101 protein-coding genes and 1 pseudogene (1 of these 102 running past the window's edge) are annotated in these 115,343 nt (G+C 38.2%); 74 read left to right on the top strand and 28 right to left on the bottom strand.

Annotated features, from left to right (window positions below):
* The 6 genes from scpB to EXE09_RS10925 all read right to left on the bottom strand — a co-directional run.
* Window positions 1-294, bottom strand: partial view of an SMC-Scp complex subunit ScpB gene (gene scpB, locus EXE09_RS10950; RefSeq protein ID WP_087552342.1) — the start only. The gene continues 297 nt to the left of window position 1, outside the view; the window shows 294 of its 591 coding nt (coding positions 1-294); its start codon is at window positions 292-294; its stop codon lies off the left edge, out of view.
* Window positions 291-1,082, bottom strand: coding sequence for a segregation and condensation protein A (locus EXE09_RS10945; RefSeq protein ID WP_130112532.1), 792 nt, complete (start codon window positions 1,080-1,082; stop codon window positions 291-293). Before EXE09_RS10945 ends, scpB begins: the two co-directional genes overlap by 4 nt.
* A 702-nt stretch (window positions 1,083-1,784) precedes the next feature.
* Entirely contained in the window at window positions 1,785-2,522 is a 738-nt protein-coding gene (locus EXE09_RS10940) for a hypothetical protein (RefSeq protein ID WP_130117291.1), read from the bottom strand.
* Window positions 2,523-2,641: 119 nt separating this feature from the next.
* Window positions 2,642-3,925 (bottom strand): ribonucleotide-diphosphate reductase subunit beta, encoded by a 1,284-nt coding sequence (locus EXE09_RS10935; protein WP_130117290.1) that lies wholly within the window; start codon window positions 3,923-3,925, stop codon window positions 2,642-2,644.
* Window positions 3,926-4,067: 142 nt separating this feature from the next.
* Entirely contained in the window at window positions 4,068-4,199 is a 132-nt protein-coding gene (locus EXE09_RS10930; RefSeq protein WP_086322764.1) for a preprotein translocase subunit YajC, read from the bottom strand.
* Between the two features lie 134 nt (window positions 4,200-4,333).
* Window positions 4,334-7,192, bottom strand: a complete 2,859-nt coding sequence (locus EXE09_RS10925) for a ribonucleoside-diphosphate reductase subunit alpha (protein WP_130117289.1) — start codon at window positions 7,190-7,192, stop codon at window positions 4,334-4,336.
* Window positions 7,193-7,749: 557 nt separating this feature from the next.
* Here EXE09_RS10925 and bfmR point away from each other — a divergent pair.
* Together bfmR and bfmS are read left to right on the top strand one after the other, a co-directional pair.
* On the top strand, window positions 7,750-8,463 hold the full coding sequence (gene bfmR, locus EXE09_RS10920; RefSeq protein ID WP_068974062.1) for a response regulator transcription factor BfmR: 714 nt from the start codon (window positions 7,750-7,752) through the stop codon (window positions 8,461-8,463).
* 78 nt (window positions 8,464-8,541) lie between these two features.
* Window positions 8,542-10,191 (top strand): sensor histidine kinase BfmS, encoded by a 1,650-nt coding sequence (gene bfmS / locus EXE09_RS10915; RefSeq protein WP_130117288.1) that lies wholly within the window; start codon window positions 8,542-8,544, stop codon window positions 10,189-10,191.
* Window positions 10,192-10,291: 100 nt separating this feature from the next.
* On the opposite strand, the gene EXE09_RS10910 is transcribed toward bfmS, so the two are convergent.
* Window positions 10,292-10,642 carry a hypothetical protein gene (locus EXE09_RS10910; protein ID WP_068974060.1) on the bottom strand — a complete coding sequence of 117 codons (351 nt, stop codon included), beginning with the start codon at window positions 10,640-10,642 and terminating at the stop codon, window positions 10,292-10,294.
* A gap of 736 nt (window positions 10,643-11,378) precedes the next feature.
* On the opposite strand from EXE09_RS10910, the gene EXE09_RS10905 reads away from it, so the two are divergent.
* The 17 genes from EXE09_RS10905 to EXE09_RS10825 all read left to right on the top strand — a co-directional run bounded on the left by EXE09_RS10905 (window position 11,379) and on the right by EXE09_RS10825 (window position 29,373).
* A complete protein-coding gene (locus tag EXE09_RS10905; protein WP_068974059.1) occupies window positions 11,379-11,927 on the top strand; it encodes an NADH-quinone oxidoreductase subunit A in 549 nt (182 codons plus the stop codon).
* 7 nt (window positions 11,928-11,934) lie between these two features.
* Complete coding sequence (locus EXE09_RS10900; protein WP_010115110.1) at window positions 11,935-12,612, top strand: NuoB/complex I 20 kDa subunit family protein; 678 nt, start codon at window positions 11,935-11,937, stop codon at window positions 12,610-12,612.
* Between the two features lie 86 nt (window positions 12,613-12,698).
* Window positions 12,699-14,486, top strand: coding sequence for an NADH-quinone oxidoreductase subunit C/D (nuoC, locus tag EXE09_RS10895; protein ID WP_068974058.1), 1,788 nt, complete (start codon window positions 12,699-12,701; stop codon window positions 14,484-14,486).
* Between the two features lie 12 nt (window positions 14,487-14,498).
* A complete protein-coding gene (gene nuoE, locus EXE09_RS10890) occupies window positions 14,499-15,008 on the top strand; it encodes an NADH-quinone oxidoreductase subunit NuoE (RefSeq protein ID WP_068974057.1) in 510 nt (169 codons plus the stop codon).
* A complete protein-coding gene (gene nuoF, locus EXE09_RS10885) occupies window positions 15,005-16,336 on the top strand; it encodes an NADH-quinone oxidoreductase subunit NuoF (RefSeq protein ID WP_068974056.1) in 1,332 nt (443 codons plus the stop codon). The genes nuoE and nuoF overlap by 4 nt, the downstream gene beginning before the upstream one ends.
* Before the next feature lie 11 nt (window positions 16,337-16,347).
* Window positions 16,348-19,029: an NADH-quinone oxidoreductase subunit NuoG gene (nuoG, locus tag EXE09_RS10880; protein ID WP_130117287.1), complete on the top strand. Its 2,682-nt coding sequence runs from the start codon at window positions 16,348-16,350 to the stop codon at window positions 19,027-19,029.
* Between the two features lie 2 nt (window positions 19,030-19,031).
* Window positions 19,032-20,045, top strand: coding sequence for an NADH-quinone oxidoreductase subunit NuoH (gene nuoH / locus EXE09_RS10875; protein ID WP_068974054.1), 1,014 nt, complete (start codon window positions 19,032-19,034; stop codon window positions 20,043-20,045).
* 18 nt (window positions 20,046-20,063) lie between these two features.
* Window positions 20,064-20,606: an NADH-quinone oxidoreductase subunit NuoI gene (gene nuoI, locus EXE09_RS10870; RefSeq protein ID WP_068974053.1), complete on the top strand. Its 543-nt coding sequence runs from the start codon at window positions 20,064-20,066 to the stop codon at window positions 20,604-20,606.
* Window positions 20,606-21,124 (top strand): NADH-quinone oxidoreductase subunit J, encoded by a 519-nt coding sequence (gene nuoJ, locus EXE09_RS10865; RefSeq protein ID WP_171405010.1) that lies wholly within the window; start codon window positions 20,606-20,608, stop codon window positions 21,122-21,124. Before nuoI ends, nuoJ begins: the two co-directional genes overlap by 1 nt.
* Entirely contained in the window at window positions 21,124-21,432 is a 309-nt protein-coding gene (nuoK, locus tag EXE09_RS10860; RefSeq protein WP_068974051.1) for an NADH-quinone oxidoreductase subunit NuoK, read from the top strand. Before nuoJ ends, nuoK begins: the two co-directional genes overlap by 1 nt.
* A complete protein-coding gene (gene nuoL, locus EXE09_RS10855; RefSeq protein ID WP_068974050.1) occupies window positions 21,429-23,318 on the top strand; it encodes an NADH-quinone oxidoreductase subunit L in 1,890 nt (629 codons plus the stop codon). The genes nuoK and nuoL overlap by 4 nt, the downstream gene beginning before the upstream one ends.
* 7 nt (window positions 23,319-23,325) lie before the next feature.
* Window positions 23,326-24,930, top strand: a complete 1,605-nt coding sequence (gene nuoM, locus EXE09_RS10850) for an NADH-quinone oxidoreductase subunit M (RefSeq protein WP_171422394.1) — start codon at window positions 23,326-23,328, stop codon at window positions 24,928-24,930.
* A gap of 2 nt (window positions 24,931-24,932) precedes the next feature.
* Complete coding sequence (gene nuoN, locus EXE09_RS10845; RefSeq protein ID WP_130117286.1) at window positions 24,933-26,435, top strand: NADH-quinone oxidoreductase subunit NuoN; 1,503 nt, start codon at window positions 24,933-24,935, stop codon at window positions 26,433-26,435.
* Window positions 26,436-26,556: 121 nt separating this feature from the next.
* Window positions 26,557-27,192, top strand: coding sequence for a uracil phosphoribosyltransferase (gene upp, locus EXE09_RS10840; protein WP_068974047.1), 636 nt, complete (start codon window positions 26,557-26,559; stop codon window positions 27,190-27,192).
* A 67-nt stretch (window positions 27,193-27,259) separates the two neighbouring features.
* Window positions 27,260-28,411, top strand: a complete 1,152-nt coding sequence (locus EXE09_RS10835) for a hypothetical protein (protein ID WP_130117285.1) — start codon at window positions 27,260-27,262, stop codon at window positions 28,409-28,411.
* Between the two features lie 44 nt (window positions 28,412-28,455).
* Window positions 28,456-28,986, top strand: a complete 531-nt coding sequence (locus EXE09_RS10830) for a hypothetical protein (RefSeq protein ID WP_130117284.1) — start codon at window positions 28,456-28,458, stop codon at window positions 28,984-28,986.
* Window positions 28,987-29,079: 93 nt separating this feature from the next.
* The gene (locus EXE09_RS10825; protein WP_068974045.1) at window positions 29,080-29,373 is read left to right on the top strand and encodes a cold shock domain-containing protein; all 294 of its coding nucleotides are present in this window, start codon (window positions 29,080-29,082) and stop codon (window positions 29,371-29,373) included.
* A gap of 398 nt (window positions 29,374-29,771) precedes the next feature.
* On the opposite strand, the gene gigC is transcribed toward EXE09_RS10825, so the two are convergent.
* Window positions 29,772-30,653: a LysR family transcriptional regulator GigC gene (gene gigC, locus EXE09_RS10820; protein ID WP_068974044.1), complete on the bottom strand. Its 882-nt coding sequence runs from the start codon at window positions 30,651-30,653 to the stop codon at window positions 29,772-29,774.
* 82 nt (window positions 30,654-30,735) lie between these two features.
* Between gigC and EXE09_RS10815 the strand changes: the two genes are divergently transcribed.
* Window positions 30,736-31,497, top strand: coding sequence for a ferredoxin--NADP reductase (locus EXE09_RS10815; protein ID WP_130117283.1), 762 nt, complete (start codon window positions 30,736-30,738; stop codon window positions 31,495-31,497).
* Window positions 31,498-31,900: 403 nt separating this feature from the next.
* Here EXE09_RS10815 and EXE09_RS10810 read toward each other — a convergent pair whose 3' ends face one another.
* Window positions 31,901-32,323: a hypothetical protein gene (locus tag EXE09_RS10810; RefSeq protein ID WP_068974069.1), complete on the bottom strand. Its 423-nt coding sequence runs from the start codon at window positions 32,321-32,323 to the stop codon at window positions 31,901-31,903.
* Window positions 32,324-32,880: 557 nt separating this feature from the next.
* Here EXE09_RS10810 and EXE09_RS10805 point away from each other — a divergent pair.
* The 3 genes from EXE09_RS10805 to EXE09_RS18810 all read left to right on the top strand — a co-directional run bounded on the left by EXE09_RS10805 (window position 32,881) and on the right by EXE09_RS18810 (window position 35,073).
* A complete protein-coding gene (locus tag EXE09_RS10805) occupies window positions 32,881-34,497 on the top strand; it encodes a mechanosensitive ion channel (protein WP_130117282.1) in 1,617 nt (538 codons plus the stop codon).
* 83 nt (window positions 34,498-34,580) lie between these two features.
* Entirely contained in the window at window positions 34,581-34,739 is a 159-nt protein-coding gene (locus EXE09_RS18815; protein ID WP_162994950.1) for a hypothetical protein, read from the top strand.
* A gap of 190 nt (window positions 34,740-34,929) precedes the next feature.
* Entirely contained in the window at window positions 34,930-35,073 is a 144-nt protein-coding gene (locus tag EXE09_RS18810; RefSeq protein WP_162994949.1) for a hypothetical protein, read from the top strand.
* Window positions 35,074-35,086: 13 nt separating this feature from the next.
* Here EXE09_RS18810 and EXE09_RS10800 read toward each other — a convergent pair whose 3' ends face one another.
* Window positions 35,087-36,286 carry an NAD(P)/FAD-dependent oxidoreductase gene (locus tag EXE09_RS10800; protein ID WP_130117281.1) on the bottom strand — a complete coding sequence of 400 codons (1,200 nt, stop codon included), beginning with the start codon at window positions 36,284-36,286 and terminating at the stop codon, window positions 35,087-35,089.
* A gap of 439 nt (window positions 36,287-36,725) precedes the next feature.
* On the opposite strand from EXE09_RS10800, the gene EXE09_RS10795 reads away from it, so the two are divergent.
* Together EXE09_RS10795 and EXE09_RS10790 are read left to right on the top strand one after the other, a co-directional pair.
* A complete protein-coding gene (locus EXE09_RS10795; RefSeq protein WP_165382057.1) occupies window positions 36,726-38,387 on the top strand; it encodes a ShlB/FhaC/HecB family hemolysin secretion/activation protein in 1,662 nt (553 codons plus the stop codon).
* 12 nt (window positions 38,388-38,399) lie between these two features.
* A complete protein-coding gene (locus EXE09_RS10790; protein ID WP_130117279.1) occupies window positions 38,400-49,181 on the top strand; it encodes a hemagglutinin repeat-containing protein in 10,782 nt (3,593 codons plus the stop codon).
* Between the two features lie 135 nt (window positions 49,182-49,316).
* Here the strand turns inward: EXE09_RS10790 and EXE09_RS10785 are convergent, their stop codons facing one another.
* The 4 genes from EXE09_RS10785 to EXE09_RS10770 form a co-directional block, all read right to left on the bottom strand.
* Window positions 49,317-50,189 carry a 1-aminocyclopropane-1-carboxylate deaminase/D-cysteine desulfhydrase gene (locus tag EXE09_RS10785; protein ID WP_130117278.1) on the bottom strand — a complete coding sequence of 291 codons (873 nt, stop codon included), beginning with the start codon at window positions 50,187-50,189 and terminating at the stop codon, window positions 49,317-49,319.
* A gap of 103 nt (window positions 50,190-50,292) precedes the next feature.
* Window positions 50,293-51,411 (bottom strand): HlyD family secretion protein, encoded by a 1,119-nt coding sequence (locus tag EXE09_RS10780; RefSeq protein ID WP_130117277.1) that lies wholly within the window; start codon window positions 51,409-51,411, stop codon window positions 50,293-50,295.
* 74 nt (window positions 51,412-51,485) lie between these two features.
* Window positions 51,486-53,138 (bottom strand): MFS transporter, encoded by a 1,653-nt coding sequence (locus EXE09_RS10775; RefSeq protein ID WP_130117276.1) that lies wholly within the window; start codon window positions 53,136-53,138, stop codon window positions 51,486-51,488.
* Window positions 53,139-53,145: 7 nt separating this feature from the next.
* On the bottom strand, window positions 53,146-53,694 hold the full coding sequence (locus EXE09_RS10770; protein ID WP_068974036.1) for a TetR/AcrR family transcriptional regulator: 549 nt from the start codon (window positions 53,692-53,694) through the stop codon (window positions 53,146-53,148).
* Between the two features lie 270 nt (window positions 53,695-53,964).
* Between EXE09_RS10770 and EXE09_RS10765 the strand changes: the two genes are divergently transcribed.
* From EXE09_RS10765 to EXE09_RS10755, 3 genes are all read left to right on the top strand, one after another.
* On the top strand, window positions 53,965-54,591 hold the full coding sequence (locus EXE09_RS10765) for a D-Ala-D-Ala carboxypeptidase family metallohydrolase (RefSeq protein ID WP_130117275.1): 627 nt from the start codon (window positions 53,965-53,967) through the stop codon (window positions 54,589-54,591).
* Between the two features lie 6 nt (window positions 54,592-54,597).
* A complete protein-coding gene (locus EXE09_RS10760; RefSeq protein ID WP_130117274.1) occupies window positions 54,598-55,248 on the top strand; it encodes a hypothetical protein in 651 nt (216 codons plus the stop codon).
* 135 nt (window positions 55,249-55,383) lie between these two features.
* Complete coding sequence (locus EXE09_RS10755; RefSeq protein WP_130117273.1) at window positions 55,384-55,563, top strand: NF038215 family lipoprotein; 180 nt, start codon at window positions 55,384-55,386, stop codon at window positions 55,561-55,563.
* A gap of 47 nt (window positions 55,564-55,610) precedes the next feature.
* On the opposite strand, the gene EXE09_RS10750 is transcribed toward EXE09_RS10755, so the two are convergent.
* Window positions 55,611-57,230 carry an oleate hydratase gene (locus EXE09_RS10750; protein WP_130117272.1) on the bottom strand — a complete coding sequence of 540 codons (1,620 nt, stop codon included), beginning with the start codon at window positions 57,228-57,230 and terminating at the stop codon, window positions 55,611-55,613.
* Between the two features lie 438 nt (window positions 57,231-57,668).
* Between EXE09_RS10750 and EXE09_RS10745 the strand changes: the two genes are divergently transcribed.
* Window positions 57,669-58,250 (top strand): LysE family translocator, encoded by a 582-nt coding sequence (locus EXE09_RS10745; RefSeq protein ID WP_171478629.1) that lies wholly within the window; start codon window positions 57,669-57,671, stop codon window positions 58,248-58,250.
* A 119-nt stretch (window positions 58,251-58,369) separates the two neighbouring features.
* Window positions 58,370-59,161 carry a hypothetical protein gene (locus EXE09_RS10740; RefSeq protein WP_130117270.1) on the top strand — a complete coding sequence of 264 codons (792 nt, stop codon included), beginning with the start codon at window positions 58,370-58,372 and terminating at the stop codon, window positions 59,159-59,161.
* Window positions 59,162-59,214: 53 nt separating this feature from the next.
* Here the strand turns inward: EXE09_RS10740 and EXE09_RS10735 are convergent, their stop codons facing one another.
* The 4 genes from EXE09_RS10735 to EXE09_RS10720 form a co-directional block, all read right to left on the bottom strand.
* A complete protein-coding gene (locus EXE09_RS10735) occupies window positions 59,215-59,958 on the bottom strand; it encodes an amino acid ABC transporter ATP-binding protein (RefSeq protein ID WP_130117269.1) in 744 nt (247 codons plus the stop codon).
* Between the two features lie 13 nt (window positions 59,959-59,971).
* Window positions 59,972-60,649 (bottom strand): amino acid ABC transporter permease, encoded by a 678-nt coding sequence (locus tag EXE09_RS10730; protein WP_068974028.1) that lies wholly within the window; start codon window positions 60,647-60,649, stop codon window positions 59,972-59,974.
* Window positions 60,650-60,651: 2 nt separating this feature from the next.
* Entirely contained in the window at window positions 60,652-61,494 is an 843-nt protein-coding gene (locus tag EXE09_RS10725; protein WP_068974027.1) for an amino acid ABC transporter permease, read from the bottom strand.
* 92 nt (window positions 61,495-61,586) lie between these two features.
* Window positions 61,587-62,438, bottom strand: coding sequence for an amino acid ABC transporter substrate-binding protein (locus EXE09_RS10720; protein WP_410169824.1), 852 nt, complete (start codon window positions 62,436-62,438; stop codon window positions 61,587-61,589).
* Between the two features lie 571 nt (window positions 62,439-63,009).
* Here EXE09_RS10720 and EXE09_RS10715 point away from each other — a divergent pair.
* From EXE09_RS10715 to hisC, 7 genes are all read left to right on the top strand, one after another.
* Window positions 63,010-64,461 (top strand): RNA polymerase factor sigma-54, encoded by a 1,452-nt coding sequence (locus EXE09_RS10715; RefSeq protein ID WP_130117268.1) that lies wholly within the window; start codon window positions 63,010-63,012, stop codon window positions 64,459-64,461.
* A 197-nt stretch (window positions 64,462-64,658) separates the two neighbouring features.
* Window positions 64,659-65,000: a ribosome hibernation-promoting factor, HPF/YfiA family gene (gene hpf, locus EXE09_RS10710; RefSeq protein ID WP_068974025.1), complete on the top strand. Its 342-nt coding sequence runs from the start codon at window positions 64,659-64,661 to the stop codon at window positions 64,998-65,000.
* A 140-nt stretch (window positions 65,001-65,140) separates the two neighbouring features.
* Complete coding sequence (gene ibaG / locus EXE09_RS10705) at window positions 65,141-65,392, top strand: BolA family iron metabolism protein IbaG (protein ID WP_004830087.1); 252 nt, start codon at window positions 65,141-65,143, stop codon at window positions 65,390-65,392.
* Window positions 65,393-65,398: 6 nt separating this feature from the next.
* Window positions 65,399-66,664, top strand: a complete 1,266-nt coding sequence (gene murA, locus EXE09_RS10700) for a UDP-N-acetylglucosamine 1-carboxyvinyltransferase (protein WP_130117267.1) — start codon at window positions 65,399-65,401, stop codon at window positions 66,662-66,664.
* The gene (hisG, locus tag EXE09_RS10695) at window positions 66,664-67,359 is read left to right on the top strand and encodes an ATP phosphoribosyltransferase (protein WP_068974023.1); all 696 of its coding nucleotides are present in this window, start codon (window positions 66,664-66,666) and stop codon (window positions 67,357-67,359) included. The genes murA and hisG overlap by 1 nt, the downstream gene beginning before the upstream one ends.
* A gap of 196 nt (window positions 67,360-67,555) precedes the next feature.
* Entirely contained in the window at window positions 67,556-68,857 is a 1,302-nt protein-coding gene (hisD, locus tag EXE09_RS10690) for a histidinol dehydrogenase (protein ID WP_165382056.1), read from the top strand.
* 193 nt (window positions 68,858-69,050) lie between these two features.
* Window positions 69,051-70,148, top strand: a complete 1,098-nt coding sequence (gene hisC, locus EXE09_RS10685; protein WP_130117265.1) for a histidinol-phosphate transaminase — start codon at window positions 69,051-69,053, stop codon at window positions 70,146-70,148.
* A gap of 31 nt (window positions 70,149-70,179) precedes the next feature.
* Here the strand turns inward: hisC and EXE09_RS10680 are convergent, their stop codons facing one another.
* Entirely contained in the window at window positions 70,180-71,541 is a 1,362-nt protein-coding gene (locus EXE09_RS10680; protein WP_130117264.1) for an anthranilate synthase component I family protein, read from the bottom strand.
* A 260-nt stretch (window positions 71,542-71,801) separates the two neighbouring features.
* Here EXE09_RS10680 and EXE09_RS10675 point away from each other — a divergent pair, with 260 nt between their 5' ends.
* From EXE09_RS10675 to EXE09_RS10650, 6 genes are all read left to right on the top strand, one after another.
* The gene (locus EXE09_RS10675) at window positions 71,802-72,662 is read left to right on the top strand and encodes a DUF6160 family protein (RefSeq protein WP_130117263.1); all 861 of its coding nucleotides are present in this window, start codon (window positions 71,802-71,804) and stop codon (window positions 72,660-72,662) included.
* Between the two features lie 197 nt (window positions 72,663-72,859).
* Window positions 72,860-73,693: a C39 family peptidase gene (locus tag EXE09_RS10670; protein WP_130117262.1), complete on the top strand. Its 834-nt coding sequence runs from the start codon at window positions 72,860-72,862 to the stop codon at window positions 73,691-73,693.
* Window positions 73,694-73,746: 53 nt separating this feature from the next.
* On the top strand, window positions 73,747-75,012 hold the full coding sequence (locus EXE09_RS10665) for a hypothetical protein (RefSeq protein ID WP_130117261.1): 1,266 nt from the start codon (window positions 73,747-73,749) through the stop codon (window positions 75,010-75,012).
* 13 nt (window positions 75,013-75,025) lie between these two features.
* Window positions 75,026-76,690, top strand: a complete 1,665-nt coding sequence (locus tag EXE09_RS10660; RefSeq protein ID WP_087553706.1) for an OmpP1/FadL family transporter — start codon at window positions 75,026-75,028, stop codon at window positions 76,688-76,690.
* Entirely contained in the window at window positions 76,690-78,030 is a 1,341-nt protein-coding gene (filE, locus tag EXE09_RS10655; protein ID WP_130117260.1) for a putative pilus assembly protein FilE, read from the top strand. The genes EXE09_RS10660 and filE overlap by 1 nt, the downstream gene beginning before the upstream one ends.
* 10 nt (window positions 78,031-78,040) lie before the next feature.
* Window positions 78,041-79,993 carry a hypothetical protein gene (locus EXE09_RS10650; RefSeq protein ID WP_130117259.1) on the top strand — a complete coding sequence of 651 codons (1,953 nt, stop codon included), beginning with the start codon at window positions 78,041-78,043 and terminating at the stop codon, window positions 79,991-79,993.
* Between the two features lie 78 nt (window positions 79,994-80,071).
* On the opposite strand, the gene EXE09_RS10645 is transcribed toward EXE09_RS10650, so the two are convergent.
* Window positions 80,072-80,620 (bottom strand): NUDIX hydrolase, encoded by a 549-nt coding sequence (locus EXE09_RS10645; protein WP_130117258.1) that lies wholly within the window; start codon window positions 80,618-80,620, stop codon window positions 80,072-80,074.
* Window positions 80,621-80,747: 127 nt separating this feature from the next.
* On the opposite strand from EXE09_RS10645, the gene EXE09_RS10640 reads away from it, so the two are divergent.
* The 9 genes from EXE09_RS10640 to EXE09_RS10600 all read left to right on the top strand — a co-directional run bounded on the left by EXE09_RS10640 (window position 80,748) and on the right by EXE09_RS10600 (window position 89,475).
* Window positions 80,748-81,362, top strand: coding sequence for a CoA pyrophosphatase (locus EXE09_RS10640; protein ID WP_068974012.1), 615 nt, complete (start codon window positions 80,748-80,750; stop codon window positions 81,360-81,362).
* 57 nt (window positions 81,363-81,419) lie between these two features.
* Entirely contained in the window at window positions 81,420-81,953 is a 534-nt protein-coding gene (locus EXE09_RS10635; RefSeq protein ID WP_087553702.1) for a gamma carbonic anhydrase family protein, read from the top strand.
* Between the two features lie 174 nt (window positions 81,954-82,127).
* Window positions 82,128-82,793, top strand: coding sequence for a tRNA (adenosine(37)-N6)-threonylcarbamoyltransferase complex dimerization subunit type 1 TsaB (tsaB, locus tag EXE09_RS10630; protein WP_130117257.1), 666 nt, complete (start codon window positions 82,128-82,130; stop codon window positions 82,791-82,793).
* Window positions 82,794-82,826: 33 nt separating this feature from the next.
* Window positions 82,827-83,651: an undecaprenyl-diphosphate phosphatase gene (locus EXE09_RS10625; protein ID WP_068974009.1), complete on the top strand. Its 825-nt coding sequence runs from the start codon at window positions 82,827-82,829 to the stop codon at window positions 83,649-83,651.
* Window positions 83,645-84,475: a class I SAM-dependent methyltransferase gene (locus EXE09_RS10620; RefSeq protein ID WP_130117256.1), complete on the top strand. Its 831-nt coding sequence runs from the start codon at window positions 83,645-83,647 to the stop codon at window positions 84,473-84,475. Before EXE09_RS10625 ends, EXE09_RS10620 begins: the two co-directional genes overlap by 7 nt.
* Before the next feature lie 121 nt (window positions 84,476-84,596).
* Window positions 84,597-86,030: a C13 family peptidase gene (locus EXE09_RS10615; RefSeq protein WP_068974007.1), complete on the top strand. Its 1,434-nt coding sequence runs from the start codon at window positions 84,597-84,599 to the stop codon at window positions 86,028-86,030.
* A 214-nt stretch (window positions 86,031-86,244) separates the two neighbouring features.
* A complete protein-coding gene (gene fghA / locus EXE09_RS10610) occupies window positions 86,245-87,081 on the top strand; it encodes an S-formylglutathione hydrolase (RefSeq protein WP_130117255.1) in 837 nt (278 codons plus the stop codon).
* 155 nt (window positions 87,082-87,236) lie between these two features.
* Window positions 87,237-88,337 (top strand): YjgN family protein, encoded by a 1,101-nt coding sequence (locus EXE09_RS10605; RefSeq protein ID WP_130117254.1) that lies wholly within the window; start codon window positions 87,237-87,239, stop codon window positions 88,335-88,337.
* A gap of 19 nt (window positions 88,338-88,356) precedes the next feature.
* Complete coding sequence (locus EXE09_RS10600; RefSeq protein ID WP_130117330.1) at window positions 88,357-89,475, top strand: M48 family metallopeptidase; 1,119 nt, start codon at window positions 88,357-88,359, stop codon at window positions 89,473-89,475.
* A 51-nt stretch (window positions 89,476-89,526) separates the two neighbouring features.
* On the opposite strand, the gene EXE09_RS10595 is transcribed toward EXE09_RS10600, so the two are convergent.
* Complete coding sequence (locus tag EXE09_RS10595; protein ID WP_068974878.1) at window positions 89,527-89,805, bottom strand: DUF2218 domain-containing protein; 279 nt, start codon at window positions 89,803-89,805, stop codon at window positions 89,527-89,529.
* A gap of 189 nt (window positions 89,806-89,994) precedes the next feature.
* Here EXE09_RS10595 and rpe point away from each other — a divergent pair, with 189 nt between their 5' ends.
* The 9 genes from rpe (at window position 89,995) to EXE09_RS10550 (ending at window position 96,950) form a co-directional block, all read left to right on the top strand.
* Complete coding sequence (gene rpe, locus EXE09_RS10590; RefSeq protein WP_130117253.1) at window positions 89,995-90,681, top strand: ribulose-phosphate 3-epimerase; 687 nt, start codon at window positions 89,995-89,997, stop codon at window positions 90,679-90,681.
* Window positions 90,682-91,106: 425 nt separating this feature from the next.
* A complete protein-coding gene (locus EXE09_RS10585; protein ID WP_228257199.1) occupies window positions 91,107-91,598 on the top strand; it encodes a hypothetical protein in 492 nt (163 codons plus the stop codon).
* A 54-nt stretch (window positions 91,599-91,652) separates the two neighbouring features.
* Entirely contained in the window at window positions 91,653-93,488 is a 1,836-nt protein-coding gene (locus EXE09_RS10580) for a copper resistance system multicopper oxidase (protein WP_130117252.1), read from the top strand.
* Entirely contained in the window at window positions 93,475-93,834 is a 360-nt protein-coding gene (locus tag EXE09_RS10575; protein ID WP_130117251.1) for a hypothetical protein, read from the top strand. The genes EXE09_RS10580 and EXE09_RS10575 overlap by 14 nt, the downstream gene beginning before the upstream one ends.
* Window positions 93,821-94,792 (top strand): copper resistance protein B, encoded by a 972-nt coding sequence (locus EXE09_RS10570; protein WP_130117250.1) that lies wholly within the window; start codon window positions 93,821-93,823, stop codon window positions 94,790-94,792. The genes EXE09_RS10575 and EXE09_RS10570 overlap by 14 nt, the downstream gene beginning before the upstream one ends.
* 237 nt (window positions 94,793-95,029) lie before the next feature.
* Window positions 95,030-95,347, top strand: coding sequence for a quaternary ammonium compound efflux SMR transporter SugE (sugE, locus tag EXE09_RS10565; RefSeq protein WP_087553691.1), 318 nt, complete (start codon window positions 95,030-95,032; stop codon window positions 95,345-95,347).
* 76 nt (window positions 95,348-95,423) lie between these two features.
* A complete protein-coding gene (sugE, locus tag EXE09_RS10560; RefSeq protein WP_130117249.1) occupies window positions 95,424-95,741 on the top strand; it encodes a quaternary ammonium compound efflux SMR transporter SugE in 318 nt (105 codons plus the stop codon).
* A 25-nt stretch (window positions 95,742-95,766) separates the two neighbouring features.
* On the top strand, window positions 95,767-96,249 hold the full coding sequence (locus tag EXE09_RS10555) for a methylated-DNA--[protein]-cysteine S-methyltransferase (protein ID WP_130117248.1): 483 nt from the start codon (window positions 95,767-95,769) through the stop codon (window positions 96,247-96,249).
* Window positions 96,250-96,284: 35 nt separating this feature from the next.
* A complete protein-coding gene (locus EXE09_RS10550) occupies window positions 96,285-96,950 on the top strand; it encodes a nuclease-related domain-containing protein (protein ID WP_130117247.1) in 666 nt (221 codons plus the stop codon).
* 33 nt (window positions 96,951-96,983) lie between these two features.
* On the opposite strand, the gene EXE09_RS10545 is transcribed toward EXE09_RS10550, so the two are convergent.
* Window positions 96,984-97,448 (bottom strand): hypothetical protein, encoded by a 465-nt coding sequence (locus EXE09_RS10545; protein WP_130117246.1) that lies wholly within the window; start codon window positions 97,446-97,448, stop codon window positions 96,984-96,986.
* A 564-nt stretch (window positions 97,449-98,012) separates the two neighbouring features.
* Window positions 98,013-98,780 (bottom strand): hydroxymethylpyrimidine/phosphomethylpyrimidine kinase, encoded by a 768-nt coding sequence (locus EXE09_RS10540; RefSeq protein WP_130117245.1) that lies wholly within the window; start codon window positions 98,778-98,780, stop codon window positions 98,013-98,015.
* A 101-nt stretch (window positions 98,781-98,881) separates the two neighbouring features.
* Here EXE09_RS10540 and EXE09_RS10535 point away from each other — a divergent pair, with 101 nt between their 5' ends.
* The 3 genes from EXE09_RS10535 (at window position 98,882) to EXE09_RS18805 (ending at window position 100,589) form a co-directional block, all read left to right on the top strand.
* Window positions 98,882-99,526 carry an HAD-IA family hydrolase gene (locus EXE09_RS10535; protein WP_130117244.1) on the top strand — a complete coding sequence of 215 codons (645 nt, stop codon included), beginning with the start codon at window positions 98,882-98,884 and terminating at the stop codon, window positions 99,524-99,526.
* A 306-nt stretch (window positions 99,527-99,832) separates the two neighbouring features.
* Window positions 99,833-100,318, top strand: coding sequence for a hypothetical protein (locus tag EXE09_RS10530; RefSeq protein ID WP_130117243.1), 486 nt, complete (start codon window positions 99,833-99,835; stop codon window positions 100,316-100,318).
* Window positions 100,319-100,421: 103 nt separating this feature from the next.
* Complete coding sequence (locus EXE09_RS18805; RefSeq protein WP_165382055.1) at window positions 100,422-100,589, top strand: hypothetical protein; 168 nt, start codon at window positions 100,422-100,424, stop codon at window positions 100,587-100,589.
* A 167-nt stretch (window positions 100,590-100,756) separates the two neighbouring features.
* Here the strand turns inward: EXE09_RS18805 and EXE09_RS10525 are convergent, their stop codons facing one another.
* On the bottom strand, window positions 100,757-101,221 hold the full coding sequence (locus tag EXE09_RS10525; protein WP_130117242.1) for an Lrp/AsnC ligand binding domain-containing protein: 465 nt from the start codon (window positions 101,219-101,221) through the stop codon (window positions 100,757-100,759).
* A gap of 138 nt (window positions 101,222-101,359) precedes the next feature.
* Here EXE09_RS10525 and EXE09_RS10520 point away from each other — a divergent pair, with 138 nt between their 5' ends.
* The 6 genes and pseudogenes from EXE09_RS10520 to EXE09_RS10495 all read left to right on the top strand — a co-directional run.
* Window positions 101,360-102,619, top strand: a complete 1,260-nt coding sequence (locus EXE09_RS10520; protein WP_130117241.1) for a D-amino acid dehydrogenase — start codon at window positions 101,360-101,362, stop codon at window positions 102,617-102,619.
* Window positions 102,620-102,662: 43 nt separating this feature from the next.
* On the top strand, window positions 102,663-103,763 hold the full coding sequence (alr, locus tag EXE09_RS10515) for an alanine racemase (protein WP_130117240.1): 1,101 nt from the start codon (window positions 102,663-102,665) through the stop codon (window positions 103,761-103,763).
* Between the two features lie 66 nt (window positions 103,764-103,829).
* Window positions 103,830-104,192 carry a RidA family protein gene (locus EXE09_RS10510; protein ID WP_130117239.1) on the top strand — a complete coding sequence of 121 codons (363 nt, stop codon included), beginning with the start codon at window positions 103,830-103,832 and terminating at the stop codon, window positions 104,190-104,192.
* Between the two features lie 135 nt (window positions 104,193-104,327).
* Window positions 104,328-105,758 (top strand): amino acid permease, encoded by a 1,431-nt coding sequence (locus EXE09_RS10505; protein ID WP_130117238.1) that lies wholly within the window; start codon window positions 104,328-104,330, stop codon window positions 105,756-105,758.
* A gap of 148 nt (window positions 105,759-105,906) precedes the next feature.
* Window positions 105,907-107,013, top strand: a complete 1,107-nt coding sequence (locus EXE09_RS10500) for an acyltransferase family protein (protein ID WP_130117237.1) — start codon at window positions 105,907-105,909, stop codon at window positions 107,011-107,013.
* Between the two features lie 120 nt (window positions 107,014-107,133).
* A pseudogene (locus EXE09_RS10495) lies at window positions 107,134-107,547 on the top strand (HAD domain-containing protein); the annotation flags it as partial.
* A 45-nt stretch (window positions 107,548-107,592) separates the two neighbouring features.
* Here the strand turns inward: EXE09_RS10495 and hemJ are convergent.
* The 3 genes from hemJ to EXE09_RS10480 all read right to left on the bottom strand — a co-directional run bounded on the left by hemJ (window position 107,593) and on the right by EXE09_RS10480 (window position 110,015).
* Complete coding sequence (hemJ, locus tag EXE09_RS10490) at window positions 107,593-108,045, bottom strand: protoporphyrinogen oxidase HemJ (RefSeq protein ID WP_130117236.1); 453 nt, start codon at window positions 108,043-108,045, stop codon at window positions 107,593-107,595.
* 78 nt (window positions 108,046-108,123) lie between these two features.
* The gene (locus EXE09_RS10485) at window positions 108,124-109,356 is read right to left on the bottom strand and encodes a beta-ketoacyl synthase N-terminal-like domain-containing protein (RefSeq protein WP_130113941.1); all 1,233 of its coding nucleotides are present in this window, start codon (window positions 109,354-109,356) and stop codon (window positions 108,124-108,126) included.
* Window positions 109,357-109,661: 305 nt separating this feature from the next.
* Window positions 109,662-110,015: a DUF2185 domain-containing protein gene (locus EXE09_RS10480; protein ID WP_130117235.1), complete on the bottom strand. Its 354-nt coding sequence runs from the start codon at window positions 110,013-110,015 to the stop codon at window positions 109,662-109,664.
* A 227-nt stretch (window positions 110,016-110,242) separates the two neighbouring features.
* On the opposite strand from EXE09_RS10480, the gene EXE09_RS10475 reads away from it, so the two are divergent.
* The 4 genes from EXE09_RS10475 (at window position 110,243) to fusA (ending at window position 115,220) form a co-directional block, all read left to right on the top strand.
* Window positions 110,243-111,724, top strand: a complete 1,482-nt coding sequence (locus EXE09_RS10475) for an EcsC family protein (RefSeq protein ID WP_130117234.1) — start codon at window positions 110,243-110,245, stop codon at window positions 111,722-111,724.
* A 147-nt stretch (window positions 111,725-111,871) separates the two neighbouring features.
* Window positions 111,872-112,246, top strand: a complete 375-nt coding sequence (gene rpsL, locus EXE09_RS10470) for a 30S ribosomal protein S12 (RefSeq protein WP_002050319.1) — start codon at window positions 111,872-111,874, stop codon at window positions 112,244-112,246.
* A gap of 178 nt (window positions 112,247-112,424) precedes the next feature.
* Entirely contained in the window at window positions 112,425-112,895 is a 471-nt protein-coding gene (rpsG, locus tag EXE09_RS10465) for a 30S ribosomal protein S7 (protein ID WP_004655203.1), read from the top strand.
* Window positions 112,896-113,084: 189 nt separating this feature from the next.
* Window positions 113,085-115,220: an elongation factor G gene (gene fusA / locus EXE09_RS10460; protein ID WP_087553715.1), complete on the top strand. Its 2,136-nt coding sequence runs from the start codon at window positions 113,085-113,087 to the stop codon at window positions 115,218-115,220.
* The last annotated feature ends 123 nt before the right edge of the window (window positions 115,221-115,343 follow it).

The raw sequence follows: 115,343 nt of genomic DNA, 5'->3' as shown, positions 1-115,343 counted from the left end.
TCTCGTTGGTCGATCTGGCCAAACTTGTGCAATCACATTGCGATATTTGGCACGAACTTGAAAACGATAACCTTGTGCAGTTTCGATCAGTTCAATTGAGCGACCATGTTGTAATACAGACAATTGCTGTAAATAATTTTGCAATTGTTGTTTTGAATATTGATTTTGAAAAGCTTCTTTTAAGCGAGCAATCGAAACTGGTGCATCACTGGCAAAGATAATCGCTTCAAGTTGCATCAGAACTTCATGATGTAGCTCGTCTACATTGAAGGCATTATTTTGATCAATGGTCATGCAGTTGCTCCTTGAATAGAAAGGGGAGCTTCGACACCCGATGAAATAATCTGAACTTTCTGCTGACGAGTCAGTTCTAAGATTGCCATAAATGTCACAACCATGCCCATACGACCTTGGTTTGGTTTGAGTAATTCTTGAAAACTGAGAACTTCACCAGACTCCACCATGTGTTCGATATAGGCTATACGCTCTTCAAGTAAAACAGGTTCTTGTTCAATTTTATGAGTAACAGGCTCGGGACGATTAAAAATGCAATACAAAGCATCTCTTAACATCTCGACATCATAACCTTCATATACTTTTGGAATATGACCAATCGCGACATTGGTTGGATAAGTATCTCGATCTAAAACAGGCATTTGCCCTAAATGTTCAGCCGCTTTTTTGATCCGTAAATAAGTTTCTAAACGGTCAATCAATTCTTGTTTTGGATCTTTTTCAATATTGACTGTTTTCGGTTTCGGTAACAATAAGCGAGATTTCAAATCTGCTAACAAAGCTGCCATCACCATATAGTCAGCGGTAAGTTCGATATTTAGCGACTTCATATTGTCCATATAAGACAAATATTGAGTGGCAATCGGGGCAATATCTAATTGTAATAGATCAAAACCACTTTTCTGAATCAGGTAAATTAAAAAGTCGAGTGGTCCTTCGAAATGTTCAAGCAGAATTTCGAATGCAGCTGGGGGAATATATAAATCCTCTGGAATTTCTTCTTGCCATTCATCCAATACACGGATGTTGGTAATCATTTCCATAGAATTATGGGTTGCTTGATTCATTACAGTTTATTAGCCACGCGAATTTTCAAAGGCATGTTTTATTCGTGCGACCACTCTATAAAAGTGAGGAGAGGGTGGTGACGAATGATGAAAAGATAATGACCTATTTTAATGCAAAAGCACTAAGGAATACATTGTTTAATGATAAAAAACGATAAAAAACCTGAAAATAAATAGGGAATATTTTGTAGCGTGATGTGACAGCTGATGAAATTATTATTAAAAATGGTAAAAAGAAATAATTGATTTATTGAAAAATCATGACGTTTTTATATAAATTTTAAATTGGGTAATGCGGTAAATATTGGTAAATAAAAGAATTTAGTTAATGGTTTGTTTAAATATTGGTTATTTTCATAAATTAGCCAATATGTGATATCTATTTACAATAGTTTATAAAATGTGAGTAAGGGCAAGTTTTGCGTATTTTAATTATTTAAGAACCAATTTCTGAATCTTCTCGAAGGATAAGTAAAGTCATCTGAATTTTTAAGTTTAAATCTTTTGGGCAAATCCTTGTTCTTGTTGTTGGTCATTTATCACGGTATAAATGGTTAGCGACCAAAGAAGTTACCATTGCAGATATTGTGTTATGACCATTGTTGTACATGCGTTAGAAGGTGGTATTTCTCTAGAAGAGTACCCAAATGTGCGGCGCTGGATTTAAGATTTTGAAGTATTGCTGAAGTTTAAAGGAATTGATTATTTCTTGTAGTCCAAAACATAAATAATGGTTTTATTATCTTTTTTGTACTGTATTACATATTCAAGAATCTTTACATTTCTCTCTAAGTCAGAAGATTTTAAATTTGCGAATAATGAGAAGAAATAAAGTAAAATTATTCCAATAGTTAAAAAAATTATGAATTGATTTAAAATGCCTAAATTATTCAATAGTATTTTATCTTTTCCTAGTTGTGTTGATATGGCGGTTAAACCTAAAACTATGGCAGGAAACAGGCCTATCCTACTTAATTGGCCAGTAATGCTGGTTATTCTTTTATTAAAATCCTCAAGTTCGTGTTTTAGTTCCATAAGTGCAAAATCTAATTCATCTTTATTGTATAGTGATAGTTTTTTAGCTGCTTTAATGTCAACTATAGTTGAATGATTGATTCTCTTAAATAAAATACTTAAGGGATTTTTTATTGATTTATAGTTTTTGAAAAGATCAATAATTAATCCACATAAGGGACTTATTACTATGGAGATATACCCAATTATTGCTAAAAAAATAAATGAACTTTCTAAGAAAATATTATTTGGATTTTTTAAAAATATGAGTTTTGTTATAAAAGAATAAATTATAGATATAATTCCTATAGTTAAAAATGATAAATCTATATTGTGTGATTTTTCTACTTTATTTTTACTTTCATCTTGTGCAGTTTCTTCTAAAATTGAATAAATTTCTTCACATTCTTTTTGAACAATATTCATCTATGACTCTTTGTTTATATTTTTCTGAAGCAGTTTTAATTTTTATAAATAATTTATTTTTCGAGTTTATAGAAAACTACCTATTAATGATTATTCACAATAGGTAGTTTTTTATGTGATTACCAGCTTAAAGCACCGCCAGTCTGATAATCTGTAACACGCGTTTCAAAGAAGTTCTTCTCTTTACGCAAGTCCATCATTTCAGACATCCATTGGAATGGGTTGTTTACACCTGCAAACTGTTCAGGTAAGCCTAGCTGAGCCAAACGACGGTTTGCGATGAATTTTAAATATTCTTCCATCATCGCTGCATTCATACCCAATACACCACGTGGCATTGTGTCACGCGCATATTCGATCTCAAGCATCGTACCTTCAAGAATCATTTGAACGATTTCTTCTTGGAATTCAGCAGTCCACAAGTTTGGATTTTCGATCTTGATTTGGTTAATCATGTCGATACCAAAGTTCAAGTGCATCGATTCATCACGTAAGATGTATTGGAATTGCTCAGCAACACCATTCATCTTGTTACGACGACCCATTGACAAGATTTGGCTGAAACCACAGTAGAAGAAGATCCCTTCAAGTACACAATAGAATGCGATCAAGTTACGAAGTAAGATTTGATCGTTTTCAGGTGTACCAGTTTTGAAAGTAGGATCACTTAAAGACTGCGTATATTTCAAGCCCCAAGCTGCTTTACGTGCTACTGATGGAACTTCACGGTACATGTTGAAGACTTCGCCTTCATCCATACCTAAAGATTCGATACAGTATTGGTAAGCATGTGTGTGAATCGCTTCTTCAAATGCTTGACGTAAAATGTACTGACGGCATTCAGGGTTAGTAATGTGACGGTAAATCGCAAGTACCAAGTTATTTGCAACTAAAGAATCGGCAGTTGAGAAGAAACCTAAAGAACGCATTACAATCGTACGCTCATCTTCGGTTAAGCCATTTTCAGACTTCCAAAGTGCGATGTCATGGTTCATGTTGACTTCTTGTGGCATCCAGTGGTTTGCACATCCATCTAGGTATTTTTGCCAAGCCCATTCATATTTGAATGGTACAAGTTGGTTCAAGTCAGCGCGACAGTTGATCATGGCTTTATCATCAACTTGTACACGTTGTGCACCCATTTCAAGCTCTTCTAAGCCAGGTGCAACATCCAATGTTTCTAAGGCTGCAGATGCTCTTGCCAAGGAATCGGTTGAATGTTTTGTGGTTCTTTGATTGGTTCCAGCGGATTGTGCAGTTGCCAAATTCTGCGATGATTGCTGTGCATCAGATACCACTTGCGAATCAGTCGTTTTCTTCGGTTCGACGGGCGCAGGCTGGTGAGCTTGTGCAGCTTGTTTCGGTTCATCATCTTCGAAATCGTCCCAACTTAGGATAGACATGTTTGTTCTCTCTTCGTTGCTTTATATCTGTTATGGACATCTTACAAACGAAGATGTCACTACTATACGCTCATTCTGTGTAAGCAAAATTAAGTTTTGCCGATAGTTGTCTTAATCTTGTTCGAAAGAACAGATACCCACACTACTTATTTTGCTTACGCTTTTGTTGCTTACGAATGGCAAAGAATGCGTATGCCATTGGTATATAAAAAATTAAAAAGGCTAAGATCAGTGCGATTACGCCTAACTCGTAGTTATGACTTAAATGGAACATTTCTTAGCCTCTTTTTTTAAAATCCACCCCAACCCTCCTTTTTCAAAGGAGGGAGTTTCCATTTCAATTAAAATAATTTCGCGGAAGTCCCCCTTTATAAAAAGGGGGATTTAGGGGGATTTTTATTTAAAAAATTACTGACAAGCTTCGCAATCAGGATTGTCGATTGAACATGCTTGAGGAACTGGTGCTGCATTTGCAAAACCTTCTTCCTCAGCAGGAACAGCAGGTTTAGCTTCTGCAACAGGAGCAGCAACAGTCGTTGGTTTAACCGCGTTCAATGCACCTGTATTGATTGTCGATTTCTCAGCAGAAGTCGCACCCAATGCACGGAGGTAATACGTCGTTTTAAGACCACGTAACCAAGCCATCTTATAGGTGATGTCCAATTTCTTACCATTTGCACCAGAGATGTAAAGGTTAAGTGATTGCGCTTGGTCGATCCATTTTTGACGACGTGATGCAGCATCTACGATCCAACGAGTATCGACTTCAAACGCAGTGGCAAAGATTGCTTTTAATTCTTCAGGAATACGGGCAATTTTTTGTACTGAACCTTCGAAGTGTTTCAAGTCATTAACCATCACAGAGTCCCAAAGACCACGATCTTTTAACGCACGTACTAAGTACGGGTTGATCACTGTGAATTCACCAGAAAGGTTAGATTTTACATAAAGGTTTTGGAATGTAGGCTCGATAGACTGAGAAACACCACAAATATTTGAAATAGTTGCAGTTGGTGCAATCGCCATCACGTTTGAGTTACGCATACCATCTTTTTGAACTTTGGTACGTAAAGTATCCCAGTCCAAACGTTGTGTACGATCAACTTCGAACATACGTTCAGGACGTGATTTCGCCACGATTTCTAAAGAGTCGATTGGAAGAATACCTTGATCCCACAATGAACCTTTAAATGTTGAATAAACACCACGTTCAACAGCCAAGTTACTTGAAGTTTCAATCGCGTAGTAGCTGATCACTTCCATAGATTCATCAGCGAAGTCTACTGCTTCATCCGAACCATAACCCATGCCCAATTCATATAAAGCATCTTGGAAGCCCATGATACCCATACCGACTGGACGGTGTTTCAAGTTTGAATTACGTGCTTGTTCAACCGCATAGTAGTTGATGTCGATGACGTTATCGAGCATACGAACAGCAGTTTTCACTGTGCGAGCTAGTTTTTCACGATCTAACTTGCCACCTTGAACGTGTTGTACAAGGTTGATTGAACCTAAGTTACATACCGCGATTTCATCTTTATTGGTATTTAAAGTGATTTCTGTACATAAGTTAGAAGAGTGAACTACGCCAACGTGTTGTTGTGGTGAACGTAAGTTACATACGTCTTTGAATGTGATCCACGGATGACCAGTTTCAAATAACATCGACAACATTTTGCGCCATAAGTCTTTCGCACGGATTTTCTTATGTAGCATGTTTTGTTCTTTGGCAATACCTTCGTAGTACGCATAGCGTTCAGCGAATTCTGCGCCAGTCAAATCATGTAGATCAGGTGTTTCTGATGGTGTGAATAATGTCCATTCAGCATCTTCAAATACACGTTGCATGAACAAATCTGGAACCCAGTTAGCTGTGTTCATGTCGTGGGTACGACGACGGTCATCACCTGTGTTTTTACGAAGCTCTAGGAATTCTTCAATATCCAAGTGCCAAGTTTCTAAGTATGCACATACCGCACCTTTACGTTTACCACCTTGGTTTACCGCAACAGCAGTATCGTTGGCAACTTTGAGGAAAGGTACAACACCTTGAGATTTGCCGTTTGTTCCTTTAATGTATGAGTTCAAAGCACGAACTGGTGTCCAGTCATTACCTAAACCGCCCGCCCATTTAGACAGTAGGGCATTGTCACGCATTGCACCATAGATGTCATAAAGGTCATCTTGGACGGTTGTTAAATAACAGCTAGACAATTGTGGACGTAGAGTCCCTGAGTTAAACAATGTTGGTGTAGAAGCCATGTAGTCGAAGCTAGACAATAAGTCATAGAATTCAATTGCACGTTGTTCTTTATTATCTTCGTTTAACGCAAGACCCATCGAAACACGCATGAAGAACAATTGCGGAAGCTCGAAACGGACATCATTTGAATGAATGAAGTAACGGTCAAATAATGTTTGTAGACCTAAATAAGTAAATTGGTTAGAACGCTCAGGTTTGATCGCAGCCGCCAATTGTGCAAGGTCAAAGTTTAAAAGCTCTGGTGAAAGTAACTCTAACTCGATCCCTTTTTTCAAATAGGTTTCAAGTGCGTCATTTTCTAAAGTATCTGGCGCTAAACCTAAGAATTTAAGACCAGTTGCAACCAAGTCATCACGAAGTAAACGCGCAGTGACATAAGTATAGTTAGGTTCTTGCTCAATACGGGTACGTGTAGCCATCATCATGGTGGTTGAGATGTCTGACTGTTTTACACCGTTATATAAGTTTTTAACTGTTTCATCGACAATGGCTTGAACTTCAATGCCTTCTAAGCCTTCGCTGGCTTTTTGAATCGTGGCTTGAATTTTACCCAAATCAAGAGGCTGAAGCTGACCGTTCGCATCTGTGATTTGTAAGGTAGGGTGATGATGAGCACCTGTTTGTTTACGTGCTTCAGAACGTTGATCACGATAGATCACATAAGCACGTGCAACTTTTTGTTCGCCTGTACGCATCAAAGCCAATTCAACTTGGTCTTGAATCTCTTCAATATGAATTGTTCCGCCAGATGGTAAACGACGATTAAAAGTATTCATCACCATCTCAGTGAGCTGAGTGATGCGATCGTGAATACGGCTTGAATCAGCACTTTGTTGACCTTCTACAGCCAAAAAAGCTTTACCAATTGCTACAGAAATTTTATCTGCATCAAAAGCGGCAACATCACCAGTGCGTTTAATCACTTGAAGTAGACCGGGGGTTGTAATGGCGTTCATTGTCAGCGTAGCTCCATTGTCTTCATTGTTATGTTTATGGACCATTTGAATCGGACATACTGAAAAGGATAGTTGTCACGATATTTGAGGACTAAAACACAATACTTAGTGGTTTAATTTAATTTAGAACACAAGATACGGGAATTTTATGTGCATATCAATATTGACATTTTAAGAATGTTTTATCCCTAAACAGTAAATTTTTATGCCTGTCTTTTTTCCTAAAAGAACCGTTTTTGTTATATGCCTTATATGACAAGGGCATAGCATAGCAAAGACTGCAAAGAGTGCTTATAGATAACTGTGTGGATAACTCAAAAAGCGATGAACTGATGAGACAGAATATGTACAATGAAATATTTTGTATAGAAAATCACGTCTATATTGATTGTTATAAAGAAAAATTTTTAATCAAAGTTTTAAAAATTCAAAAGTGTCGACAATTCAACAGTTAATAAAAATATTACAAATTGATACGCTCATGTATCAGTTTGGTGAATAGGGTCTTGTTTACAATGTAAACGTGTGTATATTGCAAATCATAGTGTGTTGAATCTACGAGATTTGTAGCAGTCACCCAATTAAATATAGGGGCAAATTAAATGAGCCAAGAAGAAAAGTTACCAAAAATTCTGATTGTTGAAGATGATGAGCGTCTCGCTCGTTTAACTCAAGAATATTTAATCCGTAATGGACTTGAAGTTGGGGTAGAACCAGATGGCAACCGTGCCATTCGTCGTATTATTGCAGAACAACCTGATTTGGTTGTTCTAGACGTGATGTTACCAGGTGCAGACGGCTTAACAGTATGCCGTGAAGTACGTCCACATTACCATCAACCGATTTTAATGTTGACAGCTCGTACCGAAGATATGGATCAAGTGCTTGGTTTGGAAATGGGTGCAGATGACTATGTCGCTAAACCTGTTCAGCCACGTGTTTTACTTGCACGTATTCGTGCTTTATTACGTCGTACAGATAAAGCGCCTGAAGATGAAGTTGCACAACGTATCGAGTTTGATGATCTTGTGATTGATAATGGTGGTCGTTCAGTCACCTTGAATAACGAATTGGTTGATTTCACCAGTGCTGAATATGACTTGCTCTGGTTACTTGCATCAAATGCAGGTCGTATCCTTTCTCGTGAAGATATTTTTGAACGCTTACGTGGTATCGAATACGACGGTCAAGACCGTTCAATTGATGTGCGTATTTCACGTATTCGTCCAAAAATTGGTGATGACCCTGAAAATCCAAAACGCATCAAAACCGTACGTAGTAAAGGTTATTTATTCGTAAAAGAAACAGGTTTATAAGCAATTCATTCTTTATCTAAGCTACTTATTTTTTATCCTTGTAATAAAGATAAGTAGCAAGCAAGAAGGTTAGTTTGCGTGTCTAAACACAGCATATTCTTACGTATCTACGCGGGATTGGTCATTCTTGTCGTTTTGGTAGCATTATTTGGATATTTATTGGTTCAAATTATTAACTACCAACGTGCACAAGAATACCGTGAGTCTTTGACTGATGGAATTTCCTATGTCATCAGTGAGGGTGTGGCACGCCAACAAACTGAGCAACAGCGCTTAGATTGGATTTCAGATGCATCGGATTTACTTGAACTTCCAATTTATTATTTAGATTCAGCAAAAGTAGATTTATCTCGTACAGAAGAAAAACGGATCTCTGAGCAAAAAGCAGTTGTACGCTATGATGCAGAACAGGGGATTGCCTATTTGGTGTTGGGAATTCGTAGTGATCCCAAACATTATCTTTATATTAAAGTAGATCAAATTGGTGAGCGCCAAATGAAAGCGCTTCCAGTATTTATTCTAGATTATCTGGTCTATTATCCAGGTCAAGAACAAGAATATCTCAAAAAAATTCAGCAACACTTTTCTTATAAAGTGGGTGTTGAAAAAATATCACAACTCAATTTAGATTCCGAACAAATTGGTCGATTGCGTTCAGATCAAAGTGTGATCTTATGGCGAGATAGTGCGACAGCGCGTGGGACAACGATTTCTATTGTTTCGCCCTTGCCAAACTCTCCAACTGATGTTCTGACCCTCGGTCCTGTCCCAATGTTTAATTGGATGCCTGTAAAACTTGCTGCGGGTATTACCTTGTTAAGTATGTTTTTACTGTGCTTGGGCGTATACGGTTTGATTGTGCCAATGCAACGTAAATTACGTCAAGTCAATCAAGCTTTAGATGTGATGAAAACAGGGGATATGTCACAACGTGTACCTGTTGAAGGTTATGATGAAATGGCAAGTTTGGCATCTAGCTATAACAATATGTCTGATCATATTCAGCGTTTGATCGAAGCACAGCGTGAGCTAATGCGTGCAGTTTCACACGAATTACGCACGCCAGTGGCGCGAATCCGTTTTGGTATGGAAATGCTCGCAGATGAAGAAGATCATGAGTATCGTCTACAACAGGTTGAAATGATTGATAAAGATATTGAGGCTTTAAATACCTTGATTGATGAGATCATGACTTATGCGAAATTGGAGCAGGGCACACCATCACTCGATTTTGAGCAGATTGTATTGGTTGAATTGTTGCAACAGGTTGCAGTAGAAACAGAGGCATTGAAAACGCAGAAAACGATTCATTTAAATCCTTTGTCATCAGATGTCATGGTAGAGGCAGAGCGTCGTTATCTACACCGTGTTGTACAAAATTTAGTGGGCAATGCTGTGCGTTATTGTGATCAGCAAATTAATATTAGTGGTGGAATTAATTATCAGACAAAAATGGCTTATGTCTGTGTAGAAGATGATGGTCCTGGTATTTCTGAAGAAGATCGTAAGCGTGTTTTTGAGGCTTTTGCACGTTTAGATGATAGTCGTACTCGTGCATCAGGTGGTTATGGGCTTGGGCTGTCTATTGTCAGTCGTATTGCTTATTGGTTCGGTGGAACGATTGAGGTTGATGAAAGCCCAGATTTGGGCGGTGCGCGTTTTACGATGTCATGGCCAATGGAGCGTTTTAAAAAGAAAAAAATCGGGACATTAAAAGACCAAGCTTAAATCATTATGCTGTCTCGTTCTAAAATAGATTGAGATAAAAAATAGATTGAAATAAAAAAGCCCAATCAAATTTGATCAGGCTTTTTTATGAGTTTCATATTTATTCTTGGATACTGGCATCTGGTTCAATAATAGCTTTGCCGTCTTTTAATGATTGTAATGCATCCGCATTGAAATCAATCAGCAAACTATTTTGTTCAGCGTCGATTTTATAACTGCTAATAATTTTTTGATCACCATTAATTGTGTCAATACGATATTCATCAGCAATATTTAAAATGCCTTCTAAATTGGTTGTTGTTGCGGCTAAGTCTTGACGAAAAATTTCATAAACATCACGTAAATCAAAAATGGCATTTTGTGCATCTTGGTGTTTCTTGACGTAGTTTTCGATATGGCGAATCAGTAATTGTGCAAATAAAAAGTAATTTGGTTTACTTGAAAATTCCATATAGTTGTACCCCTGATTTATAGGTTTAAAAGGTCTTGGTTTGATGTTGTTAATTCTTAGCATACACATCAAATAGTGTTGGTGTGTATAAAGTTAATTAACAGATGTTATTCATTTGAAAAATGATTGAATAAGCTTGAATGCTTATCAGGTAGGTTAAAAGTAGGCATAAGTGAATCTAATTTTAAACATAAAAATGGGTTTAATTTTGCAGTAGTAGAAATTTGATAATTAACGAACATTGGATTGTTTGATTTTAATTTAAAATAATTATTTTCTCATAATGTGATATTTGTTTCCCGAAATAAGCAGGATGGAGTTTATTTTTTGGTGTAGAATGTAACAAAATATTAAATTATTGATCGTGGTTAAAATCATAAAATTGTCGGGAAAAATGATAAAAATAGTGTTGAACTCTGCTTTTTTATGGCTAGATAAATAAGTTAAATTGCTGATTAATCATTCTTAATTCATCGATTGGAATCAAGGTTCGGAAAAAATAATAATAATCAGGAAAGGGATTAGATAAAGCGATAAGTGAATGCTATATAGCGTACAATCATGAAAAATTATGTGTTTTGCCTAAAAAATCATCCGAAAGACTTAGAGCTATTAACTAGCAAGTGATGACATCAATCGGGTACAATTGACCAGATTTATTTTGTGTTTGGTGTATTTGCAAGGCCAATACATACATTCTTTGTTAAATAATAGGCCTGCCAGGAGTTATCCCCGCATGAGTGCCATTACTCCATACGATTGGGCAATTATAGCCTTCGTGATCGGCGTGACATTTTTATGTGTCTTTATGCTCACCGTTCCTTTACTCCTAGGGGGTAAATCATGGGGACGTGCGAAGCAAGAGCAATTTGAATCAGGTGTGGTTAGTGCTGGTGGAGCACGTATCCGCTTGTCTGCTAAGTTCTATCTTGTTGCTATCTTTTTCGTGGTATTTGACCTCGAAGCTCTCTATCTATATGCATGGGCAACCTCTGTCCGTGAAGTAGGTTGGGTTGGATTCACAACAGCGGCAATATTTATTTTAGTTTTACTTGTTGGTTTGATTTATGAAATGTCGACTGGTGCGTTGAATTGGGCACCTTCGGATCGTCGTAAAGCAGCTGGTATTAAAGCTAAAATTGGTTCTCCAAATATGGATCTTGCAGAAATTACTCGCTTCAATTCAATTGAAGAGTTGGTGGTTGATCCTACAGGAACAATTCCAGCTCAATCTTCTGGTCGTGTGAAAGATAAAACACCGGCTAAGTCTCTGAATAAGGAGTAACTCGGGAATGAAATATACTTTAACCCGTGCGAACCCTGAAGCTGAACAATATCCGCTTCAAGATCGTCAAATCGTGACGGATCCACTTGAAGAAGAAGTGAATAAAAATGTGTTTATGACTCGTTTAGAGGATGTAGCACATACAGCTGTAAACTGGGGCCGTAAAAACTCATTATGGCCTTTTAACTTTGGTACTTCATGCTGTTACGTGGAATATGCAACGACTTTAACAGGCGTGCATGATTTATCACGTTTCGGTGCCGAAGTTATTCGTGCTTCACCGCGTCAGGCGGATTTGATGATCGTTGCAGGGACATGCTTTGTTAAAATGGCGCCTGTAATTCAGCGTTTGTACGAGCAAATGCTTGAGCCTAAATGGGTGATCTCAATGGGTGCATGTGCAAACTCTGGTGGTATGTACGACATTTATTCAGTTGTACAAGGTGTGGATAAAATTATCCCTGTTGACGTGTACGTTCCAGGTTGTCCACCACGTCCAGAAGCATTGATCCAAGCATTAATGTTATTGCAAGACCAAATTCAATTAGAGCGTCGTCCGCTTTCTGCGGTTATCGGTGATGATCTTAAGCCAGTGTATAAGCCAAAGATGATGCCAGAACGTGACCGTAAGAACGCTGAACGTATTGCAGTGAAAAACTTACGCTCTATGGATGAGATTGAGTAATTTTTTCTGATGAATGTTTGACATATTCAAAGAGTATGATCATCAGAAAATTTGACAGAATTTGTATTAAATAGGAAGCCAAGCCAATGGCTGAAACTGAAATTGCTATGCCAGAATCGACTCCTGTTGATTCCCGCCCAGCATTTGCGATTGTAGAAGATCTCAAAGCCAAATTTGGCGAGAACTTTTACGTGCAAACGACCTTTGAAGATTTTCCAACGGTCTGGGTTGAGCGTGCTCGTGTACAAGACGTTTTAATGTACTTACGTACAGTACCACGTCCTTATGTGATGCTGTTTGACTTATCAGCAGTAGATGAGCGTTTGCGTAATCACCGTGATGGTTTACCTGCATCTGACTTTACTGTGTTCTATCATTTGTTATCGCTTGAGCGTAACAGTGATATTCGTATCAAAGTTGCGTTGAATGAGAATGATATTAATATTCCTACAGCAACGAACATTTGGCCAAATGCCAACTGGTACGAACGCGAAGCTTACGATATGTTCGGGATCAATTTCGAAGGGCATCCAATGCTCCGTCGTATTTTGTTACCAACCTATTGGGAAGGTCACCCACTTCGTAAAGAATATTCTGCACGTGCGACTGAATACACGCCGTATATGCAAGACAAAGCCAAACAAGATTTCGAACAAGAACATCTTCGTTTTGTTCCAGAAGACTGGGGTCTAACCCGTGGAAATGACGATGAAGACTTCATGTTCTTGAACTTGGGTCCTAACCATCCATCTGCGCACGGTGCATTCCGTGTGATCTTGCAGTTGGACGGTGAAGAAGTGAAAGACTGTGTACCTGATATCGGTTATCACCACCGTGGTGTGGAAAAGATGGCTGAACGTCAAACTTGGCATTCTTTCATTCCGTATACAGACCGTGTGGACTACCTCGGTGGTTGTGCGCAAAACATGCCTTATGTGATGGGTGTGGAACAAATGGCAGGAATCACTGTTCCTGATCGTGCACAATGTATCCGTGTGATGATGTCTGAATTGTTCCGTATCAATAACCACTTGTTGTATATCGGTACAGCGATTCAGGATGCAGGTGGTATGACTCCTGTATTCTATATGTTCGCAGACCGTCAAAAAATCTATGACGCGATTGAAGCGATCACAGGTTTCCGTATGCACCCAGCGTGGTTCCGTATCGGTGGTACAGCACACGACCTTCCAAACAACTGGCAAAAACTGATTCGTGACATTCTCGAATGGATGCCAAAACGTTTGAAGGAATACCATACTGCGGCGCTTAAAAACTCAGTATTTGTTGGTCGTACACGTAATGTTGCGCAATACGATGCAAAATCCGCATTGGCTTGGGGTGTGACAGGTACAGGTCTACGTGCAACAGGTATTGATTTTGACGTTCGTAAATATCGTCCATACAGTGGCTACGAAAACTATGATTTCGAAGTGCCATTAGAGTATGAAGGCGATGCATATGCACGTGTAATGGTTCACTATCGTGAAATCGAAGAATCATTAAAAATCGTCAAGCAGTGTTTGGATAATATGCCGTCTGGTCCATATAAAGCGGATCATCCTTTGGCAGTTCCACCACCAAAAGACAAGACTTTACAAGATATTGAAACTTTGATTACGCACTTCTTGAGCGTGTCATGGGGTCCTGTAATGCCAGCTGGTGAAGCATCAGTGATGGCAGAAGTTGTGAAAGGTGCATCGAACTATTACTTGACTTCTGATAAGTCAACGATGAGTTACCGTACCCGTATTCGTACACCAACTTTCACGCATTTACAGCAAATTCCTTCCGTGATTAACGGCAGTCTTGTATCTGACTTGATCATTTATTTAGCGACGATTGATGTCGTTATGGCTGACGTGGATCGCTAAGGGGTACGCATTATGATGATTTTGACTGATAAAAAGCCACGTGTGAATGTTGAAGGGATTTTAACTGCTGAAGAAATCCATGAAATTGAACATCACATTGGTCATTATCCATACCCACGCGCAGCATCTTTGGATGCCTTGAAATGCGTACAACGCCGTAATGGTTGGGTGGATGATGCGCAGTTACATGCAATTGCTCAATTATTGACAATTACAACTGCGGATTTGGAAGGTGTTGCAACTTTCTATAACCGTATTTACCGTCAGCCTGTGGGTCGTCACGTGATTTTATTATGTGATTCGATTGCTTGCTTCTTGATGGGTGCGGAAACTTTAGCGGAAGCTTTCCAACGTGAATTGGGTATTCAATTTGGTCAAACGACAGCTGATGGTCGTTTTACTTTATTGCCGATCTGCTGTTTAGGGAATTGTGACAAAGGTCCAACCCTGATGATTGATGAAGATACTCACGGTTTGGTTGAAGTGACTTCTGTGAAACAGTTATTGGAGAAGTATGTATGAATACCGAACCAAAACCAATTTATGGCGAAGGAAATCCTGAAACTCACCCACTCACATGGCGTTTGAGTAAACAGGAATTCGTTCGCAGCGCGGACGATTACGAAGCACTTGAAGGTTATGCTGGCTTTAAAAAAGCATTGGGCATGAAACCTGCTGAAGTGTTAGATGTAATCAAAGCAGCGACTGTAAAAGGTCGTGGTGGTGCCGGTTTCCCAGCAGGGATTAAATGGTCATTGATGGCACCAAATGATGGTGGTCCTCGCTACCTCATCTGTAATGCCGATGAAATGGAACCTGGTACATTCAAAGACCGTTTGTTGATGGAGAAACTTCCACATCAATTGATCGAAGGGATGTTGATTGCAGGTTATACCCTTGAAGCTACACAAGGCTATATCTTCATTCGTGGTGAATACATTGAAGCTGCTGGCTACTTAAATGAAGCTTTAGAGCAAATTCGTGCCAAAGGTTATTTGGGCGATAACATCCTTGATTCAGGATGGAGCTTTGATTTACACGTCCATACTGGCGCGGGTCGTTATATCTGTGGTGAAGAAACTGCATTGATTAACTCGCTCGAAGGTCGTCGTGCAAATCCACGTACTAAACCACCATTCCCGCAAGTTGCAGGTGCATGGGGTCGTCCTACGATTGTCAATAACGTAGAAACCTATAACAACTTACCAGCAATCATGTTACGTGGTGCTGAGTGGTATGTTGGTTTATCTCAAGGCAAATCGAAAGATCCAGGTACCAAGATTTTTGGCGCATCAGGTAAAGTTAAATTCCCTGGTCTTTGGGAATTACCATTCGGTACAACTGCACGTGAAGTCATCGAAGACTACGCAGGCGGTATGCGTGATGGTTTAAAACTAAAAGCTTGGTTACCAGGTGGTGCATCTACAGACTTCCTTGCAGCTGAACATATTGATTTGCCGATGGATGCTGAAAGCATCATGAAAGCAGGTTCACGTTTAGGTACATGTTTGCTTATGGTTGTGGACGAAACCCAATGTATGGTTTCTGCTACCCGTAACTTAGAAGAATTCTTTGCACGTGAATCATGTGGATTCTGTACACCATGCCGTGATGGTTTACCTTGGGCTGTAAAAGCACTAAAAGCAATTGAGAATGGCGAAGGGAAGATGGAAGACATTCAACATCTTCAAGAGCTTACTCGTAAGTTGTGGATTGGTAAAACATTCTGTGCTCATGCACCGGGTGCGATGGAACCATTGATGGGTGCGCTCAAATATTTCCGTAGCGAGTTTGAAGCTAAAGTGACAGATCGTCCTGTAGCGCAAGCAAGCAACGTAGAACAAGTTTAAGGAATTCGACTATGGCTACAATTCATGTCGATGGAAAATCGTATGAAGTCAATGGCTCGGAAAACTTGCTACAAGCATGTTTGAGTCTCGGCATCGACATCCCATATTTTTGTTGGCATCCAGCTTTAGGTTCTGTCGGTTCTTGCCGTCAATGTGCTGTGACTCAATATGCGAACCCTGAGGATACTCGTGGTCGTTTGGTCATGTCATGTATGACGCCTGCATCTGACAATACCTATATCTCGATTGAAGATAAAGAAGCAAAGGATTTCCGCGAATCTATCGTGGAATTCTTAATGACCAACCACCCACACGACTGTCCAGTCTGTGAAGAAGGTGGTCATTGTCATTTACAAGATATGACTGTGATGACACAACACGATCGTCGTCGCTATCGTTTTACCAAGCGTACACATCATAACCAAGAGTTAGGTTCTTTCATTGCACATGAAATGAACCGTTGTATCGCGTGTTATCGTTGTGTTCGTTACTATAACGACTATGCGGGCGGTACAGATTTTGGTGTATATGCCAATGCATCACGTGTTTACTTCGGGCGTCCAGAATCAGGTACTTTAGAGTCTGAATTCTCGGGTAACTTGACTGAAGTATGTCCAACAGGTGTATTCACGGACAAAACGCACTCAGCACGTTATAACCGTAAATGGGACATGCAGTATGCGCCAAGCGTATGCCAAGGCTGCTCTTCAGGTTGTAATATCTCTCCGGGTGAGCGTTATGGTGAATTACGTCGTGTAGAAAACCGTTTCAATGGTGAAGTGAACCAATACTTCCTTTGCGATAAAGGTCGTTTCGGGACAGGTTATGTGAACCGTGAAGATCGTCCACGTCAGCCACAATTCCGTAAAGGTGCTTCTGTAGAAACTGTTTCAGTCGATACAGCATTGGATACGGTGATTGCAAATGTTCAAGGCAAAAAAGTCTTGGGTATTGGTTCGCCACGTGCATCACTTGAATCTAACTACGCACTACGTGAGTTAGTTGGTCAAGAGAACTATTCAACAGGTCTTTCTCAGAAAGAACAAAATCTTGTTGAATTGGCTGCTTCAATCATGCAAACCGAAGGTGTTTATAACCCTGGTATGCGTGAAATCGAAAGCTATGATGCTGTGTTAATCTTAGGTGAAGACTTAACACAAACTGCACCACGTATGGCATTGTCTGTTCGTCAAGCTGCGAAAAACAAAGCAAAACAAATGGCTGCAGACCGTCGTACTCAAGATTGGTTAGCTGAACCAGTTAAACGTATTGGTCAAGATGAGAATTCTCCAATTTACATCTTGGCTGCAACTCAGACTCGTTTAGCCGATGTTGCTGCGGGTGAAGTTGTTGCATCTCCAAACGATATTGCACGTTTAGGTTTTGCAATTGCTGCGGGCGTGAAAGGCGAAGCGATTCTGGGTTTAGATGATGATGCGAAAGCATTTGCACAAACCATTGCCGATACTTTGAAAGCTGCGAAAAAACCGTTGATTATCTCTGGTACAAGTTTACAAGATCCTGCAATCATGGAAGCGGCTGCACAAGTTGCACAAAACCTTGGTAATGCTGGCTTGACATTGACTGTTCCTGAAGTGAACTCAATGGGTATGGCATTGTTTGGTGGTCTAAGCTTAGAACAAGCATTTGCACAAGATTATGATTCAATCATTGTGGTTGAAAATGATTTGTTCCGCCGTTTACCTGCAACTCAAGTACAAGCAGCTTTTGCTAAAGCGCAAAGCGTGATTGTTCTTGACCATTCAGAAACTGAAACTGTAAAAGCTGCGAATGTTGTATTGTCTGCTGCAAGCTTTGCTGAAGGCGATGGTACGGTTGTTTCTCAAGAAGGTCGTGCGCAACGTTTCTACCAAGTTTATGACCCAAGTTACTACAAACCAGAACTTGCGATTAAAGAATCTTGGCGTTGGTTACATGCCATTGAAACGGGTGTGAAAGGCAAAGCGATTTCATGGACATTGCTTGATGACGTAATCGAAAGCGTTGTGAAAAATGTACCTGTACTTGAAGCGATTCAAGATGTTGCACCAGATGCGGGCTACCGTGTTCATGGCTTAAAAATTGCGCGTGAACCACGTCGTTATTCAGGTCGTACCGCGATTCGTGCGCCATTAAACGTACATGAGCCTAAACAACCTATCGATAAAGATTCTGCACTAACATTCTCTATGGAAGGTTATGTAGGGAATCAAACACCTGCAGCATTGGTACCATTTGCATGGGCACCAGGTTGGAACTCTCCACAATCTTGGAACAAATACCAAGACGAAGTGGGCGGTCACTTAAAAGGTGGTGATTCAGGCGTTCGTTTATTTGATCGTTTAGCAAAACGTCCTGCACGTAGCTATGTTGCACCAACAGCAGTTGTGGCAAACCCAGACAGCTTCCGTCTTGTACCAATGCATCACATTTTTGCTTCTGGTGAATTCACTGTGAAAACACCTGCGATGGAATCTCGTATTCCAACTGCTGCTTTTGCAGTGGGTGAGCAAGATGCTGCACGCTTAAATGTTCAAGATGGTCAAAACATCACAATTAAAGCAGGCGAAACTTCAATTAGTTTGCCAGTGCAAGTGATTGAATATTTACCTACAGGTTATATCGGTTATCCAGTAGGTCAAGCGCCTACAGTTTCACTCGCTGAACCTGTATCTGTAGCGGTAGGAGTGTAATCATGAATGAATCTTTACGCGCCCTACCGACATGGGCACAAGATTGGCCAATCGCGTATAGCGTGATTCAAGCCATTGTGATCTTGTTGGTTGTGGTTTTGCTTGCAGCATTGATGTCGTTCATTGAACGTCGTTTGCTGGGCTTATGGCAAGACCGTTACGGTCCGAATCGTGTAGGTCCGGGCGGTATGTTCCAGATTGTTGCCGACATGTTGAAAATCATGTTCAAAGAAGACTGGACACCAAAATTCGTAGATAAACTGACTTTCCGTTTAGCACCAGGTGTTGCGATGGCAACAGCAGTGCTTTCGTTCATGGTTATTCCTGTTTCACCTTACTTAGGTGTGGCAGACATGAGCATTGGCTTATTGTTCTTTATGGCAATGGCAGGGATCGCAGTTTATGCTGTGTTATTTGGTGGTTGGGCATCGAATAACAAATATGCATTACTTGGTGGTTTACGTTCTGCTGCACAAACCATTTCTTATGAAGTGTTCTTGGGTATTTCATTGATGGGTGTAGTCGCAATTGCAGGCTCATTCAACTTACGTGAAATCGTAGAAGCACAACGTGATGTATGGTTCGTGATTCCACAGTTTATTGGTTTCATGATCTTCGTGGTGGCTGGTGTTGCAGTTACGCATCGTCATCCATTTGACCAACCAGAAGCTGAACAAGAATTGGCTGAAGGTTACCACGTAGAATACGGTGGTATGAAATGGGGGATGTTCTTCGTTGCTGAATACGTCAACATCATCTTAATTTCTGCATTGATCGTGACTTTATTCTTTGGCGGTTGGTTAGCACCATTTAATTTAAACATTCCATTCATTCCAGATGCGTTCTGGTTCATTATCAAAACAGCATTTTTTGTAATGATGTTCGTCTTGGCTCGTGGTTCATTAATGCGTCCGCGTTATGACCAAGTGATGAACTTTGGTTGGAAAGTGTGTTTACCACTTGCATTGGTTAACCTTTTGGTGACTGGTGCTGTGATTCTGATGAATCAAGCCTAGGACAGCAGGGAGTACAAAATGTATAAAATTCTAGCTGGCGTAGGAACTATTGTGCGTTCGTTGTGGATGGTGTTTAGCCATGCGACACGTAAACGTGACACAATTTTATATCCTGAAGTTCCAGCCGAACAAATCGTACCTCCGCGCTATCGTGGTCGTATCGTATTAACACGTGATCCAGATGGCGAAGAGCGCTGTGTTGCGTGTAACTTATGTGCTGTTGCATGTCCTGTTGGCTGTATCTCATTACAGAAAGCTGAAAAAGAAGATGGACGTTGGTATCCAGAATTTTTCCGCATCAACTTCTCACGCTGCATTTTCTGCGGTATGTGTGAAGAAGCATGTCCAACAACTGCAATCCAGTTAACACCTGATTTCGAATTAGGTGAATATGTACGTCAAGATCTTGTTTATGAGAAAGAAAACTTACTCATTTCTGGTCCAGGTAAATACCCAGACTACAATTTCTACCGTGTAACTGGTATGGCAATTGACGGTAAAGAAAAAGGTCAAGCGCAACGTGAAAGCGCACCTGTTGACGTACGGAGTTTATTACCATGATGTGGCCATTTTATTTAATGGCTCTCGTGGCCATCGTATCTACGGTTCGTGTTGTGACCAACGCGAATCCAGTACATGCATTATTAAGTTTGATCGTGTCTTTACTTGCTGTTGCAGGGATGTTCTTAACGATTGGTGCTCCATTTGCCGCAGCGCTTGAAATCATTGTCTATGCGGGTGCGATCATGGTGTTGTTCGTATTCGTTGTTATGATGCTGAATCTTGGTCAACATACTGTTGATCAAGAGCGCAAATGGTTGACTTCAGATGCTTGGGCTTATCCTGCACTTATGAGCTTCCTCGTGGGCTTATGTTTAGTGTGGATGTTGGGTTCAAGCTACACGACTGGTGGCGCAGTACTTGGTACTCAAGTTGTTGGGCCAAAAGCTGTTGGTCAATCGCTCTTTACCCACTATTTATTATTGGTTGAAGTTGCCGCGATGTTATTGCTTGCAGCACTTGTTGCGGCATACCACTTAGGCAAACGTGTACCAAGTGCAGAAGAGGATAAACAGTAATGGGCAACATTCCTTTAGAACATGGTTTAATCGTTGCAACCATCCTTTTTGCACTGGGTTTATACGGTGTAATGGTTCGTCGCAATATTTTATTTATGTTAATGAGCCTTGAGATCATGATGAATGCAGCAGCATTGGCATTCGTTGTGGCAGGAAGTGCATGGGCACAACCTGATGGTCAAATTATGTTTATTTTGATCCTTACTCTTGCTGCGGCAGAGGCTTGTATCGGTCTTGCGATCGTCCTTCAGTACTATCATCGCTTCCATCACTTGGATGTAGATGCTGCTAGTGAGATGCGCGGATGAGTTATTTATATTTAACGATTTTATTCCCGCTCATTGGTTTTATCCTTTTAGCGGCAGGGCGTAATAAACTTCCTGAAAATGTAGCAGCAATTATTGGCGCGGGTTCAGTTGGTCTTTCTGCATTATTTGCATTGATTGCTGGTATGGACTTTGTCAATACTGGTTCAGTTGCACAAACTCAACATCTTTGGACTTGGTTCAATGTGGGTGGTTTTGCGCCAGGTGTGAGCTTACATTTAGACGGCTTATCATTGTTAATGATGGGCATGATCACAGGTGTGGGTTTCTTGATTCACATTTTCGCTACGTGGTATATGCGTGGTGAAGAAGACTTCGCACGTTTCTTCTCATACTTCAACTTATTCGTTGCAAGCATGCTCGTGCTTGTATTGGGTGACAACTTAGCGTTGTTATTCTTAGGTTGGGAAGGTGTAGGTCTGTGTTCTTATCTATTGATTGGTTATTACTACCAAAATCCTGCAAATGGTTTTGCTGCACTCAAAGCTTTCACTGTAACACGTGTGGGTGATGTATTCTTACTGATCGCATTGTTCTTGCTTTATCAACAATTTGGTACTTTACATATTGGTACGATTGTTGAAACAGCACCACAAGTTTTAGCACTTGATCATAATCTAGCGCTTTGGACTTCATTGATGTTGTTCTTGGGTGCTGCGGGTAAATCTGCACAAATCCCATTACAAACATGGTTGGCAGATGCGATGGCTGGTCCTACACCAGTATCAGCATTAATCCATGCTGCAACAATGGTAACAGCAGGTGTTTACTTGTGCTGCCGTATGTTCTCTGTGTTTGAAATGACACCAGAAGTGATGCAGTTCATCTCGATTACAGGTGCTGTAACATTATTGGTTGCTGGTTTTGCTGCATTGGTTCAAACCGACATCAAACGTATTCTTGCTTACTCAACCATGAGTCAGCTCGGTTATATGTTTATGGCTGTAGGTGCTGAAGCTTACCAGGCTGGTCTATTCCATATGCTTTCTCACGCATTCTTCAAGGCATTATTATTCTTGTCTTCTGGTGCGGTGATCTTGGCGTATCATCATGAACAAAACATCTTTAAAATGGGTGGTTTGCGTCATAAAAATAAATTCTTATTTGCGTGTTTCTTGATCGGTGGTGGTGCATTAGCTGCTATTCCATTTGCAACCATTGGTTTCTTCTCAAAAGATGCGATCTTGGGTGCTGTATGGGTTCAAGGTCAGTCAATTGCAACATTCGGTTGGTTGTATTGGGTCGGTGTAGCAGGTGCATTCTTAACTTCGATTTATACATTCCGTTTAATCTGGGTTGTATTCTTCGGTGAAGAAAAAACTCCTTATCACGAAATCAAAGGTGCAACTTACTGGTTACCTCTTGGTATTCTTGCAGTACTTTCAACAGGTTTAGCTTATTTCCTAAAAGCACCTGTGGAAAAAGCACTAACTGCTGCAAAAATTCCTGTATTTGAAGTGTCAGAAGCTTTAACACACGGTATGCATTCTGCTGAATATACCGCAGTGGGTATTGCACTTGTTGGTCTTGCTGTTGGTGTTGTGTTATTTGCTTTTGCTTATAAATCAGTTAAAGCATTCGCAGCAACAACTTTAGGCGCTGGTCTTGCCAATATCTGCCGTAATGCATTTGGTTTTGATTCTTTATACAACATTGTATTTGTTCAACCTTATTTATTGATTGCGAAAATTTTAGGTCGTGATCCAATTGATGGCTTGTGGCTTGTATTACCTGCGATTGTGAAAGGTGGTAACAAATTTACAAGTACCCGTCAAACAGGTTCATTACGTGAATATGCATCAAGTATGTCACTCGGTGTAGTGGTATTGCTGATGATCTTGATCGTGATTCAGGTAGTGGGGAAATAAGATGGAAATCACAAACAATTGGATTTTACCCGCACTGATTCTTGTACCTTTTATTGCAGGTTTTGCGTGTTGGTTAGTCGATAAACTTGATCAACATTTACCTCGTTATATCGCACTTGTGGGTATGCTCGTTACTTTGGGCTTGACTCTCATTTTGTGGCAACAAGGTGGATTTAGCTATGAGTTGGGACAAAAAGTCCCAGCTTGGGCTGCCGAATTTTATTTACCATGGATTAAAACCCTAGGTATTAATATTCATTTAGCTGTAGATGGTCTTTCACTTCTGATGGTTGGTTTGACTGCATTACTGGGTGTACTTGCAGTGGGCTGTTCATGGGGTGAAATTCAAAAGAATGTCGGTTTCTTCCACTTAAACCTTTTATGGTCTTTGGGTGGTGTAATCGGTGTTTTCCTTGCGATCGATATGTTCTTGTTCTTCTTCTTCTGGGAGATGATGCTGGTTCCGATCTACTTCTTGATCGCACTTTGGGGTCATAAAGGCGCAGATGGTAAATCACGTGTTTACGCAGCGACTAAGTTCTTCATCTATACGCAAGTTGCTGGTTTAATCATGCTCATCGGTATCCTAGGCTTAGTGGTCTACGGTTACATGATGACAGGCATGATCGGTTTTGATTACAACTATTTATTAGCTGTTGCCAATACTTTAGATCAACAAGCACCACACATTGCTTATGCATTGATGATCTGTTTGTTTATCGGTTTTGCGGTAAAACTTCCAGTTTTCCCATTACATGGTTGGTTACCAGATGCGCATGCGCAAGCACCTACAGCAGGTTCTGTAGACTTGGCAGGTATCTTGATTAAAACTGCGGCTTACGGTTTATTACGTTTTGTGATTCCGTTCTTCCCAGCAGCGTCTGCACAATTTGCTGATATTGCAATTATTCTTGGTTTAGTTGGTATTTTCTACGGCGCTTGGTGTGCTTTCCAACAAACAGATATGAAGCGTTTACTTGCGTATACATCTATTTCGCACATGGGCTTTGTATTACTCGCGCTTTATGCAGGTAATATCTTAACGTTCCAAGGCTTAATGATCATGATGTTAGCGCATGGTTTATCTTCTGCTGCATTGTTCATTATGTGTGGTCAAGTGTATGAGCGTTTACATACACGTGATTTACGTTTGATGGGTGGTATTCGTGGTCAATTCCAATATTTACCATTCTTCTTAATGTTCTTTGTATCAGCACTTGTAGGTATTCCTGGTCTAGGTAACTTTATTGGTGAATTCCTGATTCTTATGGGTTCATTTGCTAAGTTCCCTACATTTACTATCATTGCTGCGATTAGTTTAGTTTTTGCAGGTCTTTATGGTTTGATTTTGATCCATAAAGCATTATTTGGTACGCCAAATGAAGAGCAAAAACAGCATTATCAAAGTCCATTAAAAGATTTAAATGTTCGTGAAACAGTGATTTTATTGATTTGTGCATTCGGCCTAGTTTGGTTGGGTATTTACCCACAAAGCTTCCTTGATATTTCAAACTCAAGTATGGCGTGGATTGCAAATAGCTATATCCCTGTTCAAGATGTTGTAGATACAGTTCAACAAGTTGTATCTCAACAAAATGTGGAGATCCAATAGTCATGAATACCACTGTATCATTTTCGGATCTCATGCCTTTAGCACCAGTATTTATTGTTGCTTTAACGGCTGTTGTAGTGATGATTTTAACCGCGATCAAGCGTAATCATAATTTGATTGCGACTGCATCGGTGGTGGGTTTAAACCTTGCTGCAATTGATATTTTATTCATGATGTTTGGTGGGAGTTTTGCACCATCAAATGTCATGAATATGTTTATGGTTGATCCATTTACATTGTTTTACCAGCTTACAATTCTGATTGCAGCATTGGCATGTTCTACATTGTCTCATGCGTATATTGAAACGTATAAAGATAACCGTGAAGAACTTTATATCTTGATGTTGGCTTCAGTTGCTGGTGCGATGTTAATGGTGGCAAGTGCTCACTATGCATCGTTCTTTATTAGCTTAGAGTTAATGTCGATTCCTGTTTACGGTCTATTGGCTTATACATATCAACGTGAAAAATCTTTGGAAGCGGGTATTAAATATCTCGTGCTTTCAGCGACTGCTTCGGCAATGTTATTGATGGGTATGGCATATATCTATGCTTATACTGGTTCATTAACATTCTACGAATCTTTCCAAGGGTTGTTCCAAGCGATCCAAACGGGTCATGCGGCAGTGATTATCGGACTTGGTCTGATCATCTTTGCCATTGGTTTCAAATTGTCTCTTGCTCCATTCCACAAATGGACACCAGATGTTTACCAAGGTGCGCCTGCGCCAATCGCGACTTTCTTAGCAACTGTTGCTAAGGTTGCAACCATTGGTTTAATGATTCGTTATTTGCTTACTTCGGGTGCAATTTTAGTTCCTTCAATGATTACGATTTTGACTGTGATTGCAGTACTTTCGATCCTTGTAGGTAACTTCCTTGCAGTTCGTCAAGTGAACTTAAAACGTATCTTGGGTTATTCATCAATCGCACACTTCGGTTATTTATTGATTGCTTTAATCAGCATGACCTATGCAAGCCTTGGCAGTGTGAGCGTTTATGTGGTGACTTATACATTGACAACAATCGGTGCTTTTGGTGCGGTTGCGTTGATGTCTAGCCCATATAACAACGTTGATGAAGCTGAATCACTTGCGGATTACCGTGGTTTGTTCTGGCGTCGTCCTGTTCTTACTGCAACTTTGACTGTGATGATGTTATCTCTTGCAGGTATTCCATTAACAGCAGGTTTCATTGGTAAGTTCATGGTGGTGATGGCTGCTGTAACAACTCAACATTGGTTCCTTGCTGCAATGGTTGTTGCGGGTAGTGGTATTGGTTTGTACTATTACTTACGTGTCATGATCGTGATGTATATGACTCCACCAGAAAACCCACGTATCGACGCAGTTGACCATTGGGGACAAAAAGTGGGTGGTATCATGGTTCTTGGCGCTGCTGCATTAGTATTATTAATCGGTATTTACCCAGACCCAATCATCAATTTTGCATTGAAGTCTGAAATTTTATCTCCGTTGCACTTTTTAATGAGTCAACAACAGTAATCGCAAAAAACTATTGCGGTTAACAAAAAAAGCCCTCATTCATTGAGGGCTTTTCTTATCTCTTATATAAAAAACATTTATAATAGTGGAAATTTACTTTTATCCTTTTAGGTGTACTCCCGTGTCTATTCAAGAAATTCGTCATCCGCTTATTCGTCATAAATTAGGTTTATTACGTCGTGCTGATATAAGTACTAAGAATTTCCGTGAACTTGCCCAAGAAGTCACTATGCTTTTAACGTATGAAGCAACAAAGGATTTACCTGTATGTGACCATGAAATTGATGGTTGGAATGGTAAGGTGACTGTCGATCGTATTGCGGGAAAAAAAATTACGGTTGTACCTATTCTACGTGCAGGTATTGGCATGTTAGATGGTTTTTTAAATTTGATTCCAAGTGCTAAAGTGTCAGTGTTAGGTTTAGAGCGTGATGAAGAAACGCTTGAAGCACGTACTTACTATAAAAAATTAGTCCCAGATGTACAAAACCGTTTAGCCATGATTATTGATCCAATGTTGGCAACAGGTTCTTCGCTTGTTGCAGCAATCGATGTATTAAAAGCTAGCGGTTGTAAAGATATTCGTGTCATGGTGTTGGTTGCTGCACCTGAAGGGATTAAACGAGTCGAAGAAGCGCATCCTGATGTGACGATTTTTACAGCATCTATTGACCAAGGTTTAAATGCAAATGGCTATATCGTACCTGGTTTAGGAGATGCTGGAGACAAGATCTTTGGTAGTGTGCAAAAAGATTAAAAATTTAGTATGATCAAAGGAGGCTATGGGGAGCCTCCTTTTTTATTATAAATTTAAAGAGAAAAAAATGTTTCGTAAGGGGATAGTTACATTTTTTGATGATGCGTTGGGTAAGGGATTCATCGAAATAAATACAGATCAACAGTCAGTTGGTTTTTTACTTGAAGATTTTTCAAATGCATCACTTTTGCCACAAGTAGGTGAGAGGGTTAAATGTGTTGTGTTAGAACAAGATGGAGAATTATTGGCAAAATTTATTGTTCGCCTAGATCATAAAAACCATAATGGTGATGCAAAAAAACAGCTGGTAGTTAATGCGATTAATGATGATCATTCGTTTGAGAATATTCAAACTGTTCGAAAGATGCTGAAGAAAAGAAGAATTATTCTTGAAAATGAAAATACAGCGATAGACTCTAAGTTAAATGAGATAAAACCAGTTGAACACATAGATGCTATTCAGCCTGATGAGCATATTCAGTTAGAAGATACACTCACACAGCGCGAAGTGATCTTAGATGACCTTGTTGAAGTTGAATTTAGTCAAGTTTCAGCAGAAGTTGAAAATACCCAAATATCTACTGAGGAAAATAACAAATCAGTTGATAATCAAATAGTTGAAATAGATGAAAATGAAGGCCTTGAGAGAACGAGTTTAAAAGATTACACCCCTGAAAATATTGATCTGTCAGAAGTGCCAAATGAGCCAACTGCAACTAAAATTGCAGAAATTCAACCAATAAAAGTACAAACTCAGCCGAATGAAAATACATATGATCATGTAGGCAATGGGCAATTAGAAAATGACCAAGTTGTATCAGCTGCTTGTGCTTCAACAGTTGCAGCTGAGATGGTTTTATCCGAACAAACGGATATTCAACAAAACCATCAATATTTAAGTAATCAGGTTGATCAACAGTTGCTTGAAAAAAATATGAACTTTAATTTTTTTCAAAGATTTATTCAAAAAATTAAAGTAAAATTTTTATATTCAAAAAGAAAGCAAGGTACCAAAGTGAAAACGGATAGTACACGTTTCCACTTAAATCCTTTGATTGTGGTGATGGGGGCATTTGTATTACTGTGTTTGGGGAGTGTTAAATATGCTTATGAGCGTTATCAGCAGTATAAAGTTGAAACGGAATTGAAACTTCAACAATATGAAAAGCAGCAACAGGACGTGATCAAAAAACAAAAACAAGAAGCACATGCGAGATAAGTTTAAAGACTTAAGTGATGTGTTTCAGTTTTCATGAGAAGAGAATGTTTATGTTTTATTTGGGGCAAGTGATTGAATACCATGAAGACAAGGGCTATGGGCTCTTGTTGGATCAGGATTCAGCAGAAACAGTTAAATTCTTGATTGATGATTTTCCTCGGCAGGGTGGTCAGCCTAAAAAAGGGGAAACGGTAAAGTATATTGTCATCAATCATAAGGGCGTGATTAAAGCACATCAAATGGTACGTTTAGATGTGGCGATGAGTAATGAGCTGTTAAATAAAAAGGTTGATATTTCAAAGCAAAAAAATATTCTGAAAAAAGGTAAACACAATGGCAGTAAATTTGGCATTGTATCAGTCGTTATGTCGGTTATTTTTGCTGGGTTGATTTATTTTGTTTTCGCAGCCTGGGGACAATATAAAACGTATCAAGATGAGCAAAGTGCGAAATTTGCCTTATTGGAGAGTCAGCAAAGGCAAATTGTAGAACAACAGCGTAAAGATGTTGGGCATGTGAAATCAGTGCATTTTAGTGAAAAGTCTAAAGATGCACTAAATGAGAATGCTAAATAATACATTGTAATTTTAGTTTTTAAGCTCATATTTTTCATTCGAAAGGGAACAAGGCTATAATACGATGAGTAAATCAAGTAATGAGGCATTGTAATGAAATCTGAATATCAACAAGGGAAAATAAAGCAATACCATTCAGACAAAGGCTTTGGCTTTATTGGTGGGCTTGAGCAAGATATTTTCTTTCACATTTCAGATTTTCCTTTGGAAGAAGGTGAGCCTAAGCGCAATGAAAGAGTGAAATTTTTGGTGGTTGAAAACGGTGATAAAGTGAAAGCTGTTAAAATCGAACGTGTAGAAGACAATTCTGCAAAAGCAAAAAAGACCAAAGTGGTTAAACATAATAACGCGATTACCGATAGTTTATTGTCAAATTTTAGAAAGTAAGTTATTGATAAGTGAAATAAAAAAGCTCCATGTGGAGCTTTTTGCATTTGATTGAATAGTAAGTAACGTCAGTTCGATAAATTATTTTAATAATTTCAGTAGGGTAAGGTTTTTGTAAGGTTCATTGTGACGGAGTCTTATCGGTTTTGTTCATATATTAGGATTAGCCTTCGGCTCGACCACACTCTTACGAAACGATGTTTCTCATTCGGCAAAAGTGGGCAAAACCATTGTCCTTCGCAGAACTCGTCAGCTACCGAAATATATCAAGATTATCGCAAAAACATTAACTTGCAAGTTGAGCCCTGCCTCAAACAATTGCGAAGGACGTTTTCGCGTATCAAATTTTTAGAAGAAATCAACTCTGAACCCAGGTTAAGTATATATGAGGTCAATAATTATTTTTCTTCGCAAAACTTCATAAAAGCTTTTAAGCCAGGCCCCTGATATTTTTGGCGGTGAACTAGCATAAATAAAGGACGAGTCAGTTGCCAGAATGGTGTGTTTAAAATCACCAATTGACCTTTATCAATCAATGGTTGGATGGCTAATTTGGAAATACATGACATGCCTAAACCACCAGCAACGATTTTAAGAATCGCTTCGTTATGTCCAAGTGTTAGACGGATATTGGCATCTTCTAAATCTTTCAATATTGCATTATCAAAGACTTCACGTGTTCCTGAACCCTCCTCACGTAAAATCCATTCCACATGTTGGAAATCAGACTGTCTGAGTTCACGGTGTAAGTTGGCTAGAGGATGACTTGGTGCGCAACACACAGCCAGTTCATCATCACGCCAATGGATACATTGCAGTTGTGGTAGGAAACAAGAACCTTCAATTAACGCTAAATCAAGCTGAAATTGATTAACAGCTTCAATCATTTGACGGGTATTGCCTACTTGAAGTTGTAAATGCGCTTGAGGTTGTTCTTGTAAAAAATCAGCCATTAAATCAGGCATTAAGTAATCACTAATGGTCAGTGTTGCACCAATTCGAAGATCAATACTTTGTAACTCACCTTTGGCTGCTTGTTCAAAAGCTTCACAGCGCCCTAAAATCTCTAAAGCTTGAGGAAGCAAGAAGCGACCAAGATCGTTCAGTTGTAAGCGTTTACCAAGACGATCGAATAAAGGCGCACCTAAGCCATCTTCTAAATCTGCCAAAGCCATACTTGCCGCACTTTGAGTCAGCCGAACAGCATCACTCGCTTTGGTCACGGTGCCTTCTTGAGCAACGGCAACGAAAACAGCCAATTGGCGTAAAGTCATTCTCATGCGTATAGCCTTAACATTTTAAATTTTCATAGAATTGGAGTCATGCTACCATGAGCACTATCATCCATGCCACGAAGAAATCATGTCAATTGAAAAATTTAGCGTAGAAAAGGTTTTGTCTGTTCATCGCTGGACCAATACTCTTTTCAGTTTCACCATGACTCGTCCTGCTCATTTTAAATTTACTGCTGGTCAGTTCGCCCGTATCGGCTTAAAAGTGGGTGATGAATTGGTGGTGAGAGCCTATTCAGTTGTTTCCTCTCCATTTGATGAAACACTCGAGTTCTTTTCAATTGTTGTGCCAGATGGTGCATTTACTTCGAATCTACAGCATCTCCAAGTAGGTGATGAACTGTATTTAGAAAAAGTGCCATACGGTTTTTTAACTTTGGCTCGCTATCAATTACCATTACCTAAAGATTTATGGCTTTTGGCAACAGGTACAGGTTTAGCGCCGTTTATTTCTATGCTTCAAGACTTCGAAACATGGTCTAAATATCAACATATCAACTTGGTTTATAGTGTAAGAACTGAGTCAGAACTCGCTTATGTTGAACGTATTCAAGAAATTGCTGAAACTTTTGGCGAAGGACATACAGGCTTTAAATTTATCCCCATTATTACTCGTGATCCACATGCGACTTTGCATGATCGTGTACCGATTTTGATCGAAAATGGTGAGCTAGAAAAAGTGGCAAATCTTCAATTCAATATAGATACAACACATGTAATGTTATGTGGTAATCCACAAATGGTGGATGATACCAAAGCAGCGTTAAAAGCACGTGGTTTGGTCATGAATCGTCGTGGTGAAGGGAATATTGCAGTAGAAAACTATTGGTAATCCAAAATTGAATGTGGCATGTTAAGCGCTATCCATAAAATTATAATTGTAATAAATGAAAAAAATTGGTTTAGCGCTTCAGATTGCTTACGTAATTGGACTATTCATCACAGTTGCGATGCTTTTGTATAATGAAATGACATGGAGTGCCGGCAGTTGGGGGAATTTAGGGAAAGCCTTAGTTTCCCTAGTTATCCTCATATATGCGTCATTGTATACACTGATTTTATTGATCATTTCAATTTGTTTATGGGGATTCAATCGCAATAGCTCAGATAAAGATTTAACGACGCTCTATTGGGCAATGAAACTTTATGGGATCACTTTCGTTTTACAACTATTGTACTTGTTCTCAGTTGGAATAAAGCTTTAGGGATGTTTGTCGAGTGATTTAAAGCATGTATCAATGCACAAACATATCCATAAATTCACGTAACTCATGAATTGCTGTTTCAACATCCGTCGTTAACCAAGTCGGTTCAAATAAACCTGCATAATGTTCTAAGCGGTCAGCAGGTACAACCAAACGAATTGGACATTCTTCTTCGAGCAAACGCCAAGGAATAATTGGGACTTCATTATCCAAAAAAGTAACAACATCTCGAATATCAATGATCATGGCATTGATACATTCAGGAAATGGCATGACAGAAAGTTCATCTGTACGGCGACGAAAATATTCTAAGTCGCCCCATTTTAAAACATAGCTTGGCTTACTAAACTCAATAATTCCAACGAGATGCCCGTCTCTTGAAGTATGTAAAAAACATTGATGAGTGACGTCAGTGTCTAAGTCTAATGAGACACTTTGTCGTGGATAAGCCATATCGATCGTAGCCAAAAAATGGGGCATATAGTATAGCTCATTTCACTATCAAGTATTGCTTATCGCTAAAATTTACTTTTGTTTAAAATATTTTACACACAGCCGTTCAATTGCCTGATAGTATAAAAAAACATCAATATGATGGAGGTGGATGTTATGAGACACGATTTCAATAAACCATCTTATATAACCAGTCGTGAAGATATAGCACATAAGAATCGCTTACCTATTTACATGCTTATTCTTGTGGGGTTATTTCTTATTTCATTACTCGTTTATATGGCAGCCGACTGGCTTTAAAAGGGTGAATTTTAAACGCCATTTAAAACTGAAAAATTATGTTAATGGTATGACAAAAACTCTAGCTTTTATGCTGGAGTTTTTTTGTGCCTTCTTGGCGCTTTTGTTGTATTTATGCAGTTAAAATTGAACATTAAATAATCAAATTATAAAGTGGTATTGTTGTTTAAAAAATATTCAATTAAAACGCAAAAAGAGATCTAAGGAATCATTCGCGAACTCAACATTTTATAAATCAATATTGTGAGGGAATAAAAATGGATGAAATTTTACAAGCACGCGGTCGGTTTGATGCCATGTATTATTGGGATCAATTCCATCCAATTTTAGCTGCTGTGGCTATTCTAATTGTTGGATGGATTATTGCATTGATTGTTGCAGCAGGCATAAAAAAACTTTTGGAAAAAATAGGTACGAACCAAAAGTTATCATCAGCAACAGGACATCGATCTAATATTGAAAGCATTCTTTCCAGAATCATTTTTTGGGTGGTGATGGTGATTGCGGTGATTGGGGCACTCAATGTTCTCAATCTGAGTAGTGTAAGTAGCCCGTTCAGTGCCATGATTCAACAATTCCTATTGTTTATTCCAACATTATTGGCTGCTGTCGCAATTGGTTTTGTCGGATGGATTGTCGCTAATCTGGTTAAAGTTGGTTTGAAAAAGGTACTAGACCGCACCCAATTAGATGAAAAATTGAGTTCTGATGTCGGTGTCAGTCCCATCAGTCAAAATTTAGCAGATATTGTCTATTGGTTGATTTTGTTATTGTTCTTACCAATCGTTTTGTCAATTTTAGGCTTAGAAGGTTTATTGCTTCCTGTTCAAAATATGTTGAATGAAGCAATTTCTTATCTACCAAATATTTTCATCGCTGGCGTGATTATTTTTGTGGGTTATATTCTTGCAAAAATTGTCCGAGGCATCGTTGAAGGGTTGATCAGTAGCTTAAATTTACAAACTCAAATCGAAAAAGTCGGATTATTTAAAAATTCTGAGCAGGGGCTTTCTCGGTTTTTAGGTTCTTTTGTCTTTGCAATCGTGATGATTACGGCATTGATCGTGGCATTCGAAGCATTGGGTATACAAGCGATTTCACAACCTGCAACGGCTATGCTCGGTGAAATTATGTATGCCATTCCACACATTATCGCTGCGGGTTTGATTCTAATTGTGGCATATGTGGTATCACGATTTGTTGGGCGTTTAGTGGCAGAAGTGATTGCTGGCACAGGTGTTGATGACATTCCTAAAAAGCTAGATGTGCAACGTTTCTTAGGTGAAACCAAAGTTTCATGTGTTGTTGGCTATTTAATTGTATTTTTTACCATGTTATTTGCTGTTTCTGAAGCTGCGAATCGATTGGGCTTTGAACAAATTAGTACTTTGATTTCGATGTTTATCCACTTTGGGGCAAATATCCTATTGGGTGCTGTTATTCTCGTGATCGGTTTTTGGCTCGCCAATATCGTTGCAAATGTGGTGCAACGAGGTGAATATAATAGCTCTCGGTGGTTGGGTAATTTAGTTCGAATTTTAATCATGGGCTTAGTGATTGCCATGGGACTGCGTGCGATGGGGATTGCAGATTCGATCGTAAATCTTGCATTTGGTTTAACACTGGGTTCAGTTGCTGTTGCCTTTGCTTTGGCTTTTGGTTTAGGTGGTCGACAACCCGCAGAACGGGTCTTGAGCGATTTAATTGATCGGGCAAAGAAAGAGGCAAATCAGCCCAACCCATTGCGTCAAAATACTCATTTAGATACAAGTTCTGTGGATACTCAGCAAGTGACCTCAGATACACCTACAATTGAAAGCGAGTATAAATCGAATACGGAACCATTAAATAAGGATAAAGATGACCTGAATTAACATTTAAATTTGCTGTAATATCGATCAGGATTAAGTCTTGATCGATTTTTTATTTTTAGGTCAAATGCGAAAGAGGAAAGATGATGTCTAAGAAAAAGCCAAATAATTTTATCGCACCAATTGTGATTGCTGGAATTACAGTTGGTTTTTTAGCGAGTGCTTATAAATTTGTTTTTGCAAAACCTAAAAATCAACAGAATCAAAAACAGGATCTAGAGCAAAAGAAAGATAGTGAATCGTGACGCTTTGCACGCTAGAACTATTTGTCCATATTAAATTTTGTTTATGAAGATTACATAATTGTTACACAAAAGTTTTTTGTAAAATAAAGCTAGACAGATAAATCTAAATTGGCTAAATTCAAAGCATAAATAATGTATTTTTTAATTAATTATTAGATTAATAAGTGAACTATTTTCAAAGGGAATTAAAATGAAAATCATCTATTTTGTGCAAAAAATGCTATCCAATAAATCAACCGCTTCAGATGCAATGGATCTTGCTATTCAACGTGTTACGCAGAAACAGCAGACCCAAAGTCAGCTTATTTTATTCAAAACCGATTATTTAGAATAAGTCAAAAATTAACCTAAACATATTCAGATGCGGCATGTGCAGACGCCCATGCCCATTGAAAATTAAACCCACCTAGATGTCCTGTAACATCCAAGATTTCTCCAATAAAAAATAAACCTTTCTGTTTTTTACTTTCCATTGTTTTTGATGAAACTTCAGTTGTATCAACACCCCCCAAAGTCACCTCGGCAGTACGGTAACCTTCTGTTCCAGAGGGTTTAACTTCAAATTGATGCAATTTATGGGCAATATTTTCAAGTTTTTCATCACTGAGTTGACCAATTGCAGTTTCTGCCCATTCTGCCCAAATTAAGTTTTGTAGTTCTAAAACAACGCTTTTAGGTAAATGCTCAATCAGCAATGTTCTGAGTAAAACTTTGGGTTGGCTTTGCTTCTTCGCTTTAAAGAATTCAAATAATTCTAGGCTCGGTAAGAAATTGATATTGAAGGCTTGACCGACATTCCAATAATTCGATAATTGTAATGAGCTTGGGCCACTTAAACCACGGTGAGTAAATAAAAGCGCTTCAGTAAAACTATTTAAATCATTGCTCAGTGTTGCTTCAACTGCATTCCCACTTAAGCGTGTAGTCACTTCTTTAAATTGATCTGAGAAAGTAAAAGGCACTAAACCTGCACGTGTCGGGTAGATGTGATGTCCAAATTGTTTGGCAATTTTATAGCCAATATCTGAACCACCCAAAGTTGGAATCGACAAACCGCCCGATGCAACGACAACTGACTCAGCTTCAAAGTAACCTATATTGGTAGCAACTTGAAAATTCTGTTCGTCTATAGCTGTTACTGCTTTGACTTCACATGAGATTTTAATATCAACTCGTTGGGTCTTTTCACATTCATTCAGCAACATGGCTAAAATTTCTTTGGCACCATTGAGTGTGAATAGTTGCCCATGCTTACGTTCTTCATATTCGATGCCATATTCGCAGACCATACCGATAAAGTCCCAATTGGTATAACGCGTCAGTGCTGAAATGACAAAGTGTGGATTATGCGAGATGAAGTTTTCAGGCTCGACATAGAGATTGGTGAAGTTGCATTTTCCGCCACCAGACATGAGGATTTTTTTACCAATTTTATTGGCTTTTTCAACCACCAAAACTTTACGACCACGTGCAGCCGCTTTTGCTGCAAGCATTAAACCTGAAGCACCTGCACCGAGGACAATCACATCGTATTGGTTGGAAGACATAACATACTCATGGAAACTTTGAGCAGGGGATTATAAGGAGATGCAGCATTTATCGCTATTAAATTTAAAAAGGAATTTTGTGAACCTTCTTTATTTCTATTTTTGTATTTAAAAACTCTCATTAAAAATAATGTAATGATTTTATTTGAATTTAATTAAATAGTGTAGTTTTAGTTAATTTTTTGTATTTGATTTGTTTTAAAAATATGAGCTAAAAATCGCTAAAAGCAATTAAAAAAGCAAAAAAATACCCAATTTCAGGTATATCCAAACCTGATACTTCATTCTACATTGCAGTTAAATTAACACTTACTTACAAAAATATTTATTGATTTACAGAAGGCATTTACTTGGTGGGTGCTTAAAGGGGATTTATAAATAAGGAATGAACATGGAATTAAAAACTCAGAAATTATTGATATCTTCAATGATTTGTTTTTTGAGCCACATAGCATATGCTGCTGAGACTCCTGCAGAGATTGCAGCAAGAGAAAATGACCGTATTCAACAACAACTGCAACAACGACAGAAATATGAACAAGAACAAATATTACAATCAACTAAACCGCCAACACGTATAGATGTTGCTCCCCCAGAAGTATCTGCAACTGATCAAGGCCCTTGTTTATCCATTCATCAAATTGATGTAAGTGGCTATCATTTACTTTCTAGCAAGAAAATAAGTCAATTGGTTGCACCTTATATCAATACATGTATGGGAACACGTGCAATTGAAGTGCTTATGGGGAAAATTACAGCAGCATATTTAAATAAAGGTTATGTGACTTCACGTGTTTATCTTCCTGAACAAGACTTAAAGTCTGGTGTACTTAAGTTACAGGTTGAAGAAGGTAAACTGACTGAGTTAAAGGTAACAGATCGAGCACAGGGTACACTTTCTCTTGATACAGCATTGGGTGATGTCAAATCTAAGCCACTCAACCTGAGAGATTTAGAACAAGCAATTGACCAATTTAATCGCCTACAATCGAATAATACGAAAATGGAAATTATTCCTGGCAATCAGCCAGGAGAAAGTATTGTTGTATTTGATAATGACCCATCAAAGCGCTGGAATGGGTATTTTACCTATGACAATAAAGGTCAAGATAGTACTGGTCAAAATCAAGCAGCATTAGGTTTAAGTCTAGATAATCCATTAGGATTGAATGATTTATTCAGTGTGACTTATAACCGTTCATTGCCTTTTAAAATTAATCATACTGATTCTTATTCAGGCAGTGCGATGTATATCATCCCGTTGGGATACAACACCTTTAACTTTAGTGCTTCCCGTTCTGAATATGACACAACATTAGAAACAGATTTCAATCAATTGTTGTCGCATGGAGAAACCACAACTTTCTCAGGAAAAATTGATACTCTATTGCACCGTGGCCTAAACAACCAATTCCGTATGAATGCGGGGATTACTGCCAAAGATACAGAAGCTTTTCTTGAGGGCGTTAAGTTAGGAGTAAGTAGTCGCAAACTTAGTGTATTCGATCTTGGTTTTAGTTATAGCGACATGATTTTGTCAGGATTGGTCAATGTCAACGTGGGATATGCCAAAGGTCTAAAAATTTTCAATGCCTTAGAAGATCAATCAGATTTGTCAGCCGATGCACCTAAAGCACAGTTTGACAAAATGAGTTATGGCATTAGTTACTTCAAAGGCTTTAATTGGTTAGGGCAAAATTTCAGTATATCGAGTTCTTTTTCAGGTCAACAAGCTTTCGATACTTTATATGGTTCAGAACAGTTCTCAATCGGCAGTTTATATAGTGTACGTGGGTTTAACCAAAATAGTTTAAGTGGTGACCATGGCTATGCTTTCAAAAATGATTTCTCACTTAGCAAAAATTACGATTTTAATGGAACGCCAATATTCGGGCGCCACACCCTCGGCTTGGATTACGGAAAAGTAGATAACAAAGAAAACTCAAATTATGTGGGAGAGCTCAGCAGCGTCAGTCTCAGTACGACATTTAATGTGAGCAATGTATCGCTTGAATTGATTGCCACACAGCCAATTCATCAATCGAACTTTATGAAGAAACAATCCGCAGATGTGTTCTTCTCTTCTACTTTTTCATTTTAAGGAATAATAATCATGAATCATATTTATAAAACTGTATGGAATAAATCAAAAAATGCTTTTGATGTTGTCTCTGAAGCTGTTAGTTCAAAGGGAAAAAGTACCTCTGGAAGTAAAGATGGAACTGGTAGTACAACGTCTAAATTAACGGCATTTTTTGCAGTACTTACACCGATTGCAGCAATGCTATTTGTACAGCAAACAGTTGCCAATGTTGATGTTGCGAGTGGGAATACACGCGTATTTAATGCGAATAATGGTGTTCAAGTTATTGATATTGCAACAGCAAATGCCGCAGGTATTTCACATAACCGCTATGTAAACTATAACGTAGATAAAACAGGTCAAATACTGAATAACGCAGTACAAACACCGAAAAACCTGTCGGTCATGACGCAACTTGCAGGAAATATTCAAACCAATAAAAACTTAGATAAAAGTGCGCGAGTTATTCTCAATGAAGTCACAGGGACAAATCGTTCGCAACTGAGTGGTCATATTGAAGTCGCTGGAAATAAAGCAGATGTTGTAATTGCCAACCCGTATGGCATCACGTGTAATGGCTGTGGATTTATCAACACAGATAGAGCAACGCTTACCACTGGAACACCACAATTCAATACGGATGGATCTATTAAAAACTACACCATCCGCCAAGGTGATATCACTGTGGATGGGAATGGGTTGAATGCCACAGGGCAAAATTTACTTCAGTTATTATCCCGTAATCTGAATGTGAATGGACAAATCAATGCGAAACAACTTGAAGTTGTAACGGGTGCAAATGAATACGATGTGACAAGTGGTAAAGCAACTGCAATTCAAGGTGTTGGAGCTGTACCAACTTATGCGATTGACTCTAGTGAGCTTGGGGGGATTTATGCAAATCGCATCAGCTTGATTGCTTCTGATCAAGGTGTTGGTGTAAAAATGTTGGGTAATGTCGCAGCAAATGGCAGCGATTTCACATTATCAGCATCTGGAAAAATTGAGTTAAATAATAAAATTAGTGCTGCACAAAATTTATCAGTTCAGAATAATAGTAATGTAGATAACAACTTAAATATCAATGGTTCACTAACTGCTAAAAATATCGCACTAGGTTCAGCTGATAATAATCAGCTAAATATTGCGACTAGTAATGGTAGTATATATGCAGACAATAGTTTAAATATTAATAGTAATCAGTTAGATATAAGTAATAGTGTTGTTCAATCAGCAAGTGATGCTCAAATTAATAATGCTACACAAACAAATTTGGTAAATACTAAGCTGAATGTAAATAATGCTTTAAATTTAAATAGTAATAGTTTAACTACACAAGGATCGAGTGAACTTTCTTCAAATGGAGGTAGTCTTAATCTTACAACAGAACAAAACTTGTCAATTGGTGATGCTGTATCTGTTATTGCACAAAATAATATCAATTTAACTTCAAAAAATGCTGATGTCTCAGTTGTAAAGGCTAAAATCAAAAGTGAAATTGGTGATTTGAACATTAGTGCTTCAAATATTGGACTTAATGCTGAAAGCTCAGCACAAAGTACAAATTTAAACGCAAAGAACTCTGTCCAAATTGATAATAATGCGCAAGTTTCATCTCAGAAAAATATTTCTATAACTGCAAATAATGTTGGGGTTGATGGGAGGGTATATTCAAATGATGCAACTATTAATGCCAATAATAATGCTACATTAAATGTTGGTTCAGTAGTTTCTTCATTAAATTCAAATAGTATAAAAGTGGGTCAAATATTATCTTTAGCTGATAAATCAAATTTAACAGCAGGTAATACAACTGATTTGAATGCAGAAAATTTAAGTATTGCAGGACAAATTCAGGCAAATACTGCAAATATTAATGCAAAAAATAGTTTGATAACGACAAATAGTGGATTAGTTTTTGCAACGAATGTCGCAAATTTAAATGCATTAAATATTGATTTGGCTGGCAAACAGCTCGCACAGAATCTCAATATCACTGCGATTAAAAACTTAAACACGGCTGGTGTGATCTCTGTATCGAACATTGCACAATTAAATGCTGAAAATATCACAGTACAAGGCGATATCACTGCTTCTAGTGCTGTGCTTCAAGCTAAAAATTCATTAAGTGTGCAAAATGGTGGAAGTCTTGGTGCTACGAATAATGTAGAGGCGAAAGCAAATGCGATTAATATCATTGGCAGTGTCAAGTCGAATAGTACTCAATTGACAGCAGATACTGATCTTTTATTAGATCAGAACAGTGCTGTGGAAAGCGTAGAAAATATTCAGCTTAACAGTTCAAATTTGTCGGTAAAGGGTAAAGTCAAAGCAAAACAATTGTCTGCACAAGTTCAAAACCAACTGAATTTAGAACAGGGTTCTGACATACAAGCAATAGAGTTGGCACAATTCAATGCGCAGAATATCAATGCGAACGGTCAATTAACGGCAAAAGCTGCACAATTAAATGCTAAAGCTGGAGCTAATGTCGGGGCAACGGGTTCATTAGCCACAATTCAAAATACTGACATTTCTGCAGACACAATAAAAGTAGATGGTAATTTAACTGCACAAAGTTTAAATGCAGATGCTAAGTCCACATTGAATGTGAACCAAACAGCAAATATTACCACAGCGAGTATAACGCAACTAAAAGCCAATGATTTGATTGTTGCAGGTACTATAAATACACAGAATGCACAATTAAATGCCAATAATGCAGTCAATATTGCGCAAACTGCAAATATTGGTACATCCGATAATTTGAATATCACTGCAAATGATGCAGTCATTGTAGGTAAAGTCAAAGCATTAAATGCAACTGTTCAAGCTGCTAATGCGTTAAATCTTGAAAAAAATGCTCAACTGCAAAGTGCAAACTTAGCACAATTGAATGCCAAAGATATTACGATTAATGGGCAGCTATATACAAAAGAAAGTAAAATAAATGCTCAAAATAAAGTTAATTTAAATCATGGCGCAGAATTAGTAGCATCTGATGGCATTGATTTGAAAGCAGCTCAGGTGAATCTCAATGGCTTAGTAAATGCAACAAATACAAACTTAACTTCAAGTGGTACATTAACAGTTGATACAAATGCTCAGCTTTCAGTGGTGAATCAAGCAAATCTGAATGCGAATGATCTCATATTTAATGGTAAATCAAACTCTAAAAACCTGAATTTACAGGTAAATAGTGGTTTGAATATCAATGCAACATCAGATATTCGTGCACAAGAAACAGCAAATATTAATGCTCAAAATATAGCAGTAAATAGCCAAATTCTAGCAAATAATACCAATCTAACTGCCACACAGAAGCTGGATGTTAATCAGACAGGGACATTACTTGCAAATAATAATTTAAGCCTGAAAGCGCAAAATATAAATACTAGTGGTACATCCCAAGCGAATACAGTAGACATTAGTGCTTCAAATAATCTGAATACTGCAAAAGATTCTTTGATTATAAGTAATAATAATCTGGTATTAGGTGCAGGAAACAAAATTAACTTAAATGGGCAAACAAGTGCAGTAACAACCAATATTAAATCTACAAATGATTTAACTACAGGTGATAGTTTTGTTGCGATCTCTGATGGTAAGACTACCTTAGAGAGTCAGCGCTTAAGTTTAGGTGGGAAGCTGTATGCTAAAAATGCAGACATTACGACAAGCAATACTTTAGCAACTTTACAAAACTCTCAGGTGAATATAACGGATACCTTGAATTTGATTTCTCAAAATTCATCTATCGATTTGGCTGGAGCTACTTCTGCTCAAAACCAAAATCTGACAGCTGTGACCACGATTACAACCCAACAAACAGCCTTGGTAAACGCTCTCAATGCTTTAATTTTTAAAGCAGATTCGCTTATACATGGTGGAGCTTTATACAACGCTACGGGTTTGACAACTACCAATATTAATAATCTAACCAATAATGGCACATTGCAAAGTTCAAGTTTTACATTGAATGGATTGAAGAATTTTAATAACAATAAAAATTTTCTTTCAGACCAAAATTTAAATATTACCACTGAAGCATTTAGCAATAAGCTAGGTAGCCAGTTGGCAAGTAATGCAGACTTAACTTTAATCGCTACAAAAGGCGCTTTAACAAATGATGGTACGATTGGAAGTGTAGGTAATTTAACGTTAAAGGCAACTCCTGTTGGTTCTTCGATTACCAATAACGCAACTTTACAAGCAAATAATACTGTTTCACTCAATGCAAGCAATGTTTTAAATAATACAAATGGTGTTATCAATGCAGCTGAAAATATAACGATAACCGCTCAGCAAATAGAGAATAAAGGAAATATTGCATCTAAAAATGTCGTATTGAATGCAACAGGTGGAACAGCTTCAACTGTTAAAAACTCAGGAATTGTATTTGCCAATAAAGACATCTCTATTGATGCTGACGATACAATATTAAATACGGGGACTTTATATACCAAGAGTGCGACTGCAGGTGCTGTTGATGACACGATGCATTTAACGGCTAAAAATATTAAGAACTTAGTCGCTACTGATGGTAGTGGAAAGTATGGTGTGATCAGTACATCATGGGTACCATTTACAGTAGATTATTTGCTCAATGAGGGCTCTATACAAGCGCTTCGAGCGATTATTAATAATAAAACGTTAAATGTGAAAACAAATTTTGATAACTATGCGCTCAATGGTACGAATGACTCAAAAGGGTTTTATGCCTTCTGGAATCTAGATGCTCAAAACCTAGGAACATTAAATAATACAGGTACATTGAGTGTTTATTTAGAAAATGATCCAAAGGATTCAGCAACCACTGTAACAGCGGATAAGTTTAACAACACTGCAGGTGCATCCGCTTATTTTGGTGAGTATTCTAATTTAACGGTAAATGGGCAAACGAATAATCAAGGAACACTGTATTTAGAAAAAGGGAATGCGACATTACAAAATCTAAATAATGATAATGGTATTTTGGTATTAGATGGTACAAATGCAACGTTAAAATCAGATTTTACCAATAACGGTTCTTTAAGTTTACTTAATAGCTCAAACTTAGACCTGAAACAGAATAATTTAACAAATAGTGCTAATAAAAACATTTACTTAAGTGACTCTTCTATTACTACGGGAAATGGTATTGCCAATATGATAGGGGGGATTGTGAAGACTATAGGTAATAGTAATTTGGAATCAAATACTTTAGTAAATAATGGACTCATTCATAGTTTAGGAGGTATTTTAAATATTCAATCGAATACTTTGACTAATAATTATAATTCTGGAATTATAGGTTTGGGTGTTGTTAATATCAATAAAAATTTATTTAGTTCGAATGTGGTTAATAACTATGGTAATATTTATGCAAACAAAGAATTAAATATTGGTGTAGGAGATTCTAATGATAGATCAAATTCAGGAAAAGGTTATACGAATATAACGAATTATACGAATAACTCGACTCAGAAAAGTGGTATAAATAAACCAACAGGAGGAGTGATTTCATCGGATAAAAATATAAATATATATGCAAATAATTTTACGAATAATTTTGCAATTATTTCCAATAGTGGTGATATTACTATTGATACTCAAGGTAAATTTATTAATGAAACTAATTTTTATGGGGAATCATTAAGAGTAGATCATTATAATTGGGAGGCACCAAAGCATTTAAATGATTTTGATATACGTCAGAGTGGTGATGAGAAAGACTCGTTTTATTATGATATAAATGGGAATAAATTAACATCATCTACAGATGCCAATATTCGTGCAACTACTACACGAATTACTGCTGAACATAATCCTGCCGTTGGAAATGATCATCAAGGTTTTTCATCTTCGTTAGTTACTGAAATATGGAAACAAGCTACAGTTACAAAAAGTGGCACAGATAATGTCATAGCTAATAAATATTTAGCTTCAGCAGATCCAGCTAAAATTATTGCCAATAATGGTAATATTATTTTAAAAATTGGTGATAATGGCGAAAACTATGGAGGTAAAATTATTGCATTAGGGGATAGTAAAGCTGGAAAGGGTTCAGTTGATATTACTTTAAAAACTGGAAAAAAATTCACTAACCGATCTATAGATTTATATGATTTTTCTGATGATCATAATTATGAACTTCAATATTTACTGATGATAGATAAAAATAGTGGTGGTGATGTTGTCAGGACTGCTATAGCTTTTAAGAAAGATTTAAGTTTTGCTGGTTCTTTACCTATGGATATTGGTGAAAGTTGGGATAGTCCAACGCAATATTATAATGATCGTATTAAGCCGCTTTCTTCTTCAAATTCAACTTTATTTAATACTATTTATTGGTGGAGTGATAACTTTTTAACTCAACTAGATGGACAAGGTAATGTTGTCTACGATAATCAAGGTAAGACAGTCTATTTATTAGATGCTCAAAGTAATAAAATTACACCAACTTTAAATACAACAGCAGACATAGTTTCTAAATTAGTAAAAAACACATATAGTTCCACTGCTCTTAAACCTTTACCAAGTGGGCTAAGCTCAAATATAGATGTAGCAGGTTCTTCAGTGATTTCTGGGAGTGGAAATGTTTTTATTGATGGAGGAGTTATTGAAAATCTAGGTAATAATTCTATTAAACAACAGGGAGAAGATGGATCAAATATAAAGGGTGTGGGTTCTACTACCGCAGAAAATTGTGGTGTATTAGGTAAAGATTGTAAAACAAATATTACAGCATACACACCGTCAACTTATGTGAAAGAAAACAGAAATGCTCAGTCTATAAATAATTTGAATTCTACTTCACTGACAAGTTATCAATCTACGAAACCGTCAACTAAAGATTATTCTGTCAATATTATCGATGGGATAACTTATATTTCTGCTCCTGAAGGTTTTGTAATAAATCCATCAACTGTGCCTGAATTAAAAGAAGCAACTAAAGTTAATATTGCATATTATCAACCTTATCCTATTACAAAAATACCAACTGTAGATTTAGACATACCAACGACAAAATATAGCCAATATGTAGCGACACCAGACAGTCATTCAAAGTATTTGGTTGAATCTAATCCACTCTATGGTGCTAATTCAGATGTCCTAGGTTCAAACTATTTAACTGAACAACTCGGCATTGACCCAGACAAGCTGTTAAAAAGACTGGGGGATGATGGTTATGAAATGAATTTGGTGCAAAAGCAATTGATTCAAATGACAGGAACTGGCGTACTGTTTGCAAATGCTTCAGCTTCAGATCAAATGAAGATATTATTCGACAATGCGACATCATCAAGTAAAGACCTTGGTTTAGAGTATGGTAAGGCGTTAACGATAGAACAACTATCAAAACTAGATAGTGATATTGTATGGATGGTTGAAGGAACTGTATCAGGTCAAAAAGTTTTAATTCCACAAGTATATTTAAGCCAAAAAACGGTTAATGGTATTAATACATCGGGTGCAGTCATTGATGGTAAAGTTGGGACTATATTAACAGTAGATTCCTTGACCAATCAAAATGGTACGATTGCGGGTGGCATTGTTTATGCAGATGTGAAAAAAGATATCAATAACATTGGTGGTAAAATCAAAGGTGATGATGTCATCTTAAAATCACAAGAAGGTTCGATCAATAACATTACTAAATCTTATAATTTTGGTAATAGTGTGAGTGACTCAACCACCTTTGGACAAACTGCAAGTATTGAAAGTAATGGAACTTTGATCTTAGATGCAGCAAAAGATATCAACAATATCGCTGCAACACTCAAAGCCAAAGGTGATGCATCAATAAAAGCGGGTAATGACATCAACATTAAATCGCTAGAAGATCATACTGCAACAACTTCCAGTTTGAAAAAAGGCGACAAGATCAATGAAGATACCAACAGCATTGGTAATGGTTCAATTAATACCAATACCACAACCCATGTTGGTTCAACCATAGATTTAGGTGGAAATGCTGCATTTGAAAGTGGCGGTAATACTCTTATTTCGGGTAGCGATGTTAATGTCAAAGGTCAAATGTATGCAAAAACGGGTGGTAACTTTACCCTAGAATCTGTACAAGATACCAAAGAAACCAAAACATCTTCATCTAGGTCTGGTTTAGGTGTAGGTGGTGGTATTTATGGAACTCAAACTCAAGAAACAACAGATTTTGAAGGAAAAAATAAAGCCAGCAACTTGAATGTTGGTAGTTTGATCGTGGACTCAGATCAGAAAGTCGTGATCGCAGGTTCGAACGTTAACATCAAAGATAAAGACAGCTTTAGCTTGATTAGTGGTAAGCAAGGTGTTGATATTTTAGATGGTAAAGATGAAGAGCGTCATGAGAAAAAAACGACTACGACAACATATCTAAAAACCACGAAAGGTGATCAAGGTGGGAATGATAAGCCAATTTATGGGCAAGCGGCTGATGGTATTGATCAAAATAAAAAAGGTGAAGCTGCAGATGGTAATGAGACAAATACAGCCTATTTAAAATCATTAGAAGATGAAAAAAATACCCAAACAAATGCATCTGCTAAAACAGAGAAATCGAAACTGGGTGTATCTGCTTCAGCAGAAGCTTCGGCAAGTACTCAAGGCGAAGCAAGTTTACGTCTTGTTGAAACGACTACAGAAATTGAAAGTAGTGGCAAAGAAACCAGTGTGAGTTCAAATATTAATTCAGCTGGTAGTCTACTCATTTCTTCAGCAGACGGTGCTGTGAATATTCGTGGTTCCAATGTGAATGTTGATGGGGCATTAGGCGTTTTAGCAAAAGAACTTAATGTTACAGCAGGTCAAAATAAAGACTATGCGAACCGTGAAACGACTGTTAAATCAATTGGTATTTATACAGAAGGAGATGCAAGTGCTGGTGCAAGTGCCCAAGCGGGTGCTCAGGCTGGTGCAATGGGGGCGAGTGTTGGTGCAAGTGCTCAAGCGAATGCACAAGCAAATGGAACAGCAACAATAGGTGCGAAACTTGAAAAAGACTCAGAGTCTGTGCGTAATACTACGCATAATTTGTCTACATTAAGTTCGGGTGGAGGAATGCTGATAGATGTACAAAATACAGCTACATTCCATGGGGCTAATGTGACTTCAAGCGGTGACATGGAAATCAAGGCGAAGGATATTAAAAATCTAGCTGTACAAGACGTTCATGAAGAAAGCCGTTCAAGTTCAAGTAAGTTAGCAGGTGTTTATTTAAGTGGTTCAGCCCAAGCTTCTGCAAATGTTGATGTGAGTGCTTCTGCAAGTGCGACTGATGTTAATCCGATCCAAGGTAATGCGAGTGCATCTGTTGGCGTGAGTGCAAATGTTGGTGCTGGTTTACGTGTGGCAACTGAAGAGAGTCAAGAAAATTATACGACTGTAACAAATACAGGAAATACATTTAAAGCAGGCGGAAAATTTTCACGGACTGCTGAGAATGAAATTGTAGATGAAGCAACACAAGTCGATGCAAGAAGTATTTTCCAGAAAGCTACAACAATTACCGATGTTGCAGTAAGTGACTCGCAGACGTATTCAAAAAATACTTCGTCGCATGATGCCCGTATAGGTTTAGAAGTCTCAGCAGAAGTTGGGGCAGGAGCAAATGCAAATGCAAGTGCAGGTGCTGTTGCTTCTGCTGGAGGCGGTACAAATGCTGTCAAAAAGCCATCAGCTGCAGTTGGCGTTTCTGCTTCTTATACAGGCTCTGAAACATCAGAATCAAGTAAAGATACACAAGCAGTCACCTCTAAATTTAAAGCTAGCGAGGATATTACTTCTATTTCAACTGGTGATACGACTTTAAATGGTACGCTATTTGAAGCAGGCGGTAATATGTCTATTACGGCAGATAAGCTTAACTATAATGCTGTTGCTGATACTCATTCATCGAGTTCTTCTTCTAAAAATATCGATGTCAGTGTCGGTGTCGGTATTGATATTGCAGGAACTCCAGATGTAGATGTTGGTGTGGGCTATGGACAAAATAAATCTAAATCTGATTCATCTACTGCTGTCGTTGGCGGAATGAATGCTGGTGGAAATATTATTGTAAATACTAAGCAAGCAGATTTTGAAGGGACTACATTCCAAAGTGGCGGAGATACGACTATCCGTGGTGAGACTGTAAATATGCGCGCTGCAGAAAATACCTCAAGTTCAAGCTCAACTGGATTTAATGTTGGTGTGAGTGCTAGTAATGCTCAAAAGGCCGAATCTCCAAGTAAAGTAGGAAAAGACTCAATTGCGAGAACAGTAAATAATGGTGCTAAGGAAGAAGATTTACGCCAAGGTGGTGGTGTAAGTGGAAGCTTTGGCCTTAGTAATTCAAGTTTTACTGAGTATCAGGGCTCTAGTGTTGTAACTGGAGGAACGTTTAAAGTTGAGTCAATAAATGGCGGAACAATGGAAAATGTCCAATTTGCAGAGGGGAATACAAATAATATTTCATCTAATATGAATACTGTGATTAAAAAGGATCAAAAAACTGGGTTTGAGTTGGGAGGTGAGGGCTCTCTTGATAGTAATGATTTAAGGCAGGCTCGAAATATCAAAGATACTTATGAAAATCCGAACAATTATACAAAAGGTGGGCCACTTCCAAAGACGACTGAAACTTTAAGTATGAAGAATAAAGAAGAGTCTTCTACTCAAAGTACAACGTCAGTTCGCATAACCGATGTTCTTAAGTTAACAAAAGATAAAGTGACTAGCATTATTCCTGTTAGAACAAATAATACTGGTGGAGCTGGTGGAGCTGGTGGAGCTGGTGGAGCTGGTGGAGCTGGTGGAGCTGGTGGAGCTGGTGGAGCTGGTGGAGTTCCATAATTATTGGAGGAACTGTCTGGCTTTATCGTGAAGCTATAAGTTTTGAATATGACCGAGATATAATAGTTTAATTATCATATCTCGGGTTTTATTTGCTGACTTATTATTTTCAACAAAAATGCAAAGGAAAATTTATTAGTCTACGTTACTTTTCCCTTGCAACCCACCACTATGAATCACCAAGATTCGACTGTTTTTAGGAAAATATTGTTTTTGAATTAAATCAAATATCCCGAATAGCATTTTCCCTGTGTAAATATGCTCTAAAGGAATTTGGTATTGCTTTTCAAATTTTTCAATAAATTTGAGTAATTCATCATTGGTTTTGGCATAACCACCACAGCAATAGTCATCTAAAATTTTCCAGTTCCGCTTATTGCTAAGTTGCGCAACGTCATCAGTGAGAAAATCGCCTTTCAATGCTGAAAATCCCAAAACTTTTTGATGCTTTGCACTTGCTTCAGTCAGTCCTGTAATCGTTCCACCTGTCCCTACCGCACAACAAATCACATCATAATTTTTTAAATCGTCTTCGGTCAGGATTTCGTGGCAACCTTGGATTGCAAGCTCATTAGTTCCACCCTCAGGAATGATATAGCTATCAGGGTGATGCAGTTTTATCTCTTCTAAAAACTCATTGGTGTCTTTTAATCTATATTTTTCACGTGAAACAAATTGAAGTTGCATGCCAAATTGTTGCGCCGTGCTTAGAGTGTGATTGAGTGATTTATTTGCCAGCTCTTCACCACGAATGATGCCGATACTGTCAAAACCAAAATGATGTGCAGCGTAAGCTGTTGCTGCAATATGATTGGAATATGCACCGCCAAAGGTGATAATTTTTTTATCCCCTAATCTTTGTGCTTCTAAAAAGTTGTATTTAAGTTTGAAAAACTTATTGCCTGAAATTTGTGGATGAATTTGATCAAGGCGCTTAATGGTCAGGTGTGTCGATGCATCAATCTGAATAGTTTGATAGGGAATAGCTTGGGCGATTTGATCAAACATAGAAAATATCAGTTATTGAAGTAAATCGAGATATTTATATTTTACTCAAATCTGACGTTAAAATCAGATTTGAGTTTAGGTCTAATATGTTTAGGCAGTTTCACTATTTCGAATGGGTATCTACCGAAGTTACGACAGACATTCCTGGTCTTAAAAACTCAAGACCTTTTTGATTTGGATCAATGGCAATACGGACAGAAATACGTTGCACCACTTTGGTAAAGTTTCCTGTGGTGTTATCCGGTTTTAGCACGCTAAATTCAGCACCAGCAGCAGGGGAGATTTGTTCAACTCGTCCTGTGAATTTTTGATGTTTCATTGCATCAACAGTGAAAGTAGCCTTTTGACCAATTTTCATATCAGCAATTTGGGTTTCTTTAAAGTTGGCAATCACCCATGTTTGCTGTGGAATCAAGTACATAAGCTGTGTCCCCGCAGCGACATATTGCCCGATACGCGGTGTGACTTCACCCAATTGTCCATCCATTGGGGCTGTAATCACACTATAGTCTTTGGTCGTCACTGCTTGATCAAATTGTGCTTTGGCATTGGTGACTTGTGCCTTAAGTCCTGATTCTGCAACTTGTGCTGTTTTTAAGGCTTCTTGCGCAACCAAGACATTGGCTTCGGCTTGTTTGAGTAGTGCTAAATTATTTTTTGCATCTGCTGCTGCTTTGTCTTGTTCAGTTTTAGAAGCAGCACCACTATTTCCCAATTGTTGATAACGATTTAACTGAGCAACAGAAAGTTCATAAGTCGCTTTGGCTTGATCCACTTTCGCTTGGGCGGCCACAATATCAGCTTTACGCTGTTCAATCGCTTGGGTTTGATTTGCCAAAGTAGTATTGGCTTGATCTACAGCTGATTCCGCTTGAGTAATTTTTTGATCATAAGTCGTTGTATCAATATGCATTAAGGCTTGACCTTTTTTAACATGATCAAAATCAGTCACCAATACGTCTTTGATATAACCATTAATTTGAGAAGATAAAATCGTGGTTTTGCCTTTGACATAACTATTATCTGTAGACTCAATCGTGCTATCAAAAGGACCAATTTTCCAAGCTCGCATGATCACAGCGATACCGACCAATAAAACCAAGAACATCAGTATCAACGTACGTTTTGCCGTAGGGATTAGCTTACTTGATGGTGATGGCGTTGTTGGAGCATCATTTGTTGTAGGCACTTCTTTTTCAGTTGTATCTTGATCTTGTGACATAAAAATTCTCAAATCGTGTTAATGCATCATGTATTTTCATTCAGGTGTTCATTGATCAAATTTCACGTGTTTAACTAACTACTATTTAGAATCTGTTGTTGTTTTCTCTGTTGATAGCGTGTCCATGTAATATTAAAACCACTCCATAGCAACAATAAGATGGCGAAGATTCCATTCATTGCGATCACATCATTGTAGGCACGAACTTGAGCTTCACGTGTGACTACCTGATTTAAATTACGATAGGCTTGGTTTTTTTCAAGTGCTTGATCTAATGTGTATTGGGCACTGGCTTGTTGATAGATTGCTAATCGTTGCGCCACGATAGGATCAGTAGGTTTTAAATCACTGATGATTTCCGTACGGTAGTTTTGAGTGCGTACTTGTTGGTAACTTGAGAAAAAGGAATTTCCAATCAAACCACCAAAACTTTGTGTCGCTGAAAACAACACCACAAATGTGACCATGTGTGAAGGCCCTTTTTGCAAAGCATTGACGATACCAGTGAGGAGTAGTGGGCCAATAAACATACCACTGGCGAAACCAATGATAAATTGGCTGTAGTAAAAATTTTCAGGACGTACATCACTGGTCAAGTGATAGTCTAAAGCACATGCACAAAGAATAAGTGTGACTGCGCCTACAAGATGTAAAGTGACTCGTTCACGTTTAAAGGTGAGTGCACTGAAAATTGTGCCTAAAGTAATTCCGATAAAAATCACAGCATAGAGTGGTACAAACTGATCAGGACCCATGCCCATTGTTTTTAAAAAATTAACCGCCGCATAACTTTGCTCCGACATGAGTAGGCGAATAGCAAATGCACCGAAGATAAATTTTAGGGTACTGGCAGAGCCCAGCCAACGGGTAATGATTAGTGGATTGACACGAAAATGTTCATAAGTCAGTCCAATAATAATTAAACTAAATCCTGCAATTAGTGCATAACCTAACCATTTGGCTTCAGACCACCATAAAATCGGTCCTTGTGTTAGTACGATACAAAGCAGTGCAAATCCTGGTGCGAGCAGAGCAAAGGTAAAAAAATCTTGCTTCTCAAAAACATCGATTCTTAAACTTCGTGGGAGTTTTACTGAAACTACCATGGCCAAACAGCACAGTGCCAAACCAAGTTCAAAGGTATATAAAACTACCCAATCATTGACATCGACAATAGCAGGGGAAATGATCCAAGCCAGTGGTATGCCAAGTTGCTGAAAACCAAGTGCTAAATACAAGCCACGTCCAAAATTGGCACGTTTAAAGGCTTGCATGATGTAATACATACCTAAAGAGCTCAGTGGTGCAGCAACCAAACCACTAATGATTCGAACGATGAGTGCCATTTCAAAAGTATGTACAAAAATATGTAAGAACAACACGGCTATAAATAAGACCAATCCAATTTCTGAAAATAGTCGTAAACCATATTGCTGACGGGCTTTAAACAGAATCAAGTTGGAACTGATATTTGCCATCACATAAGCAGCAGGAATCCAAGCCGCTTCAGAGGGTGTAAGTGAATATTCACCTTGTATCAGCGGTAGATTTGCAGTGATAAAACCATTACTCAAGCTGCCTGAAATTGCCACAAATACGCCAATAAAAAAATAAATCAGTTTTTTATAGGTTGGATGTGCAATAGCAGCAGGTGAACCAGGAAGCGTTGGACGTTCTTCAGGTGTCCAGTCTGGTGCAGGTTCGAGTAATCTTGGTGATTTATCCATGACTTAGCTAAGCCTTGATGCCATCTACTAATAAATCTACAGCGCGTGTTGCAAGCTGAATTTGTTCCTCATCCGTCATACCTTGAAACGAAGCTCTAAGAATTCCTGTAATTAATGCATAATCTTTGGGGGTTAGATCTGGTCTACACACTTTATGGGCAATCGCTTGATCAATCAGTGGTTGTAAAATGGTGTCCCTTTTATGGTAAATATCGACTAAAACTGGATCATTTCGGTCGATTACACGCCAATATTCCATTAAGGCGGTGAGATAAGGCAGATTATTGACATGATTTCGGATTAATCGAATTAAGCCATCGGGATAAGCTGAATACTCTTTTGCTCGCTCCTCCAAACGTTCTAAGGCTTGTTCCATTAAAGCAATGACCAGTTCTCTACGGTCTTGAAAATTACGATAAAAAGTCGCGCGACCAACACCAGCTTCATCAATAATCAGTTGTAAAGGTGCACGTATTCCTTGTTTTCTAAAGATATTAAGAGCAGCTTCGAGTAGATCTTCACGATTTTGCGCAGCTTGTAATTGGCGTTTAGACATGAGCGGAGAGGGATTAAATACTGTAGGTGATATTTAACGGACATTTTTGTCCGTTGTAAATATTTTCCTATGTGGTTTTTTGTAAAGCGGATCTTAAAAATGGTTTTGTTTGTTTAAAATAGTGAGTGGAAGTCAGGTTATTCTTTTAACTAGTGCAATGAATTCATCTTATTTTTAAGATATTCCCTTTTTAAATAAAACAATAAGCGTGCTTTAATCGTGAAAAATATAACATTAAATATTCTCCAGATAATTCTGATCAGTAGCTTCATGTTTTTAACAGCATGCACAAAGCCTGAAAATAATAAGGCTAATCAACCACAGCAAAATAAATTGGATCAGCAGATCGAAGCGCAATTTAAGCTTTGGAAAGCTCAGCAGAATCCACAGTTATTATCAGAATATTATCAATTTATGTCGCAATATTTAAAACATCCACCGAGTTTAATGGAGCTGACTACAACGCGAAATTACATGCCTGAAAAATGCTATTCCAAGCGTTTTGCAATTCCACCTAAAGCTTTTTGGAAAAATGTGGTCGGTAGTTTGCAATTGGTCGAAAAGTTAAATGGTAATGAGTATTTTAAAAGTTATAGCATCACTGCAATCTATCGTGATCCAGAGTTAAATAAGTGTGTCGGTGGTGCAGGAAAAAGTAAGCATTTAAATAATTATGCAGTAGATTTTTACATCTTAAATCCTAAAGAAAGTAATGCAGACGAACGTGAAAAACTGGTCAAAAAAATGTGTCAATTTTGGAAAATAGAAGGAAAAAATTTCAAAATGGGCTTAGGGGTTTATGGAAATAATCGCTATCATATTGATACGCAAGGTTATCGAACTTGGGGGAAAGATTTTAAATCTAAAAGTTCGCCGTGTCTGAAGGATGATAAGTAGATTGATATGAAGAGTTTAAAGCAAGTAAAGCCACCTATATTTCAAATTTTTATACCTTGCATCTTGTTGGTTTTATCGAGTCATATACATGCTGAATATGATGATGAAGCTGATTTTAAAGATAAAGTCATCGGGCAGGTTGGACAAATTAAATTAAAACGTGAACATTGTAATCAGCAAAATTATTCATGTGATTATGTTGTTTATGATGCTAAAGGCAAGAAAAATACGTTGATTAAACAGTGGAGTAAGACGGCTGTTGTGTATCAATTTAGCCCTAAAGTCATGGGCTTTATGATCGGAGCGACAGGCAATGATCATAATTTGACAGTGATCAATGATCAAAATCAACAAAAAGATTATGGTAGCTTCTTAAGTATCAATGCGCGAAAGACGTGTTTTGTAACTTATGAACGTGATATTAAAAATATGCCTGATTCATTGGTATTTTATAGTATCCCTGACTTTAAAGTACGTTTAGTTTTGAATAAAAAAGTACCACAATTTAAAAAAATTAATGCGCTATCTAACGCAAATTTTGAGGACAATGGTGATTTCAGATTTGAATATACTTATCCTATTGAGAATGAATTAGGGATTCAAAATGTAATTGTTCAAAACCCATGTACAGCAAATTATCGAATTGTGATGGATTAAAGATGATTTCAAAACTTGATTGAATTAAGATATTTTATAAATATCTTGCAATAACTTGAAAATAATAAAAGCTGTTTTTTTATCCAAAAATGATATTCTAAAACTTAAAAATAAAACAATAAGTGAGGGTATGTGATGAAAAAGCTATCCATAGGTTTGAGTATTATTCTTGCAGTATGTCTTGTTGGATGTGAGAAAAAAGCACCAACACCGACAAAAACTGAAGTGCGTTCGATTTATATTGCGGGTGCACCTGTCTATGAAAAAGATTATCGACTAAGTGCGAGTGAGTATGTTGTGGATCCACAGCATTGAGTTTAGATGCACTCAGAGCATTAAAATGGTCTGAGTGTCTGTAACGATTAATGGAAAACGCTTTCTAGTGCTTTTAGACCGACTTTAGGATCTAATAATCCATTATAAATTTCTGGTATTTCTCGGGTCACACCAAAATATTCATAAATTGCCATCATTGCACCATGGACTGAGTATTCCACTGTAAAGACAACATCATCTTCAATTTCTACAAATTGACCTAAGAATGCAAAGTTTTGAGCACCTTGAGGAATAACTAGAGGACGATCACCTGGTTTGCGACATGCAAATAATGCAGAAGCATAAGGCATCATTGCAGTCGTCACAGTTGTTGTTGCCAGCACATGATCTAAGATATCGTCAAAACCAAGCTGATGAATTAATTCAGTTAATATCTCTTGTCCAGTGGCTTGAGACATTGGTTTTTGAATATAGTCACCATTTTCATCAATTTGGAAACCATACCCCCAAAGAGTGAAGTGATTTTTTGGTAAGTCTGCAAAATGTGGCTGTGCAGGTACAACGACAGATAAATGCCAACCAGACTCAAACCAAGTCATAAGTGCGCCTGTACCCGGTTGATTTCCTGTATAGTCAATAATGCGATTGAGTAGGACATTATCTTGCATGGTGAGTGTAAAAGACTCCCATTTATGCTCATCAACATTGCCATAGAATGTCATTGGACGACCAAAGTCTGGTGCTTTTTTCGCTAATGTTTCCCAAAGTGTCCAACCATGATCGAGGCGATCGCGGATGAGTTCTGGAACATCTTCATTACCACCATAACGAGAATCTGCAGTAATCGAACCCAAAGTGAAAATTGCAAGCTCTTGTTCTTTCAGATCAATTTGCTCAGTTCCTTCAGGTAAATTGACATATAAACGTGTAGCACGACGTTGTTGATTTTCTGAGTCCATTTCAAAGTCTGCATCCGTTACATAATGTCCAAAACGTACATCAACACCTTGAGCAACAAGCCAGCGTTGTAAAGGCAAAATCATTGAATCATATTGATTATATTTGGTTCTTTTAACACCTGCTAAGGTGTGGATACGGGGTAACTCTTGAATGAAGCGGAGAAAGTAGCGACGAAGTTCTGCAGCACTATGCCATTTTTGGAATGCAAATGTCGTACGCCACATGCGCCAAAAATTTGTGTTGAAGAAAGAGTCATCAAAAAACTCATCTATACGGCGACTTCCTATTTTTTCTTCTTTTGCAGCAAGTAAGCGTAGCATCTGAGCACGATTTAAAGTACTTAAACCCAGTTTAGATGCATCTAGGATCTGATGTTCTGCATCAATCAAACGAGCTTGGGCATGTGTTTTAACTTGTTCATTAAATTCTCGACATTCTTCACGCACTGAAATTTCTGGATTCTCTAAAGAGGGAATACTTGAAAATAAATCCCATAAACAGAGATACGTTTCATCTGTGAGCATTCGTCCCCCACGAGTCACCCATGCTTGTGTAGTATGGGGTGTATGACCGCCATCCATTGAGCCACCTGAAATATCTAGCTCTTCCAAGATGTGGATATTTTGAGCAGGGACTTTAGCATCTCGAATGGCAAATGCAGCTGCCGCCATTCCTGCGATACCGCCACCGATAATCCAAAGATGTGCTTTGTTAGCATCGAGTAGATTGTGGTTATTTTTTTTCATATAGACCTCTAGATGTAAATTTACAGATGATTAAATTTAAAGACATAATTTTATTATGGGATTTATATATGAAAAATCTATGAATTTGGAAGTTATTTTTTATGATAAAGATGCTTATTTTTATTGAATTTTAGGATGATTTATATATATTTATTTCGATTGAATTATTATTAAGATATTGAAATATAATTTTTTATTGAGTTTTTACTCTAAAAAATGATTTTGTAATTCAGTCTTGATAATATTACACAAGTGTCTTTTAAATAATATTTAAAAAGTATTATTAGATAGGGTTTAATCTATTTATTTAGAGAAATTTAAAAGCTTTTATACCGTGATTCAGTGTTGTGACGTAAAATAGTCTAACTTTGCTACTATATTTATTTGAGGTCTCTTTTGGAATCATTATTGGTTTTAGGTTCAATTGCCTTAGCGCTGATGTTAGGTGCAATTAGTCCTGGCCCTACATTTATTTATGTAGCAAAAAACTCAATTGCGATTTCACGTAAGCATGGTCTTTTTACTGCTTTGGGCACAGGAACAGGCGCGGCATTATTTGGGCTGTTGGCTGTGATGGGTTTACAAGCGATTCTTCTTGCAGTGCCATCTGCATACCTTATTTTAAAAATCTGCGGTGGTCTGTATTTACTTTGGCTTGCCTATAAAATTATTAAACATGCCAAAGAGCCAATGGAGCAGGCAAGTGATTCTACTGCTGTGATGAGTTATAAACACGCTTATCGTTTGGGGTTAATTACTCAGTTGAGCAATCCTAAAATTGCGATTGTTTTAGCCAGTATTTTTACCGCATTATTACCCAAAGAAATTCCGACTTATTATTATTTTGTACTGCCTATTTTGTGTTTCTTTATTGATGCTGGGTGGTATTCGTTGGTGGCTGTTGCGCTTTCTGCGGAAAAACCACGCCGTGTATATTTAAAGTCTAAGAAAGTATTTGATCGTGTTGCAGGTGGAGTGATGACTTTGCTTGGATTAAAATTGATTTTCGGGATGAAGTGATTTTTAAATTATAAAAATAATTTTAAATTTGCGACAAATTATGTCGCTTATTTTGTTTTGATTATTTATAAAGATAAAAAATGATCATAATTTAGACTAATACATTAAAGGAATTAAAAATGCACATTATATTAGTAAATTTTCTTGGTATTTATGATGATTTAAATAGGAGTCAAAAATTTTTTCTATTTGGAGCTGTTATTGCATTTTGTACATTATTTTGGAAAATAACTCCTTTTGATTCAATATATCAAGTCAGTTTCTATGCGCTTTTTATAATATTACTCCTTGGGGTAATATCTGATCTGCTATTCATTTATCATAAAGTTTGGGCAACAACTATAGGCAAAGCATTATTGGTATTATTCTACGTTTTATTAACAACCACTACATATGCCGCTGCTGATCAAGTTGTTAATGTAATAGTTGCTTATGATAGTTCAACTCTTAGTAGAACCAGTGCATTTGTAGCAATACTATTGATACCTTTAGTTATTTTAATAGCTACAGGAATAGTTTTTTTAATAATATTATTGTTAGGACAATTTTATTTAGTATTTATTACTTACTTTCAAAATCTCAAGAATGATAAGTTTTTGAGTAGATTTATACCGAATATAGTAGAAACGTATCCAGGTTGGAGTTGTATTGCTCGATTTTTTAGTTACCCTATGGTATTCGGTGTATTATTAAGTATTGGACAAATTTTTAACGATAAATATCAGATTTTTCTTACAAATACTACACAGTCTTTTATATATAATTTTGAGGCGAAATTATTTTCAAGATGTATTATTCCAACGGACAGTAAAGTGATTAATATTTCAGAAAATGAAATAATCATTGTCACTAAATTAGATGGTGGGTATGAGTTTAAACCTTCATTGTGCGAGCCAAAACTTAAGAAATAGCTAATATTCTTATTACCCTCAATACTTTATTAAGGGTAATAAGATTTACATCATCAATGCACAATCGAAATCTTTTCTAAGAAAAATTTAGTTCTTTCATGACGTTCATCAGGCTTATTGAAGAAGTCTGAAGTAGAGCAGTCTTCTATGATTTTCCCTTGATCCATGAAAATCACACGGCTTGAAACTTTACGTGCAAAGCCCATTTCATGCGTTACACACATCATGGTCATGCCTTCTTTAGCAAGTTGGCTCATTACCTCTAAAACTTCACCGACCATTTCAGGGTCTAGTGCAGAAGTAGGTTCATCAAACAACATGCAGACAGGATCCATACACAAGCCACGTGCAATCGCAACACGCTGTTGCTGACCACCAGACAACTGACCTGGAAACTTATTCTTATGTGCAGCCAAACCGACACGATCTAAGTACTGCAAAGCTTTCTTTTCAGCATCGGCTTTAGAACGATTCAAAACCTTGATTTGCCCAATAGTTAAATTGTCCAAAACTGTCATGTGAGGGAACAATTCAAAGTGTTGGAACACCATCCCCACACGAGAACGGAACTTGGCTAAGTCAGTTTTAGGATCTTTTAACGGTGTTCCATCGACAATAATATTGCCCTCTTGAAACGGTTCTAAAGCATTGACCGTCTTAATTAATGTTGATTTTCCTGAACCAGATGGCCCGCACACCACGACAACTTCACCTTTCTCAATCGAGGTGGTGCAATCTGTGAGAACCTGAAAATCTCCATACCATTTTGAGATATGTTGTATGTCTATCATTGGCATATTGATTCTCCAATTATCGAATTATTGCTATTTTTTGATGTAAACGCTTCACAAGCCGAGAAAGCGCAAAGGAGATACAGAAGTAAACTATGGCTACGATGAGGTAGAACATTGCTTTTGTTTCAGCACCATAATTATTTGCTAATGTATTTGCCTGACCTAAGAAATCTGGTGCACTGATCACATAAACCAATGAAATATCTTGGAACAGTACGATAGATTGAGTCAGCAATACAGGTAACATATTTCTAAATGCCTGCGGTAACACGACATTGGACATGGTTTGTCCATAAGTGAAACCAAGTGCGTAACCCGCATTGACCTGACCTTTGGAGACAGACTGAATCCCTGAACGTACAATTTCTGAGAAGAAAGCAGCCTCAAAGATTGCAAAGGTTACAACAGTTGAGAACAACGGCCCCCAATAGGTATCCGACTGAAACTCAAAATATTTTGGCAATAAGAAATAGAAAATGAAGATGACTTGGATCAGTGGTACACCACGAAAGAAATCCACGTAAATTTTAGCAAAATTACTCGCCACAACATTATTTGAAAGTCTCATCATCGCCAAAGGCGTTCCGATCAGAATCCCACCGATAATGGATAAAATTGTCGCAATGGCTGTAAATTTAAGCCCTGATAAGAGTGCCTGCGTGACATTTGGATCTTGTAATAAACTGAATTCCATGACTATTTACCTCCCGAACCAAGACCAGGAACAGCCATACGCTTTTCAATCCAAGCCATGATCAACTTAATGGTGTAGGTAATGATTAGGTAGACTGGCGTGGAAAGAATCAGAATCACGATGTCTTGTGAAGTTTCTTCACGCATCGTTTTGGTATAAGCAAAGAAGTTCAAAACACTGAGCGCATAAAGCACCGCAGAGTTTTTGAAAATATTCATGGCTTCAGAAGTGAGTGTTGGCCAGACTATACGATAGGCAACAGGGAGAATCACATAACGATAACTTTGACTTTGAGTCAAACCAATGGCAAATGCAGCATTTTTTTGTCCACGAGATACAGTGTTAATCCCAGAACGAACTTGTTCAGCAATACGAGCTGCGGTGTATAGACCTAAGGCGAAAACCCCGACAACCGCAGGATTATCATTCAAGATATTTTGCCACCATCCACCTGCAACCATTTCACCACTACCCGTACTCATACTTAGTGGGAGAAGTTGTGGAAATACAAAAGCCCAAAAGAACAGTTGTACGATGAGTGGAATATTTCGGAATAATTCTACATAACATGTTCCAATAAAAGACAACGGTTTATTGGGTATTGTACGTAAAATTCCGATCAGCGATCCGAGCAGAAAAGCAATAAAAAAAGCAGCAATGGCAGTCCAAATCATTGTCCATACACCAGAACCGAGGAGTTGTAACCAAGTTGGTGCATCAGCAACAGGGGAGTAACTTTCACCACCAATCGCTTTACAGACAGATTCAGCCCATGCTGCTTTATCTAAGCTATATTCATTTGAGGGGAGACAATATGATGTCCAGTTAAGTGAGCCTACTGACATGTGTGCTCCTTGCATTTTTAATTTTAAAAAATTTATAGACCAGCATCTTATGGAGTTGCTAGTCTATAAACAGTTGTTTTTAGAGCAAGTTCTTAGTTGATACCAGCATCTGTAGGATTGGCTTTAAGTTTTAAATATGATGAGCTCATTGGCATATTTAAGTTGACATTTTTCGGTGCAATTGGAGATTGGAACCATTTTTTGTAAAGGGCTGCCATTTGACCATTTTTCCACATAGCGGTTACAACTTTATCCGCAACAGCCTTATATGCTGCATCACCTTTTGGAATCATGATGCCGTATGGTTCTGAAGAAAGCACAGGACCTACAATTTTAAAATCTTTAGGATTTGAAGACTTCGCAATCAAACCTGCAAGAATATTGTCATCCATTACAAATGCAGCAGCACGACCTGAAGCAACCATTGCAAAAGAGTCAGAGTGGTCTTTACCATAAACATTGTTTACGTTGATTTTCTCACCTTTCTCGCCCATTTTGATATATTTGTCAGACGTTGTTCCTTGAGTTGTTACAACAGCTTTACCATTCAAATCGGCAATTGTTTTGATTGGGGCATTGGCTTTGACTGCCATGCGAACTTCTGTTGCATAATAGTTGGTCGAGAAACTGACTTGTTGTTGGCGCTGTACGGAGTTAGTGGTTGTACCACACTCCATATCAATATTCCCTGCTAACATTTCTGGAATACGGGTAGAAGACGTAACAGCTTTGTATTCCACCTTAAGATTTGGCATCTTCAGTGTTTTTTTCAATTCATTGGCAAAGTTATTACAAATATCGACTGCATATCCCATTGGCTTACCACCAACGACATAAGAAATTGGATCTGAAGATTCTCGATAACCAATAATCACTTTTCCAGATTGTTTTATTTTAGCCAAAGTATCTGCAGCTTGAACCTGTGAAAAAGCACCGCCTGCCATGAGTATTCCGAGAGTTGTGGTGAGTACTTTTGCAGAAAGGGTTTTGTTAGATTGTTTCATTTGAGTTCTCCATTACAATTGTTTTTTGGCTGATTGATTGCTTCTTATTAAAATGAAGCACTTATCATGCCAAGCTTATTCCTTGAAAAATGATCCATCATATTTCTATATATTATTTTTATACTTACTATTCCAATAAGTAAAGGATAAAAATGATAATTTTTTGAACAATACAAATGTGATTCAAGTCACAGGTTGTTTGATATTTTATTTAAATATTTTGAAATAAATAGTGCTTTGCTCATTTATTTTTGCTTATAAATTTTGAATATGTATTTATATGGTTGATAGTCGTTGGCTATTTTTTAATTTTGAATTATTCACTTCGAGATTTTAAATTGAGGCTTCGGTGAATTTAAAAATAATTCAAAATAATCAAGATTTTTATCGAACTTGTTGCGTTTTTCACTGGTTGTCTTGTATTTCATGTGGTATAAAAAATAAATAGGCATGATTTTTGCTTTATTGAAAAACAAAATGATGCGAAATAAATAGTGTGGGAAGTATGGGTATGAAGTTATCGGTTGGATTAAAAGTTGCAAACTCTTTGTCGCTCACACCTCAATTGCAACAAGCCATTCGATTGCTACAATTATCAAGTCTTGAACTTGAACAAGAAATTCAAATCCAATTAGAAAGTAATCCTTTGCTTGAAAAAGTTGAGGAAGATACGCATGAAAGTTTGGAAAATATTCAGCAAGAACAAAAAGAAACAGTTGAACTTTCAGATGCCTTGAATGCAGACCATTTACCTGATGAGTTACCTGTCGATACAGATTGGGATGATGTTTATACACACCAATCATCTGCGATGGAGCGTCCTGAGTTTGAAGAACGTGAAGATAATCGTCATTCCGATGCCTCATTAAAAGAACATATGTTGGGGCAAGTGAATCTACTTCACTTTTCTCCAGTCGATAAGTTAATCGCCTATTGTATTGTCGATGCTTTAGATGAAAAGGGCTTTTTGGATGCAAGTATTGATGAAATCGTGAGTTCAGTACAGCATCTACTTCAGCAAATGGATTATGACATCGAGGTTGAGGAAGATGAGGTTTTAGTTGTTTTAAAGCATATCCAACGTCTTGAACCGATTGGTGTAGGTGCACGTAATCTAGCAGAATGTCTTTTTGTGCAAATTGAAGCTTTACCCGCGAGCACTTTATATCGTAAAGAAGCCTTATTATTACTGAAACATTATGAATTATTAGTGAGTAATGATTTAGCCAAATTGATTAAACAAACAGGGCTAAATGCAGATTTATTAAAGTCAGCCGTGATGTTGTTAAAAACGCTGAAACCTTATCCTGGTGCTGAGTTTGAGCAGAAAGAGTCTGATTATCAAATTCCAGATGTGGTGGTGTCTAAGAAAAATGGACATTGGCTTGTTCAGCTTAATCCAGACATTTTACCCAAGTTGAGAATTAATTCGTTTTATTCAGGCATGATTAAGCGTGCAGATCAAAGTGAGGATAATCAGTATTTGCGTAATCAAATGCTGGAAGCCAAAAACTTTATCAAAAGTGTCGATGAACGCCACAAAACTTTATTGAAAGTGGCGAGTTGCATTGTGCAACATCAACGTGAATTTTTAGAAATTGGTGCGGAAGGGATGAAACCTTTGGTATTGCGCGATGTTGCAGAAGAAGTTGAATTGCATGAGTCAACTGTTTCTCGTGTCACCACCAATAAATTTTTACTGACACCACGTGGTTTGTTTGAGTTGAAATATTTCTTTTCCAGTCATGTGGGAACGACCTCAGGAGGAGAAGCTTCTTCAACGGCAATTCGTGCGAAAATTAAGAAGTTGGTTGCAGAGGAAAATCCACGGAAACCATTGTCGGATAATACGATTGCAAATTTATTGAAGGAGGATGGAATCGATGTGGCACGACGCACGGTCGCAAAATATCGTGAATCGTTACATATTCCTTCATCATCAGACCGAAAAGTCTTGATCTAGTTTTTAAAGTGTGGCAATTCTATAGATTCATTATGACGGTTTGACGAAAATAATGAAAACCCGATGTTTTTTGGAGTAACTTAAATGATTGCATGATTTTGAGCATAGTACTGAGCACAGTTTTTCTCAGTGAATTCTGTCATGAAATCTTTTGGGTTATGACTTTCATATTCCTATAAAAGGAGAGGGATAAAGCTATGCAAATTACAATTCGTGGACACCATTTAAGTATTACCCCTGCAATAGAAGAAAATATTCGAGATAAATTTACTCAGATGACCAAGCATATTGATCAAGTCAACAGTATGCAGGTCAAACTCAGTAAAGATCATCAGCTTGATAAAAGATCAAAAAAGGGCAGTGCCAATCATATTGCTGAGGCAATTGTACGTCTGCCTGGTACGGAACTGTTTGCGCAAGCCAGTGCTGATGATATGTATAATGCGATTACCAAATTGACCGATAAGTTAAAAAGACAATTGGATAAGCATCGTAAAATGCAGTTGAATTTTGTACCTTTAGAAGTATTGACCACATAATTTTTCATGGTTTTAAAAGAGGTTGAAAAATACCTCTTTTTTTTATCGATAATTTTTGTATGAGTTAATGAATTATTTTACCAAGTTATAGTAAAATACTCGGTTTTTACACTGTCAGTCCTACAAATGAGGTCTAAGCAATGAATAGTGAACAGCTCACTGAAATTTTAAAAGCGGCTTTTCCTGATGCAGAAGTTGCTGTCAGTGGACAAGCAGGAAAATTTGACCTCCGTATTGTGGATGATCAATTTGAAGGTAAACGTCCTGTTCCTCGTCAACAAGCTGTTTATGCACCGCTCAATTCATATATCGCAAGCGGTGAAGTACATGCTGTGACTATTCGTGCAATGACTAAAGAAGAATGGCGCAAAGCCAGCATGTTTGGAGCTTAAGCGTCAATGGATAAATTTGTCATTCAAGGCGGTGCAAAAATCGAAGGTGAAGTTCGTATTTCAGGTGCGAAAAATGCAGCTTTACCTTTATTGGCAGCAATGATTCTTGCTGATACACCTATTACTCTAAAAAATGTCCCAAATCTAAAAGATGTCAGAACATTGGTTAAATTGATCAGTGGCTTAGGCATCACTATGACTTATGAGGGCGAAACTGTTACAGCAGATACGTCTACACTAGACAATCAGTTTGCGCCGTATGAATTAGTAAAAACCATGCGTGCATCTATTTTGGTGCTTGGTCCATTATTGGCGCGCTATGGTAGTGCAAAAGTATCACTTCCAGGCGGTTGTGCGATTGGTTCACGCCCTGTAGATCAGCATTTAAAAGCCTTAGAAGCTTTAGGTGCACATATTGAGGTCGAAAATGGCTATGTGATTGCCAGTGTCGATGGTCGCTTAAAAGGCGGTGAAGTTGTCTTTGATATGGTGACTGTGGGCGGTACAGAAAATATTCTGACTGCTGCGGTACTTGCAGATGGTGTAACTACAATCCGTAATGCAGCCCGCGAACCTGAAATCACCGATCTTGCACAAATGCTGATTAAAATGGGTGCAAAAATTGAAGGTTTAGACACAGATATACTTGTGGTGACTGGTGTTGAAAGTCTGCATGGTTGTGAATATTCAGTGGTTGCTGACCGTATTGAAACAGGTTCATATTTGGCTGCTGCTGCGATTACTGGCGGTAAAGTCAAAACCACACATACTGATCCAAACTTGCTTGAAGCAGTATTGGATAAGTTTGAAGAAATGGGTGCGGAAGTGACCCGTGGTGATGATTGGATTGAACTCGATATGATGGGTAAACGCCCGAAAGCAGTCAGCTTCCAGACTTTGCCACATCCAGAATTCCCAACAGATATGCAAGCACAGTTGATGGCGGTGAATGCCATTGGTCGTGGTTTTGCAACAATTTCAGAAACGATTTTCGAAAATCGTTTTATGCATGTACCTGAATTGGCACGTATGGGTGCAAATATTCAGGTCGAAGGTAATGATGCTGTAGTCACAGGTGTGGAAAAATTATCCGCAGCCCCAGTGATGGCAACTGACCTGCGTGCTTCATTCTCTTTAGTTTTAGCAGCTTTGGTTGCTGAAGGTGAAACCACCATTGATCGTATTTATCACATTGATCGTGGTTATGAAGATATTGAAGCAAAATTACAAGGTCTAGGTGTCCAAATTAAGCGAGTGAGCGAGACAAGTTAATGAGCGATATGAGAAACGATGATCCAAACTTTGACGTAATGGGCAATTTTGATCATGGTTTAACTTTGGCATTGAGTAAAGGTCGTATTTTAAAAGAGACATTGCCTTTACTTGAAACTGCTGGAATTAACTTATTGGAAGATCCTGATAAATCTCGTAAGTTAATTTTCCCAACGACACATAAACAAGTGCGTATCCTGATTTTACGTGCTTCTGATGTACCCACTTATGTTGAAAATGGTGCAGCGGATATTGGTGTTGCTGGTAAAGATGTATTGATGGAGCATGGCGCGCAAAACGTTTATGAGCCATTGGACTTAAAAATTGCCAACTGTAAGTTAATGACAGCAGGCAAAGTGGGAATGGAACGTCCAAAAGGTCGTTTAAAAATTGCCACTAAATATGTCAATTTAACCCGTCAATACTATGCAAGCTTAGGCGAGCAAGTTGATGTGATTAAACTCTATGGTTCAATGGAGCTTGCACCATTGGTCGGTTTAGGTGATTACATTGTCGATGTGGTGGATACAGGAAATACTTTGCGTGCCAATGGTTTAGAGCCTTTGGAAGAAATTTGCAAAGTGTCTTCACGTTTGATTGTGAATAAAGCCAGCTTTAAACGTAAGCAGACTTTGCTCAATCCAATTCTTGCACAGCTTGAAAAAGCCGTAGAAGAACGTGAAGCGAAAAAGTAATTTGTAATAGAATGATTTTGAAATGAATGACCGTCCACAAGGGCGGTTTTTTGTATTTAAATTTCAATATTTTTCGTACAGTGACGTAAGTATAAGTTTGATCAAACTTTCCTATTAAACTTAATAAAATTGACCATGCGAACTTGCCCACAAGTCACTCAAAACAAGGTAAACTAAATCTTTCCTAAACAACCTTGTGGGTAAATTGATGCGACGTTTATCGACTCAAGAGCCAGACTTTAAACAAGTCTTTGCTGACTTATTGGCTTTTGAAACAGTGAGTGATCCTGAGCTTTTAAAAACCGTAGACCAAATTATTGCAGATGTACGCCAACATGGTGATGCACATGTACTAAAACTCACTCAACAGTTCGATCGACATCCAGCGCATCAATTTTCAGATTTAGAACTGTCACAAGAGCAATTGAAAGCAGCATTTGAAGGTTTAACGTCTGAAGTACGTGAAGCACTTGAAATGGCAGCCAATCGTGTGCGTGAATTTCACCAAGCACAGAAACAAGATGGTTGGACTTATGTTGATGCTTTGGGCAATACACTCGGTCAAAAAGTAACACCACTCGATCGTGTTGGGATTTATGTACCAGGTGGTTTGGCGTCTTATCCATCTTCTGTATTGATGAATGCTGTTCCTGCTCATGTTGCGGGTGTGCAAGAAATTATCATGGTCGTTCCTGCACCAAATGGCGATTTAAATCCATTGGTTTTAGCGGCGGCTTATCTGGCAGGTGTACATCGTGTATTTACGATTGGTGGTGCGCAAGCTGTTGCTGCATTGGCATACGGAACTGAAACTATTCCGCAAGTTGATAAAATCACGGGACCAGGCAATCGTTTCGTTGCTGCGGCAAAACGTGCAGTATTTGGTCAGGTTGGTATCGACATGATCGCAGGACCATCTGAGATTTTAGTCTATGCGGAAGGTCAGAATAATGCCAAATGGTTAGCAATGGATTTATTGTCACAAGCTGAACATGACACGGTTGCGCAAGCGGTATTTATCACACCTGATGAACAATTATTGAATGATGTTGCACAAGCCATTGAAGAACATTTGGAAGCATTGCCAAAAGCTGAAATTGCACGTACTTCGATTGCTAATCGTGGTGCATTGGTTTTGGTGAAAGATCGTGTCGAAGGTGCTGCGCTCATTAACCAGGTAGCTCCTGAACATTTGATGTTGTGTTTAGATGAAGCACAGGAAATGTCAGAAGATATTCGCCATGCAGGTGCAATCTTCATGGGACGTTATACGCCTGAAGCGATTGGTGACTATTGTGCAGGTCCAAACCACGTATTACCAACATCGGGTACAGCACGTTTCTCGTCACCATTAGGTGTTTATGACTTCCAAAAGCGTTCAAGTTTGATCATGTGTTCTGAGCAAGGGGTAAAACCACTTGCCAAAACTGCAGATATTTTAGCGCAACAAGAAAACTTGGATGCACATGCGAGATCTGCGAGATATCGTTATCAATAAGTTATTTACTAAATAATTAAGTATTGAATGTCCCTCTCTTGCGCCATATATGGCTCAGGGATGAGTAGCGAGGCTACGCAAGAGGATGAGGGAAAATATTGAATTTGGTTTGGAAGATGACCTCTCCCAAACCCTCTCCTGGAAGGAGAGGGCTTACGTGATCGTAAGTTGAGTACATAAATGAGAAAAGAAAATGCCAAACATTACCCCTGAACAAATGCGTTTTTGGAGCCCAGATGTACGTGAGTTAGAACCTTATGTACCAGGCGAACAACCGAAAATTCAAAATTTATTAAAGTTAAATACCAATGAAAACCCGTATCCACCATCGCCAAAAGTGGTTGCTGCGGTACAAAAAGTATTGGAAAACTCAGCCGATGCACTGCGACTATATCCTGACCCTGATGCAACTGAGTTAAAACAAGCGATTGCTACGCAACAGCACGTTCCTGTAGGGCAAGTTTTTGTCGGAAATGGCTCCGATGAAGTTTTAGCACATATTTTCAAAGCTTTTTTTGTACAAGATAAACCGATCCTATATCCGGATATTACCTACAGTTTTTATCCTGTTTATAGTCAGTTTTTTGGAATTTCAGCACAATCAAAAATTATTCCGTTGAATGATGATTTTGAAATCGTAGTAGATGATTATAAGCAACCGAATGGTGGAATAATCATCACCAATCCAAATGCACCAACCAGTATTGCATTAGGATTGTCTGCGATTGAAGAAGTATTGCAGGCTAATCCTGATTCAGTTGTGGTGATTGATGAAGCCTATGTGGATTTTGGTACAGAATCAGCAGTGAAATTGGTTGATAAATATGACAACTTAGTTGTATGTCAAACCACTTCGAAATCACGTTCTCTCGCAGGCTTACGTGTTGGATTTGCCATAGCACAGCCACATTTGATTGCTGCACTTGAAGCCGTAAAAAACAGTTTTAACTCTTTCCCAATTGATCGCTTTGCGATTGCAGCTGGTGTAGCATCTTTTGAGGATCAAGATTACTTTGACGCACAATGCCAAAAAGTCATCAAATGTCGTGATACATTGATCTATGATTTGGAAGCCTTAGGTTTTAAAGTTTTACCATCAAAAGCCAATTTTGTTTTTGCGACATTGCCAAATCATGATGCAGGGGAATTGATGAAAGCCCTACGTGAAAAAGGCATTATTGTGCGTTATTTCAATAAGCCACGTATTAATCAGTTCTTGCGTATTACGGTTGGAACAGATGAACAAAATCAACGCCTTGTAGATACATTGAGAAATGATATTTTAAAATAATTCAATATTTAAAATACACAAAAAGCGAATCTTAGGATTCGCTTTTTTCTTGAGTATTTTCAGGTTGATACCATGTATTGAGTAGGTCTAACATTGCTGAAACTTTATCAAAACATTCCTGATATTCAGCATCACAATCCGATGCAATGGTTATTCCGCCGCCAGCCCACAAAGACACATTGTCCTGATATTTTTGAATGGAACGAATCAGAATATTCCAGGAACCTGTACCATCAAAATTAAAATAGCCCATCGAACCACAATAAGCCCCTCGTGGCACACCTTCGAGTTCCTCAATAATTTGCATGGCACGAATTTTCGGTGCACCTGTAATCGAACCGCCAGGAAGGGCAGACAGCAACATTTCAAATGGATTGACATCTTCTTTTAATGTCGCTGTGACTTCACTGACCATGTGATGTACTTGATTAAAGGATTCGATATTGAAAAGTTTTGGCGTTTTGACTGAACCTGTTTCTGCATAAACACTGAGATCATTGCGCAGTAAATCCACGATCATGACGTTTTCCGCCTGATCTTTTTGTGAATGAGTCAGCGTGTTTTTTGATTGTTCATCTAACACAGGATCATCATAGCGTGGCATTGTGCCTTTGATCGGTTTGGTGGTGATTTTACGATTGGCTTCAAAGTCGATAAATAACTCGGGTGAACAGCTCAATAATTCAAAATCATCAATTTTTAAATAACCAGAATAAGGTGCATCGGTCAATTGCCAAAACTCTTCAGCTGTATCCAATAATGAGCCTTGCGCTGAGGCTGTAAATTCTTGAGTTAAATTAATCTGATAACAGTCACCCGCTTTGATGTAATCTTGTACTCGTTCAAATGCATACCGATATTGCTGTTTTGTCCACGTTGCTGTGCAAGGTGTATTTAGAGAGAAATGAGGTCGTGAATCTTGTTCACTATTTAAAATATTTTGAATAAAGTGAAACAGTTTTTCAGCGCAAGATTCTGTGCTGTAAAAATAAAATTGACCATTTTCAAGTTTAATGAATGTTTTATAAATACCGATATAAAAGTTGGGTTGATTTTTAAAAATAGAATCAATTTGTTGATTGCTAGCATAATTGTAGTCAATAAAACCAATATAACCGCCCTGAAAACTGTCACGTTGTTCAATACAATGTTGAGCGGTGAAGTTTAAAAAATCATTGAGCTGATTTTTTTTATTATCCAATTGATATTGGAATAAATTATTTCTTGTGTAAAAGATTTGTTGTTGTTTGATAGAAATACAATAACTTTCAGGTAAAAAAGAAATTACATTTTCACCTAAATTAGCTAAGTAGTTCACACCCGTTAATGTATTAAGTTTAAAGAGTAATTGTGAAATTTGATTTGATGGAAAATTTAATAACTTCCGAAACATAGGGATTGATAACCCGCAAATATAGCTGAAAAACTATAGTATTTTACCTGAAAAAAAAAGTTAAAAAAGTGTTTACCGTTTATCGGTTTATTCTAAATTATGATAAACAGCAGTTGAACAAAAAGTAACATACAGTTAATTTAAAAGAGCAAAACGGACTGCTCAAGGATTGATGTTTCTGTTGTCAAAAAAACAAAAACAACGGAAGGCTACGGAGAGTGGTTAAAAATGAAAAAAAATGCTCTTGGGAGAGTACACACATGAAATTATTCACTAAACTCGCTTTGGTTTCTGCTGTAGCTGTAAGTTCGAATGCAATGGCTATGCAAGCAATGGATGATGCTGCACTTAGCGCCACTACTGGTCAGGATGGTATTTCTATCGGTATCGCAGCTAGCGAAATTCATATTGATAAAGTACATGTATTTGATGGTGATGGTTTGTCGGCATCTGCTACACCAGCTGGTGCTGCAAATTCGGGTGTTATTTCGATTGCTGATATTACTTTAACTGCAAATGCAAATGCATTAACTAGTGGTAACTTAGCTGATTTGGTAATTGATGCTGAAGGTGGGACAACACCTTATCTGAATATTGCGGCAAGCGTGGCTGGTATGGATATCACAATGGGTCCTATTACAGTTAATGATGCTACTGGTAGTGCAGGTGCGTATGTGGCTGGCGGTGCTACAACTGAAGCAACAATTTTGGAAAGTTTAACACTTTCAACTGGTGCTACAACCGCAAATATTCAGTTGGGTAATGCACCACAAGGTGCGATGATTGTACTTGCTGGTGCAATGACTGGTGGTTTAACGATTTCTGACTTATCGTTGAAAGATAATTCTACGAATGGTCAAGGCAGTATTGGTGTAGAATCTATTCGTGTAACTGATACAGGAACAACAGATACACTTAATATTGGTGCTGATATCAATGTAACTACTGCAGGTTTAAAAGTGGTTGCAATGAAAACAGGTACAGATATGTATATTAAAGGTGTTAGCTTAGGCAGTGCTGCAGGCAAGATCGGAGATATTGCGGTATCTAATGTTACAACGTCGCATATGGTTAATGGTGCAGCTACAGCTGGTGCTGTGATTACAATTTCGGGACACTAAGTCTTCGTAAAAAAAAGCGCGTATATAACGCGCTTTTTTTTTACAATAAAATAGGTCAGATTTAACAAAATTTAAAAATAATGCTGTATTTTTTAAAAAAAAGCGTTATCTTTGAAACACAGGGAAGTAGAGTGTTCACTCTAAAAATAAAATTAGCACTTTAGGCAAAATACTGCCGATACTTGATAGTTAAAATTATGTTAGAAATTACTTTAGGTTCGGCATTAATGTATTATTTTGCCAGCCACGAACTAGATGTGAAACCCAAGCCAAAAGATGCGATTTATTATACAGAGCTTGCGGATTCTCGAGAGCAATCATTTACACGTAACCATCGTGAAATGGTTCAGGTCAAACCTGCCTTAGAAAATCAATTCCGTGGAATTGTTCGCCAAGCCTATGACTATAGTTGTGGTTCCGCAGCTCTAACAACTTTACTCAATGGTTACGTAGGTACAAATTTAACAGAACAACAAACCATGGAAGGGTTACTACGGTTTGGTGAATACAATCGCATTATCGAACGACGAAGCTTTTCATTGCTTGATATGAAACGTTTTGTTGCAGCAATTGGTTATGAAAGTGGTGGATTTAAGGGTGAATTCACCGATTTGATAAATCAAAATCAACCTGTCATTGTGCCGATTTCATATGCAGGATTTAAACATTTCGTTGTATTTAAAGCATATAAAGATGGGCGTGTTTATGTTGCAGATCCTGCTTTAGGCAATATCAGTTTTGATCAAGAGCGTTTTAAGCAAATATGGGAAAATAATACTTTATTTATAATCAATGCCCCGAAAGATCAACAAAAGGATATGTTGGCATTACAAGATGCAGATTTGCGACATGTAGAGGATGCAACGATTAATCGTTATGCATTGGTTGAAGCGCAATATTCTACTGATTATATGAATAAATTAGCTGATAAAGCATCAACAATGCGTAAAGTAATTGACCAATCTACCAACTCTCAAACATATAACGAGCCAATTACATCTTATATGAGACTCTATTATAAACGTAAGTAAAAGATGGATTAAAAAATTACATAACTGAATTGTTTTTTTGGGATAGGAATAATATGAATAATCAATGGATGAAAAGAACTTTACTTGCAGTGAGTATTCAATTTGCAATTGGAAGTTTATATGCTGCTGAAACAGCTCCAGCGGATATAGATGCTAGTCCAGAGGTTGCTGTAGATCAGGCTGAAGCAGTTGTTACAGATTCTGCAGGTGCTGTTAGTAATGGCGCTGCGACAGAAGCTGTTAAAGCTGAAGAGGCAACTCAAACTGAAGCGATTGCACCAGCTAAAGAAGAAGTAAAGATCAATAAGGATGAAACAAAATCCTTAGCACCTAAGCCTGGGACTCAAGCTGCTGAAGCACTACAAAAGCAAGAGGGTGATGCTTCCCAAGAAACAAATTTACAAGAGGTTTTTACATCAAATGAGCGTCAGTATTCTTTGATTAAAAAAGGGGAGATCTCGACTTTTTATGATTTAGATTATTCATATTATCGTGATAGTCAGATTAATGCTGGGATGAATTCAGGACAGCTTTATCAACTGCGTATTGATGAAGATGCGAGTCATACCATAAGTAATACTTTTACAGGTCAGTATGGTGTACTTGATAATTTAACATTTACAGCATCTGTGCCATTTATTGCGAAATCAGACAACTTAAAAGATACGACTACAGCAGGTTTAGGTGATATTAGTTTTGGTGCGCGTTGGGAACCATTCCCCTTAAAGGCAGGACGCTTACCGTTGATTTTATTTGGTAGCTTATCAACTAAAACAGGTGATAGTCCATATGAAATCAATGCGGATAAAGATTTGTCAACGGGTAAGGGATATTATTCGGTCGGTGTAGGTGCGAGTACTCGTAAATATATCGACCCAGTTGTATTGTTTGCATCAGTTTCAGGTAACTATGGTTTGAAGGAAACTGGCTTAAATCAAGTTCGTGGTGGTGGTAATAATAATGGAGAAGGTGGTACGCAAGACGGTAATCAAATTTTAACTGAATTTGATCCAGGTATTACTGCTGGTTTTTCTTTCGGTTTTGCATATTCATTTAACTATGATGTTTCTATGACGATGTCATATCAACAATCATTTAATATGAATACATCATTTAAATATAAAAATGGGAATGAATACGAAGCCGCATCGCAATCAAGTGGTATGTTTGCAATAGCTTTAGGTGTTCGTGTCAATCCAGATACGATTGTTAATGGTACAGTAGGTATTGGTTTAACAGAGGATTCACCAGATATTTCATTGGGTTTATCTTTCCCATTGGATATTTTAGGCTTCGGCAAGAAGAAAAAGCCAAACTAAGGGAGTATAAGGTATGAAAAACATACGTTTACGCCCAATAGTGACTGCTATTTTATTAACTGGGTGTTCACCTCAAGTATTTGCGCATTTAGGACTTAACTTATCTGTCGATATACGTTCTTTAACGATGGGGAATGCGGTAACAGCAGATCCACCAGGTATTAGCGCAATTCACTTTAACCCTGCAGGTTTGACTAAACTTAAAGGGCTACAAACTGATGTGCAAGGAATCATTGCAAATTTTGATATCCAAAAGGAATTTTCAGCACCTGTTGGTTATAATGTGTTTGGTTATTCAGATGACCCTTTAATTTGTAATGATTCACCTTCAAATCCATCGAGTCTATGTACGGATTATAAAACTTCAGTCAGTGGTGATGTTGAATATGCAAGTTTGTATGTTCCAATTTTGAAAAAAGTTGTGGACTTGGGTCCTGGCTGGCCAGTAATGGCACCAACTGCTGGTATTTCATATAATGCACCAGGTTCGAAACTCACTTATGCAACAGCAGCTTATGCACCTATGGTTGCAGGATTTGGCTCAGAAGATGGCAATCCAGGAAACTTCATGGGGCAACAAGTTGCAATAGAACGTATTACTTATTTATCTCCATCGGTGGCTTATCAAGTTAGTGATCAACTTTCAATTGGAGCTTCAGTTGGGATGTCATATAACGCAATGGCATTGAAAACTGATTTGAGATTTCCAAATGAAATGATTGGTGTACTGCGGATGATTGATGAATCCGTTTGTGGTCCTTTCCGAAACAACTCTAATGTTATTACAGATTTATTGTTATTTGGTATGTGTAATGCTGATGAGGGAATGAACCCTTTTGGTCAATTCGGGAAAATGCAAGTTTCGATGGAGCAAAGTCTCAGTCCGAGTTATAACTTGGGTTTGATGTGGGAACCGAATGAAGACTTTGGTTTTGGTATGGTTTACCAAAGTTCTGCCAAAATGCGTTTAAAAGGTAAATACTTTATTGATAACGCAAATGCACCACGTGAATTGATTAAAGGATTAAATTCTTCTGCCACAGGCCAAATTTTAGCAGCGATTTTAGGTTTTCCAGGCTATATTCCGCCAACAGAGTCAGGTTTAATATCTATGGATTTGGAATATCCAGCACATTTTCAAAGTGGGATAAAATATAAAATTCTTCCTGACTTACAAATCAATTTTGACGTGGGTTGGACTGACTTTAAAGCGTGGGAAAAATTTAAATTTGATTTTGATCGACAAATTTCAGCCTTGAAGATTGCTAAGCTATTGTCAAATAATGTTACAGATTCGTCATTGGCGATTCCTCTTGGATTTCAGTCTCCATGGAGTTGGGGCGTGGGGGTTGAATACTCAGCAAATGATCGTTTGAAATTGCGAGCGGGTTATGAGCCTCGTGCAAGTGCAATTCCTGATGATAAACGGAATACCTTAGTACCAATTAACAATGCACAATTATTTGGTTTAGGGTTAGGGTATCGTTTTGATGAAGATACAGAAATAGATTTATCAGTCGCATTTTTACGTAGCCGAGATAATATTCCTGCAAATACCAGTAGTATGGCCAATAAAACAGGCGTAGATAATTTATTATTGAATCCATATGCAGGATTGAATGTATCAACAAATACCAAAGTAACTCTTTTAGGGATTAACTACAGAACGAGATGGTAATGCGTTTAAACGTTGAAAAAAATATTGTTGTTACTTCGTTGTGGCTAGCTTTAACTTTAAGTTTAGCCACAGCAACCACTTATGCCGATGGTTTCTATACAATTATTGGGCCTGATGGGCATCCAATGATTGTTCAAAAAACTGAGCCAAAGAAAAAGTCAGAAGCAGTTACTCAAAAGAATTCGAAGCTGCAGGAAGATGATGAGTTGCAACATGCGGTGAAAAAAAAATACTCTAATTTAGAACAACAACTTGATCAGAAAGTGAAGCAATCACAAGTTTCTCATGAATCAAATACAAAAAAAGAAATAAATACAAAACAAGTTGAAAAAAATACGAAGCCATTGCATGATTCAAACCAAGTTCAGACTGAAGCTACGATTAAGCAAAAAGTGATCGTTGAAGCAAAGAATAATCAAGAAGCATCTCACTATGTTCAAAAAATAGTTCCATCTAAATCAATTTCAGAACAAAAACTACAAAAAAATGTCATTGATAAAAAGCAGCAACAATATCAACAGCCTTTGCCTGAATCTGTGAAAAGTACTGAAATTAAATCAAATACTCAGAATAAGACAGTTGAAGCAAAAAACATTACGCAACCGCGCAATCAAGTAAAAAATGATGTAATAACAGTAACTGAAAATAAGAATTTTACAGAAATTGATGGTGTTCAATATGTCAATAATGAATATTTAGAAGATCGTGAATTCAATTTAGAAGGTAAAAAACGCTTTTATATGACGCCTGAAACGGGGGGGGTACATGGTCGTTATGAAACAGTCGAGAGACAAAAAGGTGTAAGTGCAAGCCTTTTGGACCGGATTAGAAATAAATCAGAACCTCAAGAACATAAAGCTGTCGTACTTTCTACTCATTACTTTAGATTGCCAAAAGATGATGTTGTTAAAAATTTAGAACAAGCTTGCTTTACTGGAAAAAAAGTTGCGAAAGCGAAAAATTTATCTATAAAAAATCAGGAGCTTGGTCTCTGGCCAGTCGCACCGATCAAAGAGCATTTTGCTTATGAAGTCGTAAAATTAGATAGTCAGGTACAAAATGTACTCTTGACATCTTATGCATCTTCCTCAAAAGTACAGACATATTATTGGCCCTTGGTTGTTTTCCTAGATCAACAAGGTTGTGTCATTGAGGGTGTTAGTGGCTTTAAAAATGAAGAATCAAATGACAACAATACACAATATGCAGCAATGGAAGGTATTTTAAGAAAACCAGAAAATGCAACATATATGTTTTTAACACCATTATCCTCAGCTGTAGATGCAGAAAATAAGCAGCTTACAAATCATGGACAAATTAAGCTGAGTGTAATTCAGTAAGGAATACAATATGAAGAATAAATTTTTAGCACCATTTGTTTTGACAGGTTTAACACTTGCACTCATTGGTTGTGGTGCAGAAAAAACAAAAGTAAATGAAGATCCTTATAAAGGGGTCACAGTCTATAGCAATGGGTGTGATGCAGATTCTACTGATAAATGTTTAGGTTTTTATGTTGATTATCCGATCGAAGGGCTAAACTTTGATTGTAGTACAAATACAACCGAAAATTTTGAAACACAAATAGAAGGCGGCTTAGCATCAGGTGGTTGTTTAATTGGTGATAAAGCTAAATTTTATATACAAGGTTCAGAATCCAGCCGTAGGATTACTTTAGGTGATGTGGATCTTTCTAAAATACGTCCACTAAAAGTTGCTGGTCAGCCAGCAGCTATTGGATTGATTGATATTGCGAGTGCGATGACGGGTAAAGCACCGACAAGTATGACGATGTCCGATGATACGTTTAAAGTGATGGTTGGTTTAACCCGTGTATTCCAAGCGCTTGGTGAACAACAAGAGGCAAATCAAATTGGTGACGTTCAACCGATTGAACTATCAGCAAATCTTAAAAATAATATTAAATTAATCTCTGCTAATGTAGGTGTTGCTGACTTTCTAGATGGTAGTTATGTTGAAAAATTAAAACCTTGGATTAACGTATCTAGTGTGAGTGAATCGGTAGCTTCTACGGTAGCTGAAAAACTAATTAAACAATCTTTAGTGAATGTGTACTCTACAAACTTTTATGTGATCAGTCCATTAGAAGAGTATATGCAAGGATTTACTGGAAAAAGTACATCAAATCCAAATAAAGAATCTATAGCGAATATGTACTTAGTGACAGATCGTACAGGTTATACAACTGGATATGCGATGCAGTGGGTAGGAATACCGAAGCAAATCGTGGATAGTGAAGGCAAAGAAAGTACAATTACGAAGAGTTTGTTAAAGTATTTATTAATCAGTCAAGCGTTACCGCAGAAACTTGATGTTGGCGCTCAACAGGGGTGGATTAATCCGTTAACACGTAAAATTGAATCACCATTAGCCTTAAAAAGTAATCCAAATGCTTCAGATAAGCTAGAAATCTATCAAGGGACTCTACTGAATGATACAAATATTGCAAGTTCTGAATATATGTATAAAAGTGCAACGGGTTTAACAACCGCACCTACTGATCCGACCGTTTATGGTCGATGGCGTCAAACATTAAATGGTGAACAACTTACGGGAAATATTGATGTCTTTAAATCAAACTCTGCTAACTATTTAGATAAAAATGTATTTTTAACCAAGAATACAGTAAAAACTGGTGAAAAATACTATTTCCCACTGTATGCAAATATTAAATTTAATTTTGATAATTCAGAGATTCCAGCTGAAACATTAGGTATTGTGATCGATGAAAATGGTGATATCCGAACCAATTTAGGTGTGGATGGATCTTTAAGTTCAAATACATGTAATGACGTAGATCCAATCACTTATCTGGATAAGGGAACAAATGTTCAACAGTATCGTATAGGAACAACAGGAACAGCATACGTCAGTGGTAGTGCTGAAAAATCAATTACTTTGCGTATGATTCTTGCTAATCCGATCTTTAAGAATCTTGATGGTGCAGTTTTAGGGCTTAATGAGAGTTTAATTATTCAACCTATTTCAGGAAGTTCATCTGAAGAGGAGATTTTGAATGGGACGCGATATTCGGGTGGTGTTCGTTTAAATCTTCAAAGGTTGATTAATGATCAGAATGTTGCCAGTGGTGTAAATATTACAAGCTGGGGGGAAAGTGGTGCTGTTACTGCTGGATGGGGAAATATCAGTGCTGCTTACCAAGCAATTTATAATAGTGCGACTGGTAATACGGCAACGACAGAACAACAGAACTTAGCAAAAAGAACATCTGGTACATTATCCGTAAACTTGACCAGTTGTTATGCAATTAAGACAAAATAATCGACTTTAAATAAAATAAACCCTCAATAGAGGGTTTATTTATTACTACGATGGAAAGTCCATTAATAGGTAAAGTCATTAACCAGTATGGTCTAAACGTGTACCTAAAGTTTCTAAATGCATTGGAAAGTGATTGTTTTTACGATCTTCAAAATAATGTCTTAACGTTTGTTCTACACTTGGAAAAGCCAAATCATTCCATGGGATTTCATGCTCTTCAAAAAGGCGACTTTCAATGGTTTCATCACCCGCACCAAAGACACCATCTTTAATGGTTGTCTTAAATAGAACATAAATCTGACCAATACGAGGAATGTTATACATGCAATAAAGCTGTTCAATTTCCACTTCGGCTTCGGCTTCTTCGCGTGTTTCACGAGCAGCGCCTTGTTCCATGGTTTCAAACAGTTCCATATAGCCTGCTGGAAGTGTCCATAATCCATAACGTGGTTCTATCGCACGACGGCAAAGTAAGACTTTATTTTCCCAAACAGCCAACGCACCACAAATCACTTTTGGGTTGACGTAATGAATGGTACCGCAATTTGTACAGACTTTACGGACTTTTTGATCACCTAAGGGAATTTTTTCTATTGTTGTATGACCACAAGCAGTACAAAAACTCATAAGCTTCATTGAAAAATGTGTGATGACTCAGCATAACTGAAAATTTCTACTTTCGCATCATTTATAGCCTTATCCATAAAATTTCATATATGATGGAGGAATAACAAAAAGGAGTGAGTTGTTGTCCATGCAGGATTATGAGTTAACGCAAATGTTGCAAAATCGTCTTCGTTTTGGCACAAAAACACATCCAGCCAAAGCAGCAGTACTTATTGCAATTACGCAAGAAGCTGATCCTAAAATATTGCTCACACGACGTTCTGCTTATTTGAACAATCATGCAGGAGAAGTCTCTTTTCCAGGCGGAAAACGTGACCCAAATGATACCAGTAATATCGTGGTCGCTTTGCGCGAGGCATGGGAAGAAACAGCGCTGAATCCCTTTGATGTCAAACTGATTGGCGATCTTCCGATGGAGCGTGCTAAAAGTGGTTTGACGGTAAAGCCCATCGTGGGTTTGATTCCACCGGATGTTCAGCTGATAGCTCAACCCTCAGAAATAGATCGTATCTTTTATGCACCGTTAAAAAAGATGATGGAATCACAGCCGATTCCTTATGAAGTTCGTCTTGCACATCAGTCTGTTTATTTTCCAAGCCTAAGAATAGAAAATGAAATCATTTGGGGTCTGACCGCACGAATTTTAATGGCGTTGTTTAAGTATGGTTTGGATTATCAAAAAAATTGGCCTTTTTTATTGAATTCACCGTCATTTAAATCAGAAATTTTAAATAAAAAATAAGATATGAGCTTGTAACACAAGCGCTCTAATACAACCGATGAAAGGAATGAATGGGTTATGATGTATAAATTTAAAGGTTATGCGCCAAAGGCTTTGCATGCACCATTTGATGGATGGATTGCGGACAATGCAACAGTGATTGGGCAGGTTGAGCTAGGTCAGCAAGTTAGTGTTTGGTTTGGTGCTGTAGTACGTGCTGATAACTCAAAAATTCATATCGGTAATTTTAGTAATGTACAAGAAAATGCAGTCTTGCATACGGATACAGGGATAGAACTGACAGTGGGTGATTATGTCACGATTGGGCATCAGGCGATGTTACATGGTTGCACGATTGGCGATAATAGTTTGATAGGAATCAATGCAGTAGTTTTGAACAATGCTGTAATTGGGAAAAATTGTATTATTGGTGCAAATAGTTTGATTCCAGAAGGCAAAGTGATTCCAGACAACTCATTAGTGGTGGGTTCACCAGGCAAAGTCATACGTACTTTGGATGAAAATGCCGAAGCCATGTTGAAAATGAGTGCTTTACATTATGCAGAACATTATAAGAACTTCGTGGATTTAGAAGAATTTACATTTGAGTGAGTGTTGACTCAATGAATGCATTTAGATTCTTATTGAAAGCCAAGTATTGATACTTGGCTTTTATTATTTTAGCAAAATCTTGTAAATTTCTCTGATTGAGTTTATCTCTAAATCCTCGTTTTATTGAGATGAGTGGAGTATCATAACTGCATTTTTAATACAGTAAGGTTGTGCATGAAATTGCTGGCGTTGGAAACTGCCAATGAGCAGTGTTCCGTTTCACTTGTTGATGAAACTCAAACACTTTATTTTCAACTCGATACGCGAGCAAAGGCACAAACTCAAACCATTTTGCCGATGATTGAGCAAGGTTTTGCTGAAAACCAAATTGAAAATTCACAATTAACCGCGATTGCATTTAGTCGTGGACCTGGTTCTTTCAGTGGTGTGCGAATCAATGCGGCAGTGACTCAAGCTTTGGCATGGGCAAATGATATTCCTGTGATACCCGTTTCAACCTTGCAAGCATTGGCACAGGCGGCTTATCGTGATGCTCAATTGGTTGAAGTCACGGCTGTGTTAGATGCACGTATGCATGAAGTGTATATCGCAAGTTTTAAGCTTGATCAAAATAACATTATGCAACTTGTAGATGAAGAAAAATTATTAGATTATCAGCAAGCTGCTGAGTACCAAAAATATACTTTAATTGGTTCTGGTTCAGCTTTAATTAAGGCTGATGCAATAGAGTTTCAAAGCATTACTGCAACTGCTGAAGATATTGCAACGATTGCTCGTCAAGATGCAATTGAAAAGCAATGGTTCAGCGCTGAACTCGCCTTACCTGTATATTTACGTGATAATGCATGGAAAAAAATTCCAGAACAAGGCAAACCATAATAGTTTTATAGCTTTAATATTTTAGGATTTAACATGGATCTTTTACTGCTTCTTAAAGCAGCCATCATGGGTATTGTTGAAGGTATTACTGAATTCTTACCTATTTCAAGTACAGGGCATTTAATTCTTGCCTCAGAATTAATGAACTTTTGGACCAAAGAAAAAAGTGATGTTTTTGTCATTGCGATCCAAATGGGCGCGATTGCAGCGGTCATTTATGAATACTGGGCAAAGCTTTGGGGAGCAGCCACTGGACTAGTTTCTGGTGAACCTAAAGGTCGACATTTAGGGATTAGTTTAATCCTTGCGTCTATTCCAATCATGTTGGTGGGGCTAACATTTGGACAAGCGGTAAAAGCCTATTTGTTTAATGATATTTCCATTGCATTAGGGCTGATTATTGGTGGTTTAATTATTTGGTGGGTAGAGAAAAATCCGCCAAAAGTAAATGCTCAAGAAGTTGATAATATTTCCATTAAAGAAGCGATTTATATTGGTTTGATACAAGTTTTAGCACTTGTACCTGGTACATCACGCTCAGGTGCAACTATTATCGGTGCAATGATGCTGGGTGTTTCACGTAAAGCTGCAACAGAGTTTTCTTTCTTCCTTGGTATTCCTGTGATTGTCGGTGCAGGATTATTAGATTTATATCAAAGCTATCATGTTTTCCAAGGAACACAAGATTGGGTTGTTTTAGCTTTTGGTACATTGGTTTCCTTTGTTTCTGCTTTGATTCTGATTCGTGTTTTAGTGGCATATGTGGCTAAACGTGATTTCATGGTGTTTGCTTGGTATCGCATCGCATCAGGTTTAATTATTTTATTGTTTGCATTAACAGGTTGGAAATTATGGTAAGCGAAATTCGCTTATTTACTGAAACCGCATTTATTCAGAAAGCACAGTCTTATCAAACTGTGCTTTCTTTACGTGGGGTCGTTGTAAACATTGAAATCGTTGAAAAGTTAAATGCACGTTTTTTGAGATTAAATCCTGAGATGGCGCTGTGTGTTGATGATGCAGGGCTTAGTTTAAGTGCCAATGGCATGAAAATGCAGCCGGACTGGAAAGCTGAAATTCCACGCTTAAAAAGAGCCAGTTTAAAATCTGAAATGATTGCACGTGCATGTAATATTTCAGAAAAGCCTAGCTTAATTGATGCGACAGCGGGTCTTGGACATGACACATTATTGATGGCGTACTTAGGTGCAAATGTGACCTTGATTGAACGCCATCCTATTCTTTTCACCTTACTCGAAGATTCAAAAAAACAAGCTGAATCAGATCCTTTTCTCAGTAAAGTGGTCAGTCGCATTCATTTGGTCTTTTCTGATTCAAATGCCTATTTGCAACAACACATTGATGAGCATAAAACAGTCGATGTGGTCTATTTAGATCCGATGTTTCCGCAACGTGATCAGAATCAACAAGCCATAAAAAAACAAGCGCAAGTGAAAAAACAAATGCAATTGTTACATATGCTTTTACCCGAAGATGGCGAAATGGATCTAGGGGATCATCTTTTAGTCTTAGCTCAACAAATCGCCAAGCGAGTTGTGGTAAAACGTCCTAGACTAGCTGTTTTTCTAAATGATCAATCGACGGATCATCAATGGCTAGGTGATGCTTGTCGTTTTGATGCATATTTTAACAGCGCATTTGTTGACAAGATTGTTGAGTAATTTGGTAACTGTTTCAATAATAGTCGAATTATTGATATATAGTTAAATCAAGCATTGATAAATTTTTAGCCAAGCCTAAACTAGTTAGGCTGATTGAAGCCACCGCCTTAACAGAATCTTTATGATAGACCTCAAACCCTCAATTAACTTCTGGCATGATTTAAAAAGTAACCAACGTGCAGGATTGTGGTTATTTCTAGGGTCGCGAAAGTCTTTACAAATTGTTCGACCGTCTATTCTCCAATTAATTTTTTGGGGACTGTTGGGTGGCTGTGCCAACACTTTATTCAGTTGGTTGGTCGCAGGGGATGGTGGTGTTTTCAACCGTCAAGGTTTGGTCAGTTATGCGCTGTGGCCATTTATTGCGTTGATTGTTGGGATCTTCTTATCTCAACGAACCAATAATCCGCGTTTGATGTTAGTACCAGCTTTGTTATGGTTAGTACTTGATACCCACATCATGCTGTTTCAATGTCTGATCCAATATCTCGGTGATCAAGACCTCTTACCTAATTTTCTTTATAGCTTTATTCCTATACTGTTTGTTGTCTTGTTTGTTTGGCAAAGCCTTGCAGTGGTTTGGGTTTTTGCACGTGAATTACAATGGCCGTGGTGGGAGCGTGCACTCATTCTTGTGGCGACATTCTTTACTTTATCTGTTTGGCAAGTGTCGATTAAAGAACAGCCGATTTGGAAAGTTGAAGAAGTTCCGCCAAGTATTACTGAAAACGCATTTTATGCCCAAGCGCCTTTACTCAATAAAGCGTTGGAACAAGTTCAATTTGGAGAATTTGCGCAGACCCATTGGTATTTCTTAGGTGTTGCGGGGGCAAGTTATCAAGATGTGTTTAAATTTGAAATTGATCGAATTAAAGAACAATTTGATACGCGTTTCGGTACTTTTGGGCGTTCTCTTGAATTGGTGAATAACCCTGAAAGTATTGATAAGACACCAATTGCATCTAAGACCAGTATTGATCTTGCCTTACGTCGTATTGGTCAGCAAATGAATCGTGAGAGTGATGTGTTATTTTTATATATGACATCACATGGTTTGCCGAATCGTTTTGAGTTGGAAAATGAACCGATTGATTTAGATGATGTTGATCCGAAATGGCTAAGAGATGCTTTAGATAAATCAGGCATTCGTTGGAAAGTGATTGTGATTTCTGCATGCTACTCAGGTAGTTTTGTATCCGCATTACAATCTCCAGATACCTTGATCATTACAGCATCAGCCGCAGATCGTGCATCATTTGGTTGTTCAAATGAAGCGGATTATACTTATTTCGGTCGAGCTTTCTTTGATCAAGCAATGCGCGAACAAAGTACTTTAAAAGGTGCATTCCAAGAAGCTTCTGAAACTGTAGCAAAATGGGAAAGTGCGCAAGGTTTTGATCCTTCAGAACCACAATGGGTGATTGGTAAAAATATGGAAATGATGTTGCCTCAGTTGGAACAGCGTCTATTTCCGCAACAAGGTGTTGTGACCACCGCCCAATCTCAAAATATAAAGTTAGACGCTCCGCAGAATCAGCTTGTGAAGGCACCATAATTTAAAATGTGTGCTGAAATGAGGATCACATTGATCTGGAGAGCTTGCAGTCATTTTTGTTATGTTTTACTTATATCGAAATTTAACCTTTATCTTTTAATATCGATCTAAAGTTGTTATGCACTGTTGTCATGAAATTTAGATCTATGATCGTACTGAGAATAGATCATAGGATCATGATTGAAAAAAAATCTATTGAGGGAATAATCAAGACATGGAACTTTTGAGTAAAAATATCTGTTTTGACGGCGAACAACGTATTTACCAATTACAGTCCACTCATTTAAAAGGGCTTACTAAATTTTCAGCGTATATTCCGCCTCAAGCTTTAAAAGGGCAAAAATGCCCTGCGCTATTTTATTTAGCAGGTTTAACCTGTACCGAAGAAACATTTATTATCAAAGCGCATGCGCAGCGTTTGGCTTCTCAATTGGGTCTGATTTTAATTGCGCCAGATACTTCACCGCGTGGTGAAAATGTGGCTCAAGGTGATTCTTGGGACTTAGGACAAGGTGCAGGTTTTTATCTCAATGCAACACAAGCACCGTGGGCTGAACATTTCCAAATGGAAAGCTTTATCACCAATGAATTATATCCTTTAGTGATTAAAGCGCTTGCTATTCAATCTGATGCGATTGGTATATTTGGACATAGTATGGGCGGTCATGGTGCTTTGACTTTGGCTTGGAAATATCCAAATTTATTTAAATCTGTTTCAGCCTTTGCCCCAATTTGTGCGCCAAGTGATTGTCCATGGGGTGAAAAAGCGTTTTCAAATTACCTTGGAAATGATCAGTCTGAATGGGCACAACATGATGCAACACAATTGCTTTTATCCAAAGGACAGTTGTTTGATGAAGTATTGATTGATCAGGGGATTCAAGATCAATTTTATAGCCAATTGCATCCTGAAAAGTATCAACAAGCTTGTGATAAAGTGGGGCAAAAATTAACCTTGCGATTCCATGAAGGTTATGATCATGGTTATTATTTTATTCAGAGCTTTATTGATGACCATTTGCAATTTCATGCTTTGCAACTCACCAAATAATTGATTCATTTTTAGAAAATAAATAAATGAGCAAAAAACAAATTCAGTTTGCTTTTTGCTCTATTTCTTTCAACATAAAAAAACGATAAACTGACTGAGTTAATTTTTAATATATCACTTTAATTTGAATCAAATAATTGAATAAAGAGAATAAAATGCAAGATCAGATTCCACCACCTTTTCCAGATCAGCCGAATACTACGCTGATTACACCGCCAGAAAGTCCAACAGCATCATTACACCAACCAATTGTTCGTCGTTTTAGATTTCATGGCGATGCGATGGAATATTTTGGCATTTGGATTGTGAATATCCTGCTGACGATTATTACCTTAAGTCTTTATGCCCCATGGGCAAAAGTACGTCGCTTACGTTATTTTTATGGTAATACAGAATTTTCTCGTAGACGCTTCGATTTTACAGGAATACCCACTAAGATTTTGGTTGGGCGTCTGATTGCACTTGGGATTTATGCTGCTTTCTCTGTGTCATCCCAGTATTCAATGGTCGCAACGGTTGTTGGTTTTATCGTTTTATATGCGGCTGTGCCGTGGTTGATCCGTGCAACTTTACGTTTTACCGCAAGAAATAGTAAGTTTGGTAATAGTCGTTTTTATTTTGGCGGAACAACCAAAGAGTCTTATAAGATTTTTATTTTAAGTATTCTGCTCTATATTTTTACCTTGGGTATATTTACACCTGTCGCGATTTGGATGTATAAAAAATACTATCTCAATCATCTCTATGCGGGACAATTAGAATTTAAATTACATGCAGATTGGTCAGCGTATATGGCAGCTGTATATGTCCCTATTTTTATGGCGATTGGAATTCTCATTGCCTTTTCAATTGTATTTTTTGGCATCATCGGTTCGATCGTTGGGTTTTCGCCAAACTTCTTTATGTTCGGTTTCTTTGGTGCGTACATAATCATTGGATTGTTTGTCTATCCTTTAATCTCTGCGCGTATTTTTATTACCACTTGGAACAATACCACTGTTGGTAACAGCCAATTTAAAACAGACTGTAATCAATGGCGCTATGCTTGGATTGTGGCTACAAATTGGATTGCTAAAATATTTACCATTGGCTTAATGTCGGCATGGGCGGCGGTTCGTATTCATCGTTATCAAGTTGAATCAATGAGCTTAACGTTGTATGACGATCCAGATCAAATGATGAATTTAGCGCAACAAGAGCAAAGTGCACTTGCCGAAGAAATTAGTGACATTTTCGATATTGATGTGTCTTTATAAAAGAATGAGTTAAATCATGATGTCGCGATCAATTGATGTAATTTTTTATGATGGTGTGGTATCAAAACCATATCATGCGCAACTTTCAGCACAATCTGAAACAGAGGTTGTGCTGCGTTATGGTGAGCGTTTAGAGCTCCAGAAGCGCTATGCATATAACGATATGACCTTGATCGGTGCTTTGGGGAAGCTCAATCCCATTATCGAACTGAATGATGATGCCCGTATCGAGTTTCAAGGTGAGTTACCTGAATGGTTTAATTTAGGTACGAAGAATGTTCATCATTCCATTTGGAAATTAGAACGCTCTCCCTCGTTAATTATATTCAGTGTTATTTTTGTCATCGCTTTTGTCATTGGATTGGTTAAGTGGGGTGTTCCTACCGCATCGCATTATGTGGCATTTCAATTGCCTGAAAATAGCATGAAGAAGTTAGGTGACGAGGCGGAAGAATATGTCCTCAACAATTGGACAGCACCAAGTACTTTAGCGAAAGGTCAAAAGGATCTAATTACTCAGCAGTATCTAACGACCATAGCCGAGGGTAAGCCTGCAAAACTAGTTTTCCGTGAAGGTAGCCATTTAGGTGCAAATGCTGTTGCATTGCCAAACAATACCATTATTGTGACAGATGAATTGATTGCAATGGCACATAGTGATCAAGAAATTCTCGGTGTTTTGGCACATGAGCAAGGGCATTTGATTCAACGACACAGCCTACAACAGGGCTTAACCAGCTTAGGATTGAGTGTGTTGTATATCGCGATGACAGGGGATAGTTCAGATTTATTCACCTCTTTACCGATGGCAATGGTCGGTGCTAATTATTCACGCAAGTTTGAGTCAGAAGCAGATATGTATGCTTTAAAATTAATGGATCGTAAGGGGATCGAAGTTTCTCATTTCGCTAATTTTTTACAGCGCTTAAGTGATGAAACTGAAGCGGCTGAAAAATCGGATGGAAAAGATAAAGCGAATAAAGCCGATCAAAAATCTGCTGCAAGTACGCCATCTGCGCAGAATGAAACTGATGAAAAACATTCTTCTTTAGAGATTTTTGAAGCTTTATCGTCACATCCTGCGACTGCTGAACGGATTCAGATGGTACGTGATTTTGAAAAACAGCAAAAAAAGTAACCTGATTTTAAAGGTTATTTTTGATTCCAAAGGATAACATCAAGCGAAGTCTTAAGCTTGATGTTGCCACTCCACCGTGAATTCTTGCTGTGCCATTCGATTTAAATGTTCAATAATCACATGCTGTAAATGAGCATCATCTTCTTGTGAGGTCTCTAATTCGACAATAAGACGATCTATGTGTGGACGTAAAATCACAGTCGCATCGGGCATGAAAATACTGAATTTTTCATCTGTTTCAGCCACTTCAAATTTGTGTTTCCAATGATTCAATAAACGTTTGGCAACGCGTTTTGCATCATCAGTTTGAATAGTAGTATTGCTTTTCATTCTCATTTACTCCTGAGCCCACTTAAAACTAGCAAAAAAACATGGCTCAGGCTGTTATTTAAATAGAACGCTTCGTTGCATTATTGCAATGCCAATCATGGCTTGGACGATTTATCGCAGGCTTTCAGCAAAGTTCAGCCAGAAATTTGCTATAATTGAGAAAACCCATATTTCAAGCCAGGTTGATCCATGTCCAAGCCATTTTTAATTGCACCCTCTATTTTATCTGCTGATTTTGCTCGTTTGGGTGAAGAAGTTGACAATGTATTAGCTGCAGGCGCAGATGTTGTGCATTTTGATGTGATGGATAATCACTATGTACCGAACTTAACTTTTGGTGCTGGTATATGTAAAGCTTTGAAAAAATATGGCATTCAAGCGCCAATTGATGTGCATCTTATGGTTTCACCTGTAGATCGTATGATCGGTGACTTCCTAGAAGCAGGTGCGGATATTATTACTTTCCATCCTGAAGCAACACATCATATCGATCGTTCTTTGCAATTGATCAAAGATGGTGGCGCGAAAGCAGGTTTAGTATTTAACCCTGCAACACCTTTGCATTATTTAGACTATGTTTTAGACAAAGTTGATCAAGTACTGTTGATGAGTGTGAACCCTGGTTTTGGTGGGCAAAAATTCATTCCTAGCACTTTGGATAAATTACGCCAGGCACGTAAAATCATTGATGCCTCAGGTCGTGATATTCGTTTGGAAGTCGATGGTGGCGTAACACCGGCCAATATCCGTGAAATTGCAGAAGCGGGTGCAGATATGTTTGTGGCAGGTTCAGCGATTTTCGGTAAGCCTGATTATAAAGCGGTGATTGATGAGATGCGTGCTGAATTGGCATTGGCAGGTTCACAGAAGGCTTAGACTTTTACACAATAATATGGATAAAATTGTGGATAAGTTTGAAGATAACTATATGGATAACTGTGTAGATAAGCTTGCTGATAAATTGTTTATGATTTAAGCAAAATAAGATCAATTGCTTATGACTTATACAAAATAAGTTTAAAAAGAGTCCAAACGGGCTCTTTTTTTAATTTAAATATCAAGAAAATTGCTGTTTTATTTTTAATCTGTATTTTACAAACATGCTGTTTGATTATTAGGCGCCAAATACTGACAGGATAAGCGGTTGATGATTTTTCATTGGCATAATTTACTTTATAACTGATTTCGTTTGGATACAGTTTTAGACTTTTAAATACGTATTGAATGGCTTTACGCGATTTGCCACTCCTCAAATTATTGGGTATGCTAAAACAAGTTAATTCTCACTTGATTGATGGATCATGTTCACACAACTCTGCAAACAGGCTTGGTTTGTTTGTCTTATGGTATTTGCCATAGGGTGGAGTGGTGTGTCTGTAGCTTCTGTAAAAACCATGCAGATCAGTATGCAAATGCAACATCAAGAGATGCAACTGAATCAAACTCAAAATCTGCAAAATACAAGCCATGCAATGCTGATGCAAAACATGTCAGTACAGGATATGAAGCAGCATTGTGCAGATCTGGAAGCGCAGAATCAGCAGAACGATGACTCTTCACAGAATTTAACGGATTGTCATAATCAACTGATTCAATCTCAGCACATACAACATGCGGATTGTCAAAACTGTGCTTTATTCTCCTGTCAGTCCTCAATTGTCTGGTTCAATACTGACATTCCAAAATTGAGTGTTCCGCAAGATCATCTCGAACAAAATTCTCTACAAATTCATTACCAAGCACAGCATCTCGCAGGGCATTGGCAAGAAATTCTACGTCCTCCTAAAGCTTAACCAATTTCCCGAAGCATTATTTTTTTAAATAAATTCAGAAATTAAGGTTGAGTTATGTCTATTCAATTTTCAAAAGGCATCGTGGTTGCGATAGCTTTATTCTCGTCTACTTGGGGCTTTGCAGCAGTCAAGGAATATCATCTGACCATTGATGAAGGAATGGTCAATGTCACAGGTAAATCTCTAAAACGTATTACTGTAAATGGTCAGTTTCCTGCGCCTTTACTCGAATTTGAGGAAGGTGATGATGCAGTCATTCATGTACATAACAATTTAAAAAATCAGGATTCTTCAATTCATTGGCACGGTCTGTTATTACCTGGCTTGATGGATGGCGTACCAGGCTTTAACGGTTTTAATGGCATTAAACCGAAAGGCGATTTTGTCTATAAATTCAAAGTGCGTCAAAGCGGAACTTACTGGTATCACGCCCATTCCAAAGGTCAGGAACAGGACGGTTTATACGGTGCTTTGGTGATTTATCCAAAGGACAAGAAACCACTTGCTGAGCATGAAAAAACTGAGCGTGACTATGTAGTGATGCTGTCGGATTTCCATGAAAAAACCAGTGACCAGATTCAAAAAGACCTGAAAATTTCCGCTGAATATTATCAGGATCAGCGTGAAACATTGGGCGATGTATGGAAACAGGTGAAACGTGATGGTTTAAAAGCCACTTGGTCTGATCGCAAAATGTGGAATCAGATGCGTATGTTAAAAACTGACATGTCTGATGTTACGGGTTATACCTTCCTGATCAATGGTAAAACGCCTGAGCAGAACTGGGCAGGTATGTTTAAGCCGAATGAAAAAATGCGTCTACGTTTTATCAATGCCTCTGCAATGTCGTTCTTTGATGTGCGCATTCCGAACCTGAAAATGACAGTGGTCGGTGCAGATGGTCAACCTGTGAAACCTGTACCTGTGGATGAGTTCCGTATTGGTACAGCAGAAACCTACGATGTCGTGGTTGAGCCGAAGACAGGGCATTATCAGATCGAAGCCGAGTCGATTGACCGTTCAGGTTTTGCGATTGGCACATTGTACAATGAATTGACACCGCAATCGCATGGTATTCACATGCCACAAGCACGCCCTCGTGCCATTTTAACCATGGATGATATGGGGCATGGTGGTGAGCATGCAGGTATGGATCATTCAAAGATGAATCATGGTGCGATGCAAGGCATGGATCACTCGACTATGCATCAGGAAGCAGGTAATCATGCGAATACGCAAACTGCTGATCACGCCACAATGGATCATTCACAACATCAAATGCCTGCAGCAAAAACAGCGAAAAAGTCAGATACAGTTGTAGAAGGTTGGGCAAATGCTGCAACGCCACAAGGTGATAAAGCCCTGCAGTACAGTGATTTAAAATCATTAACCCCACAGTCTGATACCCGTGAAGCGACAAGTGAATTGGTTGTTCGTTTGGGCGGTACGATGGAACGTTATATTTGGACAATTAATGGTAAAAAATTCAGCGATGCAGAGCCATTAAAAGTGAAATATGGCGAGCGTATCCGAATCAAATTTATCAATGACAGTATGATGGCGCATCCGATGCATTTACATGGCATGTTTATGCAACTGGAAAATGGTCAACCTGCGGTGGATATGCCGAACAAACACACCATCGTTGTGCCACCTGCAAAAACCGTGACGGCACTACTCACTGCGGATGAATTGGGTGAATGGGCGATTCACTGTCATCTGCTGTATCACATGAGCGCAGGTATGATGAATAAACTGATCGTTGCCAATGTTTCAGAGGGTGAAACGACCACGACACCAATTCAAAAAAATGCTTCAAATAGCCAAACAAGTAATGCAGATAAAAACAGCAATGCAGTACAGCAAGGAGATCAACATGCACATCACTAAGTTATTTTCAAAAGCTGTATTGCTAAGTTCGGTATTTTTAATCAGTGCCTGGACGATGGCACATGAAGGACATACACATGATATGCAACAGCAACATGCTGAACATCAGCAAATGTCTAACCATCAAATGTCAAATCAGCAAATGCCACAAGGTCATGCGATGAGTCATGCAACCATGTCAGAAGCAGAATGTACACAGCATCATCAAGGTGAGCATGCGCATATGAACCATGCTGAACATTCAGCGCACTGCCAAACAGCTCAACCTAAAAATCAAGCGGATCAAAAAGGCTCAACTGATTCGAAAAACCAAGACTTAAAAGGAGATAATCATGCACATCACTAAGTTATTTCCAAAAACAGTATTGGCAACTTTGTTATTTTTAGTCAGTGCTTGGGCTGTGGCACATGAGGGGCATCATTCAGATCCATCGACTGAAACCCAAACGACAGCGATGCCTGAAATGGATCATTCCAAAATGAACCATTCACAGATGAGCCATTCACAGATGAATCATGAAAATATGAATCACGCATCTATGAATCATGGCGCAATGGATCATTCACAACATCAGCAACAGCAAAATACAGTTTCAGCTACAGATCACACTGCCCATCAAGGGCATGATCATCGCAAAGAACATGGCGCGCAGATCTATGCGATAACCACCGTGGATAACAAATGGTTGCTGAATGAAGATGGCGAGGGTGCTTTAAAATCTGAAATTGAAACCCGCATCGGGACAGATGAAAACAAGATTTTCCTGAAAGCACATATCGATAAGCATGAATCACACGATGCTGAATATGACTTTAAAATGCTCTACAGTCGTATGATTTCGGACTTTTGGGATGTGCAGATCGGTGCACGCTATCGTGTGGAAAAAGTTGAACGTGATCAGCGCAGTACTGATACCGAAGAAAAGCTGGATGGTGTGATTGGCTTGCATGGTATGGCACCATATTTCTTTGAAACAGATGCTTATCTCTATGTAGGTGAGGACAATTATTCAGGCTTTAGTCTGGAAACTGAACGTGATTTATTGCTGATGCAGAAGTTGATTTTTCAACCGTATTTGAATGTCGATGTCGTATTTTCAGACGAGTCTAAATATGCCAAAAAATCAGGTCTGAGTGGCGTGACAGCAGGTATTGAAACCCGTTATGAGATCAGTAAAAAAGTCATGCCGTATATTGATATTGCTTATGAATATTCAAAAGGTAATGATGCAACGCCGTGGCAAGTGGAAAGCGATTCTGAAAAGGGTTGGCTTTATGGTGCAGGGGTCAGGTTTAAGTTTTAAACCCGAACTTTGATGTTTTAAATAATGAACTATTTTAGGGCTTTTATCATTAAAGCCCTAATTTTTATAGGTGTATTTTGGGTCAAGTTTTGTAAATCATGCCCAAATATGTCGCAAAATAAGTTAGTATTTAATCATTCAGCGGAGGAACGACCTCCCTTAGTGCTTTATTTCTAAAAACTGCACCAAGAAAAATCGTCAGGACGACCTGACTCTAATTAAAATTTGGAGGTCGTCATGGCTTGGATCGTTCTTATTTTTGCAGGTGTCTTTGAAATCGTTTGGGCATATACCATGAAAATGTCCGAGGGTTTCACTAAGCTCACACCGAGCATTATCACCATATTTTTCATGATCTTAAGCTTCGGTCTTTTAGCGTATGCGATGAAGACATTGCCATTGGGGACTGCCTATACCATCTGGACGGGAATCGGCGCGATTGGTTCATTTTTGGTCGGGATCTTTGTTTTAGGCGAACCAACCTCTGCCATGCGTATGCTTGCTGCGGTTCTGATCATTTCAGGTCTGGTATTGATGAAACTCTCATCTTCATAAGTTTAAATGTTAATTAATTTTGGACAGTAAGGTTGAATTATTCGCCTTACTGTTTTTCGTATGTAAGGAATAAATTATGGCTTGGGCATTATTGATCGTTGCAGGTTTGTTGGAAGTGGTTTGGGCATACTGCATGAAAGTGTCTGATGGTTTCAGCAAACTGACACCAAGTATTTTGACCATTATTTTTATGATCGCAAGTTTTGCATTATTGTCCTATGCCATGAAAACATTGCCACTCGGCACAGCATATACCGTATGGACAGGCATTGGTGCGATTGGGTCATTTGCAGTCGGGATATTTTTCTTAGGTGAGCCTGCATCTGCAATGCGTATGTTGGCTGCGGTTTTAATCATTTCTGGGTTAATATTGATGAAACTCTCATCATCTTAATATGAATTTTTTTAAGGAGAAGTCGATGAAACTGTCTTTTATGAAAATGGCTTCTCCTGTTGGTCAGCTTAAGCTTGTGGCGACTGAAACTGCTTTGGTCGCTGTGCTTTGGGAAAATGAAAATCCCAATCGTGTTCGTTTGGCAGAGTTGATTGAAAATACACAACATTCAGTTTTGCTCGAAACGCAAAGGCAGTTGAATGAATATTTTGCAGGGCAACGTCAGGTTTTTGATTTGCCTTTAGATTTTGAGGGCACTGAGTTTCAGCAAAAAGTTTGGCAAGCGTTGTTGACCATTCCTTTTGGTGAAACCCGTAGTTATAAACAGATTGCAGAACAGGTTGGTAATGTCAAAGCGGTTCGTGCGGTGGGTGCTGCCAATGGTAAAAATCCGATCTCGATCATTGCGCCGTGTCATCGGGTTGTTGGTGCAAATGGCAAGTTAGTGGGTTTTGCAGGTGGCTTGGAAAATAAGGATATTCTTTTAAAAATTGAGAAATTACAATAAAATATAATTACTTATTGATAATATTAAAATTTTAAATGAATACATCACAAATCTTAGCGCCACTATTTTCACAATTGTGGTGGATGATTCCGTTATTCTTGATTATTGGAGCAATCAAAGCATTTAAACCTTTTTTAAAAGGGAAAATGGGCGAGTTTGCTGTCAGCGCACATGTGAAATTGTATCTGGATAAAGTGAAATACACGTTGCTGAATGACTGTACTTTGCCAGATGAACAAAATCAGACCACACAAATCGACCATATTTTACTGAGTCCGTATGGTATTTTTGTGGTTGAAACCAAGAATTACAAAGGTTGGATTTTTGGTGGTGAGCGTCAGAAAACATGGACACAGAAAATTTATAAAAATTCTTATAAATTCCAAAATCCATTGCATCAAAACTATAAACATCAAAAGGTTTTAGAAAATATTTTGGCTGATATTGTTGATCCTGCGTTGATTCATTCAGTCGTGGTTTTTATGCCTGATTGTGAGTTTAAAACACAAATGCCGAGCAATATTTTTCGTGGCGCAGCTTGGACAGATTATGTCAAAGGCTTTCAAGAAGAAGTGATTCCATCAACAAAACTGAAACGTATTCAGCTCAGAATCGAAAAAGAAGTGTTGGAAAAGTCTTGGAAAACCAATCGTCAGCATGTACAGAATTTGAAAGACAGTCATGCAGATAAAACCGTTTGATTAAAACTAGCTTAGAGATTAAGAAGCTACTTCTTAATCAAGCAAATATTTGACTTTGTCCAATGACGTGGTCTTTTGCTTTTTCAACTCTTTATCTGCAAACTCATAAATACTTTTTTCATGATTCAGCACATATTCAAAAAACATCTGAGTATCCTGATCTGCATGTTTGCATAAGCGTTCAAAGGCTTGCATAAAAGGTTGTGTGCCATCTTTGAGTAAAAACATCGCCAATTTCCACGGCATTTTAGCCAATGCAAAACCTGTAGCACTACCTTGAGTTTTGATATGTAAACGAGATGTGGCTTTTAAGTTATTCTGTTTTAAAAATGCCTGAAAGCGCTCAAGGGTTTGAGTTTCTAAAGCTGCCAAAGCCAACCATTTTTGCTTATGTTCATCTAATTTCGAATGTTTGGCAGCAGTAAGAAAAACAGCTTCACCAAAGATTTCAGACTCTAATAGTTTATTCAGATCATCTTGATATTGTGGGTAATTCATCAGTCATTCCTTTCCATTTATTTTAATCTTAACTTTGTCTTTGCAACTTTTTATTCGCTGTGATCAGCTTTGAATCGTGGATAAAAATATTTTAGAGTAATTACTCTAATTTTGAAAGTGTTATGAGACAAATAGCGAAAGATGAGGGGGCTTTGATTTTTGTATTTGTATAAGTGATTGAAAAATTAATAACTGATGTTACGCACATTCAAATGTAAAGCATCATATTAAACTGTTTTGAAGTTTACTTGACGGGGTCTTGCATCAAAAGTTTTGATTTAGGGATTAGCCTTCGGCTCGACCTACTTTTTTTTCGGAAAAAGTAGGCAAAACCATTGTCATCCGCAAAACTCGTCGGTGACCATCTTTTGATTGATATATCGCAGAAACGTTAACTTACAGATGTAGTCCTGCCTCAAACACGTTGCGGATGACGTTATCGCGTATCTACTTTTATCGAGGTGTAATTTTCAATTTTGATATTACTACGTAACATCAGTTAATAATGAAAGCTCCTTCTCCCTTTGGGAGAAGGTTGGGATGAGGGATTAAAAGCAATTCAACTCAAAACCGCTTTGGAATTTTTTGACCACCTTCCACAGGTGTTTCCGCTTTTTTTAATACACCAAATAACCACGCTTCTGCATGATTCACAGCAACAGCTAATGAATCACCCAAAGCTAATCGACCTGCAATAAAACTTGCCAATGAACAGCCTGAACCGTGATATTCACCCTCTAAACGCGGGCATTTGGTTTCGGAAACCATTTCACCATTCACATAAAGTGCATTGCGGATATAGTCAGGAGTATCTTCATGTCCACCTTTAACTAAAACTGCTTTAGCACCCATTGTAAACAGTTTTTCTGTGGCTTTATCAAGATCTTGTTCACCTGTTAACGCACGAAGTTCAACCGTATTTGGCGTGAGTACGGTTGCCAAAGGAATCAGTTCTACAAAGGCTTTTACAAGCGTCTCTTGATTGCCCAATGAACCGCCACTATTGGCAACTAAAACAGGATCAAGCACATAGAGATAATCTGAATGTTCACGTAAAAACTCAGCCAAGGCTGCAATATTATCGGTAGTCCCTAACATGCCTGATTTGATCGCTTTAATCGGTAAATCTTTCACCACAGCATTGGCTTGTGCAAGGAGTAATTCTTTAGAAGTTGCTTCAAAACCAAAAACTTGTTGCGAGTTTTGAACAGTGAGGGCAGTACAAGCGATGGCTGCATGTGCGCCACTTTGACCAATGGCTTCAATATCTGCTTGCAAACCTGCGCCACCTGATGGATCAAGACCTGAAAAACACAATACAGTAGGGCGCACGATGATGTCCTTAAATTCACAAATTTGAGTTAGTATAGGCAACTTTAGCAAAACTCTCGACTGTAATTTTGCATCACTCGCATTTAGTAAAAGGTAAATCTGTGCTTAAAAATATTTTGATTGATTTAGACGGAACTTTGACCGATCCAAAAGAGGGGATTACCACCTCTGCACGTTATGGACTGAATAAAGTGGGTCATCCGATTCCTGACAGTGAAAATATTGACTGGATTATTGGCCCTCCATTAAAAGCGTCTTTGGCAAAATTGTTGAATGTCGATGTGAATGATGATTTGGCAGAACAAGCTTTGTTGGGTTATCGTGAGCGTTTTGCAGTAACAGGTTTGTATGAAAACCATGTGTTTGATGATGTCGCTTCGACATTGGAATCATTGAAAAATAAAGGTTATCGTCTATTTTTAGCCACGGCTAAACCCGAAATCTATGCACGTCAAATTTTGGATCATTTTGATTTACTCAAATACTTCGACTATCCCTACGGCAGTGAACTGACGGGTGAGCGTACCAATAAGGGCGAACTTATTACTTATATTTTAGAGAAAGAACAGTTAAACCCTGTAGAGTGTTTGATGGTCGGTGACCGTGAGCATGATATTTTTGGCGCACGTAAAAATGGCATTGAAACCATTGCCGTTGAATATGGCTATGGTTCAAAAGAAGAACTGGATGAAGCACAGCCGAAAGCGAGAATTGCTAAGTTTTCTGATTTGTTGAGTTTGGTTTGATGTTTTGTGAGAATAGACGAATCTTAAGTTCGTCTATTCATTCTTATATCTATTGAGATTGCCATGTAGTGAAATTGGTTGCGCTAAATCGAGCTAAAAGGAAAATATAAATGAAGCTTAGATATAATTTATCCAACTTATGCTACAGAATAATCATATGAGATATCCATATTTTATATTTGTCAATATCTAGTGTAATTTTATTATCATATATACTATATATAGTGTTTTTTAAATAAATGTTTTGACTTTTAAATTGTTTTACAATATTTATATAAAATTAAACCTAAGATAGAGAATAGTCTAATGGTTATTATCGACTGGAATGAGAGCAATAAGATTCATCCACCACCACGAAGTTACAAGGAAGCTTGGTTATCCTATAAGGCTAGTCGTAATACTAAATTACATAAATCTACCATTGAATGTATTTCTCTTAAAGTTCTAAGAGGTTTAGATACTGTTCGTAGAAGACCAGGTATGTATATAGGGGATGCTATTGACTATGTAGATAAAATATTTTCCGTATTAAATGATTCTGAGGATGAGTTAGCTTCAACCCTTCACTCAATGAAGGAAAAGTTTCAAGAATTACAAGAAATTAATTTTTGGGAATTTACTCGTTTTCTAAATAACAAACTGTTAACTTTTACGCTTAAGAATGCTTTAAAACTTACTATGGCATCTGAAGCAATATCAATATTCAAAAAATTAAAGCAGGTTACTGAAACTATTATTTTTTCTTCCACTCGTAATTTCTCCATTCAAAAAAATCTTTCTATTTCTGCTTAAAGGCACTTCCAATGACCCAACTTGTTAACTTTGCACGTTTGGGAATCATTACTGTCATATCTCATTCGTGCAGCCACATATTCACTCTTATTGGAGTATTCTCATGGCTAACCGGAAAAAGAAGCGAAAGCCTAAAAACAGTAATGAACAAAATAATCAACAATCTAGTAGTTTAAAACTAACTGAAAATAAAGTTGCATTGATTGGGTTAGGTACAGCCTTTTTTACCATGATCACAACTATTGTTAAATTTTTCAGTCAGCTTTTTTAATTAGATTGCTATAACATTCTGTTTTAAAACATTGAATGAGATGGATGGGGAATAATGTAATTTCTCCATCTGTCTTTAATATTGCTTCTCATGTCGCCTAACGCGATAGTACTCATAATTTTTAAATTATTGTAAAAAACTATTTATAATTAATTTAAGAGTAATCCTTACTCCACATCCAAATACAAACTTTCCTTAATTTCTTCCATCACAATATAACTATGAGATGACGCAGAAGATGGGAGTTTCTTGAGTAAGTCACCCAATAAGCGACGATAAGCCGTCATTTCTTTCAGTCGTGCTTTGACCAAATAATCGAAATCACCTGAGATCAAATGACATTCTTGTACTTCGGGAATTTCCATTAAATCTTTGGCAACTTGCTCAAAAACATCACCAGACTTTGCTGACAAACTAATTTCTAAAAAAACCAATAGATTACGATCCAAATGTTTCGGATTGAGCCGTGCATGGTAGCCCATAATTACACCGTCACGTTCCAATCGTTTTACACGTTCTGAGCAAGGTGTCGTTGATAAACTGACCCGAGCAGCCAATTCGCTGATGGCAATGCGACCTTCATTTTGTAGAATTTCTAAAATCATCCGATCTGTACGGTCTAATTTGCGCATCAACTATTTCCTTTTTTTAGTCAATTTTCACGACAAAAAATTAAAACACCTAAATTATAGCGATAAAAACAGTGAAATAAACTATTAAACTGAAAATATACTAGCAAAATAAACTAGTAAATGCGTAAAGGATAAGAAATGCGTGTAATCGTATTGGGTAGTGGTGTGATTGGTGTCGCAAGTGCATATTACCTCGCACAGCAGGGAGCTGAAGTTACAGTTTTAGATCGCCAAACAGGTCCAGCAGAAGAAACAAGCTTTGGTAATGCAGGGCAAATTTCACCTGGATACTCGACACCGTGGGCTGCGCCAGGTATTCCATTCAAAGCCGTAAAATGGATGTTTCAGCATCATGCACCGTTAGCAATCAATATTGATGGCAGCATGTGGCAACTTCAGTGGATGGCGCAAATGCTGAAAAACTGCAATGCAGAAAGCTATGCCATCAACAAAGAACGTATGACCCGTGTGGCAGAGTACAGCCGTGATTGTTTACGTGAGCTTAGAAAAGATACAGGCATCAGTTACGAAAACCGTTCAAAAGGAACGCTACAAGTTTTCCGTAATGAAGCACAGCTTGAAATGGTGCAACGTGATATTGCAGTACTTCAAGAGTGTGGTGTTCCACATGAGTTATTACTCAAAGATGATTTAGCCAAAGTTGAACCGGCTTTAGCACATGCTAAAGACAAACTGGTCGGTGGTTTACATTTACCAAATGATGAAACAGGTGACTGTTATTTATTTACCAATGCCTTGGCAAACTTGGCTAAAGATTTAGGCGTTGAGTTTAAATTCAACCAAAATGTAGAAAAATTAGTGGTTGAAGGTGGTGAAATTAAAGGTGTCGTGGTCAATGGTGAAGTATTGACAGCAGACCGTTATGTACTGGCTTTTGGTAGCTATTCCCGTGACTTCTTAAAACCACTTGAATTGAACTTACCTGTTTATCCAGTCAAAGGCTATTCACTGACTATTCCTATTGTTGATGCTAACTATGCACCACAATCAACTGTTTTAGATGAAACTTATAAAATTGCGATCACGCGTTTTGATGAGCGTATCCGTGTTGGTGGGATGGCAGAACTGAGTGGTTTTAACCACGGTTTAAATACAGACCGTCGTGGAACTTTGGAAATGGTCACACAAGATTTATTCCCAGGTGGTGACTTGGCTCAGGCTTCATTCTGGACAGGTTTACGCCCAATGACTCCTGACAGTACGCCAATTATCGGTGCGACACGCTTTAAAAATCTGTTCCTCAATACAGGTCATGGCACACTCGGCTGGACGATGGCATGTGGTTCAGGAAAACTGATCAGTGATTTAGTCCTGAACCATAAAACAGACATCAGTACTGAAGGTTTATCAATCAAACGCTATCCGCACGCTGCTTAATTGATATTCACGACCATCTTCAACTTATTCAGGGACGAATAAAATGCCTAGACCGATTTGTGCAGTGATTCATCAGGATGCACTGCAACATAACCTGAATATTGCCAAGCAATACGCACCGCAAAGTAAAGTATTCGCAGTGGTGAAAGCCAATGCCTATGGACATGGTGTTGAACGTGTTTATGACGCATTTAAATCAGCTGATGGTTTTGCATTACTGGATTTAGATGAAGCTAAACGACTTAGACAGTTAGGTTGGACTGGTGAAATTCTGCTTTTGGAAGGTATTTTTTCAGCGCAGGATTTACAGATCTGTCTGGATTTGAATCTCAGTTTTACCATTCACAATACACATCAGATTGAGTGGTTGGCTGAGTTTTCACAGCCTGCACAGTTTGATGTGTATTTGAAAATGAACAGTGGGATGAACCGTTTAGGCTTTCCACCTGAACAATATCGTGCTGCTTGGGAAAAGTTGAATCAACTTAACAATATCAAATCTATTACCCACATGATGCATTTTTCAGATGCAGATGGTGAGCGTCTTGGACAGTCCGGTATTGATTATCAATATGGAGTGTTTGACGAAACGGTTCGTGATCTTCCTGGAGATCATACCGTATCCAACAGCGCAGCCATTTTAAGACATTCTCAACAGCTTCTATCCAATACTGTGCGTAGTGGCATTATGCTCTATGGTAGTTCGCCAGATTTCCCAACCCATTCCATTCATGACTGGAATCTCAAACCGACCATGAGCTTACGCAGTGAAATTCTTGCAATTCAGGATATTCAAGCGGAGCAAACTGTGGGTTATGGCTCTAAATTCACTGCAACAGAAACGATGAAGATTGGTATTGTGGCATGTGGTTATGCAGATGGTTATCAGCGTATTTCCATGGATGCCCCGATTTTAGTCAATGATGTTCTGACTAAAACCATCGGTCGCGTCAGCATGGATATGTTGGCTGTGGATTTAACCCATATTCCTACAGCGGAAGTCGGCAGTGAAGTGGTGTTGTGGGGCAAATCTTCTAATGGCGTGGTGTTGCCTATTGATGATGTGGCAGCAAGTTCAGGCACAGTCGGTTATGAACTGATGTGTGGTGTGACCGCTCGTGTCCCGTTCATGATTGAAAATTAAAATTTAAAAATACGCATTGAGAATGCATTTTTTTAGTAAATCATTAATTGAAAAAAGGAAGTCACAATGACTCAGCATAGCGATATACAAAAGATCAACAGCACAGAAGTGATGAGTGCTGTGACAATATTCAATAAAGTTGTGTATTTATCAGGACAGGTTCCTAAAAATACCGATGCCGATATTACAGGGCAGACTTTGGATATTTTAGCAACGATTGATCAGCTATTGGCTTCAGCAAATACTGATAAATCTCGCTTACTGTCTGCACATGTATATATTAAGAACCTTTCTGATTTCCAGACCTTTAATACTGTCTGGATCGATTGGTTAAAAGGTTGCGTAACCCCTGCGCGTGCAACGATTCAAGCAGACTTAGTCAATCCAAACTGGTTGATTGAAATTGCAGTCACAGCTGCGCAGGCTTAATTTTTTATAAATGTAATTCGACTCAGCGCTATGTCACCCATAGTGCTCAGTCGGTCTGGATCAAACACAGGAACGAGGATGTTCTGACGCCAAAAGCGGGTTTGATCTGAAAGAAATGTCAAAAAGGATATTTTTATGACAACTTCAAGCCATCCAGATGACGCACAATCGTCGCCACATGAGCTACAACGGAAACTTTCCAACCGTCATTTGCAGTTGATTGCGATTGGTGGTGCGATTGGTACAGGTTTATTTATGGGATCTGGGAAAACTATTTCCCTCGCTGGTCCATCTATTCTGATCATTTACATGATCATTGGTGCAATGTTCTTTTTCCTGATGCGCGCATTGGGTGAAATTCTACTTTCAAATCTCCATTACAAATCTTTTATCGACATGGCACATGACCTGATCGGTCCAGGTGCTGGTTATTATATTGGCTGGTCATACTGGCTCGGCTGGATTCTGGTCGGGATTGCTGACCTTGCTGCCATTATTAATTATCTGAATTTCTGGCTGCCCGAGGGAACGGCATTTACCCCCATGGGACAAGCCATGATCAGCGCAGGCTGTGTTTTACTGGTTTTGGGTATTAACTTGCTGACCGTGAAACTGTTTGGTGAAATTGAGTTCTGGTTTGCCTTGATCAAAATTCTCGCCATTATTGGTTTGATTTTGATTGGTGGCTTTATGGTGTTCAGCCATTTCCAGGCGCCAAGCGGTTCAGTGGCAAGTTTCAGCAATGTCTGGTCGCATGGCGGTATGTTCCCGCAAGGTGGCAGTGGTTTCCTCGCAGGTTTCCAGATTGCTTTATTCGCCTTTGTTGGGGTTGAACTGATCGGGACTATGGCAGCTGAAACTAAAGATCCTGAGAAAAACCTACCGAAAGCAGTCAATGCGATCCCTACACGAATCATTTTGTTCTATGTATTAGCATTATTCATCGTAATGTCAGTGACGCCGTGGAATCAGATTCCTGCTGATCAAAGTCCATTCGTGACCTTGTTTATGCATGCAGGTATTGCCTCAGCTGCGATTATCATGAATCTGGTGGTGTTGTCTTCAGTCATGTCGTCCATGAACAGCGGTGTGTTCTCAACCAGTCGTATGCTCTTTGGTCTGGCAAAAGAAGGTCAGGCACCTGAAAAATTAGCAGAACTATCTAAACGTGCTGTTCCTGCAAAAGGGTTATTGTTCTCCTGTAGTTTCATCATGGCAGGCGCGGCATTGCAGTATTTTGTTCCAAATACACTTGAAGCATTCACTTTGGCAACTTCATTGTGTGTGATTTTATTTATCAGTATCTGGAGCATAATCATGGTGTGTTATATCCGCTATCGTAAATTGCGTCCAGAGCTGCATGAAAAATCAAACTTTAAAATGCCGGGTGGCGTATGGATGTCGTATGTGGTGCTGATTTTCCTTGCATTCACTTTGGTGATTCTGAGTTTAGAGCCTGATACTTTAAGAGCGCTGATGATCAGTCCACTTTGGGTGATTATCCTCGCAGTGACTTATCAGCTACTGTATAAACCACGTATGAAAAAGCGTAATAAACTCCAGTAAATCATTCTTTTTATACAATATCAGGAGATACCGAAATGTTATCTCCTGAACATTTCCTCACAATTTGAATTGCAAAGCCTTCACAAATTATTATCAATCACTTAAAAAATCTATTTTAATACTCGCAGTTAAAACGAATACGAGCATTATGCGAAATTATAAAATAGATGTGTTACGTGGTATTTCCATACTTCTGGTGTTGATTCACCATTTCAATATTCCATATAAATTGCACGATACCTTTTTAGGGATACAGGTTTTTGGTGAAAGCCTGAGTACGCTGATCGCTCGAAATGGTAATTATGGTGTCACCATGTTCTTTGTGATCTCGGGTTTTTTGATCACACAACATACTTTACAACGCAGTTCTTCTTTAGCACAGATCAATCTCAAAGATTTCTATATACGCCGTATTGCACGGATCATTCCCTGTCTGGTTTTACTGGTGGCAATGGTCACGGTGTTAGGTAGTTTTGGTCTAAAGCCTTTCATGAATCAAGCACCGAATGATATTGAAGTGTCTTATGGATTGACCGTATTTTCAGCATTTACCTTCTGGATGAATATCCTGATCATTGAAAATGGCTGGGTCAATTATGCACTGGGTGTGTTGTGGTCACTGTCTGTGGAAGAAGTGTTCTATGTGGCTTTTCCGATTCTTTGTTTATTTTTAGGTCGCGGTAAAGGTTTCATTCTCTTTCTGCTTGCAGTGATTTGTTATGCACCGTATTTCCGTTCTTTGCATTTTGGTGAAGAAAGTGGGGCATATCTCTATCATTATTTTTCAAGTTTTGATGGTATTGCGATTGGCTGTATAACGGCACTCATCGTTCAAAAGTATTCAGGTACATTGCCCCATAAAAATCTGATCATTGGCATTGTTTCAGCCTTAATGATTGCATTGTATTTCTATGCGCCAATCAAAGAAGTCAGTACATGGAGCATCAGTGCATTTGCATTATTGTCTGCTATTTTGATGTTCTGCTTTGCACAGAATCCAAAGGCTCATGCACAATCCTTCTTTGCAAAAAAATTGGTGTGGATTGGTCAGCGCAGTTATGAAATGTATCTGTTCCATCTGATTATTCTCGGTTTGTTTAAAGTGCTTTATTTCCCTAAAGAAACCTTGCCTGCTGAAAAGTTGATGCTCTTACCGATTTATTTTGTTCTGGTCTTTATCTTAAGCTGGGCGATTGAAAAGTATTATTCAACGCCGTTGAATGGTTGGATTCGAAAGAAATTCATTCGATTTTAAACGTAATGAATTTCGATCATGTTATAGTAGGTAGCAATTGAAAACTAACAAGTATTTATTTTTATAATGATTTTACTTCTTGATATTGATGGAGTTTTATAAACTTCTCCTTCTTGGAAAAAACCAGAATTTCTGGAAGACAATTTTTATAAATTCAATGAACATGCTCAAAAATACCTCATTGAAATTATTGATAAAATAAATCCAGAAATCATTTTGACAACTACTCATAGAATTAATTACAACTTAACAGAATGGAATCAAATTTTTGAATTAAGAGGAATAAATGTTGATAAAATATCAAAAATAAATGACGCAAAAAAAGCAATCGACCTTAAGAATAGAAATGTTGAAATTGAAGAATGGTTTTTAAAGAATAGCACTGCTGAATTTTTAATTCTTGATGATGATAAAAGTTTAAATGAACTACCCAGTAATTTAAAAAATCGTTGGATACAAATAGACTCAATGCTTGGAATTACCGAATCAGTAAAAAATCAAATATTGGAAAGAATAAATCATTCTTTTGTGTAAATAAAAAGCCTCCATGTGGAGGCTTTAACATCTGACAGTCATCATCTAAAAAGTCGGTTTAACCACGACTAAAATAATCACTGCAACTAAAATGAGTGTCGGCATTTCATTGAAAAAACGCCAGAATTTATGTGATTTATAATGCGCATTACCAATCAATTTTTTACGATAATAGCCACAAACAAAATGGTAAATCACCAGAAGACCAACCAAAGCAACTTTGAGATAAAACCACAAGGCTTCATGATAATGTCGGGTTGCATCACCCCAATCGACGAGGAAATGAGCTGTGATGAGTGTTGCGACCATCGCAGGCCACATGATGCCACGATACAACTTACGCTCCATGACTTCAAAGCGTTGATGGCTGATAGCATCATCACTCATGGCATGGTAGACATATAGGCGGGGGAGATAGAACAATGCAGCAAACCAACAGACTACTGCGATAATATGAAGTGCTTTGACCCAAAGGAAAGCTTCTGAAGGAGCATCCATCAATTTACCCTTTAAAGGGCAGTGTGGAAGAAGTTGATCATTCACTGTTCAAACAGCGAATGATCAAAATTTCTTAAATTAGCCTTCCCATTTTTTGAAAATGAGGCAAGCATTAACACCGCCAAAACCGAAACTGTTACTCATCACAGTATTCAATTTTGTGTCACGTTTTTCAAGTACAACATCATAAGCTTTTGCACCTTCATCAAGTTCAGTCACGTTGATGTTTGGCGCGATAAAGTCATTTTGCATCATCAGTACAGAATAAATCGCTTCTTGTACACCCGCAGCACCCAAGCTATGACCTGTCATTGATTTAGTAGAACTCAAAGCAGGAACATTGCCTTCACCGAATGCGCGACCCATTGCATGAAGTTCTGTAATATCACCAGCAGGTGTAGATGTACCATGTGTATTTACATAGTCAATTTTTTCTACGCCATGTTGTTTTGCTTCTTCAAGTGCCATCAAGATACAACGTGTTGCGCCTTCACCAGATGGCGCAACCATATCCGCACCGTCAGAGTTAGCCGCATAAGCTACAACTTCAGCAAGAATGTTTGCACCACGTGCTTGAGCATGCTCAAGTGATTCAAGTACCACGAAACCACCACCACCTGCGATCACGAAACCGTCACGATCCGCAGAGTATGGACGTGAAGCAGATTCAGGTGTTTCATTATATTTAGAACACAATGCACCCATCGCATCAAACAATAAGCTTTGTGACCAGTGATCTTCTTCACCACCGCCCGCAAGCATTAAATCTTGTTTACCCAATTGAATCAGGTTGTAGGCATAACCAATTGCATCGGCAGATGTTGCGCAAGCGCTGGTAATCGAGTGTGCTACACCTTGTAATTTAAATGCCACACCGACGTTTGCGGTAATGGTATTTGACATATTACGTGGTACGAAGAAAGGACCAATTTTACGAGCGCCTTTTTCTTCAAGTAACTTAATCATTTCAGCAACAGAAGCAGTTGAGTTACCACCTGAACCGCCAGCGATGCCATAACGTGGATTACCGCCAAGTTGCTCAGGTGTTAAGCCTGCATGCTCAACTGCTGCCAATGCAGAGTTATAGGCATACATTGCACACACGCCCATGAAACGTTTGAGTTTACGGTCGATGCCATCAAAATCTTGTTCAGCAGCAGCACTGACATGGCTTTTGAAATTTAATTCTTCATAAGTTGGATTATGGCGAGTACCAGAAATACCATTTTGTAAAGAATGTGTTACATCTGCTAGGGTATTCCCAATACAAGAATTAATACCCATACCCGTAATTACAACGCGACGGTTCATGCAAAGTCCTTTATTTATAAATAGGGATAGAATGGAGCCCATTTAAACGGTTTTGCTTTTCAATCGCAATGGCGAAAGATATTGATTCATCAATAACGTTTAAATAGGCTTCAGTTGATCTTAAAAATGTTGTAATGCATGGTAGTACTTAGTGTTATGACAGGTTTTGATGAACTTTTGATGTGATGAGATTCCATGAAAAGTTAGGCAAAAACATCCATTGGATAATGTACTTAAAGTGAGTAAATGACGAATATCTTATAGATTAATACATCACAGCATTTGATTTGAAAAATGATTTGGGTTTAGTCCAAAGGTTCTTCATAGTCGATTTGTTCGAGTTTCCCAGTTACTGGATTGCGTGCAAAAGCACTCTGTGGTGGTGCATCGAGTAGGGCAATAATTTCAGGACAATAATTGGCAATCGTATTTACATCGTAAACACCATGATGATTTGCATCGTCCATATAGTCTTGGGATTCTTCTCCACTCGTAAAAAGCCAACCACTGTCTTCTGGATGATCAGGATGTGGAAACTCTCTGACCATATAGCCCACAGATTTACCCTCTACAGTAATCATATCTGTTGCAATACAAGCGCCATAACCTGTAGCGAGTGGGCGAATCTGAGTTTTATCTAGGTGAAATTTCTTAGTCATTATTGTATTACCTTTTGGTTGTATTATGATCAGGGTGAAATCATAGAGAACTGAATTTTTTATATGATCGTATGTTCTAATATAGAGTAATTATATGTGATGGTAATGATCATATTTAAAAATAAAATCAAGATTTTGGCTTTTTAACAGAATCGAAACCGATTAAAGTAAAAGATCTATGTCATTATGATGATTAAGTTTAAAAATATAAGTGGGTGAGCAGAAATATGTCTGATTCAAAGAATAAACAACAGCGCAGTTTAATTTCGAATGCTTTAAATGTTGCAAAAAAAATGACAACAATCGGCTTTGATGTATTGAGTCATGTTGCACCAGGCACAGTGAGTAAATTGACTCAAAGCCCACAACAGGACTCAGTGATTCAGGGTTCTGCAAAAGAAAAAAATAACCTTGAACGCAAAAAATATGAAAATCCTCAACAAATGATGCGTGAACATTTACCAACAGTGACAGGAAAGTTATTGGGTAAGCATTATAAAAAAATTAATCATGTCGCTTCATTTATCTCACCTGACCTTAATGACAAATTGTCAGATTTTATCTTTGATAAGCTCAATGATTTTGTATCCGAGTTAACTTCTGTTGAGGCATTACTGAAAGAGGTGGGTGCGAAAGATTTATCAGAATTGGTAAAAGATCCTGAGCGTTCTTTGCGGATCAGTACGGCATTGGCAAATCAAAATAAACTGATTGCTGTGATTCAAGGGGCATTATCTGGTGCTGTAGGAGGTGTGGGAGCGATTATTGATGTTCCAACATCTTTAGCACTGGCACTACGTAGTATTTACCATACAGGTCGTGCTTATGGTTTCGAGCTGAATATCAAAGATCAAGCCATTGTCGAATATATTTTTAAAGAAATTGATTTGGCAACTGTTGCTGAAAAACAAGCGTTGTTGGCGGCAATTCGTACTTTTGTTGGGGTATTAGAAACACATAATGTCAGTCAGTTACAGCAGTTGCTGGGTTCTGGAAATGACATTGATGTTTTAAAGCGTTGGGTTGCCAATGACGATGGTTCATTCAAGCTTTCGTGGATGAATAATCTGCCACATTTTACTTTACTCTCGCGTTTAACACCTTTAGCGACGATGGGCGTAAGTGCAGTATATAGTTGGAAATTGGTGGATGATGCAACAGATAAAGCAGAAATTATTTTTTCAGGTGCTCGACAATATTTATTGGCACATCCTGATGAAAATATAGATGCTTTAGAAGCATACGAAAAGTCAACGCAAAGTATTTCTGAAACAGCGCCATTATTGTTAAAAGAAATTGAAGCTGAACCACAGTCTGAAACTAAATCGTCTGTAGACGTTGAAGAAAAGCCCCAAGTGACAAAGCTTGTTGAAGAAACAGTTCAACCAGTTGAAAGTAAAGCTCAGCCTAAAACTCCTGTAAAGGTTAAAAAGGAAGTTGTACAACCTACTGAAAATCCTTCTGAAAATAATGCTCAGTCTAAGACCGCGCCAAAAGCCAAAACTACGACTACAAGAGCAAGACGTACGACTCAAAAAGTTGAACCGAAAGCTGAAGGTGCAGATAAAACGGTTTCAGTGGCTAAAACTTCAACAAGCGCAAAAACTGTAACAAAAAGGCGCACTCCTGCAAAAGCCAAAGAAAACCTAGGAAATACAGCAAAAACTTCTGATAAATCATTGGAAAACACGGAAAATAAAGCTGAATAAATAGAATCAGATTTATTCTATAAGGTTGGAATGGTCGATATTTGACAGTACGTTGAATATTGACCATTTTTACGTCTTGGCTTACAATTGCATGCCCTCAAAAAGTGGTATTTTTTTGAGGCTTTTTATTAACGGGAGAATTGCCATATGGCAACAACAAATCAGTTGATCCGTAAGGGTCGTACAACTTTAGTTGAAAAATCTAAAGTTCCTGCGTTGAAGGCTTGTCCACAACGTCGTGGTGTTTGTACACGTGTTTATACAACTACACCTAAAAAACCTAACTCAGCAATGCGTAAAGTTTGCCGTGTTCGCTTAACTTCAGGTTTCGAAGTTTCTAGCTATATCGGTGGTGAAGGTCATAACCTACAAGAGCACAGTGTTGTTCTTATCCGTGGTGGTCGTGTTAAAGACTTACCAGGTGTACGTTACCATACCGTTCGTGGTTCTTTGGACTGTGCTGGTGTTAAAGATCGTAACCAGTCTCGTTCAAAATACGGTACTAAACGTCCTAAGAAATAATTCGTTAAGAATTAAAGCTTAAGATTATAGAACCGCAATCCTTTATCGTCTCGCTTGTCTGATTTCTGCATTTATTTTGTGAAATTCAAGCGACGTGTAGTAAGGCCAGCGAATAGTACATGACACTTTGTACTCATGCTGGATAAACCTGAAGTGTCATATTTATAGGTAGTTTAAAATGCCAAGACGTCGCGTAGTCGCTGCTCGTGAAATCCTTCCGGATCCTAAGTTCAGTAGCCAAACAATCGCTAAATTCATGAACCACGTAATGCAAGATGGTAAAAAATCTATTGCTGAAAGTATCGTTTACGGTGCTTTAGATCGCGTTCAAGAAAAAAACAAAGTAGACCCAGTTGAATTTTTCGAGACTACTCTTGAAAAAGTTCGTCCTATGGTCGAAGTAAAAGCACGCCGTGTTGGTGGTGCTACATACCAAGTACCTATGGAAGTACGCCCATCCCGTCGTACTGCCTTGGCTATGCGTTGGTTAGTAGATGCTGCTGCTAAGCGTTCTGAAAAAACTATGGCGTTACGTCTTGCTGGCGAGTTGCTTGATGCAGCTGAAGGTAAAGGCGCAGCGATCAAAAAACGTGAAGATGTGCATCGTATGGCTGAAGCTAACAAAGCCTTCTCTCACTACCGCTTCTAAGCGGTTAAAACAGTCCCTAATCAGGAGAATACTCATGCGGACAGCAGCTCGATTTAACATCGCCCTCTACCAAAGTGGGGGATTTGCGGGTATTTGAGTTGCCCCAAAACGTATTGAGTATCCGTACGCATCAATAATTTTATTGATGCGTCCTGTTTTAAACAACAAAATTTAGGAATGCAAGAAATCATGGCTCGTCAAACCCCAATTTCTCGTTATCGTAACATTGGTATCTCTGCACACATTGATGCTGGTAAAACAACGACTTCAGAACGTATTTTGTTCTATACAGGTCAAAGCCACAAACTTGGTGAAACTCACGAAGGTTCTGCGACTACTGACTGGATGGAACAAGAACAAGAACGTGGTATTACCATTACTTCAGCAGCAGTAACATGCTTCTGGTCAGGTATGGGCAACCAGTTCGACCAACACCGTATTAACGTTATTGACACACCGGGACACGTTGACTTCACAATCGAAGTAGAACGTTCTATGCGTGTTCTTGACGGTGCGTGCATGGTTTACTGTGCTGTAGGTGGTGTACAACCTCAGTCTGAAACAGTATGGCGTCAAGCAAACAAATATAAAGTGCCACGTATTGCGTTCGTTAACAAAATGGACCGTACTGGTGCGAACTTCTTCCGTGCTGTTGAGCAAATGAAAACTCGTTTAGGTGCAAATCCAGTGCCTATCGTTGTTCCAATTGGTGCAGAAGAAAACTTCCAAGGTGTTGTTGACCTTATCGAAATGAAAGCGATTATCTGGGATGAAGAATCTCAAGGTATGAAGTTTGAATACGGTGAGATCCCAGCTGAATTGGTTGAATTAGCGCAAGAATGGCGTACTAACATGGTTGAAGCTGCTGCTGAAGCATCAGAAGAACTCATGGATAAATACCTAGAAGAAGGCGAACTAACTAAAGAAGAGATTGTTGGCGGTCTACGTACACGTACTTTGGCGAATGAAATTCAGCCAATGATGTGTGGTTCTGCATTCAAAAACAAAGGTGTTCAACGTATGTTGGATGCTGTAATTGAATTCTTACCTGCACCAACTGACGTTGAAGCGATCAAAGGTATTCTTGACGACAAAGACGAAACTGAAGGTTCTCGTGAAGCGTCTGATGAAGCACCGTTCTCTGCGTTAGCGTTCAAAATCATGAACGACAAATTCGTAGGTAACTTAACGTTCGTACGTGTTTACTCTGGTGTTCTTCAAGCAGGTAGCCCTGTTTACAACCCAGTGAAAATGAAACGTGAGCGTATTGGTCGTATCGTACAGATGCATGCTAACGATCGTCACGACATCGAAGAAATTCGTGCAGGTGATATCGCAGCGTGTGTAGGTCTTAAAGATACAACGACTGGTGATACATTATGTGATGAAAATCACGTAATTACACTAGAGCGTATGGAATTCCCAGAGCCAGTAATTGCACTTGCAGTTGAACCTAAAACTAAAGCTGACCAAGAAAAAATGTCAGTTGCTTTAGGTCGTTTGGCGAAAGAAGATCCATCGTTCCGTGTACGCACAGACGAAGAATCTGGTCAAACAATTATTGCAGGTATGGGTGAACTTCACCTTGACATCATTGTTGACCGTATGAAGCGTGAATTCGGTGTAGAAGCGAACATTGGTAAACCAATGGTTTCTTACCGTGAAACGATCAAAAAATCGGTTGAACAAGAAGGTAAATTCGTTCGTCAAACTGGTGGTAAAGGTAAATTCGGTCACGTATACGTACGTCTTGAACCGCTTCCTGAAGATGCTGAGAAAGACTACGAATTCGCTGAAGAAGTTGTTGGTGGTGTAGTACCTAAAGAATTCTTTGGTGCGGTTGACAAAGGTATTCAAGAACGTATGAAGAATGGTGTCTTGGCTGGTTACCCTGTTGTGGGTATTAAAGCGACATTATTTGATGGTTCTTACCATGATGTCGACTCTGACGAATTATCGTTCAAAATGGCAGGTTCTTATGCCTTCCGTGATGGTTTCATGAAAGCGGATCCTATCCTCCTTGAACCTATCATGAAAGTTGAAGTAGAAACTCCAGAAGATTACATGGGCGATATCATGGGTGACTTAAACCGTCGTCGTGGTATGGTTCAAGGTATGGACGATTTACCTGGTGGTACTAAAGCAATTCGTGCTGAAGTTCCACTTGCTGAGATGTTTGGTTACGCGACTCAAATGCGTTCTATGTCTCAAGGTCGTGCGACATACTCTATGGAATTTGCTAAATATGCTGAAACTCCACGTAACGTGGCTGAAGGCATCATTTCTAAATTCCAAAATGGTGGTAAAAAAGGTGACGACGAGTAATCTTTCGATTACTATAAGCCCAAACTAATTCATAGTTAAAAACCAAATGCTCATGTAGCGACCCTACATGAGTAGCTTAAAAAGGAAGAACTCATGGCTAAGGCTAAGTTTGAACGTAATAAA

The sequence above is a fragment of the Acinetobacter sp. WCHAc060025 genome (assembly GCF_004209355.1).
Taxonomy (GTDB): Bacteria; Pseudomonadota; Gammaproteobacteria; order Pseudomonadales; family Moraxellaceae; genus Acinetobacter; species Acinetobacter wuhouensis.
Note: the sequence above shows the minus strand (reverse complement) of the source record. Positions and strands in the feature narration are given on the sequence as shown.

Coding starts and splice junctions, on each gene's coding strand:
- EXE09_RS10945 (WP_130112532.1), bottom strand. CDS start 1,082: ATGAATCAAGCAACCCATAATTCTATGGAAATGATTACCAACATCCGT.
- EXE09_RS10940 (WP_130117291.1), bottom strand. CDS start 2,522: ATGAATATTGTTCAAAAAGAATGTGAAGAAATTTATTCAATTTTAGAA.
- EXE09_RS10935 (WP_130117290.1), bottom strand. CDS start 3,925: ATGTCTATCCTAAGTTGGGACGATTTCGAAGATGATGAACCGAAACAA.
- EXE09_RS10930 (WP_086322764.1), bottom strand. CDS start 4,199: ATGTTCCATTTAAGTCATAACTACGAGTTAGGCGTAATCGCACTGATC.
- EXE09_RS10925 (WP_130117289.1), bottom strand. CDS start 7,192: ATGGTCCATAAACATAACAATGAAGACAATGGAGCTACGCTGACAATG.
- bfmR (WP_068974062.1), top strand. CDS start 7,750: ATGAGCCAAGAAGAAAAGTTACCAAAAATTCTGATTGTTGAAGATGAT.
- EXE09_RS10910 (WP_068974060.1), bottom strand. CDS start 10,642: ATGGAATTTTCAAGTAAACCAAATTACTTTTTATTTGCACAATTACTG.
- EXE09_RS10905 (WP_068974059.1), top strand. CDS start 11,379: ATGAGTGCCATTACTCCATACGATTGGGCAATTATAGCCTTCGTGATC.
- EXE09_RS10900 (WP_010115110.1), top strand. CDS start 11,935: ATGAAATATACTTTAACCCGTGCGAACCCTGAAGCTGAACAATATCCG.
- nuoC (WP_068974058.1), top strand. CDS start 12,699: ATGGCTGAAACTGAAATTGCTATGCCAGAATCGACTCCTGTTGATTCC.
- nuoE (WP_068974057.1), top strand. CDS start 14,499: ATGATGATTTTGACTGATAAAAAGCCACGTGTGAATGTTGAAGGGATT.
- nuoF (WP_068974056.1), top strand. CDS start 15,005: ATGAATACCGAACCAAAACCAATTTATGGCGAAGGAAATCCTGAAACT.
- nuoG (WP_130117287.1), top strand. CDS start 16,348: ATGGCTACAATTCATGTCGATGGAAAATCGTATGAAGTCAATGGCTCG.
- nuoH (WP_068974054.1), top strand. CDS start 19,032: ATGAATGAATCTTTACGCGCCCTACCGACATGGGCACAAGATTGGCCA.
- nuoI (WP_068974053.1), top strand. CDS start 20,064: ATGTATAAAATTCTAGCTGGCGTAGGAACTATTGTGCGTTCGTTGTGG.
- nuoJ (WP_171405010.1), top strand. CDS start 20,606: ATGTGGCCATTTTATTTAATGGCTCTCGTGGCCATCGTATCTACGGTT.
- nuoK (WP_068974051.1), top strand. CDS start 21,124: ATGGGCAACATTCCTTTAGAACATGGTTTAATCGTTGCAACCATCCTT.
- nuoL (WP_068974050.1), top strand. CDS start 21,429: ATGAGTTATTTATATTTAACGATTTTATTCCCGCTCATTGGTTTTATC.
- nuoN (WP_130117286.1), top strand. CDS start 24,933: ATGAATACCACTGTATCATTTTCGGATCTCATGCCTTTAGCACCAGTA.
- EXE09_RS10835 (WP_130117285.1), top strand. CDS start 27,260: ATGTTTCGTAAGGGGATAGTTACATTTTTTGATGATGCGTTGGGTAAG.
- EXE09_RS10830 (WP_130117284.1), top strand. CDS start 28,456: ATGTTTATGTTTTATTTGGGGCAAGTGATTGAATACCATGAAGACAAG.
- EXE09_RS10825 (WP_068974045.1), top strand. CDS start 29,080: ATGAAATCTGAATATCAACAAGGGAAAATAAAGCAATACCATTCAGAC.
- gigC (WP_068974044.1), bottom strand. CDS start 30,653: ATGAGAATGACTTTACGCCAATTGGCTGTTTTCGTTGCCGTTGCTCAA.
- EXE09_RS10815 (WP_130117283.1), top strand. CDS start 30,736: ATGTCAATTGAAAAATTTAGCGTAGAAAAGGTTTTGTCTGTTCATCGC.
- EXE09_RS10810 (WP_068974069.1), bottom strand. CDS start 32,323: ATGGCTTATCCACGACAAAGTGTCTCATTAGACTTAGACACTGACGTC.
- EXE09_RS10805 (WP_130117282.1), top strand. CDS start 32,881: ATGGATGAAATTTTACAAGCACGCGGTCGGTTTGATGCCATGTATTAT.
- EXE09_RS18815 (WP_162994950.1), top strand. CDS start 34,581: ATGTCTAAGAAAAAGCCAAATAATTTTATCGCACCAATTGTGATTGCT.
- EXE09_RS18810 (WP_162994949.1), top strand. CDS start 34,930: ATGAAAATCATCTATTTTGTGCAAAAAATGCTATCCAATAAATCAACC.
- EXE09_RS10800 (WP_130117281.1), bottom strand. CDS start 36,286: ATGTCTTCCAACCAATACGATGTGATTGTCCTCGGTGCAGGTGCTTCA.
- EXE09_RS10790 (WP_130117279.1), top strand. CDS start 38,400: ATGAATCATATTTATAAAACTGTATGGAATAAATCAAAAAATGCTTTT.
- EXE09_RS10785 (WP_130117278.1), bottom strand. CDS start 50,189: ATGTTTGATCAAATCGCCCAAGCTATTCCCTATCAAACTATTCAGATT.
- EXE09_RS10780 (WP_130117277.1), bottom strand. CDS start 51,411: ATGTCACAAGATCAAGATACAACTGAAAAAGAAGTGCCTACAACAAAT.
- EXE09_RS10775 (WP_130117276.1), bottom strand. CDS start 53,138: ATGGATAAATCACCAAGATTACTCGAACCTGCACCAGACTGGACACCT.
- EXE09_RS10770 (WP_068974036.1), bottom strand. CDS start 53,694: ATGTCTAAACGCCAATTACAAGCTGCGCAAAATCGTGAAGATCTACTC.
- EXE09_RS10765 (WP_130117275.1), top strand. CDS start 53,965: ATGTTTTTAACAGCATGCACAAAGCCTGAAAATAATAAGGCTAATCAA.
- EXE09_RS10760 (WP_130117274.1), top strand. CDS start 54,598: ATGAAGAGTTTAAAGCAAGTAAAGCCACCTATATTTCAAATTTTTATA.
- EXE09_RS10755 (WP_130117273.1), top strand. CDS start 55,384: ATGAAAAAGCTATCCATAGGTTTGAGTATTATTCTTGCAGTATGTCTT.
- EXE09_RS10750 (WP_130117272.1), bottom strand. CDS start 57,230: ATGAAAAAAAATAACCACAATCTACTCGATGCTAACAAAGCACATCTT.
- EXE09_RS10745 (WP_171478629.1), top strand. CDS start 57,669: ATGTTAGGTGCAATTAGTCCTGGCCCTACATTTATTTATGTAGCAAAA.
- EXE09_RS10740 (WP_130117270.1), top strand. CDS start 58,370: ATGCACATTATATTAGTAAATTTTCTTGGTATTTATGATGATTTAAAT.
- EXE09_RS10735 (WP_130117269.1), bottom strand. CDS start 59,958: ATGCCAATGATAGACATACAACATATCTCAAAATGGTATGGAGATTTT.
- EXE09_RS10730 (WP_068974028.1), bottom strand. CDS start 60,649: ATGGAATTCAGTTTATTACAAGATCCAAATGTCACGCAGGCACTCTTA.
- EXE09_RS10725 (WP_068974027.1), bottom strand. CDS start 61,494: ATGTCAGTAGGCTCACTTAACTGGACATCATATTGTCTCCCCTCAAAT.
- EXE09_RS10720 (WP_410169824.1), bottom strand. CDS start 62,438: ATGGCAGGCGGTGCTTTTTCACAGGTTCAAGCTGCAGATACTTTGGCT.
- EXE09_RS10715 (WP_130117268.1), top strand. CDS start 63,010: ATGAAGTTATCGGTTGGATTAAAAGTTGCAAACTCTTTGTCGCTCACA.
- hpf (WP_068974025.1), top strand. CDS start 64,659: ATGCAAATTACAATTCGTGGACACCATTTAAGTATTACCCCTGCAATA.
- ibaG (WP_004830087.1), top strand. CDS start 65,141: ATGAATAGTGAACAGCTCACTGAAATTTTAAAAGCGGCTTTTCCTGAT.
- murA (WP_130117267.1), top strand. CDS start 65,399: ATGGATAAATTTGTCATTCAAGGCGGTGCAAAAATCGAAGGTGAAGTT.
- hisG (WP_068974023.1), top strand. CDS start 66,664: ATGAGCGATATGAGAAACGATGATCCAAACTTTGACGTAATGGGCAAT.
- hisC (WP_130117265.1), top strand. CDS start 69,051: ATGCCAAACATTACCCCTGAACAAATGCGTTTTTGGAGCCCAGATGTA.
- EXE09_RS10680 (WP_130117264.1), bottom strand. CDS start 71,541: ATGTTTCGGAAGTTATTAAATTTTCCATCAAATCAAATTTCACAATTA.
- EXE09_RS10675 (WP_130117263.1), top strand. CDS start 71,802: ATGAAATTATTCACTAAACTCGCTTTGGTTTCTGCTGTAGCTGTAAGT.
- EXE09_RS10670 (WP_130117262.1), top strand. CDS start 72,860: ATGTTAGAAATTACTTTAGGTTCGGCATTAATGTATTATTTTGCCAGC.
- EXE09_RS10665 (WP_130117261.1), top strand. CDS start 73,747: ATGAATAATCAATGGATGAAAAGAACTTTACTTGCAGTGAGTATTCAA.
- EXE09_RS10660 (WP_087553706.1), top strand. CDS start 75,026: ATGAAAAACATACGTTTACGCCCAATAGTGACTGCTATTTTATTAACT.
- filE (WP_130117260.1), top strand. CDS start 76,690: ATGCGTTTAAACGTTGAAAAAAATATTGTTGTTACTTCGTTGTGGCTA.
- EXE09_RS10650 (WP_130117259.1), top strand. CDS start 78,041: ATGAAGAATAAATTTTTAGCACCATTTGTTTTGACAGGTTTAACACTT.
- EXE09_RS10645 (WP_130117258.1), bottom strand. CDS start 80,620: ATGAGTTTTTGTACTGCTTGTGGTCATACAACAATAGAAAAAATTCCC.
- EXE09_RS10640 (WP_068974012.1), top strand. CDS start 80,748: ATGCAGGATTATGAGTTAACGCAAATGTTGCAAAATCGTCTTCGTTTT.
- EXE09_RS10635 (WP_087553702.1), top strand. CDS start 81,420: ATGATGTATAAATTTAAAGGTTATGCGCCAAAGGCTTTGCATGCACCA.
- tsaB (WP_130117257.1), top strand. CDS start 82,128: ATGAAATTGCTGGCGTTGGAAACTGCCAATGAGCAGTGTTCCGTTTCA.
- EXE09_RS10625 (WP_068974009.1), top strand. CDS start 82,827: ATGGATCTTTTACTGCTTCTTAAAGCAGCCATCATGGGTATTGTTGAA.
- EXE09_RS10620 (WP_130117256.1), top strand. CDS start 83,645: ATGGTAAGCGAAATTCGCTTATTTACTGAAACCGCATTTATTCAGAAA.
- EXE09_RS10615 (WP_068974007.1), top strand. CDS start 84,597: ATGATAGACCTCAAACCCTCAATTAACTTCTGGCATGATTTAAAAAGT.
- fghA (WP_130117255.1), top strand. CDS start 86,245: ATGGAACTTTTGAGTAAAAATATCTGTTTTGACGGCGAACAACGTATT.
- EXE09_RS10605 (WP_130117254.1), top strand. CDS start 87,237: ATGCAAGATCAGATTCCACCACCTTTTCCAGATCAGCCGAATACTACG.
- EXE09_RS10600 (WP_130117330.1), top strand. CDS start 88,357: ATGTCGCGATCAATTGATGTAATTTTTTATGATGGTGTGGTATCAAAA.
- EXE09_RS10595 (WP_068974878.1), bottom strand. CDS start 89,805: ATGAAAAGCAATACTACTATTCAAACTGATGATGCAAAACGCGTTGCC.
- rpe (WP_130117253.1), top strand. CDS start 89,995: ATGTCCAAGCCATTTTTAATTGCACCCTCTATTTTATCTGCTGATTTT.
- EXE09_RS10585 (WP_228257199.1), top strand. CDS start 91,107: ATGTTCACACAACTCTGCAAACAGGCTTGGTTTGTTTGTCTTATGGTA.
- EXE09_RS10580 (WP_130117252.1), top strand. CDS start 91,653: ATGTCTATTCAATTTTCAAAAGGCATCGTGGTTGCGATAGCTTTATTC.
- EXE09_RS10575 (WP_130117251.1), top strand. CDS start 93,475: ATGCACATCACTAAGTTATTTTCAAAAGCTGTATTGCTAAGTTCGGTA.
- EXE09_RS10570 (WP_130117250.1), top strand. CDS start 93,821: ATGCACATCACTAAGTTATTTCCAAAAACAGTATTGGCAACTTTGTTA.
- sugE (WP_087553691.1), top strand. CDS start 95,030: ATGGCTTGGATCGTTCTTATTTTTGCAGGTGTCTTTGAAATCGTTTGG.
- sugE (WP_130117249.1), top strand. CDS start 95,424: ATGGCTTGGGCATTATTGATCGTTGCAGGTTTGTTGGAAGTGGTTTGG.
- EXE09_RS10555 (WP_130117248.1), top strand. CDS start 95,767: ATGAAACTGTCTTTTATGAAAATGGCTTCTCCTGTTGGTCAGCTTAAG.
- EXE09_RS10550 (WP_130117247.1), top strand. CDS start 96,285: ATGAATACATCACAAATCTTAGCGCCACTATTTTCACAATTGTGGTGG.
- EXE09_RS10545 (WP_130117246.1), bottom strand. CDS start 97,448: ATGAATTACCCACAATATCAAGATGATCTGAATAAACTATTAGAGTCT.
- EXE09_RS10530 (WP_130117243.1), top strand. CDS start 99,833: ATGGTTATTATCGACTGGAATGAGAGCAATAAGATTCATCCACCACCA.
- EXE09_RS18805 (WP_165382055.1), top strand. CDS start 100,422: ATGGCTAACCGGAAAAAGAAGCGAAAGCCTAAAAACAGTAATGAACAA.
- EXE09_RS10525 (WP_130117242.1), bottom strand. CDS start 101,221: ATGCGCAAATTAGACCGTACAGATCGGATGATTTTAGAAATTCTACAA.
- EXE09_RS10520 (WP_130117241.1), top strand. CDS start 101,360: ATGCGTGTAATCGTATTGGGTAGTGGTGTGATTGGTGTCGCAAGTGCA.
- alr (WP_130117240.1), top strand. CDS start 102,663: ATGCCTAGACCGATTTGTGCAGTGATTCATCAGGATGCACTGCAACAT.
- EXE09_RS10510 (WP_130117239.1), top strand. CDS start 103,830: ATGACTCAGCATAGCGATATACAAAAGATCAACAGCACAGAAGTGATG.
- EXE09_RS10505 (WP_130117238.1), top strand. CDS start 104,328: ATGACAACTTCAAGCCATCCAGATGACGCACAATCGTCGCCACATGAG.
- EXE09_RS10500 (WP_130117237.1), top strand. CDS start 105,907: ATGCGAAATTATAAAATAGATGTGTTACGTGGTATTTCCATACTTCTG.
- hemJ (WP_130117236.1), bottom strand. CDS start 108,045: ATGGATGCTCCTTCAGAAGCTTTCCTTTGGGTCAAAGCACTTCATATT.
- EXE09_RS10485 (WP_130113941.1), bottom strand. CDS start 109,356: ATGAACCGTCGCGTTGTAATTACGGGTATGGGTATTAATTCTTGTATT.
- EXE09_RS10480 (WP_130117235.1), bottom strand. CDS start 110,015: ATGACTAAGAAATTTCACCTAGATAAAACTCAGATTCGCCCACTCGCT.
- EXE09_RS10475 (WP_130117234.1), top strand. CDS start 110,243: ATGTCTGATTCAAAGAATAAACAACAGCGCAGTTTAATTTCGAATGCT.
- rpsL (WP_002050319.1), top strand. CDS start 111,872: ATGGCAACAACAAATCAGTTGATCCGTAAGGGTCGTACAACTTTAGTT.
- rpsG (WP_004655203.1), top strand. CDS start 112,425: ATGCCAAGACGTCGCGTAGTCGCTGCTCGTGAAATCCTTCCGGATCCT.
- fusA (WP_087553715.1), top strand. CDS start 113,085: ATGGCTCGTCAAACCCCAATTTCTCGTTATCGTAACATTGGTATCTCT.